Source organism: Clostridium sp. DL-VIII (assembly GCF_000230835.1).
Lineage (GTDB): Bacteria > Bacillota > Clostridia > Clostridiales > Clostridiaceae > Clostridium.
In genome coordinates this window covers 5,531,622-5,646,964 of sequence record NZ_CM001240.1, presented here as the reverse complement: position 1 = coordinate 5,646,964, position 115,343 = coordinate 5,531,622, and the positions used below count along the sequence as shown (strand labels likewise).

The window sequence follows — 115,343 nt, the reverse complement described above, 5'->3', positions numbered from 1 at the left end:
GTTTGAGGATACCATTATTAGTAAAAAGGTAACCGCTAGTAACAATTTTGAAGAATTAAAAATAACAAATGAAAAATTAAACTTTGAAACTAAGGTATTTATTCAAAGGAATAAGACAAAAGAGCCTAAATGGTTAAAATTTTTAGAGAACGATGCTGAAATTTTAGATAAGGCTGAATTAAAAAACACTGTAAATTCATTTATAATCATTTTAAAAATTTATAAAAATGACAATGAATATTTCTTTGGGATTACCGGTGGAATGGGATTTACAGGGATTAATAAAGATAAGTTAGAGAGTGATTTTGGACTAAAGGTAACATTGAACTGCGTTAATCCATCAGAATTAAAAGCAGTGGATGTGAGAAATATTGATATAAAAACAAGACAAAAAAGAATACATATTAATAAAGGCAGCAGAATTGATGAGTTTGAGTTTGATTTTCAACAAGATATTATTAATTTGGTATCAGGAAAAAGTAAGGTAGAGAAAATTGGAAAAAATTTAAGGGGAACAGCTTCTTTGAACTTGGATAGTGATATTAGGTTTGAAATTTTAGGAGACAAATGTAGAGAGTTGTTAGATCTATATCAAAGTGAGGATTATAAAGAGGAATTTGATTTTATAGATAATATGAAGCTAATTAAGAGTAAAGAATTAAAAAATACATTATTTATGTGCTTATGGGAAAGTATTGGTGATAGAGATGAAAAGGTAATACTAACATACCCTGACATGATTGAATACGAAAGATGCACTAATTTTAAATTAATGTATAATTCTAAGCATAAGGAAGTTGAAGATTTAGATATAAAAAAACTATATGATTTTTTAGATGAACTTAATATAAACAAATATGAAAATTATGAAAAAGTAAAAGTGGTTGGGTTGGATGAATTCGGAACTCCAGTAACAACAACTGTAAGTATCAAGGAATTTATTGTTTATGAAATCAAGTTTGAAGAAAAGTTATATATATTTACACTAAACGATTGGTACTATATCGAAGAAAATTATTATAAGGTTATTCAAGAGGAAGTAAATAAGATTGCTTTAATGAATGATGGTTTTTTACATCCTATAAAAAAAGGAGAGAGTGAAGGTTCATATAACGAGAGGCATAATAACGATTATTTTATGCTAATGGATAAAGATAATTTCCAAATACCTAAGTCTAAAAGTAAAATAGAAGTATGTGATTTATTTTCAAAAGAAAATCATTTTGTATGTGTGAAGAGGGAAACATCATCAGCTACTTTGAGTCATCTTTTCGCACAGGGATCTGTTTCTATGGATTTGTTAAGAAATGTTCCAGAATATAGAGAAAAACTTACAAGCTCAATAGATAATAAATTTAAGCATCTAAACTATAATATAAATAATTTTCCATACGATAAATCTATAGTGGTTTATGCCATATCAACAGATAAAGGTGAAGATATTAGAAAAATAATTCCATTCTTTAGTAAGGTTAATTTGTTACAACACGTAAAAAGAATTAAAGAATTAGGAATGGATGTACGATTATTTAAAATTCCAATAATTAAATAAAGTAGGAATTAACTCAATTATATTTAACGGATTTAAAATTAATTATATTTGCAGAGGGGTTTACAATGAATTATGAATCATTAGAAAATAAAAATTTTTGGATAATAGATACTAATAATTATACTCAAAATTATAAGAAATATTTTGATGAAAATAAGGTGGTAATGGGATTAGGAAAGGATATTAATCTTACAGAGAATATAAATTTAGGAAAGCAAATAAAACATGAATTTCAAGATTATTTAAATGAATTTGTGAAAATAAGCAAAGGCGATTATATAGCTTGGGTATGGATGCAAGTGGTTGAAAAAGATAATAATAGATATTTAGAGTATAATACAATTATTGGTGAAGTTAATGATGAACTTAGTAATATATATGAGTACAAAAATGATATAGGGCATATATTACCTATTAGATTAATAAAGAAACGAAATAAGTTATTAAATGCTTATGATAAAATAAGATGTTATAAAATAAATGAAATAAAAAATCCTAATTCAGTTAAAGAATTCAGAAATTTAGAGGGATTTGATGAATTAGATGATAAAAATAATAATATTTATTTGAAAATATTTTACTTTGGTTTGGAGCATATTGAGGAAAAAGAAAATGAATTAGTAATTGATTTAAGTGATTTAAAGATAAAAAATAAAGATTATTTAGATGAAATAAAAAAATATTCTAAAAATGATTTTTTACTTGGAGAATTTATTTCTACGAGAGATGAAGTGAGAGTTACAAGAGTTATAGGGAAAATTAGAGATATTTCTATAGATAAAAAAATAGAATAGTTTTAGATATAATATCTAAAGAAAATAAGAAATATGAATATGGTTCAATCATTAGTATTAAAAGTTATTCTAAGAATGCTTCTTGGAAAAATATAATAAATAAATGTATTAGAAACTATAATAATACGATATTCTATGGCCCACCAGGAACAGGTAAAACATATAATATTGATAATGAAGTATTAAAAATTATAGATACAGCTACATATATAGAATTTAAGAATGATAGAAATAATATACATGATAAAATAGCAACTTTGCAAGCTGATAATCAAGTTAGAATTTGCACATTTCATCAATCATATGGGTATGAAGAATTTATAGAGGGATTAAGACCGGATGATGAAGGAAATTATAAATTAGAAGATGGTTTATTAAAACAAATAACTGTAGATGCAATATTTGAGGGATTACTTTATGAGTTTAAAGCAGAGTTGTTAGAAAAAGCAAATAATAAGATTAATGATGTATCTCATGAAGAGAAAAAGAAACTTGTATTAAAGCACATAAATGATAGTTCTAAGTTTGATTTCTTTTGTGGTGAACAATATGTATTGGTTATAGATGAAATTAATAGAGGTAACATATCAAAAATATTTGGTGAGTTGATAACTTTATTAGAAGAAGATAAGAGGTTAGGAAACGAAAATGAAATGAGATTAAAGTTACCATATTCTAAAGAAGATTTCACTTTACCACCTAATCTACATATAATTGGAACAATGAATTCATCTGATAAATCTATAGCACCGATTGATATTGCACTAAGAAGAAGATTTAAGTTTATTGAGATTATGCCAAATGCAGAATTATTGGGTATAATTGATGGAATAGACTTAAAAGAAATGCTCAAAAAGATTAATGCTAGAATAGAATACTTACATGACAGGGATCATACAATTGGACATGCATATTTTATTAATAATAAAAATTTAGAGGATATAAAAGAAACGCTAACTAATAAAATTATTCCTTTACTACAAGAATATTTTTATGAAGATTATGATAGGATTGGCTTAGTTTTAGGGGGAATAGGTAATTCTGAGATTGATAAGTTTATTGTATATAAAGAATCCATGAATCCAAACGACTTATTTAAAGACACTTCCGAATATGACTTTAATACAATAAATAAATATCATGTAAAAAGCGATATAACTGAAGCAGATATAAAGAGTATATATGAATAAATATATATGCGTTAGAGAAGCTTTTGAATGGATTCATATTGGAAATGGGGAAAAAGAATTAAGTATTAGTGATAAAAATTCATTGATAAAGTATTTAGAAACTACTGTATCTAAATCTAATGATAGTGATATTATTGAACAAAAATATAATAAAATTAGATTTATTAATTATGTAGGAATTATAAAGATAAAAAATGTAATCATAGAGGTTATTCCTAAAATATCATTAAACAATGATATTAACAAAGATAAAAAAATGTTGTTACATATGCTTTCAAAATGCATGGATTTAGAAATTAATTTAGATAAAGCAATAGATTCTACAAATGCGAACTATAACTTATTAGAATTAATCTTAAATAAATATATTAGCGTGTTATTAAAGGAGATAAATAAGGGGCTTTATCATGAGTATATTAATAAAGAAGAAAATTTAGGCAGTATAAAAGGAAAAATATTATTTAAGGAAAATATTAAAAATAAATGCATTAGAAAACCAAAGGTATTCTGTAGTTACGGAGAATACAGTGAGGATAATAACTTGAATCATATTTTTAAATTAGCCTGTATGAAGGGAATAAATAAGGTTCAAGATAATACACTTATTAATAAAATTAAGAAAGCAATTTTTCATTTAAGTAATATTAGTACAATTCCAATTAATAAGAATATGGTTAGTAAATACAAGATAAGTAAACAAAATAAAAGATTCTCGGAATGCTTAGAACTTGCAAAATTTATTTTACTTAATATTAGCAATGAAAATGCTATTGGGAATAATCAAGGCTTTTCTATGTTATTTGAAATGAATATGTTATATGAAAAGTATATTTGGAAATTAGTAAAAATGATAAGTATAAATAATAATAAAAAAGCCATACAACAAGACGATAGAAATTATCTTCTGATTAATAAAAAAACAAGGAATGAGGAATTTAACTTAATACCAGATATAGTCATTGAAGAAAACAATATTCCAACCGTAATCATAGATACAAAATGGAAGTCTATAGAGCATAATTCTAGACTTTCATATAAAAACACTGATATATATCAGATGTATGCATATATAAATTCATATAAGGAAGCAAAGAGAGTTGTATTATTATATCCTTCATTAGTTAGAGAAAAGGAATATCCGAAATGGAGCTTATTAGGCTGTGAGGACAAGAGTATTGAAATAAAAACTATAAGATTAGATGAATGCAATAATACGGTGGAGGATTTAACAAAGATAATTTTAGATATATAGGATTTCTAAATAGTATTTTTCTGAAATAGTGGATATTTTATTATTATGCTAAATTTTAACTATTAAATTGAAGAAGATTTTATTAAAAAGTAAAGGCGATAATTTAGAATGTATTATGAATTCAGTATTCTTGAAAAAAATCAAGGAAAGTATAAAGTTAATATATGTATAAAAGATGAAAGTAAGAATATAATTTTTAAAGGTATAACAGTAGCTAACTATGATAAAAACATTGGAATGGTATTATTGGATCAAAATTATATAAAAAATGCTATACAAAATGAAATGATAAGATTAGATTTAATTTCTAAATTAAAAAGATATATTAAATCAATTATATGATATGGTGGATTTTAAAGGTCACGTATCGCCTCCACCATGAAACCAACGACCATTTGTATGTGGCTTGAATAGATGCTTACAGGTGGTCGCGTTTTTTTATTGTCACGGGTAGTATCACAATAATTTAACACATGATGAAAAATAATTTGTAAAAATGTTGACGTTTACTTTAGTTCGTGTTATACTTCATTCATAACATAAAATGTATATAAATATCAGGCATGTGACTGGTAATGCAGGCAGGACTTGAATAGGCTAATATTATATTAGTTTATTTGAGTCCTTTTTTATCTTGGCCAAATAAAAAAGTCTGTGAACATTATTTAATGAGAGGAGACAAATAATATGAGTTACAAAGAAGTAGCAGCGAAGATATTAAAAGCAGTAGGTGGAGATGAAAATGTTGAACATTTGGAACACTGCTCAACAAGATTGAGATTCAACCTAATTGATAATAGCAAAGTAAAAGTGAAAGACCTTGAAAGTATTCCGGAGGTAATTGCTGTTAAGCAAAATGTACAATGTCAAGTAATTATTGGAAATGCAGTTGTTGAAGTATATGATGAGGTTAAAAAACTTATTTCTGATAAAGGAACAAGTGCTAACAATAATAAAGAAAAAAGAAAAGTAGGCGCAATAATTTTAGACTTTGTTATAAGTGTATTCCAGCCATTGATTCCAGCAATAGCTGGAGGTGGTATTTTAAAGTCACTGTTAATGCTTTTAAATATGCTCGGAATTCTATCAAATACTACACCTACATATAAGATATTAAATTTTGTTGGTGATGCACCATTATATTTCTTACCACTATTAGTAGCATTTACAACTGCTAATAAAATGAAGGTAAATCCATTAGTTGCAGTATCTGCTGTTGCAGCACTGTTAACACCTAATTTAGCTAAGATGCTTGGAGATGGAACTTTACTTTTTAATATACCAGTGCAGAATATAAACTATGCATATCAAGTTTTTCCAGCAATATTATGCGTATTATTATATTCACAGCTAGAAAAATTCTTTAATAAAATTAGTCCAAAGGTTATTCGTAGCTTTTTCGTTCCAATGATGTCATTACTTATAACTGTACCAATAACTTTACTTCTTCTTGGACCTATAGGCTATAATTTTGGGCAAGGGTTTGCAGCTGTAATATTATTTGTTTTTGGTAAATTTGGATGGCTAGCAGTAGCAATATTAGCTGCATTCTTACCATTTATGGTTGTTACAGGTATGCATAAGGCAATGATTCCTTACGTTGTTACCTCTTTAAGTCAATCAGGTAGAGAATTAATATATAATGCTGCATCACTTGCACATAATATTTCAGAAGCAGGCGGATGTTTTGCAGTAAGTATTCGTACAAAAGATAAAGCATTAAGATCTACTGCTGTATCAGCAGGTATATCAGCACTATTTGGAATTACTGAACCAGCATTATATGGTGTTACAATCTTACATAAACGTGTACTTTATGGTGTAATGGTTGGGTCTTTTATAGGAGGTGCTTTTTTAGGAATTCAAGCTGTTGAAGCATATGTAGCAGTAGGCCCTGGAATCGCAAGTTTATCTATGTTTATTTCTGAAACATTACCAAATAATCTGATGAATGCAGTAATAGGATTAGGGATTTCATTTGTAGCTTCATTTATTGCTGTAGCAGTTTTATGGAAAGAACAAGCACCTAGTAATAAGGAAGAGATAAAAATTGAGAGTAAAGAAGATATAAAAATCGAGAATAAAAAAGAAGAATTTAATGCACCGCTAGAAGGAGAATTAATCCCTTTAAGTGAAGTAAAAGATGATGTGTTTTCTAATAAATTAATGGGCGAAGGCTTTGCAATAATTCCATCTATTGGAGAACTATATGCTCCAATAGATGGTACAATTGAAATGGTATTTGAAACAAAACATTCTTTAGCAATGAAGTCAGAAGATGGTACTGAAATTTTTTTTCATGTAGGATTGGAGACAGTGAATTTAAAAGGAAAATATTTCAACCCAGAAGTTACTGTTGGAAAAAGTGTAAAGCAAGGGGATTTATTATTAAGCTTTGACTTAGATAAAATTATTGCAGAAGGATTTGATACAGTAACTTCAGTAATTATTACAAATAGACCAGATGCTAAGGTAGAAACTATAGAAAGTAAAAAAGTTAATAAGAGTGATAAAGTATTTACAATAAATTAGATAGGAGTTGATGTGTAAAATGTCATTTAGAGAAGATTTTTTATGGGGTGGAGCAATCTCAGCTAATCAAGTAGAAGGGGCCTTTGATGCTGATGGGAAAGGAATGTCTGTAGCCGATGTAGCAAGTTATAAGCCAAATCTTAGTGTAGAGGATTATGCTGGTCATAATAAGGTTACTACCAAAATGATACAAGAAGCTATGGAAGACCAAACTACAAAGTTTTATCCAAAAAGAAGGGGAATTGATTTTTATCATCATTATAAAGAAGATATCGCTTTGTTTGCTGAAATGGGCTTTAAGGCTCTAAGAATTTCTATTGCCTGGACAAGAATTTTTCCAACAGGAGAAGAAAGTGAACCAAATCAAGAAGGAATTAAATATTATGAAAGCATATTTAAAGAACTTAAGAAACATAATATTGAACCAATTGTAACGTTATCACACTATGAAATGCCTTTGCATTTAAGTTTAAAATATAATGGATGGGTAGAGCGAAAATTAGTTGATCATTTTGTTAAGTTTGCAAAAGTTTGTTTTGAGTCTTTCGGAGATTATGCTAAGTACTGGTTGACCTTTAATGAAATAGATAGTGTTGGAAGACATCCATTTACAACAGCAGGAATTATTCCAGATAAATGTGCAGAAGGAAAGCTTAATGAAGCTATTTATCAAGCTTTGCATCACCAATATGTTGCAGCAGCTTTAGCAACAAAGGAATGCAGAAAAATCATTAAAGACAGTAAAATGGGATGCATGTTAACAAAGCTTACAACATATCCTAATACTTGTAATCCAGAAGATGTATTGCTTTCGTTAAATAGTAATTTAGGAAATCATGTTCATGCTGATATTCAGATATTTGGAGAATATCCTAGATTATATAAAGTATTCTTGAAGAATAATGGAATCAATATTAAAATGGAAGAAAATGATGAAGAAATATTAAAGGAGAATACAGCTGATTATCTATCTTTTAGTTATTATATGTCAAGAACAGAGTCGGCGGATACAACTAAAGAAAAAGCATCTGGAAATACCATAATGGGTGTGAAAAATCCTTATCTGCCTTCTACAGAATGGGGTTGGCAGATAGATCCAGTAGGCCTTAGAATATCATTAATTGAACTATATGACAGATATAGAATTCCATTAATTATAGTAGAGAATGGTATGGGCGCTAAAGATGTTATAGAAGAAGATGGAACTATTCACGATTCATATAGAATTGATTATTTCAGAGAACATATAAGAGAAATGAAGAAAGCTGTGGAAATGGGTGTTGATTTAATAGGATATACCAGCTGGGCACCTATCGACTGTATAAGTGTTTCAACTTCTCAGATGAGTAAAAGATATGGATTTATATATGTTGATCAAGATGATGAAGGAAATGGAACATTGGAAAGAAAAAAGAAAGATTCTTTTTTCTGGTATAAAAATGTTATAAAAACAAATGGAGAAATTTTAGAATAAAGATAAGGGATGTGAAAGAAAATACCAAGTCAAATATACTAGCATACTGACTTGGTATTTCTTTGAACATCCCTAGTAGGGGGAATGATTATGAAAATAAAAAAAGTACTTAATTCTAGTGTCATTTTAGCTATTGACGAGAATAACAAAGAATTCATTTGTTTAGGAAAAGGTATAGGCTACAATAAAAAAAATGGAGATATCGTTGAAAAAAAGAGTATAGATCAAATTTTTATGCCTGTAGAAAACATTCAAATAAATGAATACTTAAAATTATTAGATTCAATTCCCCCAATATATCTTGATATAACTCAAAAAATTGTTTCAAAAGCTGAAAAGGAGCTGGATTCTAAGCTTAATATAAGCATATATTTTACATTAAGTGATCATTTAAATTTTGCAGTAGAAAGATCAAAGAAGAATATTAATATAACAAATCGTGTTTATTGGGAAATAAAAAATTATTATCCAGAGGAATTTAAAATTGGAATATATGCTTTAGAGCTTCTAAGTAAAATAACAGATGTCAAGCTTCCGGAAGAAGAGGCTGCCAATATTGCATTTCACATAATAAATGCTCAATCGCAAAGTAATGACTCAAGAGATAGTATGAAATATGCTAAAATGATTGGCGGAATTGTTAACTTGGTAAGATACTCAATTGGCAGTAGTCTGAAAATGGAAGGAATTCACTATCAGCGTTTTATTACACATGTTAAATTTTTTACAGAAAGGTTTTTTAATAATGAAATGTTGAAAGATGAAAATGATGTAATGTTTGAACAGATAGCTACATTATATCCAGAATCAATGGAGATTGCATTTAAAATAAAGGATTATATAAAAAAGGTTTATGATGGAGATATTCCAAAAGACGAATTAACTTATTTAGCTGTTCATATAAATAGATTACAGGCTTATAATGAAATAAATAAATAACAGTTTTATTATTTTAACTTCAATAAATTTCATATCAGGGATTTTGAAAATTTTATTGTATGATTTAATTCTAAATTAATATCACAAAAACTTTGTATTTTGTATCAATTTTTTGTTTATGACGTAACACCAAAAAGTTGATACCTAAATATTTAGTGTTTATGTTATAATAAATTGAAACTTACAGCAAAGGAGCTAATTTTAATGAATTAACTCCTTTTTTGGTTTGGTAAAATTTGTTCGTGAAAGTAGCCTAAAAAAATTTAGAATATTAAAAATAACAAAATTAATAAGGTGTGAATAGCTATGTTTAAAATAAAATATTAGTGCTAAAAACAAAATTAGAATAACTTAGGAGAAGTCAAATGGATATTATACTTGTATTTAAACAAATGATAATTTTATTTATATTAATGATTGTTGGTTACTTAGCTAATAAGAAAAAAATTATGACTGTAGATAGTGATAAATTATTTTCAAAACTAATTGTTAATATAACGAGTCCTGCTTTAATTATTTATTCAGTTTTATCAGGGGATCATTTAAAAGATAAGACGATGGTTTTATATATTTTTATAGTAGCTATATTGTATTACATTTTAATACCTATTATTGCTAAATTATTAATAGTAATATTTAGAATAAAAAAAGATATCGCTGCAATATATGAAAGTATGCTTGTATATTCTAATTTAGGATTTATGGGTATACCGGTTGTTAGTGTTATATTTGGAAATAGTGCAGTATTATATGTATCAATTTTTATGAGTGTGTTTAATGTCTCAATTTTTACTTATGGAATACTTTTGCTTAGTAAAGATATGAAGGGTGCGAATAATAATAAAAATTCATTTAATGTTAAAAGTTTCTTTAATCCAGGAACTATTTCAGCCATTATAGCAATTGCAATATATTTAATGGATGTTTCTTTGCCAGAAGTAATTACAGAGCCTATTAAATTAGCAGGAGATATAACAACTCCTTTAGCCATGATTGTTATAGGATCAACATTAGCAGGCTTTTCTATTAAAGAATTAATAAAAGAAAAATGGGTAATTATATTCACAATTATACGATTGCTTATACTACCAATAATTATATGGTATATAGGTCGATATTTTATTACAGACAAGCTACTTTTAGGAGTATTAGTAATTATTTCTGGAATGCCAGTAGCATCAAATATAGTAATGATGAGTAATGAATATGGTGGAGATCAGAATTTTATTACAAAAGGAGTGTTTTTTTCAACATTATTTTCCGTTGTATCAATACCAATTATTGCGGTATTACTTTAATATTATATTCAATTTCTGAATAAGTTAAAGCCTGAGGTTTAGTATCACCAATTTTCTTCACTGGAGCGTGGAATGTTCTATCAAAGGACAAACTTAAGAATCCAGGTGTAGAATAGTGGCCAGCAGTATCAATTAGGAATTTTTCGGGTATAATTTGTTCTAAATAAACATCTGCATATACACTACCTTAAGCATCATGAGGTAGTGTATTACTTATAACTGCACCATTTGGACCTAGTATTTTTGCAGATCCATATCTAAGCTTCATTAAACTCTTTTAATATTCTATTTCTCCTAAAATGTCACACATTTCTTCAGTCCAAATATTGAATTAGATGTTTTAGAAGGAACGGATATGTCCAAAATTTGATTATTATCTATTTTGATGATATACTTACCTAAGTAATTATTACTTAGGTAAGTATATGTGAGGTGAAATAAAATTGAATTTATACGGACATAAAGTAAATCAGCTGGCTCGGAATTTCACAAAGAAATTAAATGAGAGAATTTCTCCTCTTGGTTTATATTCTTCACAGTGGGCTATTGCTTTATACTTATATGAAAAAAAGCAATGTACACAAATAGAATTATGTAAATATCTTGGTGTAGAAGCTCCTACTATTACTAGGACATTAACTAGGATGGAAGAAATGGGACTGGTAATCAGAAATGATGGAAAGGATAAGCGTGAAAGGGTTATAAAACTAACAGAAAAAGCTTATGAAATGTTTCCTAAATGGCGTGAAGCTGCTCAAGATTTAGAAATAGAGGCTATAAATAATATTGATAAAGATGAACTAGAAATTTTTAATAATATTTTAGAAAAAATGATGAAGAACTTAGAACAATAGTAGGAATATAAGTTTGGCAAAGAAATATAAATCAATAAAAAAGGAGAACACATGGATACGACTATAATAAAACAAGCATTTAAAATTAATAAAACCACTTTTCCTTGGAACAAGGCCATATGTGCTGGGTTCTGTGGGGGATTTCCTGTGCTTGTTGGGATATTATTAAACCAATTACATTTAGGACTGCTAGCTGGGATTGGGGGCTTCACATATCTATATGTTACACCTCAACCATATGCTCAGCGTGCAAAAAAAATATTTTTCACTGCGGTTGGAATGAGTATTTCAGTTGCACTTGGTACACTATCTGCTCCATATCCAGTACTAATTATTTTAATAGTAGGTTTGATTGGAGCAATTGTAACTCTTATATTTGGCATACTTAGAATGCAAGGTCCATCTGCTGTTTTTTTTGTGTTAAACTTCATAATGGTAACGGGAATGCCTGTTAAACCATCAGAATTTCTTTTGCGTGCTTTTTTAGTGCTTATGGGAGGAACATTCTCGTGGATAGTTTGTATGGTAGGATATTTTTTTGATCCTCATGGTCCGGAAATAAAAACTATTAAAAAACTTTATTTAGCTTTAGCAAAATTTAGTGAAGCTATTGGTAGTGATAATATTAATGATATAAGAAATCGTACTGTTAATGCTTTAAAGGAAGCGGAGGAAACTCTTTTGACAGGTTATATTCCATGGAAGAACTCATTCTTATTTAATCGTTTATCACTTTTAAATGAAGAAGCAAATAAGTTGTTTTTGGAAATGCTTGAACTACATGTTAATAAAAATACTAAAGTACCAAAAGAACTTAGTGATATGATAAGAAAATTATCAACGGCAATTGAACTAAAAGATGGAGAAACGATTAAAATAGATCCTCCAGCTCAAAAACTAGATGAGATTTACGATAAGTTTTTATTAATAATTTATGATGCTGAGGCCATTATAAACATACCATTGACTTATATCGGAAAGAGTATAAAAATTTCAAAACCTTCTCTTATGATGAAATTTACTAGAGCCTTAAATAAAGATTCAATAGTGTTTATTAATGCGATAAGATATGGAATTATTCTTTCAATATCAGCAATAATAGCTTTTAGTTTCCCTTTTGACAGACCATATTGGATTCCTCTATCATGTGCTGCTGTTATGTTAGGTTCAACTGTTATGGCAACCTTTCACAGGGCAATTCAGCGTTCTTTTGGTACAATCATAGGACTTATAATAGCTATTTTAATTTTAAAATTTCAGCCAGAAGGTTTCGCTATAGTTATAATTAATATGCTTCTAATTGCAATAACAGAACTTTTTATTGTGAAAAATTATGCTGTAGCAGCGATGTTTATAACGCCCAATGCCATACTTATAGCGGAAACCTCAACTCAAATTCACAATGTTACATACTTTGCAGCAGCACGTATTACGGATATATTGATTGGATCTGCCATTGGATTAATTGGAACATACATTATTGGACGTCGTTCAGCCTCAAACCGATTACCAGATTTAATAGTGAAATTGATACGTAGTCAGGCTAGAGTATTAGTTAGATTGACAACTAATACTAAAGAAAACGATAGTGAGAGTACAAAATGGATAAAAGAAAAAATGGGAATAAACCTTATGAACTTTAAAACTGCATATAATACAGCATTAGGTGAGATTCCTCATAATGAGGAAATGCTTGAAATGATGTGGCCAGCATTTTTCTCATTAGAACATATTAGCTACTTACTTGATCAATACTGCACAACAAAGGGATATTTAAGTTTAGCTGATGAAGATTTAGCACAACTGCTGCTTGTATTAGAAACAATGGCAACATCTATTGAACAGAAAAAAGCAATAAAACCTAAAAGAGTTCCTATTATAGAGGAAATACCTCAAATTTGTGAAGAAATTAATGTAGTTCAAGAAGCACTTACCATAAAGAGTGTATGGTAAAAAATTAATAGATACTACAGGATTCTATAATAAGGAAGATGGAACACTATATGAATATTCAAGTCATTGGTCTTGGATATATGTATATAATAATCAGTGCAAAGCAACTATAGGAGACAAGAGTACAACAATTATAGAATGGTTGTCTGATCAAAAATTAAAATAATAAAAATAGGTATGACGCATATTGTAAGCAATGGTTATACGATGATAATAAATTTAAAAGGTTACAACATTCTTATTCATAAGCAGGTTGTAACCTTTAATTTAAGTATAATTATTCTTCATTATATTGAATTTCTTCATAAGTTAAGGTTTGGGGTTTAGTATCACCAATTTTCTTCACTGGAGTGTGTGGCGTTCTATCAAAGGATAAACTTAAAAATCCAGGTGTAGAATAGTGGCCAGCAGTATCAATTAGGAATTTTCCAGGTATGATTTGTTCTAAATCAACATCTGCATATACAATACCCTCAACATCATGAGGTAGTGTATTACTTATAACAGCACCATTTGGACCTATTATTTTTGCAAATCCATATCCAAGCTGCATGAAATTCTTTTGATATTCTGTTTCTCCTACAATATCACGCATTTCCTCAGTCCAGATTTGAGAAGTTACTAGACAGAAAACCTGATTGCTAATTGCATAATATTTTGCCGCAGTATCACATGCTTCCTGAGCAAATAAATGTCCTTCATAAGGCATAGCAATTGGCCAAGAAGAAACGTGAATTTGTTCGTTAAGAGAAGCCATAGCTGCTATATTTAAAGGAATTAGATGTTCCCAGCATTGTAAACCTCCAAGATTGCCATATTCTGTTTCGAATACTGGCATCATGCTTCCATCACCATCACCCCAGATAGTTTTTTCAGCATTTGTAGCTTTTAATTTTCTATGTTTACCTATTAAATTACCTTCAGGATTGAACCATAATTGAGTTAGATATAATGAACCACCATCTTTTTCAGTAACAGAAACACAAAAGTAAACTTTATTTCTTTTGGCCGCTTCACTTAAACTTTGGATAGCCTTACTTGGAATTTCAACAGCATTTTTATATAGCTGAATATAGAATTTCATACCATAGTCTGCATTACCTAGCCATATCCACCATGGATATCCAGGAATAAAAGCTTCAGGAAAAGCAATTACTTTTGCACCATTTGAAGCTGCTTCGTCTACAAGGTTACAAGTTTTTTCTATAGTTGCATCAAGATTTAAAAATACTGGAGCAGCTTGTACTGCCGCTGCTTTAAATTTTGGATAATTTGCCATTTTAATGTCCTCCTTTGAATTTGAAAATAAAAAAATGGCACTTGAAATATCAAGCGCCATTGCTATAATAGTATAATAACTTATGAGAATTAAATTTGCTATCAATTAATAGTTGAGATAGTACAATTATTAGTTTAGGTGATTTATAGAGGAGAAAGTAAATAAGCTCTAATCAAAAAGGTGAAATAATAAAATTATTAAGTCATAACAAAAGTATTTTGGATAAGAGGTGATTTAATTTGGATACAAAGGATTTAAAAGCTTTTTTAGCAGTTTATGAGAAACGTAATATTAGTAATGCGGCAAAACAATTATTCATTACACCTCAGGGGCTTAGTAAAATAATAAAAAAACTAGAACAGGAATTAGAGGTTCAGTTATTTTACAGAAATACTCATGGTGTATTTCCAACAGCTCATGGTGACATTTTATATAAGAATTCTTTGGTAATAATTGAATATTTAGAAGGAATTAAGCACGGAATTAAGATGGAGGGAAATGAAAATAAGAAAATATTGAAAGTTGCTTCTACATTTGGAGTAATGGATTATTTAACAGTTGATTTTATATTGGATTTCAAAGAAGAATATCCAGATATTCAATTAGATGTTTTAGAAGGAACAGATAAATTAATTGATAAAAACATGCAAGAAGAAGGGATAGAAATTGGATTTATTGCAGGCCCAGTTGATATTACTAAGTATAATGCTGAAATTTTCTCCTCACATAAACATTGTTTGGTTATAAATGAGAATCATCCTTTAGCCAAGAAGGATAAAATAGCCTATAGTGATTTAGATAATGAACAAATTGCTTTAGAAGGAAGAAACTTTAAACCATATTATAATAATATGAATAGATTTTTAAAAGCAAATGTTAAGCCTATTATTTTGATGGAAACCACAGAGATTGCATTAACACATAAAATAGCAAACATGAACAAAGGGATAGGCATCTCTGTAGATTTCGCTGCATGGAGTAATCCATACTCAAATACGGTTATAAAACAGTTTGAGGATGAAGAATGTGTTTGGGATACATATTTTGTATATAATAAAGGAAAAATATTATCTCCAGAGGCTGAATGCTTTAAAAAATTTGCATTTAATTGGTTAGAAGCTCATAGAGATGATTTGTTTAAATGGAGAGAATAAATTTCAACATTATTTTCTGTTGTATCAATACCAATTATTAGCTTCATATACATTTATATAAACACATTAAGGATAATAATATTGGAAAATTATTAAGAGAAAAGTATGATAATGGTGAGATTAAACATACACATTGATAAATAATGAGGTTGATTTTATAAGTGAGGTTGTTAAGATGTAATATATTTTGGATTAAAATAAGATAACATTAGCGAAAGTAGTAATTACCATAATTTATTTATATAATTCAGGATTTCAATTTGGATATTATCTGCTTAAAAACATGCGAAGGTAGAAGACTGCCTTTTATCTCGACGACTTTAGTAGATACTTGATTAGCTATCTCGAGGCTTTTTATATAGGAATAGCCTAATTTTCTAGAAGCCATGAAGGCTCCAATGTGAGAATCACCTGCACCAATTGTATCAACAACATCAGCTTTGATACCCATGGCATGCTGTAGGTTTTCACCATCATATAGATAGGATCCGTTTTCACCATCTGTAATGACAATCAAATTATTGGTTAAAGAATAAAGTATTTTAACAGCTCCTTCTAAAGTTGAAGTTTTTGTAAAGGTTAGAATTTCATCCATATTTAAATGAACAATTGGTGAAAGTTTGAAAATTGCATCAATCTTTTCTTTATCTATCATTGAGAATCTTGGTCCAGGGGCAAAGAAAACTTGTAGATGTCTGTTTTTATTAAGAAAGGATATGATTTTATTACCTGTGGATTCCTCAATTTCTAGGCCACAAATGTAAACCTGGTCAAAATCATCCATATTAATTCCGTTAAGCCATATAGGGTTAAAAGTATATTCAGCACCGTGATATGATAAAAAAGTTCGTTCGCCGTTAGATTCAACATAACAATAACAACACCCATTATCTTGATCTGTAACTCGGACAAAAGGTGATAATCCCATTTTTTTCAGCTGTGAAGCCACATAATCTCCATAGATTCCGGTACCGATAGGTGAACAAAACACATAAGGGACTTCAAAAAGATTTATTATGTTCTGCACATTAAAAGCACAACCGCCGATAGACATAGTCTGACAATTTATGTGACAGTCTTCAGTGGTAGTGGGAAGTTTTTCTATATTTATAATTATGTCAAGTACGGTAGATCCTATAATCAGTGCTTTTTTCATGGTTACCTCCTAGGTTTATGCAAAATAAGTTTGTTAGATAATTATATCATACCATAGTTGATAATTTTCGATAGAAATAATATTAAACAGAGTTCACAATTGTTACAGAAATAAATGTGGCAGCATTGGAGGAAAAGGTTTTGCTGATTTTACTTTTCACCCAAGAAGAAAGGCTGATAGTCCGCTTATTCTAGAACTTAAGAAAGATGAAACTGTGGATATAGCAATTAAGCAAATGAAGGAAAAAGAGTATTTTCAAAAATTTATAAAAGAGCATGAAAATGTACTATTAGTAGCTATATGTTACGATTCAAAAATGAAAAATCATAGTTGTAAAATAGAAAGTGTTTATTTTAGTGAAATATAGTGGATTTAAAAGCTCATGCTTCGCCTCTACAATAAAACCCACGAAAATCTAAAGTTTGGATTTTCGTGGGTTTTATTGTGGAAATTCACATTCATTTTTGTAAATTCTAATTACAATGCTTTCTTATCCATAGCAGTATGAAAAGAAGGATATTTTGGGTGGAATTTAAGTTCATTCTTAATACGCTCCGTATTTAATATCATATCACATGGGCTAAAATCAGGCCATCCGCCATTAGGAGGTACCTGTTCTGGTAAGCCATTAAGTTTAAGAAGTTCAGCAACAGTAATTGGTGTGTCATCAGCAACGTTATATATGTGACCGTCAAAACCTGGTGTACTTGCTGCAAGCATTAACGATTGACAGACATCCGCATGATGTACTAGCGAAAGCTTTTGCGAAGGATTCCATGTACTCATAATTGGTGAAAATTCTTCAATGTGTGGGTCATGATCGCCATAAACAAAAGCAAATCTTACAATACGCAAATCTAAGCCCATTTCATGGTGCAGCTTAAGTAAAGCTTCTTCAGCCACAACTTTTGTTTTTGGATAGGCTAGAGTCGGTTGAAGGACGTCATCTTCACGACATGGATTATTTCTGCTTATACCACTGTATACCAAACTGGTGCTACTAAAAACAAATCTTGTGACACCGGCTTCCAAAGCAGCTTTAGCTAGTATTATGCTTGCATCGACATTCGATGCTCGTGCTATTTCTTCGCTGACACCGCGAAATTGAGCTGCCAGATGCACCACAGCATCAACACCCTTTATAGCTTCAGTGAGATTTTCATTATCTAAAAGATCACCTAAAACCACTTCTGCTCCCTGTTCTTTTAAGGTAAGTGCACGCTCAGCATTTCTTACAAGAATACGCACGTCATGACCTTGCTCTAATAAATATGGTACAAAACGACTTCCAACCTTACCTGTTGCTCCAGTTACAAATATTTTCATAAGTTAATTCACTCCATTCTAAACAGTTTTGTTTGTTAATTATTTTTGTGTTATATTACTAATATATCAGGCTTAAAATAGCTTAACCATATTGTGATTATCATATGATTGAGAGTGGTAGGATAAAGGAGGAAAATAAATGAAAGAGATTACAATGCAGCAGTCGTTATTGGATTAGAAAGAACTGTTTTTGCATTAGAACCTAATCCTGTATATATAATTAATAAATATTGGGATGTATTATTATGGAATCGTGCAGCAGAATTTTTATTTCGATTCCCTCCATATTCTACTAGCATGAATTCAAAGCCGAATTTGTTATATCAATTTTTAACAGATCCATTTAAAAAAGAAATTAATTCTGATTGGGAAGAGAAGGCTAAAATCATGATTGCGAGGTTTAGGGCAGATTGTGTCAGGTATCCTCAAGATGAAAGGTTAAAAGAAATGATCGAAAAATTTAAGCAGGAAAGTGAATTATTCGATTTATGGTGGCCTCGTTATGAAGTTAAAACTGTTACGGACTGTCATAAATCATGGGATTATCCGGAAATTGGAAAAGTGGAGTTTGAGCATGTGAATTTACAGCTGTCTAACTGTCCTGATTTGAAAGTGATGATTTATACAGCTTCATCCTCTACAGCAGAAAAACTTAAACAAAAAATCTATTCTTAAGAATATTATAACTACAATTGGTAATACATAATATATTAATGGAAAAAGTGAGATGAATTTCACTGGTGGATTTAAAAGGTCGTGCTTCGCCTCCACCATGAAATCCACGACCATCTGTATACGGCTTGAATAGCTACATACAGGTAGTCGTGTTTTTTTATGGTTACGGGGAGTACACAAATCATAAATTTTAATTAGATGATAATACAATAAGCTACATATAAGAAGTAATTAATTTAAATGTTATTTACTAAAACAGTATTGAATTTAAAGACGTCATATCTATGGTGCGTTTTCGAATATTCGAAAATCTTACCATTTTCTAAATAACATATTTTCTCAAGTTCTATAATAAAGTCAGACTCTGTCAAATTTAAATAAAGTTTATCGTTAGAGTTAGCCTCATCACCCTTTATAGAGATGTGGGCACTTTGAATTTTAAATCCAAGTTCATTAGTTATGTAATCATAAATAGAGCCTTCTAAGTGTTTTTCTTTTAGTCCAGGTATAACATAAATAGGCATATAAGTTTCTTCTAGTATTTGTGGGTCATTATCTATAGAACGTAATCGTAAGATTTTATATATATATTCATCAGTGATGTTAAGTTTTTCTGCAATTTCTTTAGGTGGTGTGATAATAGAAAAATCTATCACCGTTGATTTCAGATGTTCTTTGCTAAATTTTTTAGAATAACCTGAAATATTATCTAATTCTATAGTAGTTCTGCTAGATAGATTTTCCTTAACATAAGTACCAGAGCCCTGTCGTCTTATTAACATACCTTCTTGAACTAATAAATCTAATGCTTTAGCTATTGTAAGTTTACTGCAATTATAGCATTCAGCTAAAGAATCTCCATCTGGAATTTTTTCATTGGTTTTATAAATATAGTTATTTATCTTATTTTTTATATCTTCATATACTACTTTGTATTTAGGCGGCATATATAATCTTCCTTTCTCAATTGTTTCCACATATATATTATATATCAGATATAAATAAAAATATACTGGTATTTATATACCTTTTTATAAAAGGTATATATCTTTTATAAAAAGGTATTGATTATTTTGAAAAGGACATATATAATCATAATTGAAAATGTTTTCTGCTCGAGACGAGAAACATAATATATATTAAGATGGGGGTTACTTATGAAAAAATTTTATGAATTTCCAGAAGGATTTTGGTGGGGGAGTGCCTCATCGGCAGAGCAATCAGAAGGCAAAGGTAATACTGATAAAGGAAAAACTATTTGGGATCATTGGTTTCAATTAGAAAAAAACAGATTTTATGATGAAGTTGGACCAAATATTACTTCAGATTTCTTCTATAGGTATGAAGATGATATCAAATTAATGAAGGAACTTGGACATAATTCATTTAGAATGTCTATTTCGTGGGCTCGATTATTTCCAAATGGAGATGGAGAAGTTAATGAAAAAGCAGTTGAATTTTATAATAATGTAATTAATTCATTTATAGCTAATGATGTAAAGCCTTTTATTAACTTATATCACTTTGATATGCCGTTAGTAATGCAGGAAAAGGGAGGATGGGAAAGTAAAGAGGTCGTTGAGGCATATGTGAACTATGCAGATAAGTGTTTTGAATTATTTGGAGACAGAGCTGAGCATTGGTTTACATTTAATGAACCTTTAGGACCAGTACTTGGAGGGTACTTACAAGATTTTCACTATCCAAACATAATAGATTTTAAGAGGGGTGCACAAGTAGCTTTTAATACAATTCTTGCACATGCGAAAGCCATTGAAAGATTTAAAAAACACAATCTAAAATCTAAAATTGGAGTAATATTAAATCTTAGTCCTACTTATCCAAGAAGTTCAAATAAGTATGATGTAGAGGCAGCAGAATATTGTGACTTATTTTATAATAGAAGCTTCTTAGATCCTTGTGTAAAAGGCGAATTTCCTAAGAAGTTAGTAGACACTCTTAAAAAATATAACCAAATTCCTATATATACAGATGACGAGCTAAAAATAATTAAAGAAAATACAGCTCAAATTTTAGGAATAAATTATTATGAACCAAGAAGAGCAAAGGTTAGAGAAAATGCTGTGAATCCTAATTCTCCATTTATGCCAGAATGGTTTTTTGATCCATATATAATGCCAGGAAGAAAGTTTAATAATTATAGAGGATGGGAAATATACGAGAAGGGAATACTAGATCTTTGCAATGATGTTAAAGAAAATTATGGAAATATAGAAGCTTTTATATCTGAAAATGGTATGGGTGTCACTGATGAAGAACGTTTTATTGAAAATGGACAAATTAATGATGAATACAGAATTAATTTTATTAAGGGACATTTAAAATATGTTCATAAAGCAATTGAAGAGGGATGTAATATAAAAGGATATCATCTATGGACATTCATTGATTGTTGGTCATGGATGAATGCATATAAAAATAGGTATGGTTTAGTTAGTTTAGATTTAAAAACTCAAAAGAGAACAGTAAAGAAAAGTGGAGAGTTTTATAAACTGTTAGCTACAAATAATGGTTTTGAAGAATAAAAAAGGGGGAATATTGATGAACAAATTTTTTGAAAAACTAGGGAAAGCATCGCAAAAGTTAGGTGGAGAAATACACTTGAGATCACTTAGAGATGCATTTGCATCACTAATTCCATTCATTATTATTGCAGGCTTAATGATTTTCATTAACTATGTTGTTATTGAACCAACAGGATTTATGTCTAAAATAATTAGTCCAGCAACATTAACTACTTGGCAAGATGTTGGAACATCTATTAATAATGGTACTTTAAATTTCTTAGCAGTATTGCTAGCGGGTGCATGTGCATATCATCTAGCAATAAATAGGAAATTTGAAAATCCAATAGCACCAGCGCTTCTAGCTATTTCAATATTTGTTGTTTTATTACCATTTGTGATTTCAACTACACCTGTAGGAGTTAAAGAGGCAGTTAAAGTTGCAGGAGTTATTTCTTATAGTTCCACTAATTCAGGTGGGATGTTCGTAGGTATTATAACTTCACTATTATCAACTGAATTATTTATGTGGCTATCTAAAAATGAAAAACTTAAGATTAATATAGGTGGAGAAGCAGTACCTCCAGCCGTTACAAAGTCCTTTAATAGTTTAATACCTATAATGATTACTATTCTAATTTTTGCTGTAGTGTCATTTGCAATAAAGCAACTTTTTGGGACAGATATAAATTCACTGATCTTAAAAACAATACAACGACCATTGGTAGCTCTAGTTACCAGCTTACCAGGATTTATAATATTAATGCTGTTGTCTAATTTATTATTTGCAATAGGGATACATCCAGGAGGGGTAATTGCGCCAATTATGGATCCAGTATTATACACAGCTATGAATGAAAATATGACTGCTTTTGCTCAAGGCCAACCTATCCCTCACATAATTAGCATGTCATTTAAGGATACATTTGGAGTAATGGGTGGATCAGGTAATACTATTGCGTTATTAATTGCTATATTCTTATTCTCAAAGAGAAAGGATTATAGAGATATTGCTAAACTTTCCACAGCACCAGGTATATTTAATATTAATGAGCCAGTTATATTTGGTTTACCAATAGTATTTGATTTAACACTAATGATTCCATTTGTATTAGCTTCACCAATTTGCTTAACTGCTGCATACTTAGTGACTGAGGCAGGATGGATGTCACCAGTAGTAATTCAAACACCTTGGACGACTCCACCAATTTTGTCAGGATTTCTAGCAACCGGTGGAGATTGGAGAGCTTCAGTATTTCAAATAATTATGATTGCACTTACAGTCTTACTATATATTCCTTTTTTAAAGGTTTCAGAGAAAAAGCAGATTGAAGAATAAATAGAAAGAATATAAAGATAAAAGGGAGATGTTTTGTTATGAAAAAAATATTATTAGTATGTAATGCAGGAATGTCAACTTCAATGCTTGTACAAAAGATGATTAGAGTGGCAAAAGAAAAGGGTATAGAAGTAACAATAGAAGCTATACCTTCGACAGATTTATCTAAGTGTTGGCAAAGTGCAGATGTAATTCTACTAGGACCTCAAATTGGATTTATGAAAGACAGTGTAAAAGAGACAGTAGAAAATAAGATATCAGTAGAAGTTATTAGTATGGTGGATTATGGTAGAATGAATGCTGATAAAGTCTTAACTTTCGCTATAGATTTAATGAAATAAGGTGGTTTAAAATGGAAGGAATGGAGTTAATAGCTTTCAATATTATTAGTAATGTTGGAACGGCAAAGAGTATGGGAATCCAGGCTTTAATTAAAGGAAGAGGCGGAAATGTAGAAGAGGCAGAAAAATTACTTGAAGATGCATCCGTGTTTATGAGAGAAGGACATAAGTCACATGCACAACTTATACAAGAAGAAGCAAAAGGAAATAAGCAAGAGCTTTCATTAATACTTATGCATGCTGAAGATCAATTAATGGCAGCAGAAATAATTTTATCTTTAGCTAAAGAGATGTTATATATGCAGAAAGAAATAAATGATTTAAAGAAAAAATAGTAAAAAGCCGAGGATTTATCTCGGCTTTTAATAAAATAAGCTTATAAAAAGTTTGGAACGAATAAGAAATAACAATTTTAAGTAAGTGCACAATTAAAAAATATCATAAAAGATTTTATTTAATCAAATAGTTTTGTTAATATTTTAGGAGGTCAAGATGAATTATTATTTGGGAATTGATATAGGAGGTACCAACTTAAGAGCCGCTATTTTAGATAATGAATATAATTTAATAGATAAATTTAAAATAGATAATATCGTTGAAAAAGGTGCGAACTATAATGTAGATAATTTAATAAAAATAATTAGGGAAAAGTGGAATACATATAACATTCAGGCTATTGGGGTGGCGTGTCCAGGTCCTTTAGATATAAGAAATGGAGTAATAATTAATCCACCTAATTTAAAAGGATGGGAAGGATTTGAAATAAAAAAATACTTTGAAGAGCGTTTTAAATTACCTACAACTGTAAATAATGATGCAAATGTGGCTGGATATTGTGAAGCTAAGATAGGAGCAGCTAAAAATGCTGAAAGTGTATATTATATTACTCTATCGACAGGAGTAGGTGGCGGATTTATTTATAAAAATGAGATAATTAATGGCTTTAATAACATAGCTGGGGAAGTATGTAACATGATAATAAATGAAGATGAATATAGTCATGCGGGCTTAAACGCTGGAGGATTAGAAGGACAGTGCAGTGGAGTAAGTATTTCTAGAATTGCTAGTAAGAAGTTAGGACAGGAACTCACTGCCAAAGATGTTTTTGACAGAGCTAAGGATGGAGAAGTAAATTGCAGGGGGGTTTTAAATGAGTGGTCTGTAAATTTATCTAAAGCAATTGCTAATATAATAACTATAGTAGATCCAGAAGTTGTAGTACTTGGCGGATCAGTTATATTAAACAATTCTAATTACTTAGAAAAATTAATTAATGAAGTTAAGCTAAGAGTATTTAACAATACTAATGTAAATATTAAATTGGCTAAAATAGGTGATGATGCAGGATTGCTTGGAGCGGGGATTCTAGCATCTTGCTTAAAATGACAGATATAATAAATTTCAGCTATTGAAGATTAAAGAGAAGAAGTATATAAAAGAATCGACTAGAGATTAATTTAATGGGCGGAAGAGTAGGATTTAAATCCTTTTGTGTTGCAACAGCTATACTTAAAAATTAATATTAGTACAAAGGGTAAGCTTGAAATAAAGAAGAAAATAGAATAAACATTGAATTTGATATGTGTACTAGTTCTTCTGCTTAGGATATAATATTAAGTTATAAGAGGTTTTCTTAGATGGAGGATTAAAAAATGAAAAAATTATTTATAAAGAAAATTTCTGTTGTTTTTATACTTTTACTTATGTTTATAAGTTTATTTGGGTGTGCAGCAGCAAATAAAACTGCTGTAAATAATCAGCAGGATAACAAGGCAGAAACTATAAAATCAGAAGATGAAAATATGGATTCTGGCCAAAATGGAGATTCAAAAAATAAAAAAGTAATTAATGATTTTCAAGGCGTTGCAGATTATATACATAAAAATGGAACCTTGCCTGAAAATTTTATAACAAAAGCACAGGCTGATAAGCTTGGATGGAAGCCAGGAGACGATCTTAGTAAAGTAGCACCTGGTAAAAGCATAGGAGGAGATGTTTTTAAGAATGCTGAAAAATCTCTTCCAGATGCGGCTAATAGAATTTGGCATGAGTGCGATATTAACTATAATGGAGGACATCGTGGGGATGATAGGATTCTTTATTCAAATGATGGATTAATTTACTCTACCTCAGATCATTACAAAACATTCAAAGTATTATATAAGGGAAAATAGTTTTTTATTCTTTAGGAATCTATAATAAATTTAAATCTTAGGATAATTATTATAATGGCCATTTTACTATAGTTAAATCGCTCAAAAAGAATAAAAAATAATTATGCTCGCCTGCCAGATTTTCCTCACATGAGTTTGGAAAGGCAGATGCGTAAAAAAATCTCCGGCTCCCACAGGCGCCTGCGATTTTTTTATTTCAAAGGATGTAGGAGGTGAATAGCTTGAATAAAGTAGTGATACAAGGCAGTAAGCTTACGGATAAAAATATTTTACACAAAATTTTAAAGCAGGAATTACAGCTTCCTGCGCATTACGGTGAAAACTTAGATGCACTATGGGATTGTCTAACTGCTGATATTCAGTTGCCAGTTACAATTGAATGGGTTGACTTCCAAAAAAGTAAAGACTTATTAGGTGATTATGCTGAAAATACCTTGGAAATTTTTAATGAAGCAGAAAAATTTACTGGAGGAAAACTTAATATAATTATTTCTTAGAAGGTGAATTTTAAGAAATAGGGGATAAAAATGAAAAAATAATTATAACTAACAAAAAATAGGGATGCTACTGATGCTTCCTACTCACCATGAACCCCACGAAAATTTAATTTTAATTTTCGTGGTTTTTTTATTTTGTTATTATGATATACTCAAATTTAACATAATTATGTGTAGTTATTTTTTGTTGGAATATTTTAAACATAGTATTTAATATAGGTGAGAATATAAATATATGTTAGTATTTAAGTATAATAAAGTACATATTACGTGCGAATTAAAAACGGCATTTAAGATTATAGAAGAGTTAAGAAAGAGGAAAGTGATTTATGAAGAGAATTGAATTAGTTCTTATGAAACTCAAAGAGAAAACGAGTACAAATCCAAAAGGCTGCTCTGCAACTGAAATTGCCGAAGAGCTAAATCTTATTAGAGGTAATGTAAGTACCGATTTAAATAAGCTAGCAAGTGAAGGGAAGGTAATAAAGTTAAAAGGGAAACCAACATTATTCATTGCCGCAAATGAAAGAATTGAAGTTCCAGTAGTATCCATAATAAATAAGTTTTCTGAAGCTAATCCGAGTTTATATACAGCTATAGAACAAGCTAAAGCAGCCATATTATATCCACCTAATGGAATGAACATATTACTTCTTGGAGAAACTGGTGTTGGTAAGTCTACTTTTGCAGGGATAATATATAAGTATGCAATTGAAATGAAAGTAAAATCTAAAGACAGTCCTTTTATAACATTCAATTGTGCTGATTATGCTAATAATCCTCAGCTATTACTTGGACAATTGTTTGGAGTAAAAAAAGGTGCTTATACAGGTGCAGATTTTGATAAAGAAGGTCTTTTAGAAAAAGCTGATGGAGGAATTCTATTTTTAGATGAAGTTCATAGGCTGCCAGCAGAGGGGCAGGAAATGTTTTTTACCTTTATGGATAGAGGAGTATACAGAAGACTTGGGGAAACTGACAGCGAAAGAAGTGCAAAGGTAATTATTATAACAGCTACAACTGAAGATCCAAACATGAACTTACTTCAAACCTTCAGCAGAAGAATTCCAATGGTTATAAATATACCAGCTTTAAGAAATAGGGGAATTGAAGAGAGATTTAACCTTATAAAACAGTTTATGATTGAAGAGTCTAGCCGTTTAGGAAAGAGCATTAAAGTATCAGTAAATTCATTAAAGGCATTTTTGTTTTACGATTGTCCCAATAATATAGGGCAGCTAAAGTCTGATATCCAGCTCACTTGTGCTAAAGCATATGCAGATTTTCTTTCTAATAGAAAGGAAGATATAAGGATTAGCAGTTTAGAATTGCAGCCTTATATAAGAGAAGGATTATATAAAGAAGTTGAGCATAGACAGTTATGGAATAAGTTAATTGATATAAATAACAGATACTGTATTTTTGATAAAGATGAAAAACAAATGATTTTTGAGGAAAAGGACCAAGATGAAAATATTTATGAGATGTTAGAAGCAAAAACTAGGGAACTTAAAGCGAAAGGGGTTGAAGGGAAACAATTTGAAGAAGAAATGGAGAGTGATATAGAAGACTATTTTAAAAATTACATGATTAGATTTCATAATAAAGTTGACTCAACGAATTTAGAGAATATTATAGAGCCATATATTATGGATATAATAAAAAGGGTAATTAATTTTTGTGAAGCAGAATTAAAAAGAGAGCTTGATAAACAGATACAATATGGCTTAGCAGTCCATATTAGTAATTCCATAGATAGAATTAAGAGAAATAAAAAAATTGAAAATCCAAAGTTAAATAAAATAAGGAAAGAATATAATAAAGAATTTAATATTGCACTAGAGGCTTTGAAGATAATAGAAGAATCTATAGACAGAGAAGTTCCTATTGACGAAGCAGGATTTTTAACTATGTTTTTAATTTACAATAGTGAAAAAATAAGAAATAAACGGAATGATGTAAATGTAATAATTATTGCTCATGGTGAAGGAACTGCTACATCCATGGTTAATGCAGTAAATGGACTCTTAGGAACACAATATGCAAAGGGAATAAATGCGCCAATAGAAGAAAAGCCACAGATTATATTGGAGAAGACTAAGGATTATGTAAGAGAAAATGGTATTAAATCAGATATTTTATTTTTAGTGGATATGGGGTCACTAGTTACATTTGGCAGAGAAATAGAAAAAGAATTTAAATTGAAGACAAGGACAATTCCATTAGTAAGTACGCTGCATTGTATTGAAGCAACTAGAAAAGCGATGCTTGGGTACACCTTAGATGAAATATATAGAGATACCTTAGAGGTAAATAATTTATACGATAATAATGTATTAGATTATATTCCAGATGATCCTGAAGAAAGAAAGCTAGCAATTGTAACAGTATGTACTACTGGCGAAGGCAGTGCTAAAGCAATGAAAGCATTATTAGAAAGAACGCTCAAATTTGAAAATAATTTTCTAGAAATTGTTCCTGTTAATATCATAGGAAAAGAAAGCATATACAGTAGATTAGATAAATTATCAAATAAATATCAAATAATTTGTTTAGTTAGTCCTTTTGAACTTGAAAGTGACTATCTGCAATATAATTTAGATGATGTTATTGAAGGTAATTGCATAGAAAATATACAAGACTTAATAAATAGAGAAAAAGTTTACGCTAAGATGGAGGATACCTTAGAACATCAGTTAAAGAAAATAGAAGGGAAAGTAGTTCTTAGTGATATAAGGAGATTTATTACAACAGTTACTAAGTTACTAAATATAAAATTAACATCAAATGCAATTATAGGAATAACTCTTCATATGGCAGTAATGATTGATAGATTATGCGATAATGGAGTAATAGATACATATGCAAATACTGATTCATATATAAAAGAAAATTTGGAATTATATAGAATAATAAAGAGTGAATGTTCAATATTAAATACTAAGTATACAATTTATATTTCAGATGATGAAATATGTTATCTTATGAATCTATTTATTATGAAGAGTAGAAAAAAATAAAGCACATTCTTGATGTGCATTGAAAAGTTTTTGAAAAGTAAAGCACATAAATACTTTTTAAAAGCTTTTTTTTATTAACCTAAAAAGGCTAAAATGCAAGGGGTAAAGAAATTGAAAAATATTTTATATTAATTTTTTTATGTTGGCATGAAGTTTGCTATATATATTAGCAAGAAGCAAATCAAATAATCAGAGTAGAAGGTGAAGTAATGGAAATATTATCAATGGAGCAAATAGTCATGGAATTAGTCATAAATGGAGGGAATGCTAGAAGCAAAGCAATGGCAGCTATTAAGGCGGCAAAAGGAGGTGATTTTGAATTAGCGAAGGAAAAAATAAAGGAAGCTAATGAAGCCTTAAATAAAGCCCATGATTTCCAAACCAAGTTAATTCAAAAAGAAGCAGCAGGAGAAAGTGTAGAGATAAGTTTACTTATGGTGCACGCACAAGATCATTTAATGAATGCTATGACTGTAAGAGATTTAGCTAAAGAAATGGTTTTTATGTATGAGGAGTTTAGAAAATAATTGTTAAATAAAGTAAAAATAAATTTAATTAGTTTGATAACAAGATATAAATAAAATTAATAATAGAGTTTTAGGAGGAAGAAAAAATGAGATATATAACTTTAGTATGTGCAGCAGGTATGTCAACAAGTATTTTAATGGCTAGAATGCAGGAAAGTGCAAAAAAGCAAGGAATTGAAGCAAAAATCATTGCTATGTCAGAAGCAAAATTTGAGGAATATGAGGAACCAACAGAAGTTTTACTTTTAGGACCTCAAATTGAATATATGGCAGATGAAATGAAGGAACAATATGAACCAAAGGGAATTAAAGTAGCGGTTATAGATATGATGGATTATGGAACTCTTAACGGTGAAAAAGTGTTAAAGGATGCCCTTGCATTATTAGATTAATTAAAAAAATATTATTATAAATATTTTTTGAGGAGGACTTAATATGTCAAATTTTGATGCAAAAGCTATATCTAAAAAAATATCTCCAATGTTAAATAAGATTCAGAAAAGTAAGATAGCAAATGGTGTTTCTGGAGGAATGATGATGGCAATGCCAGTTACACTTTTAGGTGCATTTGCAGCATTGTTTTTAAACTTACAAATACCTGCATGGAAAGGTTTTATTACTGCAACTGGAATTGCATATGCATTAAATATAGCTATAATGTTTTCAACAAATTTCCTGGCTGTAGTTTTTGGTTTAACTATAGCAAGCAGCTATGCAAAACAGTACAAGGAAGAGGGAACGGTACCAGCATTATTAGCTTTGGTTTGTTTCTTCATAGTAACGCCGTTTACCACAGATAAGGGAGGAACTACACTTTCTATGTATTGGTTAGGTGCACCTGGAATTTTTTCAGCTATTATTATAAGTTTAGTATCAACTAGAATATATGTATATATCAAGCAAAAAGGGATTACTATTAAGATGCCTTCAACTGTGCCACCAGTTGTATCTGATAGTTTCAGCAGCTTGCTTCCTGGATTTGCATCTATTATTGTATTTCTAACAGTATCAGCTCTTTTTGCTGCAACGCCATTTAAAACTATGCACCAATTTATATATAGTTTTATTCAAACACCACTACAAGGTGTTGGCGGAAATATTGTATCAATAATAATTCTATGGACATTTGCACAAGTATTATGGTTTTTTGGGATTCATGGAACATTGGTTATTTATTCAGTTATGATGCCGATATTCACAGCAATGGATGCAGCACAACTATCTGCTTATTCAGCAGGAGAAGCTCTTCCCAATATAACAGGTAGAGCATTTGTAAGTGTATATACAATGTCTGCCAGTGCAATTGGATTTGCCTTACTTATGCTATTTGCAGCTAAAAGTAAACAATATAAAACATTAGGAAAGCTGACAGCAGTACCATCTTTATTTGGAATTAGTGAACCATTAGTTTTTGGGACACCTCTTGTTTTTAATTTTAAATTTGTAATACCATTTGTGTTTATGAATGCAATTAATTTAACTATTGCGTATTTTATGACAGTAACAGGAATAGTGCCAAGAGTTGCAGGAATGACGCCAATGAGTGGAATGCCAATAATATTTAGCGGTTTAATGGAAGGAAGCTGGAAGATAGCCGTATTACAAGTTGCACTTGTAGGACTATCAACTTTAGTGTGGTATCCATTCTTTAGAAAAGCGGACAAAGAAGCCTATGAATTAGAGCAAAAGTCAGAAAATCAATAGCATATTTTAGAAATATAGAATGTTATTAAGAGCAGATTAAATTTAAATAATTCTCTTCTTAAACTAAGGAAATTTAAATAAAAAATTTAATTTAAAACCATCACCTTTAGTGATGGTTGAATTTCTAACTTTTGATATTACGTATATATGGAGGATAGTGCTGTGAAAGTAATAAATTTAAATGATAAATGGATATTTACTAAAGAAAAAACTCAAGAATATATAGGAAAAGAAATCTCTGAAGGTGAAAATGTAACTTTACCCCATTGTTTTAATGATGTAGATGGGCAAAGCGGAGAGGGAATGTTTAAAGGAGAATGCTGTTATCAAAGAAAATTAGATATAACAGAAAAGGAATTAAATAAATTTATATTTCTAGAAATAGGCGCCGCGGCTATTATTTCTAAAGTATATGTAAATGGAGAATTGGCTGGAAGCAGTAAATGTGGATTTTCAATGTTTAGGGTATTTTTAAATCCATTCTTACATTTAGGAGAAAACATTATTTCAATTATAGTAGATAACAGTCGACATGACGATGTATATCCACTAATGGCTGACTTTTCATTTTATGGAGGAATATATCGTGAAGTTAACCTTGTAGTAGCAGATGATCTTCACTTTGATTTAATGGATAACGGTAGAGATGGCATATACTTAACTCAAAAGAGAATTTGTGAGAACAAGTTTGAATTAAAAATAAATGGAAAAGTCATAAATGAATTAAAAGAAACAAAAGCTTCTAAGATTGAATTTAAATTATTAAATAAAGAAGAAAAAATAATATTTAAGAAAACGGTTAATATTAACATATCTAAAGATTCGGAATTTGAATTAATAGAAGAAATAAATAATCCAGAATTGTGGCAGGGAATAGAAAATCCTTATCTTTATAAATTTGAAGCACAATTATACTATGAAGAAATGATGTGTGATAAACGAAGCATAGAAATTGGATTTAGGACCATAGAAATAACACCAGATAGAGGAGTATTTTTAAATGGTAAAGCTATTAAGTTTAATGGAGTAAGCCGCCATCAGGATTTCGCAGGTATTGGTAATGCTTTAACTAAAGAACACATGGATTTAGATATGTCAATTATTAAAGAAATAGGTGCAAATACTATAAGACTTGCTCATTATCAACATAATGATTATTTTTACAGCCTTTGTGATCGTGAGGGAATATTAGTATGGGCTGAAATTCCTTTTATCAGTATTCCAACCACTTCTGATAAGGAAAATAAAAATGCTAAGGAACAGTTAGAAAGATTAATTAAGCAGGCGTATAATCATAGTTCTATTTATTGCTGGGGTGTTCAAAATGAAATCACTATAGCAATAGAAAATGAACAGATACATGAAATGGTAAAAGAACTTGCAATTATGGCTAAAGAATTAGATTCCAACAGATTTATAGCACAGGCTAATATTCACTCAGTGGCTAATGAGAGTAAGCTTAATGAATTGACTGATTTTGTAGGTTATAACTTATATTACGGATGGTATTATAAGGAAATGCAGGACTTGGGAAAAAGATTAGATGAATTTCATAAGGCAAGACCTAATATACCAGTTATGGTTACAGAATACGGGGTTGATACTAACCCTAAGCTTCATTCATATAACCCAACAGTAAAGGATTATACAGAAGAATATCAGTTATTGTTCCAAAATAATGCGCTAAAAACTTTTAATGAGAGAGAATTTGTTTTGGGCGGGTATATATGGGCTATGTTTGATTTTGGCAGCGAAATTAGAAATGAAGGAGGAGAAAAGGGGAGAAATCAAAAAGGTCTAGTAACCATAGACAGAAAGATAAAAAAAGATTCTTTTTATCTCTGTAAAGCATATTGGTCAAAGGAGCATTTTGTTAAATTGGCTGGCAGCAGATTTGTAAATAGGCATGAGGAGTTAAATGATATAGTGGTGATTTCAAATGTTGATAATATTAAACTGTATGTAAATAATGAATTCGTAAGTGAAATTAATAGCAATGAACCAATAAAGAAATTTGAAGCAGTTAAATTAGTTTTAGGAGAAAACAAAATTAAGGCAGAGGCTTTTGATGAAAATGGAGCTATTTATACTGATGAAATGATTTTGAAGCATGTTAAAGAGGCAGATGAAAGCTACATACTTAAAAAACCAGAAGAACAAACACATGTTACTAACTGGTTCCAAAAATTCGATTTATCTAATGTTCAAGAAGTAGCTATAAAAGAAGGACATTATTCAACTTTTGATACAATTGAAGAACTTTATAAAGATGAGCAGGCAAAAGCTGTATTTATAAAATATTTTGGAGATATAGCTGAAAGTCAACAGTTTAAGGTTATGATGGGGCTCATGACTATAGACAGCATGTCTAAGAGATCAAGGTTTAACATACCAAAGGAACTGTTAACTGTTATTAATACAGAATTAAATGTTATACAAAAGAAATAAGATCAATAAAGTTTCAGTATCAAGATAAATGGTTTTCTATCAAATGTTATAGATAGATTATACAAGGGGGAAATAAAAATGATTAAAAGAAGAAACAAAATCACTTCATTATTAGTAGCAGCAGCTGCTGTTGTTTCACTAGTACCTGAGGGGGTAAGTGCAGCAGAAATTAAGACAATTGATGTACATGAAGGCACTATAGAAAGTGCAGCATCATTCAATAACGGTGCTTATTACATTGATGGGGATATTGATGGTAAAGGTGAAGCTGTTTATTATGTATCACCAGATGGAAAGTATAATGAATTATTATCTGGTTCTAATAATAAGAATAATCAGATTGAGCAAGGATCTATAGCTTCTAACTTTGCGAGTAAATATGCTCGAGTATTAAGTAATGATCTGTATACAGCAGATTATACTGTTGATATGACTAATGGAACTGTAACCGATACCGATGCAAAGCAAGACATGTTAGATGCAGTAGGAAAAGCTTTAAAAAGCAAAATCAAAGATGCAACAGATAGATATGATAAGTCAGACAAAATTCTAAAAAAATATGATGATCATAATATTTCAAGAAGACCAGGTAATTATTTTATGACTACATATGCTACAAGTGATAATGAAAAAAAATATGCGCAAATCGATAGTAAAGGAAACTACTATTTTAATGTTTATTGTGACATAAATGGAAATTATATTGATGGCGACTATAATTTAGGCAAAATCAAAGTCGAAACAACTACTGCTGGTGCAGCTACTATTAGCAATACAGAAGATTCAAAGGACATTAAAGATGGTAAAGTAAGTGCAAGTCTTAGTAATATTGTTAATATAGATCACGATCAAAACAATGTTTATAGATGGGCAACTATTACAGTTATGAGTGATTCACCAATAAAAGCAATTAATGGAGTAGAAATTATAGATAAAAATAAAGATATAAAGACAGCATTTACTGATGTGAAAGGAGATCAAACTGAAATAAGCTATAATGTTATTCAAAAATTATCAAAAGCAGCAGCTCCTAATGAGATAAATGGAGCTAAATATCCTCAGACTGTAATTAATTACGTGCTTGCTGATAAACATGGTAATGCTGTAGATGGAATTGATGGAAAAGGCAAAATGATAACTGGTAACTACTTTATAATGGATGGAAAAATTTCAATATATGCTCTTAATTCAGATTGTACACAAGTGACAATTAGACCTTACGAATTTAGTTCAGATGGTAACTGGAATTACTTGGATGAAGGTAATATAGATACAGAAGATTGTGAAGAAGCTGATGATTCAACACTTGGTACAGTAGGTGCTGTAGCAGCTTCAGGAGGAGTTCTTTATAGAGTATCCGACGGATATGTATACTCATATGATAATAATGGTGGTTGGAATAAAACTTATAAAATAGATTCATCTTTAAATGAATTTACAGTTGAGAATGTTGGTAATATGATTTTATGGAATAAAGATAAAGAGATTTATTCAGTAATATCTACAAAACCTACAGTGGCATCTACTGCAACAACTACAGCTGCAGCAAGTGTAACAACTGCAACAGTAGCAACGGCTGGATGGGTACAGGCTATAGATGGAACTTGGAATTATAACAAAGCCGATGGAACTAAAGCTACTGATTGGATCAACGACAAAGGAACTTGGTATTATTTAAATGAATTAGGGGTTATGAAAACAGGTTGGATCAGTGACGAAGGAAGTTGGTATTACCTAAATGAATCAGGCGCTATGTTGGAGAACACGACTGTTGATGGATATGTACTAGATGCCACAGGAGCTTGGATTAAATAGTTAATGTATGTATGTGAGACAATTGAAAAATTAGGTTTATTTTAGTTAAATATAGTGAATTTCAAAAGTCGTGCTTCGCCTCCACCATGAAACCCACGAAAATCTAAAATTTGAATTTTCGTGGATTGTTTTAGTTTGTATAGATTTAGAGGAATATTTTATATACATAACAATATAAGAGAATATAATATTATAAGTAAAGATTTTAAGAAATTTAGCATCTGTAAAAGAGAAACATATCATAAGTGAGTGATAAATTTACTGAAATTGGATATGGAATTTGAGGTTAGACGTAGTTCATTAATTATTGTACATAAAATAGCCCAATGAGCATGTAGTATATTTTAATAAATATAAGTAAAGGGAATACTTTAAGTATTCCCTTTTTCTATATGGTAAAGTAAAATTCCATTAACATATACATTCCTCGAGATTTTCAAAGTTAAAAATAGTAAGAGACCTAAATTAAAGACTTTAGGAGATACAATATCTTACTTCTATAACAATTATTTGGTACAAATAGTTGGTTTTGCACATTCCTGTGACGATAACGGGATAAATCTAGATTCAGTTATTTCCCAAATTAGGACTAGTAGCTTAAAATTTTCCTATTCAGTGCACAAGTATAATTATAGAGATAAATTAATTATAAAAATCAAGTTTTTCTTTTAATAGTTTGGCTAAATATAGTCCATTTCTAGGAGTTAAAGATTTGTATTTAGCTAATATAAGCTAAGATCTTTTCTTTTTGTTTATTTATACATCGATTGAAAAAAACGTTATCAATTGATATAATGTAGAGGCAATAGTCCAATGGAAGGAAGTATTATATGTTCAGTTATAGTCAAATCAAAAGTCTTAATGATTTAGAAATTTCTGTTTATAATTATATTATGGATAATAAAGATAAGGTTCGATATATGAAAATAAGGGAATTAGCAGTTGAATCTCATGTATCAACTACAACCATATTAAATTTCTGCAAAAAAATAGGTTGTAGTGGTTATTCAGAGTTTAAACTAAAATTTAAATTATTTATAGAAGAAAAAGAAATTAAAAAAGTAAGTGAAGATAATACAGAGATAATTGATTTCTTTAAGAAAACGAATACTGAAGAATATGATGAAAAGATAGAGGAAATAGTAAAAGCCATATTAAAAGCAAAGAGAACAATTTTTATAGGAAGTAGCATGTCAGGAATTGTAGCAAGATATGGAGCACGATATCTATCAAGTGTTGGACAATTTAGTTTATGCATTGATGATCCGTATTACCCGACTACAGGTAAATTTTATGAAAATTCAGTTGTGATAGTATGTTCTGTATCTGGAGAATCAAAAGATATTATAGGCCATATAAATAGATTTAAAAAAGATAATTGCTGTATTGTTAGTATTACTAATACTGAAAATTGCACTATAGCGAAAATGTCTGATTATAATATACCTTATTATGTACCATATGTTAAAATAGGAATATATGATATTACAACTCAAATTCCAATCATAAGTATAATAGAGAGGATTGGAAGAAAATTGCAAAATCGTCGAGAAGAATCTATACAAGATGAGTAAATAGCTATGCATGAAAAATAAAAGTATTTTACATAGAGCTTTATTAATTTGAAGTTTTTAACTCAAGTTGATAAAGCTTATTTTAATTACTCTTTTTGTTTGTTAATCACAGTTATTTAAATATATGAAATGTCAAGAACATATTTCGATTTTGATTGCAAAAAAACATTTTGTTTTTTTGCAATAACAAGTTATTTAAGAACAGACATGTTTTTTATAAAGGTTTACATAGTGACAAAATTCGCTTTTTAAATTAACATTAAGATAAATTCAATAGCTATTCGAAAATAATAAATATAAGTGAGGTAATAAAATGGCAAAGGATTATGCATTAATTGCGAAAACGATTGCGAATAATTTAGGCGGTATCTCAAATATTGAAAGCGTAACTCATTGTATGACTCGTTTAAGAGTTTGTTTAAAGGACGACTCAAAAGTAAATGTAGATGAGATTAAAAAAATTAATGGAGTAATGGGATATGTGAATCAAGGTGGACAACATCAAGTTATTATTGGAAATAATGTATCTTATGTTTATAAGGAATTTTTAAAATTAGGAAACTTTGGAGATGAAAGTGACATTGCAAAAGGGATAAAAAAAGAAAAGCTAACTATCAAAAAAGTTGGAACTAATATATTGGATGCATTAGTAAGTACAATGTCACCATTGATACCAGCAATTATTGGTGGTTCAATGGTAAAGTTAGTAGTAATGATTTTATCTATGTTAAAAGTACTACCAGCAGACAGTACTACATATGCCTTACTGAATGCTATGGGAGATGCAGCGTTTTATTTCCTTCCAATTATGGTGGCAGTATCAGCATCTAAGAAATTTAAAACTAATACTTATTTAGCTGTTGCAATAGCAGGCCTTATGGTGCATCCAGATTTTATGAAACTAATGGTAAGCGCATCAGAAGGTAATGAAGTAACTTTAGCGTTTATTCCTATTGCATCTGTTAAGTATACGTATACGGTAATACCAGCACTTTGTATGACTTGGATATTATCATATATTGAAAGATTTGTAGATAAGATAACACCAGAAGTAACTAAAAATTTCTTAAAACCAGCGATTATAGTATTGATTGCAGCGCCAATAGCAATTGGATTAATAGGACCTTTAGGTATATGGATTGGTACAGCAATATCATCTTTAGTTTATTTTGTTCACAGCCAATTAGGATGGGTATCAGTAGCAATAATGGGAGCTTTATGGCCACTACTTGTTATGACTGGAATGCATAGAGTATTTACTCCAACTATATTAACAACTATAGCAGAAACAGGCATGGAAGGAATGGTAATGCCTTCAGAAATAGGTGCGAACCTTTCATTAGGAGGATCAGCTTTAGCTGTTGCTTTCAAAACTAAAAATAAAGAGTTAAGACAAACTGCAATTGCAGCTGCTTCTTCTGCAATAATTGCGGGAATCACAGAACCAGCACTGTATGGAGTAGCATTAAGATTTAAAAGGCCTTTGATAGCATCATTAATTTCAGGTGGTGTATGTGGTGCCGTAGCAGGGATAGCAGGACTCGCAAGTAGATCTATGGCTGCACCAGGTTTGTTCACAAGTGTTCAGTTTTTTGATCCACAAAATCCGTCAAGCCTTATTTGGATAATTGGAATAATGATACTAGCAGTTGTATTATCTTTCGTATTAACTCTAATATTTGGATTTGAAGATATTCCAGCAGAAGATAATATTGAAATAATGGGGGCAGATAATGAGTAAATACAGTTTCCCAGAAGAATTTCTGTGGGGCGGAGCTATTGCAGCAAATCAGGCTGAAGGTGCTTATAGAGAAGATGGAAAAGGTTTAAGTACTGTAGATGTTATACCACATGGAATAAACAGAATGAAAGTAAAATTAGGGTTAGAAGAAGATTTGACTTTGAAAGATAGTGAATTTTATCCAAGTCATGAGGCAATTGATTTTTACCATCATTATAAAGAAGATATTGCTCTAATGGCTGAAATGGGATTCAAAGTTTTTAGAACTTCAATCGCATGGACAAGAATCTTCCCTAATGGAGATGATAGCGAACCTAATGAAGCAGGAATTAAATTTTATAAAGATTTATTTTTAGAATGTAAAAAATATAATATAGAGCCATTGGTAACATTATGTCACTTTGATGTTCCAATGGAACTGGTTAATAAATATGGATCATGGAAGAGCAGAAAAATGATAGGATTTTTTGAAAAGTATGCAAGATGCTGTTTTAAAGAATTTGATGGTTTGGTTAAATACTGGCTGACATTTAATGAAATAAATATACTGATACATAGTCCTTTCTCGGGAGCAGGTATATATTTTAAGGAGGGCGAAAACAAAGATCAGGTTAAGTATCAGGCAGCTCATCATATGTTAGTAGCAAGTGCTTTAGTAACTAAAATAGCCCATGAACAAAATCCAGAAAATAAAGTTGGATGTATGCTTGCAGGAGGAGATTTTTATCCGTATTCATGTGATCCAAGAGATGTATGGATGGCTCATACAAAGGACAGAGAAAATTTATTTTTCATAGACGTACAAGCTAGAGGTAAGTATCCATCATATTCAAAGAGGGTATTTGCGGAAAAAGAAGTTAGTATTGCAATGGAAGAAAATGATCTGGATATATTAAAAAATACAGTAGATTTTATATCTTTTAGTTATTATGCTTCTAGATGTGCATCTAAGGATATGGAAAATCAAACTGAAGCTAATGTTGTTAAATCTATAAAAAATCCTAATTTAGAAGTTAGTGAATGGGGATGGGCCATTGATCCGTTAGGACTTAGAATAACTATGAATACTCTATATGATAGGTACGAAAAACCTTTATTTATAGTAGAAAATGGACTAGGTGCTAAAGATACAATAGAAGAGGATGGCTCAATAAATGATGATTATAGAATTGATTATCTTAGACAGCATATCATAGAAATGAAAGAAGCAATGGAAGATGGAGTTGAACTATTAGGATATACATCTTGGGGATGCATCGATTTAGTTTCAGCATCCACTGGAGAGATGAGTAAAAGATATGGATTTGTATATGTAGATAAACAAGATGATGGAACTGGAACTTTAGAGAGAAAAAGAAAAAAATCTTTTTATTGGTATAAAAAAGTAATAGAAACAAACGGTGAATGTTTAATATAAAAAAGTAATGATTATTATAGATAAACAATACTAAACTTAGAATTATGAGATAACTTACCGAAATTATAAACATTTTTATTCCGAAAAACTATGAAAATATCGCTGAAGGTACTAAGTTGCAGGTTGCATCCACTTTAGCATGCTCCAACTTTCAGTTTGACAAGCTAAAGTGGAACAACCTATAACTAAGAACCTTTAACAGCTCATTTTCAAATGTTTTCTTCACAAAAATGCTTATAATTTCTAGTTAAGATATCACCTTAATGTCTTAACAAATTTGTAAATATATTCATTTAATAAGTCAAATATTTATTTTAGATATCTATAAATATCATTAGTCAAGAAATTAGAAAAATAGCTCCTAAAATGGATACTTTAAGAAGAACCATGGGATGGAGTGTAGAAGATTTATCTAAAACACAGATAATAATTGAAAGTACTTTTAGAGACAGCCATCCAGGTAATGATCATCTGATTAAAAAATAAGAGTAAAATACAAGTATTCCTGTAATAAAGTGTTTTGGACTTTGTAAGAAATAAAAAAACCTGATATAAACATATTGTATGTCACTTGCAAGACGACAAAACATTTATATCAGGAGGTTAACTTAAATGAATAATATAATAATGGTTCCAAATACTTTAATTTTAGGAATAGACATCGCAAAGGATAACCACTATGGTCAATTTATAGTAAATGGTGAATATATTAAAAAACCATTCTTAATAAAGAATACCAAAGAATCTTTTGATTGTCTATTTGAAATAATGAAAGAATTGACTGAAAAGTATGGAACAGTTCATACTCTTGTAGGGATGGAACCAACAGGTCATTACTGGAAAAATATCGCCTATTATTTGAAAAATAGAGGCATAAGCTTATGCTTGGTAAATCCTTATCATGTTAATAAAACCAAGGAACTAGAAGACAATAGTCCAACTAAAAATGATAAAAAGGATTCTAGAGTAATAGCAAGACTTATATATCAAGGTCAATATCTTACATGTATGTTTGATGATGAATTATACGTTAATTTGAGAATAGCTAGTAATAGCAGGCAGGATTTAAAAAAGCAATTAATTAGAGAAAAAGTTAGACTAATAGCGCTATTAGATGAATATTTTCCTGAGTTAAGAAAGTTATTTTCTGATATTTTAGGTAAATCATCATTAGAAATACTAAAAAAATGCCCGTTCCCGAAGGATATAAGAGGTACAGGGATTGACAAAATTACAGAATTGCTAAAAGGTGCCACCCAAAATAGAGTTGGAATAAAAAAAGCAACTTTAGTTTGTGAAGCAGCAGAAAATTCTATAGGTGTCCCTGTCGGTTTAGATGGAGCTAGATATAGATTAAATCTTATAATTAAAAATTTAGAAAACATTCAAAAGCAAATAGATGATATTGAACTTATAATGCAAAAATATTTAATTCAAACTGGTTATTCAGAATACATCTTAAGTGTAAAAGGAATAGGTATAGTTACTGCATCTAGTTTCTTAGCAGAAATAGGAGATGTATCAAAATATGATGATTATAAGCAAATTCAGAAAGTTGCAGGTTTAAATTTAAAAGAAACTAGTTCCGGCAATAAAAAAGGAAAAACAGAAATAAGCAAAAGAGGTAGGCCTAATTTAAGAAATATTTTATATCAAGCATCATTGGTTATGGTCGCTAAAAATGAAGCATTTAAAGAAGTTTATGAGCATCTTACAAAAAGAAATAATAATAAACTTACAGGAAAACAAGCAATAGTTGCATTAAGCGTAAGACTTATCAAAGTCCTTTATGTTTTATGTACTAAAAAAGAACTTTATTCTAATGACAAAGTTCATGGACTAGAAAGTTATCAAAAAGTAGCTTAAGGAAAGTATAAAGATTGTATTGGAAAAAGATTGTTCTTTAAAAAGAGTAAGGTTAAGCGCGTTCAACCCTCCATAAGGGCTTAATTGACCCAGTATACAAGGATTACTGCAACACCTGCTCTAAAATGCAGAACGAAGGAATGATAGAGGCATTAAAAATATGTACTCAGGGAGACATGATAGGGTCAGCATTAGAGCGTTCGAGGTGTATACCTTAAAAAATTGAAATATTAAGCTTTAATTGGTGGGTTCTACGACTCTTAAGTAAAATAAATCTATTTATTCAATATAATCTCAAGTTATTCATTTGAACTACTTTATGATATAAATGAAATCTTAAGAAATTAAGAGAATAATAAAGAAAATACTCAATTTATTGAGATAGGAGTGATATAATGAATATATTTCAAAAATTTATAAATAAAAAGCAAGAAGAAACAATTATAGAAAAAACGGAAAATGGATTTATTTATGCACCAATGGAAGGTGAAGTAATTTCTTTGAAAGAAATTAATGATGGTGTATTTTCAGAAGAAATGCTTGGAAAAGGGTGTGGAATGAAGCCGAAAGATGGAAAACTATATGCACCTTTTGATGGAGAAATTCTTTTGATTACAGAAACAAAACATGCAATTGCATTGAAAAGCTGTGATGGAATAGAACTACTAATTCATGTAGGAATGGATACAGTTAAAATGAACGGAAAAGGCTTTAATCCATTAGTGAAAGCTGGAGAAAAAATAAAATGTGGGCAATCACTGATGACATTTTCTATATCTGATATTGAAAAGGCAGGATATGTGACTACTACAGCAATAGTTGTAACAAACACTGATGAATATAAGGATATAGAAGTACTTGCACAAGGTCATAGAGAAAAATCAGAAAAGCTTATCAAAATTTTATAAGAAAGTGATTTGTATTTAGAGGATTTAAGGCAGGCTGCACAGAACAGTCTGTTTTTTTTATTCTTTAGGAATTTATAATAAAGTTAAAGCTGTGGATAACTTATTGAAAAGGCCAATTAAGTAGGTTTTGTGTGTCAAAAAGAATAAAAAATAAATCTTATTCGCCTGCCAGATTTTTCTCACATGCGTTCGAAAAGGCAGATGCGTAAAAAAAATCTCCGGCTCCATAGTCGCCTGCGATTTTTTTATTTTCTCGAGGAAATTATAATTTAGTAAAATCTGTGCACGAGGTACTCTTTGAAGGTATAACTTTTTGAACATATTAATTAACTCGTTTTAATATTTAAAAGAATAAAAAATACATTATATTTATCTGCCAAATTTTCTTTAAATACATACTTAAAAATTCAAATGCATAAAAAAATTTCAGAATAAAAGTACTGAATAGTGTTAATAGACATTTTTATCTCGACAAATGCACTTTCAAGCCTAACTTGATGAATATAATTGTGAAATTAAGTTTTGTATAAGAATTTAAATGGACAACAAAATATGTATAAAATCAATAATAAAAACAATAAATGATAAGATTTATTACATTTGATGAGCTATACTTACATTAAGTTAACGTTAACAATTTATCTATGAAAGTTTTTTTGAGGGAAGATAATGAATGAAAATAAAAAATGGCAGTATAGATGTCTTGCCAAAGAAGCAGTAGATATACTTGAAGATAATCACTATGATGCTCATTATGCAGAGAATCTTCAAGAAGCTAAAGATATGGTACTAGGCATGATTACAGAAGGCGCAAGTGTTGCATTAGGAGGCTCTGTAACTATAGATGAAATGGGCTTACTTAAAATATTTAGAGAAGGTAAGTATAAACTATTTGATAGATATCAGAAATTACCTCATGATGAGATCATTGAAATACAAAGACAATCTTTATTAGCAGATTTTCTAATAACTGGTACTAATGCTATAACAAGAAATGGCGAATTGGTTAATATGGATTGTTCAGGCAATAGAGTTTCTGGGATGATATTTGGTCCTAAAAGAGTTATAGTAGTCGCTAGTGCAAATAAGTTAGTGGATGATGTAGAAGCAGCTATTAAAAGAATTAAATCTATAGCACCACTAAATGCTAGAAGAATAGGCCATGAAACACCTTGTGTAAGAACAGGTAAATGCATGGATTGTAATGTGAAGAAAAGAATATGTAACTATTTGACTGTAATAAATCACGGATGGAAGTTTGATGGTAGGATAAGTATTATAGTTATAGCTGATGAAGCAGGATTTTAATTTTATTAAGAGGTAGAAAAGATGAGAGATTACGGAAAATGGATGGCGGATTCGATAATAGCAAAAGATATAAATTTAACTGATCACTGGGGCTATGAGTATGGTTTAACTTTAGACGGAGTAGCTGAGGTATGGAAGAAAACAGGAGAAAAGAAATACTTAGACTTTATAATAAAGACCATGGAACATTTTATACAAGAAGATGGAACTATAAATGGCTATATGCTAGATGAATATAATATAGATCATTTGAACAATGGTAAAATACTGATAACTTTATATGATGAGACTAGAAATGAAAAGTATAAGAAAGCACTAGATTCACTAAGAAAACAAATAGATACTCATCCAAGAACTAATGAAGGTGTATTTTGGCATAAGAATATATATCCTCATCAAATATGGCTTGATGGACTATATATGGGGGCAACATTTTATGCTAAATATATAAAAGAGTTTGGACAAGTATCAGAGTTTGATGATGTGGCTAAGCAGTTTATAATATGTGAAAAGAATCTGAAAGATGAAAAGACAGGTCTTTTATACCATGCTTGGGATGAGAGTAGAGAGCAAATTTGGGCTGATAAAGAAACAGGATTATCGCCACATTTTTGGGGACGATCTATGGGTTGGTATGTGATGGCTTTAGTTGATACAATTGAGGTATTTCCACAGGATCATAAGGATAGAGAGAGATTAATTGATATACTAAAAGATTGCATAAACGCTCTGCTTAAAGTTCAAGATAAATCAAGTCATGTATGGTATCAAATTTTAGATCAAGGTGATAGAAAAGGTAATTACTTAGAAGCATCAGGATCATCAATGATAGTATATGCCTTATTTAAAGGAGTAAGAAAAGGATATTTATCAGAAAATTTAAAAGAAGTTGCAAAGAAATCTTATAAAGGTTTAATCGATGAATTTATATTGGAAACAAGAGAAGGGTTAATAAATCTAAACAAAATTTGTTATGTTGCAGGTTTAGGTGGAGTTGATAAGAGAGATGGGAGTTTTGCTTATTATATAAGTGAACCTATAATAAGTAATGAACCAAAGGGATTAGGGCCATTCATCTTAGCAGCATCTGAATATCAATTAACCTGAAATAATAATAAATTTGTTTGATTGAGGGATGTTTACATTAACCAATCGGATAATAGAGGGAGATGTAAATATCCTCTAAATAAATAATAGTGTGAATGATAACGTTTGAAATATTCTATTTGTTACGTTTATAGTTTATGATAACGTTTAATAGAATGGGAGAAGTTTTATTTTGGAATAGAGAAAATCTTTTGAAGAAGACGTTCGTAACAGTTAGAAAAACTTTTGCCCTCTAGAAAAAAGTCAGTAAGTTTGTTAAGTGATTTGTACAAAAAACAGAAAATTTATGCATAAATTTTGAAGGAAACTGTAAGAAATATTAAAAATAAAAATCGAGTAAACTCGGGCTTTATAGAGTTTTCGAGAGTACTAAATTATAACAAGGAGGAAAAAATAATGACTGAAAAAATTAAATTAAGAAACATACTTGGATATTCGAGTATAAATTTTTTGGGAAGTGGAGCCCAGGGCTTAATGTCTGCATGGCTGTTATTTTTCTATACTACTGTTTGTGGACTTGATCCAGTAAGAGCGGGATCGATTTTTGGAATTGCAAGACTTATTGATGCTGTTGGAAATCCAGTATTAGGCTTTATAAGTGATGGTTTGGGGCAAACTAAATTAGGTAGAAAATTTGGTAGAAGGAAACCTATTATTGCACTTGGAATAGTTGGAATAGCTATTATATTCCCATGTTTATGGATATCAGGACACTCTTTTGAATATTACTTTGCTGTTAATATGATATATGAAATATCTTATACTTTAATATTTGTACCTGGGACAACTCTTCCGGCTGAAATGACTCAAAGTGCTGCTGAAAAAGCAAAACTTATTGGTGGGAAGCAATATTGTGGTACTTTATCTGGATTTATCTCAGGGCTATTAACTGCATGGATTTTTAGCACTTTTGGAAAAACTTCAGCTCAATCCTTTTGGTATATAGGACTTTCTTGGGGAATTATAACTACATTAGCTTTGCTATTCTTTATATTTAATGTATATGAAAGAGATCCAGAATCAGCTGTTTACGAAGATGCAGCAGGCTCACTTGGCGAAGTATTTAAAAAGCTTGGAGTTGATTTAGTTTCTTGTATGAGACTTAGAGCATTTAGACTCCATAGTATTATGTGGTTCTTAGGCAGTGTTTATAAACAGCTTGCAGGAGGGGTTCTTACTTTCTTTGCGATTTATGTCTTAAGCTTAACAACAGTTAATGTTTCAGCAGTAAACAGCGTATCTTCAGGAGTATCACTTGTAGCTATATTTATATATATAATACTTGCATATAAATTTGGTGGTCCAAAAACTTTCAAACTAGGTATTGGAATAATCTTAGTTTCACTTTTAGGTTATATATATCTTGTATTTGCAGGACATAATTCAATGACTTTAACTTTATTCTTTATTTTTACAGTAGTTAATATTGTAGGTAAAGCTGCTGTTGACTATATACCAACTTACCAAATGGGATTCGTTGCAGATATAGATGAAGCGCTTACATTAAAGAGAAGAGAAGGTATCTATAATGGAATAAATGGTTTATTTGGTAAGCTTGCAACATCAATAGAATCATTTGTACTTGGAATTGGTTTAGCAGCATTTGGATTTGTAAGCACAAGTGCAAAAGCTAAGGTTATGCCTCCACAGCCAGCTAGTGCAATAACAGGTATATCTGTAGTTACAATTGTATTTCCAATAGTATTGCTTGTAATAACTTGGATTGCAGCTTCAAGATATAAGCTTACAAAAGAAACTCATAAATTATTGGTAGATGAAGTAAATAGAATTAAAGCTGGCGGATCAATGGATGACGTAACTCCAGAAGCTAAAGTAGCTGTTGAAGTTTTGACAGGCTGGAAATATGAAAACTGCTTTGGAAATAACAATGTAGCATATACAAACAATGTAGCATATGCAAATAAAATAAACTTATAGTAGTTATAATTTTATAGAGTATTATCGCAAACTAATGTTATTAACAATTTTTGCATTAATAAATATAATGGGTAAAACATGTGTGGATTATGTACCAACTTATAAACATATAAAATATGAAGCAAAAAATGCACTTTAATTAGAGTAGTAGGATATAAGTTTTTATATATACTAATGATACGTGTATATAAATTTAGAAAGGATGTAGATTACAATTTTAAATTTCAATATAATATCAAAAACATCTAGGACAATTTCAATTGAAATTGTAAATGAAGAAAGTTTTTATTTAAAGGAAGCAGTGAATTTATATATAAATAATGAAAAGATATCGGAAATTAATACTAATGTATATACAATTAAGGATTTAAATCAAGATACTGAATATATTATATACATTGAAGAGATTTCTACAAAAGACATAAGTGAGAAGATTAAAATAAAAACTTTAAGTGAATCTTATGTTCTTAATGTAAAAGATTTTGGCGCAAAAGGTGACGGTCTAGAATTAGATACAGCTGCAGTACAAGCCTCTATAGCAGCTTGCCCATTACATGGAAGAATTATAGTACCAAAAGGAAGATACCTATTAACTCCAATCTTTTTAAAAAGTAATATAACTATTGAATTAGAAGAAGGTGCTGTATTATTAGGCGCTCAGGATAGAAATAAATATCCTATATTACCAGGATTGCTAAAAGGTTCATCAAAGGAAGAATACTTCTTAGGGTCTTGGGAAGGCGATCCAGATGATTGCTTTGCTAGTTTAATAACTGGAATCAATGTAGAGAATGTAAACATAATTGGTAATGGAATCATAGATGGAAATGCCAGCATTGATAATTGGTGGTTTGAAGCAAAGAAAAAAAGAATTGCATGGAGACCAAGAATGATATTTCTTGTAGGATGCAAAAATATTTTAGTTGAAAGCGTTACAGTTAAAAATTCGCCATCATGGACAATACATCCTTTAATGAGTGAAGATTTAAAATTTATTAATTTATATATTGAAAATCCTAAGGATTCTCCAAATACTGATGGTTTGGATCCAGAATCCTGTAAGAATGTGCATATATTAGGAGTTAACTTTTCTGTTGGAGATGACTGTATAGCAATAAAATCAGGAAAAATATTTATAAGTAAAATAAAGACAATGCCTTCACAACACATTTATATTAGAAACTGCAATATGAATTTTGGACATGGCGCTGTAGTGCTTGGAAGTGAGATGTCCAGTGGGATAAATAATATATATGTAGAAAATTGTTTGTTTAATGAGACGGATAGAGGTATTAGAATAAAAACAAGGAGAGGCAGAGGGGATACTGCTATTATTGACGAAATATATGCAAGAAATATAAAGATGAATAAAGTATTGACACCTTTTACTATTAATTGTTTTTACTTCTGTGATATAGATGGTAAGACAGAATATGTATGGAGTAAAGAGAAATTACCAATAGACGATAAAACGCCATATATAGGTAACATTTATCTTCAAAATATCACTTGTTTAAATGCTCAAGTTGCTGCTGGATTCATGTATGGACTTCCGGAAAGAAAGATCAAGAAAGTAAAAATGGAAAATATCTATGTGAACTTTGATGAAGATGCAAAAGCTGGTGAGGCTGATATGCTAAGTTTTGTTGAACCAATGTATAAAAATGGATTCTATTTCAATAATATAGAAGAATTAGAACTAAAAGATGTTGTAGTAGAGAATTCAGCAACAGAACCAATAATAAAATTAAATATAGATAAATAGAACAACCTTGAACTAAGAACCTTAACAGTCCAATTTCAAAGGCATGTTTCCAAAAATATATTTAATTTATGGTATGGAAAAAATTCAAAGTATGTGTAAGAGTATTAGATGACCATATTTATAAAGTTGCTAAAACTTTAAGTTTATATATTCACTAGAAAGAACTGGTAGTTTATTGTGCAGTGTTGCATTGAAAATATAGCTGTAGGTATTTCTTTAGTTGAAGTTATTCCGTTTAAACTTACCAGAAATTTATATTAAGAGGAAGTTTAAATGGGCATAACTTTTATTGTTAGAAATTCACAGCAATATTCTCTAGTAACATAGCAAAAAGACTACCAGTTCTAATTCTTTTGGTGGATTATGGCATAAGTTTAAGCTATATGGTTAACACCATAGGGTGAATTTATCGCTCACTTAGAAGTTTTCTATATTTCATTGGAGACATGCCCATTACAGTTTTGAAAACTCGTGTAAAGTGTGTATTATTGGTAAAGCCAGCTTTTTCAGCAATATCAATAATTTTATACTTTCTATTTTGAAGTAATTGAGTTGCATTTCTAATTCTTATGCTATTTAAGTATTCAATAAATGTAAAGTTTGTTGTTTGCTTGAATAATTTACTTAAATAAAATGGGCTCAAATAAAATTCTTTAGCAACTGAAGATAAGGATATAGTCTGGTAGTAATTTTCATTTATATATTTAATTACTTGTGAGATTTTTGGATTAATTGGTTGCATAGAATTGTAATCCTTTAACTTAAAATCATCAACAAAATTATTAATTAGAATTAGCAATTCGCACAACAATACTTTGGAATGAAAATCTTTTTTATCGCTTTGACTTTTATCAACTTCAAGAAGATGATTTAGAACACTCTCAATATTGTTCTTATACTTAAATGATAAAGGTAGTACTCTATTTTTTAAATTAAAACATGAATATAAATTAAGAGTATTCACATTTTGGGAAAATTCTTCTAAAAATGCTGGAGTGAAATTTACTACAATTCTTTCATGAGAATGATCCGAAAAATCAGAAGTTTTATGGATTTCGTTAACGTCTACTAATACAAGATTTCCTTCAGATATTTTATAAATGGTGTCATTTATAAAATATTTTCTTTCGCCGTGAATTAAATAAAATATTTCATAATCTTCATGAAAATGATGTTGAGGCATATCAAATTTTTTGGTTCTCTTTAGCTTATTTATAAAAAAATTATTATGAAAAACTCGAACAGATCTATTAGACATTTTAAACATCTCCCAATAATAAATATTAAAATATGTAAAGAATAGAGCCTTATGATAAAAAAAGTGAAATTTATCAACAATATTTAATATACAATGTAATTAAACTATATTCATTTTCATAAGTCAAATATTATTCAGTATTAAAGGAAAGCAAATGCTATTTGCAAGCCTTTAGTATTGAACGAAATGATTATAGGATATTTAAGTTAACTAGAATGAATGAGGTACGCGTATCAGAAGATAATTTTGAACCAAGAGATTTTGTACCATTATCTATAGATGGTGTAGATTGGATGACAAAAGAAGTAGTACCGGCAATTATATTTTTTAAAATCATAATATTAAACGCCCGCTTAATGTGAATTTAAGTGAGGGCGTTTTTATAATTAGATAGTCTTTTTAAAATTATTTAATCCTTTCAGAAAACTTTCTAAGTCAGTTGGAGAGTAATTTTTTTGTGCAGCTTTAATATCTTTAAGAGGTGGCATGCCAAAATACCTGCTGAAAAAATAAGTGCCGATACTCTTCTGATATTAATAGATTCTAATAAAGGTCTAATTCCATCTTCCGTTAAAATTTTAGCATTTCTTTTTTGTATAATAATATTTTATCATAAATTTCCAACTTATTGGGTTCGAGACTTTAAAGATAAATTATACATAATTATGAAATATTTAATTTATTTTTATGTGCCTTATATGATTTAGTTATAATATGAGTAGTCTGAAAATGAAATAGAATTTGTACAAAAATGATAACAAATATATTTTGATATAATTTATAATCAAAGTGTAAATATTTACAAAGTGGTTAAAGTGTATCATGAAATGGGGGAAATATGAGTTCATATATTTTTGAAACAATTGAGCATGAAGAGAAATATCCAGCAAAGGTGTTTGTAACATCAATTGAACATTCTAGTTTTCATTGGCATTATGATTATGAATTAATTTTAGTTCTGAAAGGATCCCTAATAGTAAATGCAAGCCCTAAGATAACGGTTTTGGAAGCAGGGGACATTGTGTTATTAAATTCAAAAGCAGTACATGAATTACAACGTACTAAGGAAAATAATTTATGCTTATTTATCCAGATGAATGAGAATTTATTCAAAAATACAAAAGATGATAATAGATCGTATTATTTTTACTTAAATAGCAAGCTTAATGATAAAAAGCCTAAGAACGGATATGATGTATACGTTGCTAATGCTGCTAAAATTGGACTTGAAAGTCAGAATGATGAAATATTTAACACTTATCGGGTAAAATCTTTAGTTTATATGTTAATAGCGGACTTATTTGAATTCACATTATATGATATTCATCAAAAAGCTGTAGATTTGAAAGAAACAGAAAACACAGAATTGCTCATGCAGGTAATAAACTTTATCCAAAAAAACTGTACAAAAGATACAGTATTAGATGAACTATATAAATTTATAGGCTTGTGCGAGAAATCAGTTTATCGTTTCTTAAAGGCAAACATTGGATTATCACCTAAAGATTTAGTACTTAGCAGCAAAATAGAGGCTTCTAAATATATGCTTAAGTTTTCAAATAAGTCAATTAGCTTTATAGCAAATGATTGTGGCTTTTATTCTGAAAGTACTTTTTACAGAGCTTTTAAAAAAGAAATAGGTGTGACCCCTTCTGAATACCGAAAAAGTGGGGCAAGTTTAAATGCGGATCCTAATGTACAAGGCTATTTGCGTTTTGATTTTAAAGAATCTATCAATTTATTAGAAAAATATTGTAAAGGGGATATGTAAAAATGAAATGTACTAAATTAAAAAGACTATCTTATACTGAAAAGGCAAAGGAAATAGTTAACTCTTTAACTCTAGAAGAAAAGGTTTCCTTAATGGGTGGAAATGTTACTCTTAATGATATGCTCTCTGATTTGAGAGATGCTGATGAGCAAAAACATTATAATAGTTATCCTTATCCAGCAGGAGGAATAGAGAAGAATAAGGTGCCTCCTATGCTTTTCTGTGATGGCCCAAGAGGTGTAGTTTGTAGTGCAGGAAAAAGCACATGTTTTCCAGTATCAATGCTTAGAGGTGCAACATTTGATACAGCATTAGAAGAAAAAGTAGGTAATGCTATAGGTAAAGAAGTTCATGGGTATAAAGGGAACTTATTTGCAGGAGTATGTATCAATCTTCCGTATAATCCAGGCTGGGGAAGAAGCCAAGAAACTTATGGTGAAGAATCTTTTCACTTAGGGGAAATGGGACGAGCATTAGTTAAAGGTGTACAAGACGAAAATGTAATCGCATGTGTAAAACATTTTGCCTTTAACCAAATGGAAATTTCCAGATTTAAAGTAAATGTTGAATGTGATAAACGTACTGAAAGAGAAGTATTTCTTCCTCATTTCAAGAAATGTGTTGATGCAGGTGCAGCAGCTATTATGAGTTCTTATAATTTATACAAAGGAACTCATTGTGGACATCATGATTACTTATTAAATCAGGTATTGAAAAAGGAATGGGATTTTGATGGATTTGTTATGAGTGACTTTATTTGGGGAGTTAGAGATACGGTTGAAGCAGCTAATGGCGGACAAGATATGGAAATGTGCTGCACTCAGTTCTTTGGAGATAAATTAGTAGAGGCAGTAAAAAACGGACAAGTAAAAGAAAGTAAAATTGATGAATCTGCATTACGTATCGTGCGTACATTGCTAGCATTTGAAGATGCTTATTCAAATGAATATGATGAGAGCGTAATCGGATGTGAAGATCACATTAAACTTGCACTTCAGGCAGCAAGAGAGGGGATTACATTAATTAAGAATGAAAATAATGTATTGCCACTAAGCAAAGATAAAGCAAAAAAAATTGTTGTGTTAGGAAAGTTAGGAGATAAAGAAGTAATTGGAGATCACGGTTCAAGTCAGGTAAGACCAGCTTATGTCATAACACCATTACAAGGAATTGCAAATTCAGCACCTAAAGCACAAGTTGTATATTACAATGGGGAAAATTTGGAACACGCAAAAGAATTAGCTAAAGATGCAGACGCAGTTATATTTGTAGTTGGATATAACTATGACGATGAAGGTGAATATATATCAGAAGATGAATTTGAATCTTACACAGGAGCAGTAGGTGGAGATAGAAAAAACTCATTAGGTCTTCATGAAAATGAAATTAAATTAATACAGGAAGTAGGTCCTGTTAATACCAATTCTATAGCTGTGTTAATTGGTGGAAATATGATAATGATGGAAGAGTGGAAAGAAAGCGTTGGAGCTATAATGATGGCATATTATCCAGGTATGGAAGGCGGAACTGCAATAGGAGAGATTATATTTGGAGATGTTAATCCAAGTGGAAAACTACCATATGTAATTCCATTTAAAGAAAGTGATCTTCCACAAGTAAATTGGGATACAACATCTCAATGGTATGATTACTATCATGGATATACAAAGTTAGAAAAGGAAGGCATAAAACCATCTGCTCCATATGGATATGGACTATCTTATACTAAGTTTGATTTTAGTGATGCAAAGTTTGATGCATCTGATGATAGTGTTATCGCTAAATGTATTGTTAAAAATACAGGAAAAATGGCAGGGGATGAAGTCGTACAAATGTATGTCGGATTCAAAAATTCATCTGTAGAGAGACCTGTAAAATTGTTAAGAGGTTTTGCTCGTGTAAATTTACAGCCAGGAGAAAGCAAGGAAGTGACAATAACTTGCCCTAAAGAGGAGCTTTGCTGGTATAATCCAAAAACAGAACAAATGGAATTAGAGAAAATGGAGTATGAGGTGTATATAGGAAGCAGCAGCGCAGAGTCGGATCTACACATGGGAAAAGTTACATTGTAATTGTTTCAAATACAAATGAAATGACAGAGTGAAAAGTATTAGTTTAATTACAGTTAATATTAGTTGGTTGATTAGTTAATATTAACTGTACATAAAAATATAATTACTTTACTCTGCCATATCAAGTCATATTTTTATAATATATAAGTTTTAATTAGAATTCAATGCTTTTTGAATAGGAATTATTGAAAACTCAAAAAAATTTCAGCATTTATTATTTATTGATAAATGTGCATCATTAATTAGAACATATATATTCTTGGAGTAATCGTTTAATTGCTTTATATGTTGAGTACTATGAAAGGAATGAGTATTTTTATGGAAGAAAAAATTAATTTAAAAGAAAAGATTTCTTATTCAATAGGCGATGTAGGATGTAACTTTGTGTATGTGCCAATTACTTCTTTTTTGATGATATATTATACTAATAGCGTTGGACTTGGAGTAGCAGCAGTTGGGACACTAATGCTGATTGCGAGACTTTTAGATGGTGTGACAGATTTATCAATTGGAGCACTTATTGATAAAACTAATACAAGATGGGGGAAAACAAGACCTTGGATTTTATGGAGTGCACCATTTATGGGGATTGGTTTGATATTATTGTTTAATGTTCCTATGGGTCTCAGCAATGGTGGAAAGCTGATTTATGCATATATCACTTATATATTTTTAGTGTCAATTGTATACACGGCCTCAAATTTGTCATATTGCACATTGCTGTCAAGAATATCAAGCAACATACAGGAACGTTCAGTTTTGAGTTCAATTAGATTTGTTTTTGTTATTTCATTTACTATTATATTATCAATGATTACAAATCCATTGGTTGAAAAGTATGGATGGTCAAAACTTGCAGTTATTTATGGAATAATTTCATGTGCATTTCTATTCATAACATTTGCATTTACCAAGGAAAGAAATCAGGATGAAAAGGGAGAAAAATTCAAGTTAAAAGTAGGAATTGGTTCCTTGATGAAAAATAAATATTTTTTACTTATAGCGATTATGTTTATTATTATTTATACAGATATGGGGTTATTCTCAGGAGCTACTCTTTATTATACAACCTATGTATTAAATAATGCTAATTTAATGGGGATGCTTACTTTAGCACTTTATGCACCTATGATAGTTGGATTTGCACTTTTACCTAAGTTCATAAGTAAATTTGGTAAATGGAAAGTTATGATGTTTGGATTTCTAGTGAAATTAGTAGGTGTTATTATTATGGCAATTAATCCTGCTTCTTATGAGCTTGTTATGGCAGGAAGTATTATAAAGGGTTTTGGTATGGCTCCTCTAATAGTTGGAATTTTCGCAATTGTTGCAGATGCTGTAGATTATGGAGAATGGAAAACAGGAATACGTGCAGATGGATTAATTAACAGTTGTGTAAGCTTTGGAATGAAATTAGGGGGGGGTCTTGGCACTGCAATTCTCGGATGGATTCTTGACTTTGGAAAATATAATGGAACAGCTGCTGTACAGACAGGAGCTGCAATAAAGGCAATTAATATTTCATTTATATACTCAGGAATTGTATTTACCATAATTGGATTAATCGTAATGTATTTTATAAATATGGACAAGTTTTCAAATAAGATGGTAACTGAACTTAATATTAAGAGGACTTCTAAATCTATAGAATTAAATTAATTTATCCAATGTCTTAAAGCGAGATTTAGTTAAGTCAAAAAATAAGTTTTATTGCTTAAAGAACTTGTGCATTAATAATTAATCAAAAAAGATAAGTAATAATTTTAGTAGATTTAAAAGGTCACGCTTCGCCTCCACCATAAAACTCACTAAAATCTAATTTTTTGGATTTCAGTGGGTTATTTTTATCAAAATACCTTTCTGATGTTACATCAATATGTAAAAAGGACTATTTTATGGTAAAATAGTTTCTAGAACAACGTAGTTGGATGATTTAAATATTTATATATTATAGAGTAGTGGACAACTTGAGTTTAACTGAGCAAAATAATGTTGATATCATATTTTATAAATAATGGAGAGGTATAGATGAAAGATTATATCAAATTTATCACTGAAGCATGGAGAGAATTTGTTTCTACGGGACAAGTTAATTCAAAGGTTAGACGAGAAATTAGAGACTCATGGATAAGGTGTAGAAAGTATGGAGTAAATCCTAATAATGGAAATGGGAATGTTAAACATCCTAATATAGGTGAGTTGATCAATAAAAATAATGAACTTATTTCTGTTGCCAGACCAGTTATAGAAAGTATTTATAGTATGGTTTGTGGATCGGGATTTGCCTTATTTTTAGCTGATAAAGCTGGGTATATAATAGATGTAATAGGTGATAAAGATATAATGGAGAGAGCTGAGGGATTAAATTTCCTAAAAGGTGAATTGTGGTCAGAAAAAGTAGTTGGAACTAATGCTATAGGAACAGCCTTATATCTTAATAAGCCAGTTCAAACAATTGGAGCAGAGCATTATGGGATAAACCAGCATTCTTGGACATGCTCCGCGGCACCAATATATGATGAAGATGATAATTTAATCGGATGTATAAATATGTCAGGTAATTATTACAATGCTCATTCTCATACTTTAGGCATAGTAACAGCTGCAGCTCAGTCAATACAGAAACAAATGAAATTAGCTACTTCATATAAATTACTTAATATAACTTTTGAATCTATATCAGAAGGTATGATAGTTATGAACGAACATATGAAGATAAAAAGAATAAATGGACGAGCACTAAAAATTTTAAATATATCTTTAGAAGAAGCAATGAATATGGATATTAATCAGGTTTTAAGCGGCATTGATTTTCATAAGCTTATTAAAGAGGAAAACAAGTTTTTGCATAATTTAGAGTGGGATTTTTCCATAAATAATGACATAATAAAATGTGTTATAAATATACTTCCATTAAATAAGAATGAGAAAAATAGCGGTATGGTAATAACTTTTACAGAGGTCGAAGTGGTACATAAACTTGTAAATAAATTTGCAGGATATAAAGCTCAATATGAATTTAAAGATATAATAACCAATAATTTAGAAATGAAAAATATGATAAGTTTTGCTAAAAAGGCTGCAAAAAGTGATTGTAATATCTTGATTCAAGGAGAAAGCGGTACTGGTAAAGAGTTAATTTCACAATCAATACATAATTATAGTAATCGAGCAAAAGGTCCTTTTGTTGCAGTAAACTGTGCTTCAATACCTAGTGAACTTGTTGAAAGTGAATTGTTTGGATATGAAAAAGGAGCTTTTACAGGTGCTTCGAAAGAAGGACATCCAGGTAAATTTGAATTGGCAGATGGAGGAACAATATTTCTAGATGAAATTGGAGAATTGCCTTTAGATATTCAAAGTAAGCTTCTCAGAGTCTTAGATAATGGGAAGATTGTAAGAGTTGGTGGAACTTATGAGAAGCAATTAAATGTCAGGGTTATTGGGGCTACTAATAGAATATTAAAAAATGAAATAAGTAAGCAAAATTTTAGAGAAGATTTATATTATAGATTAAGTGTAATGGAAATAAAGACAATTCCACTTAGGAAAAGAAAAGAAGATATAGATTTGCTTGTGAATGAGTTTATACAAAAGTTAAATATAAAAAATAGAAATAAAATTATAAGTTTAAAACAATCATATATAGATGAATTAAAGAAACATGATTGGGATGGAAATATAAGAGAACTTAAGAATGTTGTTGAACGAGATTATTATTTAAGTGAAGATGAAATAATGAATATAGACATAAACAATTTAGATTATAAGAATACAATACAAACTCTGCATCAAGAGTATCCAAATCAAGAGGAAATTAAAATAGTTAGTCTTGATTTATTAGAAGAGAATGCTATAAGGGATGTTATAAAAAAATGTGATGGAAATCTTCAGCTAACATCTAAGCTGTTAAATATAGGAAGAGCAACTTTATATAGAAAGATAAAAAAATATCATATAGATGTATCAAAATGAGAAAAGAAGAATGTGTGTATCAAAATGAGAATAATAAATGTATCATTTTGATACATCTTTATTTTGTAGTTTAATAGTTTTTTTATAAAGTTGTATTACATATAATAGATAAAATCTAATTATATCAAGCAAATAACATAAATAACACAAAAAGTTATGAGTTTATTCATAACTTGGTATGAAACTTGCTCAATAAGTATATGTGAATTAATTAACAATTTATTTAAGGAGGAGTTTTAAGATGAAAGCAGCATTATGGTATGCAAAGAAAGATGTTAGAGTAGAGGAAATTGAAGAACCTAAGGTTACGCTTAATGGTGTAAAGATTAAAGTAAAATGGTGTGGAATATGCGGATCAGATTTACATGAATATTTAGGAGGACCTATATTTATACCGGTAGGACAACCACATCCATTAAGTGGAACAACAGCTCCAGTAGTTCTAGGACATGAATTTTCAGGAGATGTAGTTGAAGTTGGCCCTAATGTAACTAATTTTAAGCCAGGAGATAGAGTAATAGTTGAACCTATAGTTGCATGTGGAAAATGTCCGGCATGTCTAGAAGGAAAATATAATTTATGTTCATCATTAGGTTTCCATGGACTTTGCGGAAGTGGTGGAGGACTTGCTGAATATACAGTTTTCCCAGAAAAATTTGTACATAAGATACCAGATGAAATGTCTTATGAACAAGCTGCCTTAGTTGAGCCAATGGCGGTAGCATTGCATTCAATTAGAATTGGTAATTTTAGAACAGGTGATACTGCGTTAGTACTGGGATCTGGACCAATAGGACTTGCAACCATTGAGTGCTTAAAAGCAGCTGGTGCAAAATTAATAGTAGTATTACAAAGAAAATCTATAAGACAAGAGTATGCTAAAAGGGCAGGAGCAGATGTAGTATTAGATCCTAATGAGGTAAATATAGCAGAGGAAGTTAAGAAGCTAACTAACGGATTAGGAGTTGATGTGGCATTTGAAACTACAGGAGCTCAAATAGGTTTTGATACAGGTATAGATAGCTTAAAGTTTGAAGGAACTTTAGTTGTAACTAGCATATGGGAAAATGATGTTAAATTTAATCCTAATGTATTAGTATTTACTGAAAAGAAAATCATTGGAACATTAGCATACAGACATGAATTTCCAGCAACTATGGCTCAAATGAAAGATGGAAGAATAAAAGCAGAAGGATATGTAACCAAGAAAATACATCTAGATGATATAGTTGAAGAAGGTTTTGGAGCATTAACAGGTCCAGAAAAGAAGAAACAAGTTAAGATATTAGTAACACCAGACAAGGAACTTGTATCTAAATCGTAATATATATGGAATTTACAATTAGTAATAGAGAGATTAGTTAGTGCTTATAGATAAAGTATATTCTCACAAGAACAAAAATTATACTAAGAGTCAGCTGAAGAGAAAATAACAGCTGAATCTTAGTATACTTGGTTAAATTAGGAGGAACGTAAATGTATAAAATAGTGAACAAAAAGGAGCTTACAAATAATATATTCTCAATGGATATAGAAGCACCAAGAGTAGCAAAATCTGCAAAGCCTGGGCAATTTATTATCATAAAAAATGATGAGAAAGGTGAAAGAATTCCTTTGACTATAGCTGATTATGATCAAGAAAAAGGAATAGTAACTATAGTTTTTCAAACTGTAGGAAAAGGAACAAAACAGTTAGCTTCTTTTAATGAAGGGGATCATGTAGCTGACTTTGTTGGACCATTAGGTGTACCAAGTGAATTTATACATGAGGATATAGAAGAATTAAAGAAAAAGAATTTTATCTTTGTGGCAGGTGGAGTTGGTGCAGCACCAGTTTACCCACAAGTAAAATGGATGCATGAACATGGAATAGCTGTAGATGTTATTTTGGGAAGCAGAAACAAGGATTTATTAATATATGAAGAAAAACTAAAGACTGTTGTTGGAAATCTTTATGTAACAACTGATGATGGTTCATATGAATTTAAGGGAACTGGATCAGATATGCTTAAAGAATTAGTTAACAATCAAGGTAAGAAATATGATCATGCAATTATTATTGGACCAATGATAATGATGAAATTTACTTCTATGCTAACTAAGGAATTAGGAATTCCAACAACAGTAAGCTTAAACCCAATAATGGTTGATGGTACAGGCATGTGCGGTGCTTGCAGAGTTACGGTTGGTGGAGAAGTTAAGTTTGCTTGCGTTGACGGGCCAGAATTTGATGGACATCTAGTAAATTACGATGAATCAATGAGAAGACAAGCTATGTATAAAACAGAAGAAGGAAAAGCACAGTTAGAAGTTGAAGAAGGAAATACTCATAGTCACGGTGGCTGTGGTTGCAGAGGTGATAAATAATGGACATGAATGAGAGATTAGTTAGAATACCAGTAAAAGAACAAGATCCAAAGGTTAGAGCAGCGAACTTTGAAGAAGTTTGTATTGGATATAGCGAAGAAGAAGCAATTAAAGAAGCTTCTAGATGCTTAAACTGTAAGAATCCTAAATGTGTAGAAGGATGTCCAGTATCAATCAATATACCAGGATTCATTTCTTATGTTAAAGATGAAAAATTTGAAGAAGCTGCAAAAGAAATTTCAAAATACAGCTCACTTCCAGCAGTTTGTGGAAGAGTATGTCCACAAGAAAGGCAATGTGAAGGAAGATGTGTTTTAGGAATAAAAGGTGACTCAGTATCTATTGGTAAACTTGAAAGATTTACAGCAGACTGGGCAGCATCACATAATGTTGACTTAAGTGCAACAGAACCTAAAAATGGAATTAAAGTTGCAGTTATAGGAAGTGGTCCTGCAGGACTTACTTGTGCTGGAGATTTAGCTAAAAAAGGATATGAAGTAACTATATTTGAAGCACTTCATAAAGCTGGTGGAGTTCTAGAATATGGAATTCCAGAATTTAGACTTCCAAAAGAAAAGGTAGTTAAAAATGAAGTTGAAAACATTAAGAAGCTTGGTGTTAAAATAGAAACTAATGTTATAGTTGGCAGAACTATAACTATAGATCAATTGTTTGAAGATGAAGGATTCAAGGCTGTATTCATAGGTTCAGGTGCAGGGCTTCCAAGATTCATGGGAATACCAGGGGAAAATGCAAATGGAGTATGCTCAGCAAATGAATTTTTAACAAGAGTAAACTTGATGAAGGCAGCAGTAGAAGGATATGACACTCCAGTTAGATCTGGTAAAAAAGTTGCAGTAGTAGGTGGAGGAAATGTTGCTATGGACGCAGCAAGGACTGCCTTAAGACTTGGATCTGAAAGCCATATCGTTTATAGAAGAGGTGAGTCAGAACTTCCAGCAAGAGTAGAAGAAGTACATCATGCTAAGGAAGAAGGAGTAATCTTTGATATATTAACTAATCCAACAGAAATCTTAGTAGATGAAAATGGATGGGTTAAAGGAATGAAATGTGTAAGAATGGAACTTGGAGAACCAGATGCATCAGGAAGAAGAAGTCCAGTTGAAGTTCCAGGTTCAGAATTTGTTATGGATGTAGACACTGTAATAATGTCACTTGGAACATCACCAAATCCATTAATTTCATCAACAACTCAAGGGTTAGAAATCAATAAGAGAAGATGTATCGTAGCTGAAGAAGAAACAGGTCTTACTACTAAAGAAGCAGTTTATGCTGGTGGGGATGCAGTTACGGGAGCAGCAACAGTAATCTTAGCTATGGGGGCTGGTAAGAAGGCAGCAAAAGCTATAGATGAATATTTAGAGTTAAACGTATAATACATTTGACAAATAAAATAAATTTGATGTATATTATATTTAATAGATTTCAGAAAAGAGAGGTATTTTTGTGAGTGTTTAGTATCTAAATAGTTAAGTTAATATTAATTCAAAAAATAAGAGGTTTTATATCTTTTATTTGCTATGGAATTAATTTGTACTATCGAAGATACAAGTCCACGAATTTACTTTATACAGAGGTAATGTAATTACCTTTATTAATTGTTGAATTTTAAGCTGTGGAAGTATCCATGGCTTTTTTATTATTTAAAACTAAAATTTGGAGATCTATAAATAATTCGTAGGATTGTAATGTAATACGGTTTTAGGAGAGGATTATTATTATGAATAAAGAAACTTTAGAAAAATTACATTACTATGAGCTTAAAGAAATAGTAAAAGAATATTGCGTAAGCGGATTAGGCAAAAGATTAATTGATAAATTAGAACCTGGCAGTAATATAAAAATTGTAAATCAAATGTTAGATGAAACTACAGAGGGAAGAAGATTATTAGATGCTTCTTATACTATTCCATTAGAAGGAATTTTCAATATCGTCCAATTTATTGAGAAAATTGAAAAAGGTGCTTCTTTGGAAGCAGAAGATTTAACCATAATATCTAATTTTCTAAGAGGCTGTAGAAAAGTTAAAACTTTTATGAAGGATAAAGAAGGTTATGCTCCAACTTTAAGTGCTTATGGAGAAAATATTTTTGATTTAGAGTATATTGAAGATGAAATAAATAGATCAATCAGGGGAAGCAGGGTAGATTCTAATGCCAGCAAGGAGCTTAAGAGAATAAGACGACATATTGATATGTGCGAAGGTAAAATAAAAGAGAAATTAGATAAATTTCTTAAAAATACTCAAAATAAAGAGTATATTCAAGAATTTTTTATAAGTCAACGAAATGGTAGATATACAATTCCAATCAAGGCATCCTATAAAAACTTTGTTCAAGGAACTATTATTGAAACGTCTTCTAAAGGAACTACTGTTTTTATGGAACCAGATGTTATTTCAAGATATACAAGTGAGTTAAGTATTCTGCAGGCAGAAGAAAGTGTGGAAGAATACAAGATATTAGCTGCATTAACAGAAATGCTTTTTGAAAGAATAAAAGATTTAAAATTGAACGTGGAGATAATATCAGAATACGATATGATATGGGCTAAAGCTAAGTACAGTAAAGCCATAAATGGAAGAAAACCTAAATTAAATGAATGCGGATATATAAAAATAGTTAAGGGCACATATCCTTTCATTAAAAATAACATTCCTTTAGATTTTGAGATTGGAAAAAATTATAGAAGCTTAATAATAACAGGACCTAATGCAGGTGGAAAAACTGTAGTGTTAAAAACAATTGGACTATTGACACTTGCAGTGCAATCTGGATTTCATATAGGAGCTGAAGAAGGGACAGAACTTTCGGTATTTAAAAAGATATTTGTGGATATAGGTGATAACCAAAGTATTGAAAATGCATTAAGCACATTTTCATCACATGTAAAAAACTTAGCTGAAATTGTTAAGGAAAGTTCAAAATCAACCTTACTTTTATTTGATGAGATTGGAAGCGGAACAGAACCTAATGAAGGCTCCGCTTTAGCTATTGCAATACTTGAAGAATTATATCATAAGGGATGTATAACTATAGCAACTACACATTATGGAGAAATTAAGAATTTCTCAAAGCTTCATCCTGATTTTGAAAATGCAGCTATGGAATTTGAAAAAGAAACTTTGCAGCCTTTATATAAACTTAGGATAGGAAAAGTAGGTAGCAGCAATGCTTTATATATTTCTAAAAAGATGGGATTAGATGATTCTATTATTAATAGAGCAAGACGATATTTTGATAATAAAAATTATAATTATTCTTTAATTGAGGAAAGTAAAGTTATGAAGAATAAAGAACCACAAATTAAGGAAGATTTTTATAAATACTCAGTAGGTGATAGAGTCATTCTTTTAGATAATAATGAATCAGCTATTGTGTATAAAGAAATAGATAAATTAAACAATGTTACTGTACTATATAATGATGAATTGATTGAAGTAAATTATAAGAGAATAAAGCTAGATATAAAGGCAAGTCAGCTATATCCAGAGGGTTATGATTTAAATCAGTTATTTGTAAGCTATAAAGAACGAAAACTTGAAAAAGATATTGAAAGAGGGTCTAAAAAGGCCTTAAAGAAAATAAGAAAAGAATCAAAGGACAAAAATAATTCTCGAAAATAAGGCGATAAATAAAATGACAAGTCCAAAACTGGCAAATGCTAATAGATGTTAACTTATAGTAGATATTAAAGGGTCTACAAAAGAATTATATGTTCTCTAATACGGGACACGTGGAGACCGTAGCCATGTTGCAACGACTAAATATCTGATAAGCAGTGAAGGTCTAGATGTGATAAGTTTTAGAAGAATTGTTGATGTATCAGGCTATTCTCTTGGATATGTATAAAACTTTTTTAAAAATATTAAAAACCTATATATTTTTACTATGAAAAGCATTGGTGAATTAGGCAAACAACGGGCCGAAAACCTTCAACTATTTTCCCTAAAATAGATTTGGAAGAATTTTGATTTTTCTGAACAATTAATTTACTTGAATTGCAATGCAGAAGCAGAGAATAAATAGACTAAAAAATAACCTATCCAGGCGAATGTTTGTGAAATATGCTAAATTAAACAAGATACTGGATAATAAAAGGTAGATTAGGTGAAAATAATTAATCTACCTTTTTATTTCTTGTATGTTAACAAAATTTATATAATAGAAGCTACACCAAAGTATAATATACAACAATATAAATAAGAATTACTCTATGGGACAATAACTATCCTTTTTCCATGTTCCTCCATGTTCCAAACTTTTTCGATGTCTTTAAGCGGATACTTCACAATGTCCATGCTTAATTTACCTTGTTTTATCATATCCCATATAAGCTTGGTACCCTCAACAAAAGCTTCAGGTGGGGTCTGTCCACCTACCATTCCATAAATCTCAAGGCCTGAGGTTATTAAGCTTTGACCTGAGAGTTGTGCTGTCCATGCTGCTAATCCTCCGATGAGAACGAAACGAGTTCTTTTACTTGGTACACCGAGCGCATTTGGAGTAAAGGAGTTTATTATAACTTCTGCAGGGTGGCCCCATAGATAATCAAGTATCACATCGTAGCCGGTTCCGGCTTCTTTTTTTAAGGCTTCCACTACTTTCTCATCCGGCTGGTTAAGGTTAATAAAGGCATCAGCCCCTAACTCTTTAAGCTTTTCGCCTGATACCGGATTTCTTCCTGTTCCGATAACCCTTCCTGCTCCAAGATACTTTGCAATCTGTACGGCAAGCATACCCGAAACACTGGTAGCACCGTTAATCAGTACAGTTTCACCAGGTTGAAGCTTTGCGACATATTTAAGAGGCCCGAGAGAACTTAATGCTGCAGATGGAATAACTGCTGCCTGTTCTGCAGTCACCCCTTGTGGAATTGGAGTTGCGTAAGCCTTTGGTATCACTACCTTTTCCGCCATAGAACCATATGGAGACTTTATGCCTCGAAAACTCACAAGTGTCCCATCTTCTAGAGAACCTATACCGCCATGACCAATAACAGCTGGTAAGTTTGGATAGAATTGCTTGCTGGCAAAGTGAGCGCCTGCTGCAAGGGCTTTAAGTGCATAATCCAATATTACAGCCTCTACTTTTACTGTAATATCACCATCATTTAAAATAGGATCAGGGAAATCCTCGTACCTTGGAATATCTCCTAATTTGTTAATAACTGCTGCTTTCATATTGAACCTCCTTTTTTATTATGAACATTTGTGTCAACTTACTTTTGACAGAAAAAGTCATAGTAAGCATTTTCATTTACTATAAGCAGAACAATAAATCCGTTTATAGTTATATTAAGTATTATGAAACAGTTTGCATGGTTTGATTCATATTTAAATAATATTACAAGCATGCCACTTACTTCAAGTGGGTATCTTTACGCAAAATCCATGTTAATTCATATTTGTATCAATGTACTTTCAAAACACATGAAACCCACGACAATATTTATTTTGTATTGTCGTGGGTTGTTTTAGTTTACGAAAATTTATAAAAGAGTTTGATATTTATAATTACTGTAATAATTTTTCTTCAGAAATTCTTCAGATTTGCTCCATATTTTTTTGATATATATATTTTACAATTAAAACCAGGAAATGCAACTTTAATAAAGAAAACCGGGGAAGAATTAAGTTGAGATTTCATACTCTATATCAATAAAATCAAAGGAGAGAATTATGAAGAAGTATGTTTTTTTGTTGATTTTTACTTTATGCATACTTTCTTTTGCTATAGAAGAAAATGTATCAGCAAAAGAAATGACAACAGAAACACCAAATGTAATAGTACTTAAAGGAACAGATGAAACTAAGGATGGATATCCTGTGTATGAGCCTATGGATGACGATAAATTATTTATGGATATTTATAATAAATCTTTTATAAAGAAGTCAGTTGAACTTTATGGAGAGGCTTTGCAATATTCTAATTTAGATAGTAAAGATATATATTTTGCCTTTAGAGAAAACTCTGGATGCTATGGCAATATTGGTTTTTATCTAAAAAAGGATGGAGAGCTTTATGATAAGACAAAATCACCCTATATTGAACTTTCTACTGGACAATTGAAAAATTATAATGCCCTTGAATCAATAACACAAATTTTACCTCACGAAATGGGACATGTTATACAGAAAATTACTACATCTAATAATGGGGAGATAAATCAAAATGTAGTAGATATGCATTATTCTAATATACAAACAGAATATAGCACTGCTTTTTGTGAAGGGTTTGGAGAACATTTTGAAGTTATTTCAAGAATGCATGAAGAAAATAATGAAATTAAAAATGAAATTTATAAAGAGATAGAAGGGATAAAAAATAGTACTAAGTCTATAGTAAATAGTGCATCTAGAGATTTCACATTGCCTTTAAGATTGGATTATTATAGAGAGGTATCTCAATTTTGGCAACAAAAGTATGAAAATTTAAAGAGGCATGAACTTGGATTAAATGGGGATGGTAAATACAAAAATTTAAGTTATGATTTTATGGATCCTGAGAAAGCAATTTTATATAGAAATATGGGACTTTATCAGGATAAGACAAAGATGAAAAGCTTGGAGCAGAGTTTATCTACTGAAATAGTTGTCTCTAATTTTTTTATTAAACTTATAACAACTGATACTAGAGAATTAAATGAAAGATACTCTAAGGTCTTTAATGTTTTTAATAAGTATTTAAATAAGGATAGTAAACCTCAATTGATAGAATTTGTTAATGGATATATAAGGGAATATCCTCAGGAAAAAGAGCGGATATTACAGATATTTAAGGATAGCACAGGTCATGATTTTACTGAAGAATGTGCTCCAGAAATATGGTGTATTAGTCAAGGGGAACATAGCAATATTATCTTTGATCAATTTAAAGGTCTTAAGTTTCCGTATTATATATTTAATATAAATACCTGCGAAAAGGAAGATTTACTTAAACTAAAGGGTATAAGTAAAAGCGATGCAGAAGGAATAATTGCATATAGAGATAAAAATAATGGATTTAAAAATACTGATGAATTTGCCAATATTAAAGGAGTAAACGGTAAAGCCATAGAAATATTAGCAAATAGCACTAGTAAAGAGCAGATTGAAAAAGTAACAAGTGCTATGAATGAAAGTAAATTTGAAAATATAATTTCTAATGCTATAAGGTACAGTAATAAGAAAAGTGACATAAATATAAAGATTGCTAAGGCTGAAAATGGAACAATGGTAAGCATTGAAAATGAAGGTAAGCCGATAAAAGAAGATGAACTTAATAAAATTTTTGATATGTTTTATAGAACTGATGAATCAAGAAATAATCGAACTGGAGGCTCAGGAATAGGACTTTCAATTGCTAAAAGTATTGTGGAGTTACATGAAGGCAAGATATGGGCAGAGTGTAAAGAAAATAAAATATGTATTTATGTAATTATATAAAGTAGTGGATTTTAAGGGTAACGTTTCGCCTTTAACTTGAAACCCACAAAAATCTAAAATTTGGATTTTCATGGGCTTATTTTAATTATCAAAAGATAAAATTAATAGTGTGAATGATGAGAGTATAAATTTAAATATTACAATTTATTTCAAGATGACATTGAATTGATAAAAATAAATGTGAGAATTTAAGTTAGGGTATAAATGGTTTTAAAAACCTTAGCCGAGTATTAGATCTCCCATTAATATTCCTACAATTTGCTTTTGAGAATTTAGAACAGGTACGGATATTGCAATACAATAATTATTTGTATCTACAGAAATATAAGGCTCTGATTTGAAAAAATTTCCTTCAATTGCTTCTTTAAAGTATGGCCTATGAGAAAAGTTTACGTAAACTTCATTTTCAGTATAATCTAAAGTTATAGCTTTTCTTAAACCATCTCTTTGCATTAAGGCAAAAAGATCAAAATAAGGATATTCAACAATTTTTTCCTTTAGTATTTTTGTAGCACTATTATAGTCCATATCCCATAAAATATCATTTTTAGATAAGTTTATGAGAATTTCTAATCCATTATTTATATACTGGTTTGTTTTATCATCTATAGTATAATCTTTTGCAAAGCAATCAATATGTCCTTTCAAATTGCTATTCATATCAGCTAAAGCGGATGCAGAAGTTGAAATATTGATTATAGAGTTTAATTGATCCTCAGAAGCAGCAGCAACTTTTTTTGTAGAATCTGATATAGCGGTGGAAACAATTTCTATATCATCAATGAATCTACCTATTTTATCTATCTTGTTTCCTTGAATATCAATTATTTTATTTATATTTTTTACTGAAGTTAGTGTAGCTTCATTTTTATCTTTAATAGTTTTTAATTTATCTTTTGTTATACTTGAAAATTCAATATTATCATTTATTACTTTTACCTCATTAGCCATTGATTCGGATATATCTTTTATTATGTTATTTATGTCATTTATTATATTTTTTATATCCTTTGATTGTTCAGATGAAATTTTAGCAAGTTTTTGTATCTCGGTTGCTACAACCGCAAATCCTTTTCCTTGTTCTCCTGCGCGTGCTGCTTCAATGGATGCGTTTAATGATAACAAAGTTGTATTTTCGCTAATATTGTTTACTGCATCTGAAATGCTTTGAATTGTATACACTTTGTCGTATAGTAATTTAGTCTTATGTGCTAAATTCTCATTAGAAAGTGCAGAATTATTAAGTTTTTGTATTAGCTGATCATAAATTTCATTTGTTTTATTTATCTCAATTGTCATGGAATAAGACATATCTTCAATTGAATTTCCGTTATTTATTATAGATTTATTTTCTTCAACGATTTCTTCGATAAAATTCTTGGCTTGTACTATATCATTGGTTTGATTTTCAACAACAGTAGATATTTGATTTATTACCGCTGTCGTATTATTAGCAGCGAATTCAACCTCTTTTGAATATTTTCCTAAATCTTTACAATAATCTATTAACTTATCATTAAGTGTTGCGGTTTCATTTATAAATTTTCTTATATATAAGATAAATGTATTTATATTTAAAGAAAACTTTTTAAAAATTCCCATTCCGTTTAAAGTTATTGTTTTTGTTAAATCACCTTTGGATATCTTTTCTAAATGATTATTTATTGTATATAACTTTTGAGTATTAGACCTAAAAATTATTGCGATTAGTATTAATGTTATTAATACTGATGTAATTATAGTGACTATGAACATACTAATGCCCCCTTATGTAATGATATCTTACTAAAACTATATGTTTAATATATATTATAATAAATATTGGAAGTTGTAAACAAATTTTTCTAAAATCATTTTATTCTAAATAAGGTTAGGAAATAGTATATAGTAAATTTTGTGTGAAAATACCGAAGGTTGAAAGTGTGTGTTAGAATTGCTGAAAAATTATATATAGTAAGTTAATGAAATGATTAAGAGTAAACTATAATAGTGCAAAAATGCTTGAGTAATTTTACAACAAAATATGGTAGATATATCTATTTGGTAAAAAATTCAATTGTGAATATGTGTTATGAATTTTAAAAAATTATAGTCACTATATTTCCACAAGCTATAAATTTACTAAACAAATCGAGAGAATATTTAAAAAGCTATTTCAATCTTTTGGAGATTGAAATAGCTTGATTGCAAACCAATACCACTGAATTATATATGGATTATAGTGAGAATGTTTCAGGTTCAGCAGTATAAGAATAAATAGTAGCAGTTCCTTTTGTAAAGTATAAAACTGAAAAAACTCCATTATCAGCGCTATGATTAGATTTTAAAAATGGATTAGATTCTAGTGCAAATTCCTTTGCTTCACGTCGTTCATCATTTGCAACTTCTCCAGCAATACGAATCCATTGTCCCTTTTTATTCATACAGGAAATTTCGACTTTAGGGTTTTCTAACATTTGTTTAAAGCATTTTTTTGTATTCTCTGTGACAATGTATAATTTTCCTTCATATTCAAAGACAGCACCAAATGGTCTTACTCTTGGTTGGTTACCTTCAGTAGTTGCTAAATAAAAAGTACCACTTTCTTTTAAAAATTCTAATGCATTGCTCATATTCATAAGTATTGCTCCTCTCGTATATGTGTATTAAACTTGACGTCATGTTAATAATATCATATATAATAAATATGAAAAGTACGAATTTTAAGTGGAGTAAGTATCTAATTAGATACTGTGAAAGGAGCTATGATGAACAATAACAGTTTTGGGAAATGTACATATCTTATAGCGCAAAGAATATTTTCTGGGAAATGGTCAATATTAATTATGTATAATTTGAATGATGGAGTACTACGTTTTGGAGAACTACAAAGAAGAATGGATAATATCGCACAGTCTACATTAACAAAGGAATTACGAATACTAGAAGATTATGGAGTGATTAATCGACATGTTTATTCGGAAATTCCACCAAGGGTGGAGTATTCACTAACAGACTTAGGAAAGGAATTTAAGCCTGTGTTAGAACAGTTTGGAATTTGGGGAGATAAGTATATTAAATCTACTAAAAATGAATAGGTGATAACTATCAGAATGTATTATTAAGGAATTATTTTATAAATTACTAAAGATAAATACAAATTGTAAAAATCGTATTATTCAATAAATTGAATTTGCGATTTTTTTGTATAATACAAATATACTGCAAAAGAGAGACTTAAAAATGATATAGAAAAAATTCTATTTGCTCATCTCAATCTGTGAAGTGACACATATCAAGATCTGTTAACATTCCTTTAGTTTGATTTATATGCGATCTTTTTATTTATGTAGGGAAATAAAAATCATTAATTACGGGACTTTACATTCTCGTAATTGAAACATATAATATCATCATATTGAAAGCTCTAAAATCCTAGGTATGACATTATTTTTAAATCTTGCTTTTGTCAGAGATTAACAAGATAAGTAAAAAACCATGAAAATCTAAAATTTGGATTTTTATGGTTTTTTTATATACTTTGAAGCGGATTATAATAGAGGATTTTTTATGTAATCCTGAACTATATGTATACAAGGATATTATGTGAAAGTATGTAATAAGAATAAAAAGTAATTCACCATAATGAATTCAAGAAAATTAAAATAAAAATATATGAATAAATAATGTATAGGATTTCAATGGCTGCGCTTCACCTCTCCACCATAAAACCCGCGACTATTTGTATGTGGCTTAAATAGTCGTTGGTTTTTATTGCTACAAGCGGCTTCATCTTATGCATTTTGCAAAAGATGAAACAATCCATAAATTAATCAATATTAGAATTTAGTTTATTTTTTTCTTCAGAAACCGTATGGAGGATTCTTTTTAGAATAGTAATTGTTTGTTCTTCTTCCCTTTTAGATAAATTTTTAGAAAAAATAGACACTAACTCTAAAAATGCTTCATCTATTTTAGGGATAACTTTTTTACCTTCTTCTGTTAAATATAACTTATAGATACGCTTATCATTTTCATCTTGAACTCTTTTTACATAATCATTTTCTATTAAATTTTTTACTGCTTTTGCAGTAGTTGATTTACCTACATACAAAAATTCACTTAACTCTTTCTGATTTATACCTTCATTTTTTGAAATCACATATAAAAAATCATGTTGGCCACTTCTAATATTTAAATCTATAAGCTTTGAATTTATTATGCTCTGAGCATTTCTATAAATTGCTGCATTAAGTTTACTAATGTTCTCCATATTTACTTATCTCCTTTACATTAGTTTCCTATAAAGTGAAACTTTTCAGGTGGAGTTTTAACTCCAGCTGAATTTAGTTGAACTTATCCAGGAGCGTGCAGCCGTTATCTACCGCTTAAAGAAAAGGGAGTGTTACGGATGCTAGCTATCGGATAAAACCATCTTAATTATATAGATAAATAATTATAGTTTCAATAATTTACTAGGATATATATATTTTCGAATTATAGATTAGTATTTTAAAATATAGATATTATTTACAAAAAGAAAGCTCTGTCCTTGATAAGATGCAGAGCTGACTTTGTATGTGATTAATTTATACTTTGAGAATTTATGTTACGTACAAATTATAAGGTGAAATGCTACTTTTGTATTTGCGATTGAAGTTTTCTTTTTCTACCAATAATGAAATAAAGAATAAACGCTATAATAGCAGATCCACTTGCCCAAAGATACATTTGAGCATATCCAACGTTTGATGAAACCACTCCTAAAATTACTGCTCCTAATCCTATACCACAATCAAATGCAGTGAAAAATGTAGCATTGGCAGCACCTAGACGTGAAGGTGGAACACCAGTCATTGCCATTGTCTGTAAACTAGATTGAGTTGCTCCAAAGCCTATTCCGTAAATAAATGCGGCGATTAAAAACATGCTAATATTTGAGGCCTCAGATAACAGTGCCATAGATACAATTACACATATAAAACCCGGAATAATTGCATAGTCAAAACCTAATTTATCTATTATTTTACCGAATATTGGTCTAGAAATAAATAAGGATATTGCATAGACTGTAAAGAAAATTCCAATGTTCTCTATGCCTTTTTGTGAGGCATAAAGAGGTAAGAAACTGGTTAATGCACCATAAGTTATTGTTACAAAAAATACTATAATAGAAGGATTTACAGATACTTTTTCATACAATGAAGCCTTTATTTCAGTTTGCTCTTTAATCTCAATTTTTTTGTATTCTAATTTAAAAGCAATAATGGCACCAAGCACGGCTAGTAGAGTAGATATAAAAAACAGAGCCTGAAAGCTATATTTTGATATCACAAATAGTCCAATGGTAGGAGCTACAGCCATGGCCAAACTACTTGTCAAACTAAAATATCCCATTCCTTCACCAAAACGATCCTTTGGAATATTATCTGTAGCAATTGTATTGGAAGCTGTACTTGCTGCACCCCAGCCAAAGCCATGGATAAAACGCATTATAAGAATTGCACTAATAAATGGAACTAGTGAATAAGAAAATACTGATATAATAAATATAAATAATCCAACTAAAAATACCTTTTTTCGTCCTAATTTATCAAGAAGTAATCCTGAAATTGGCCTAATTATTACTGAAGATACTACAAATGCTCCAGTTACTAATCCAATAATAGAGTTTGTCCCTCCAAGTTTTTTTGCATATAGCGGAAGTGTAGGTAATAACATTTGAAATCCAAAAAATATTAATAAGTTTATGACGTTTATAATGACGAAGTTTTTTGTCCAAAGAACCTTATCTTTTTGTATATCTTTTTCCATTATTGTTCTCTCCTTTGTAATATTAGTTTCCTTTGCAACTAATATTAATATAACATGAATTAGTTTCCTTTGCAACTAGTTTGATTTATAAAGTCGGTGAAATTAAATTTTTTATATGTATATATTAAAATGACTTATCAGGCAAAGATAAAGAGTGGTAAGCTCTTTTTGTTTCTTTAAGAAATTATAATGAAGTTGGATATAAAGATAACTTTTGAAAGTGCGGAAACAAGTGGTCTGTAAAGTTATGAAACGGAAGAAAAATTTTGTGTAAATAAAAACAAGTCTATGAATTGAGAAAATATACATCGTATAGATTGGATTAGCTTATAGAATAACATTGGATGATTAAAAAATATTAAAAGTGGTTATTGTTGAAAGGAAAAATGGAATTATAATAAATTAAAATGATTTAACGAGGAGAGTTTATATGAGAATAATAATTAACAAAGAGATTAACATACCTAAAAATAATTTAAAAAAGTACATTATAGATAAAACGCTTATTATTCATAAGGTACTTTTTAAAATTATTTATACATTGAATTTGAGATGTTAATAACTAACTAAAAATTATGAAATATATATTGCAATTTGCAATGTACAGTTCACAATTAACAATTATTGAAGAAATCCTGTAAGGATTTCAACCATAATTGTCAATTGTACATTGTAAATTTTCAATTGCAACATATATATTAAATTTTCAATATAGAGTTTGTTTTTTTATATTACCGACTGCACTCAGAAGCTTTACCAGTTAGAATATCAATTCCATGAGGAAGGGCAGGTAGTATAACCTCTAGATTTTCTACAGCACCTTTGGGACTTCCAGGTAAATTTACTATTAAGGTGCTTCTTCTAATTCCGCTAACAGCTCTTGAAAGCATGGCTTTAGGAGTTATTTTCAGCGAAGCATTTCTCATTGCTTCAGGGATGCCAGGAACTAGTTTTTCTATAACACTTGTGGTGGCTTCTGGAGTAACATCTCTTTTTGAAAAACCTGTTCCTCCATTTGTTAAGATCATATTAATACCTAAGGAATCACAAAGATATATTAGTTCTGATTTTATCATTTCAACTTCATCAGGGATTATTTTATAATATTCTACAGAAAACTTATCAGTTGGTAGAATATCTTTTATAGCTGGACCAGTTAGGTCGTCGCGTTGATTGTTGTAGCCTTTATCACTTATAGTTAGTATTGCTGTACTTATCATTATGTTTACCTCCTGAGGGAAGATTTGTATTAGGCACAATCAAATAAATAACAAGTCCATTTGTCAGCCTTGAACCTGTTATTTATTTTCATGTGCCTTAGTAAATATTTAAACTTAAATAATTATACTATAATTTAATCATAGATGAAAATATTAATATTAAATATAAGATTAATTAAGAAAAAAATGAAAGACTTAATATAAGTGATAATTAGTTAGAAATATGTAAAAATAAAGCTTTAAATGAAGAATTTCATCAATATTTTGGATTGACTAAAATATTGCAGAAGGGTAAAATATATAGAATCGGATTTTGTTAATAAAGTAGGAGATTTAAATAGAAAATGAGTGCTATAAATCTTGAATTGCAAGAACGAATTAAAAAAGTTACAGTTAAAATTATAAAACATTACAGAGGTATAGGGCCAGAATATGTTAAGGTAAATAGTAATTCCCCTGATACAATAACTGTAGAGATAAAGGGTATTCTTTCAAATCTTAGCGAAATTTTGGTTAATGAAGGCGCTGTCGATATAGTGGCAGACTATTGGAAGATAATGAAGCCTCATCTTGAAAAAAATTTTCTTCAGGAAGTAAAGGATATATTGAAAAAAGACTTTACTTATAGCTGGAAAATTTGTAATATAGAAAATGATAATAGAACAGTAGTTATAACGATAAAATTAATAGATTAAACTCTAAAAGTTAATAAATTAAGGTTGGATTGAAAAGAAGAATATTAATAATATTTTAGCTTTTAAATAAACCAGTACTGAGGACAGTTGAAACAAACAGTCCTTGTACTGGTTTTTTATTTTTTTAGATACAATTGATTTTATGAGTAGATAATTAAAAGGAGTGGATCAGAATATGGAAAAGAAAGTGTTAACAGTGTGTCCTTATTGCGGAAGTGGGTGTAATTTATATCTTGTAGTTGAGGATGGAAAGATTGTAAGAGCGGAACCTGCAAATGGTGATAATAATGAAGGAAAATTATGTTTAAAAGGATATTATGGCTGGGATTTCTTAAATGACCCTCAAATATTAACTTCTAGAATTAAAAAGCCTATGATAAGAAAAAATGGAGAGTTAGAGGAAGTTTCATGGGATGAAGCTATTAAATTTACAGCAGAAAATCTTATGAAGATAAAAGCTAAATATGGACCAGATGCAATTATGGGGACAGGCTCAGCTAGAGGTCCAGGAAATGAACCAAACTATGTAATGCAAAAGTTTATGAGAGCAGTTATTGGAACTAACAATATAGATCATTGTGCTAGAGTATGCCATGGACCATCTGTTGCAGGACTTACTTATTCACTAGGTGATGGCGCAATGTCAAATTCTATTCCAGAAATTGAAGATTCAGATGTTTTATTTATATTTGGATATAATCCTGCAGAAACTCATCCTATAGTAGCAAGAAGAATAGTTAAGGCTAAAGAAAAGGGTGCAAAAGTAATTGTGACAGATCCTAGAAAAACAGATGTTGTAAGATTGTCTGATTTATGGCTTCAACTAAAGGGTGGAACTAATATGGCTTTAGTTAATGCCTTTGGAAATGTGTTAATAAATGAAGATTTATATGATCATGATTATGTAGAAAAATATACTGAGGATTTTGAAAAGTATAAAGCAGAAGTAGAAAAATATACTCCAGAATATGCTGAAGAGATAACAGGCGTAAAAGCTGACTATATAAGAAAAGCAATGAGGACTTATGCAAAGGCTAAAAATGCCACAATATTATATGGTATGGGTGTTTGTCAATTCTCACAAGCTGTTGATGTAGTAAGGGGTCTCGCATCTATTGCTCTTTTAACAGGAAACTTTGCAAGACCGAGCGTAGGAATCGGACCAGTTCGTGGACAAAATAATGTACAAGGAACTTGTGACATGGGGACAATCCCTAATAATTATCCAGGATATCAACTTGTAACAGATAAGAAAGTACAAGAAAAATTTGAAAAGGCTTGGGGCGTTAAACTTTCAGATAAAAATGGATATTTCTTAACTCAAGTGCCTGAATTAGTTCTTAAGGAAGATAAAATAAAAGCCTACTATATATTTGGAGAAGATCCAGTTCAAAGTGATCCAAATGCAGCAGAGCTTAGAGAAGCTTTAGATAAAATTGAATTTATAGTGGTGCAAGATATATTTATGAATAAAACAGCCCTTCATGCTGATGTTATTTTACCTTCAACTTCTTGGGGAGAACATGATGGAGTTTATAGTTCAGCAGATAGAGGCTTCCAAAGGATAAGAAAAGCAGTGGAACCTTTAGGGGATGTAAAAACTGATTGGGAAATAATAAGTGCAGTAGCAACAGCTATGGGTTACCCAATGAATTATAAAAATACAGAAGAAATATGGGATGAAATGAGAAGCCTATGTCCTAAGTTTGCAGGAGCAAGCTACAAAAAGATTGAAGAACAAGGAATTGTTAGATGGCCTTGTCCTACAGAAGATCACAAAGGAACTTCTTATTTATATGAAGGAAATAAATTTACGACTCCTAGCGGTAAAGGAAGATTATTTGCTTGCGAATGGAGACCACCAGTTGAATTAACAGATGAAGAATATCCTTTAAGTTTATCAACTGTAAGAGAAGTTGGACATTATTCAGTAAGAACAATGACAGGAAATTGCCGTGCCCTTCAAAAGCTTGCAGATGAACCAGGATTTATACAAATGAGCATTGAAGATGCAGAGGAGTTAAATATAAAAGATCAAGAACTTGTAAGAATAACATCTAGAAGAGGAAGTGTACTATCAAGAGCTCTTATTACTGAAAGAGTTAAAAAAGGTTCTACCTTTATGACATATCAATGGTGGATTGGTGCATGTAATGAGTTAACTAATGATAGTCTTGATCCTATTTCAAAAACTCCTGAATTTAAGTATTGTGCAATTAAGGTTGAAAGAATCGAAGATCAAAAGTCAGCTGAGGAATATATAATAACTGAATATGAAAACATAAGAAAGAAGATGAGAATAACATCTGAAAAATAATATTTGGAAAGGAAATAGCAATGATTAGTGTAGAAGAAGCTTTAAGAATAATTTTGGAAGAGTCTAAGGTTTTAGAAGATGAAGAAAAGGAAATTTTATCTTGTTTAAATAAAGTACTAGCAGAAGATATAAATTCTAGAGACAATCTTCCACCCTTTGATAAATCAGCTATGGATGGATATGCCATAAAAAGTGAGGACACGGATTTATATGAAGATGGAGTTTCAATACAGCTTGAGATAGTTGATCTTATAAAAGCTGGGGAGTCTAGTGATAAAGAATTAAGTAATGGGCAAGCCATGAAGATAATGACAGGAGCGCCAGTGCCTAAAGGTGCAAATGCAGTAATACAAATTGAAAAAGTAGAGGTTCGTGAGGATATTCTTTATATTTCTGAGAAAGTTAAAAATGGATGCAATGTAATAAAACTTGGTGAAGAAATTAAAGTAGGAGATATTGCTTTAAGAAAAGGAACGCTGATTAGGCCAACTGAAATTGGAGTTTTAGCTTCTTTAGGCTATAGCAAAATTAAAGTTCATAGAAATCCAGTAGTATCAATACTTACAACGGGAGATGAACTTGTAGATATAGATGAAACTCCTAAGTTTGGGCAAATAAGAAATAGCAATGAATATTCGCTAAAAGCATTAATTAAGAATTTAGGCTTAGAAGCTTTATCCCTAGGAATTGTAGAAGATAAAAAGGATACTTTAAAAAGTAAAATTAAAGAAGCATTAGAAAAATCAGATGTAGTTATAACTTCAGGTGGTGCGTCAGTTGGAGATTTTGATTTTGTAGAACAAGTATTAAAGGAAATAAATGCTGATATAAAATTTCAATCTGTAGCTATAAAACCAGGAAAGCCAATAAGTTTTGCAGTTATTGATAAAAAACTATTTTTTAGCTTACCAGGCAATCCATTATCTGCAATAACTACCTTTGAAGAATTCGTAAAGCCAGCTTGTGACAAAATGCTTGGTAAAAACATGGATAGTGATAATACTTTCCCAGTTATACTAGCTGAAGACTTTAAGGAAAAAGAAGGCAGAAGTAAGTACATATATGTAAAGATAAAAGCTGAGAACGGAAAGCTATACGCATATAAGGCCGGATCTCAAAGTTCTAACCAGTTAATTACTATGAGTAAGGCAAATGGAATAATAATAATGCCAGAAGGAATTGGATATAAAAAGGCAGGGGAAGTTTTAAGTGGAAAATTTATCTTTAAATAAATTAAGTGAGATTAAAGTAATATCTATAGTTGCAACTAAATCTGAAACAGGCAAGACAACATTAATAGAAGCATTAATACCTATATTCAAAGAAAAAAACTATAACATAGGAGTCTTAAAACACGATGCTCATAATTTTGAAATTGATAAAGAGGGAAAAGACAGTTATAGATTTGTAAAAGCTGGAGCAGACAAAATGGTTATTTCATCAAAAGAAAAAATAGCTATGATAGAAAAAACTAAGGAAGAAAAAGATCTTGAAGAAATACTAGAACTATTTGTAGATATGGATTTGGTAATCATAGAGGGATATAAAAATAATGGATACCCTAAAATAGAAGTTCATAGAAAAGAAGTTGATTCAAAGCTTCTATGTGAAAATGAAAGTTTAGATAGAACGAAATTTTTAGCAATAGCTACTGATGAAAAGCTAAGTTTAGACATAGAACAATTGGATATTAATGATGTGAATAGGATAGCTGAATTTATTGAAGATAAAGTTATAAAGGAGAAATAAATAATGGAAAAAACATTAGAATGTAAAGTTTTTAAAATAGAAGACGGTATTGGGAAAGCAGATGTAGATGAACTTTTAGTTAGGGAATACCCGCTAACAATTTTTCTTAATGGAAAAAAATTAGCTACACTTTTATGTAGTCCAGAAAACTTAAAAGCATTGTCAGTTGGTTTTTTAAGAACAGAAGGTTTAATAAATACTAGTGATGATATAATATCTTTTAATTTAAATGAAAAAAAGGGAATTGCAGAGGTTGAGACTAAAAATAAAGATGCTGCTCGTGAAAGCTTTTTCTCTAAGAAAATTGATTTAGAAAGTATAAAGGATCAGTCAGTTGATGGAATTGATAATTTCTTAGATTCCTTAAACTGTAAGCCTGTTGAAAGTGATGCTAAAATGTATACTGAAAAAATATTTGAATTTATGAGAACAAATTTAGATTATTCCGATGTTTTTAAAAACACAGGAGGAGTTCACTGCGTTGCATTATGTGATAGCAATGAAATGCTTGTAGTGTATGAAGATGTAGCTAGACATAATGCATTGGACAAGGTTATTGGAGAATCACTGATGAAAGGAATATTCCTTAAGGATAAAGCGGTTATACTTAGCGGAAGAGTATCTCTTGAAATGATACTAAAGGCAGCTAAGCTGGAAATACCAATAATTATATCTAAATCAGCACCTACAAGTCTTTCTGTGGCCCTTGCCAAAAGATTAAATATTACTTTAGTTGGATTTGTAAGAGGCAATAAAATGAATATATATGCTAATGGATATAGAATTGTAGATACTAATAAAAAATCAGAATTCTAGTATTTTGTTTTTTAGATGCTTGATTGTACAAAGGAGTGAAATTAATATGGAAAATTACAATTCTTTCATTGTGGGAGATGCTAATAAGTGCGTTGGGTGTAAGGCTTGTGAAATAGCCTGCTTTAAGGCTCATAATGAAGCAGTCACTGTTGGAAATATAGAGACACCAATAATTTCTAGGATACATGTTATTAAAGAGAAGGACTTTACAGTTCCAGTTCAATGTAGACATTGTGAAAATGCGCCTTGTGCAAAGGTCTGTCCTATAAATGCAATTAAAAATGAAGATAATGCAATAATAATTGATGAAGAAATTTGCATAGGTTGTAAAGCATGTGCAGTAGCTTGCCCGTTTGGAGCTATTGAAATGGGAACTAAGTATAAGGCTGGAAAAGCAGTCATGCAAAATGTACAGAAGGAATTATTTGAAGAAGTCCTAGAAGAGAAAGAAACAAAGGTTGCATATAAATGTGATTTATGTAAAGAACAAGGTGAACCAGCTTGTGTAAAAGCATGTCCTAAAGATGCTCTTAAATTATTCGATGTCATAGAAGAAAAAAGAATAAGAAACATAAGAGCAGTAAGTAACTTAAATATATAACTAACCGAAATTGAATACATGTTTATTCCGTTGGACTAAGAAAATTTCACTGAATGTCACTAAATGTCAGGTTGCATCCATTTCAGTTTGCTCCTAAGACAAGCTTAGGACAAACCAAAATGGAACAACCAGCCATTAAGTGACATTGGCAGTTCATTTTCTAATGCCAACTTCACAAACATGTATTCAATTTCTAGGCGAGATATATTTTTAGGTATAAGTCGAAAAATTAGTTTGGAATTTAAATGGGTGATTTTAAATTTCAATGAAACACTACACACAACATGTCACTTATTTCTAGTGTAGATATATATTTGAGGAAATATAAAGTTTTTGATATATATTATAAAAGAAAGGAATTTAGTTTATGGATATTGGTTTTGTAAATATTGATAAAGAGTTATGTACTGGGTGTCAGCAATGTGTTGAAGTATGCCCTGTAAATGCAATACAAGGCGAAGCGGGACAACCTCAAGAGATTGATTATGATGTTTGTGTTTCATGTGGACAATGCATACAGGTATGTAATTCTTATGCGTTTGAAAATAGAGAAAACAGCCATGCAATAGAAGAGAAAAGAAGAGCTAGAGGCTTACTTGAAAGTGTAAATGAGCCGGTTTTTGCGGCTTTTAACAAAGGAAATGCAGCTAAAGTGAAGGAGGCTCTACATAATGAAGAATTATTTACTATAGTTCAATGTGCACCAGCTATAAGGGTTTCTTTAGGTGAAGAATTCGGACTTAAAGCTGGAAGTTTAACAGCTGGTAAAATGGCAGCAGCTCTGCGAAGATTAGGTTTTAACAGGGTTTATGATACTAACTTTGGTGCGGATTTAACAATAATGGAAGAAGGCAGTGAGCTTATAAAAAGGGTAACAAAAGGTGGGAAATTGCCGATGTTTACTTCTTGTTGTCCTGCCTGGGTGAAATTTATGGAACAAAGCTATCCAGAGCTTTTAAATCATCTTTCAAGCTGTAAATCGCCACAACAAATGGCTGGAACAATTTTTAAAACCTATGGTGCTAAAATAGATAAGGTTAGTCCTAAGAAAATATATAATGTAGCTATAATGCCATGTACTTGTAAGCAATTTGAATGTGATAGAGAAGAAATGCAGGATAGTGGTTTTAAGGATGTAGATATAGTTATTACTACAAGGGAATTTGCTCAGCTTATAAGAGATAAAGGCATAGATTTTAAAAACTTGAAGGATGAAGAGTTCGATTTACCACTTGGAAGTTATACTGGAGCTGGTAATATTTTTGGAGTAACTGGTGGTGTAATGGAAGCAGCACTTAGAAGCGGCTATGAGATGCTTACAAAGAAATCTATTCCTAATTTAGAGCTTAATTTTGTACGAGGCAGTGAAGGAATTAGGGTTGCAGAAGTGAAATTGCCGAAGATAACACTAAAAGTGGCGGTGGTTTCAGGATTGAAAAATGTAGTTAAAATACTTGAAGATATAAAAGAAGGAAACTGTGAATTTGATTTTATTGAAGTTATGACTTGTCCAGAAGGTTGTGTAAGCGGTGGTGGACAACCTAAGTTTATCTTAGATATAGATAGAAGAAATGGTTTGGTGAGCAGAAAAAAAGGTATCTATAAACATGATTCTGAACTTGAAATAAGAAAGTCTCATGAAAATCCTTTTATAAAAAAATTATATGAGGAGTTTTTAATAGAACCTCTTGGTGAAAAATCCCATCATTTACTACATACAAAGTTTGTTTCGAGAAAAAAGGAGGAAATATAAATGAATAATTTTGTTATAGCAAATCCAAAAAGATGTATAGGCTGCAGAACTTGTGAGGCTGCATGTGTTGTTGCACATTCTGAAGAAAACATACTTGTACAAAGTAAGGATAAGGTTAATTTTAATCCTTGCTTAAAAGTTATTAAAACAGCAGATGTAAGTGCTCCAATTCAATGCAGGCATTGTGAAAATGCTCCGTGTGCTAATGCATGTCCAAATGGTTCGATTATAAATAAAGACGGGGTAGTGTTAATAAATAAAGATACATGCATAGGCTGCAAATCTTGTGCAATAGTTTGTCCTTTTGGTGCTATTGATATAATAGTTGAACATAAAGCAGGAGAGAAAGTTATTCAAAAAGGGTTAATGTGCGATAAAGACGGAAAGCTAGAATATAAAGAAAGATTAGTTGCAAATAAATGTGATTTATGTATAGGTAGGGAAAATGGTCCTGCCTGCGTAGAGGTATGTCCTACAGAAGCATTAAGATTGGTTGAATCTAAAATTATAGATAAAGACATTTTGGAAAAGAGAAAAAATGCTGCAGCTAATTTAGTAAATATAGTATAAGTGTATGAATGTGGAAGTTTTTAAAACAGCAGTAATACTTGCAGGTGGAAAAAGTTCACGAATGGGTTTTGATAAGCAGTTTTTAAGAGTTAATGAAGTGAGAGTTATGGAAAAGTTAATTCATGAACTAAGTAAAGAATTCGAAGATATAATTATTGTCACAAATAAGCCCGAAGATTATAAAAAAGATGGAGTTAGAATAATTAGCGATGAGATAAAAGAATTTGGACCATTATCAGGGATTCATGTGGGGATTAAACAAAGTAAAAGCAGATATGTATACTTTATAGCTTGTGATATGCCGAATGTAAACTTAGATTATATCCGTTATATGAAGAAAGTGCTTACTAATAGTAAAGCAAATGCTTGTATTGCTAAAAGAGAAGGTAAGCTTGAGCCGTTTAATGCTTTTTATTCTGTAGATATATTGCCAGAAGTTGAAAAACTTATAACACTTAATAAAAGATCTATAGCGGGATTAATTGATATTATAGAGCCCCTTTTTATTGAAGAAAATGTTTTAAAAAAATATGATTATTCTTTTGATATGTTTATGAATCTTAACTCAAAAGAAGATTTAAAAGGTTATAATAGAAAGAATAAGCAGGAGGAAAATTATGTTTGATTCATATGGCAGAAAAATAAATTACCTGAGAATATCAGTTACAGATTTGTGTAATTTAAGATGCAAATATTGCATGCCTGAAAAAGGAATAGATAAGATGTGGCATAAAGAGATTCTAACTTTAGAAGAAATAGAAGCCATTACTCAAAGTTTTGTTGAATTAGGTGTAGATAAAGTTAGGATAACTGGGGGAGAGCCGTTAGTAAGAAAAAATATTTTAAAGTTAATTGATGGTATAGGTAAAATAGGAGGAGTTAAGGATTTAGCCATGACTACCAATGGAATTCTCTTAAAAGATTATGCTAAAGATTTAAAAAATGCAGGTCTTAATAGACTTAATATAAGCTTAGATACTTTAAATGAAGAAAAATATTCACAGATAACTAAGGTAGGGAAGATCAAAGATGTACTTCAAGGTATTGAAGCAGCTAAAAATAGTGGGCTTACTCCAATTAAATTAAATGTAGTTTTAATAAAGGACTTTAATGAAAATGAAATAGAAGACTTTATAAATTTAACAAAATATGAGGATATAGAAATAAGATTTATAGAACTTATGCCAATAGGTACTCTAAAGCATTGGTCATCTAATAAATATATTTCTAATGATACAGTTTTAGAAAAGATGTCAGAATTAATAGAAATAGAATCAGCAGATATTTCTTCTCCAGCAAGATATTATAAACTTCCAAATTCAAAGGGAAAAGTCGGGCTTATTAATCCTATATCATGTAAGTTTTGCGGAAATTGCAATAGAATAAGATTAACGGCAGATGGAAAACTAAAGTCATGCCTTCACTCAAACTCTGAGGTGGATTTAAAGAAATTGCTTAGAGAGGGTAAGGATATAAAGACAGTAATTACTGATACTATTAAAAGCAAACCAAAAGAACATGAATTGGAGAACGGAAATTATATTAATAGAGAAATGACAGCAATTGGAGGTTGATTTTATGGAATTTACTCATTTTAATGAAAAAGGAAGAGCTCATATGGTAAATGTGAGTGAAAAGGACGAGACAAAGAGAGTTGCTATTGCAAGAGGATTAATTAAAATGAAAAAGGAAACTGTAGATTTGATAAAAGATGGCCTTATTAAAAAAGGTGATGTTTTATCAGTTGCTCAAATTGGTGGAATAATGGGCGTAAAAAAGACCTCGGATTTAATTCCTATGTGCCATAATATTTTTATTACAGGATCTGATATAAATTTTAATATAGGTGAAGAAGAAATAGAAATTGAAGCAACAGTTTCAACAGTTGGGAAAACAGGCGTTGAAATGGAAGCATTAACAGCTGTAACAACTGCAGCCCTTACTATATATGATATGTGCAAGGCTGTTGATAAGGATATGGTAATAGAAAATGTTAGATTAATAAAGAAGACCGGCGGAAAAAGCGGAGAATACATAAGGGAGATTTAGATAAAATTATGGCTAAAGTATTATCAATAAATATTAGTGAAAAAAAGGGTGTTATAAAAACACCTATAAAGGAAGGAATTTTTATAGAAGAGCATGGCTTAAAAGATGATGCCCATGCTGGAAAATGGCATAGGCAGGTAAGTTTATTAGCTAAGGAAAGCATAGATAAAATGATTAAAATGGGAGTAGATAGCTTAGAAGCTGGAAAATTTGCAGAAAATATAACAACTGAAGGTATTGTTCTTTATGAATTGCCTGTTGGGACAAGATTAAAAATAGGAGAAACAATTCAAGAAGTGACACAAATAGGAAAAGAGTGCCATAAAGGCTGCGCTATAAAAAATCAAGTTGGCACGTGTATTATGCCAACAGAAGGAATTTTCACAAGAATAATAAAAGGCGGAGTTATTAGAGAAGGAGATTCTATAGAAATTTTAGATTAAGTTATATGAAATAAAATAACAAGTCCAAAGCTAGCATTGGACTTGTTATTTATATACGGCATAGATGCTTCCTTCCAATGTGTATATTTTTCGTCAGGCAAGTAGGTTAAGTGCCATTATAGCTTATCTATCATGGCATTTTGTAGGCGGAGAATGATGGAAAAAATATTTCTAGATGAAATTGTTATTATCTATACTCTGAATTAATTAATTGCAATATAAAATAAGAGAGCAGTCGAAAATAAAATTTATAATGGATTCCAAGTTGGTATATCACCTTAACCATGAAACCTACGAAAATTATAGAAATCTAATATTCGTAGGTTATTCCAGTTTTCATGAATTTAATGACAAAGTCATGATATAATAATAGAAAATATTTAATGGTGGAATTCAATAGATAAATAATATCTTTATATTATATTGAAAATTTATATTTTAGTGGGGGAGTTTAACATGGATAAGAAAATTATAGATTTAATAAATAACGAAGATAAAAAAAATCCATTAACAGACGAGGAAATAGCAGAACGATTAAATATATTGAGGGAAACAGTTACTAAGATAAGAAAGGAGAATTTTATACTTGATTCGAGAGAACGCAGAAGACAATTTTTAAGTAATGATATTAAAAATATAGTATTCGAATTTGATAAAATATCAGATAGAAAATTAACTGCGCTACTGAATGAAAAGGGATACAATATTGGAAAGTATGCAGTAAGTAAATTGAGACAGCAAATAGAAGCTACAGAAGATTTGAACAGTGAAAAAAAATTTAAAGATAAAAGTATACAGCTAAATTTAGAAAAGGAGGAGGATAGCATATTCTCTTCCTTTATTGGATATAATGGAAGCTTAAAAAATCAAATTAGTAAAGCACAAGCAGCTATTATGTATCCACCAAATGGGCTTCATACATTAATTTATGGTCCTTCTGGAGTAGGTAAAAGTTTTTTAGCTGAATTAATGCATTTATATGCACTAAAAACGGAGAACTTTGGAAAGAATGTTCCTTACTTCGAGTTCAACTGTGCAGATTATGCAGATAATCCACAACTTCTATTGGCTCAGCTATTTGGATATACTAAGGGGGCATTTACAGGAGCTAATGAAAATAAGCAAGGTATAGTTGAACTTTGCAATGGAGGAATATTATTTTTAGATGAAATTCATAGGCTTCCAGCTGAAGGTCAGGAAATCTTATTCTACCTAATGGATAAAGGAAAGTTTAGAAGATTAGGAGAAGTAGATACGCAGCATGAAAGTAATTTAATGATTATTGCAGCCACAACAGAAGATCCTGAAAGTTCTCTTCTATTAACATTTCGCAGAAGAATACCAATGAGCATTGAAATCCCATCGATAAAAGAACGTCCAGTTGAAGAAAGAATGGAATTTATTAAGAACTTTTTCGTTGTAGAAAGCAGGAGACTAGAGAAGAGCTTGTATATTAAGGAAGAAGTTGTGCAGTGTTTATTAGATTCTGATTACAAAGGAAACATTGGTCAGCTTAAATCAGACATTCAAGTATGTTGTGCAAAGGCTTTTTTAGAAAGCAAGTTAAACAAATCTAAAGAAGTAATTGTTAATCTTGAAAATTTATCTGAAACATTAAAGATTGAATATCAAAGGAAAATGAAGTTAGATAAATATTATTCAGTTATATCAGAAGAAATTGTTGTTTCGCCTGAAGGAAGTCAGACGTATAGAAAATTGGAAGCAAACCAGGTAGATGATGAAAATATTTATAAGCATTTAGATGATAAATATGAAGAATTAAAAAAGCAAGGGATAGATGATGAGAATATTAATGATATCTTAAGTCAAGAAGTAGAAAAAAGTTTGCTGCAGCATATACAAAAAGTTGAAGAGTCACGATTTAGCTATGAAGAAATTTCTAATATTGTAGGTAAAGAAATTTTAGAAATATGTGAGGAAATGTATGAACTTGCTGAAAAGGAAATTAAAGGATTAAAAAATACAATTATTTTTCCATTAGCTATACATATTAATGAAGCAATTTCTTTGACAAGACAACACAAAAGAGTTTTAAATACTAATTTATCAGTAATAAAAGAAGAGTTAAAAAAGGAATGCATAATAGCAAATAAAATCATAGAAAAAATTAATAATAATCATTACATAAAAATTCCTATGGAAGAAGTTCCTTTTCTAGCAATGTACTTTAAGAATTTTCAAAGTACTGTTGAAATTGAAAAAGGGAAAATAGGTCTGATTGTTATCTCTCATGGAAGAGTTGCATGTGGAATGGCCGAAGTAGCAAATGCAATTATAGGAGTAAACCATGCAGTTGGATTAGAAATGGATTTAAAAGATTCGCCCGATGTTATGCTTGAAAAGACTATTAAAATGGTTAGACAAATAGATCAAGGAAGAGGCTGCATATTATTAGCTGATATGGGATCTTTACTTAGATTTAAGGATGCAATCGAAAAAGCAACTGGAATTCATATAGAAGTAGTTGGACGAACAGATACCTTGATGGTAATTGAGTGCTTGAGAAAGGTTTTATATACAGAGGAGACTCTAGAAGTTATCGCAAAAGATTTATCTCTTAAAGAAAATCCATCGCCAATAATTAAATCTATAGATAGTCCAAAGAAAAAAGCTATTTTATGTTTATGTATTACAGGACAAGGCGCAGCAAAAAGAATACAAAACCATCTTAAAAGCAGACTGGAAAGTAATTTAAAAGATATTGAAATTATAACAAGGGGATATATTGAAGACAGGAAAGTAGAGAGTATTATTAGTGCAATAGAAAATTATTATGAGATTTTAGCAATTGTAGGAACAATTGATCCTAAAGTAAATAATTATTCCTTTATACCTATGTCGAGTATCTTTAATCCAAAAGGAATATCATACCTCAGAAAAATAATTAAGGAAAAAACTGTTTTTTATGAAAATAATTTATATGAGGTTTTAGAAACAGACTTAATATCGATTAATCAAAGTTTTACATATAAAGATCAAGTTTTGGATAATGCAATTGAAATTATGAAAAACAAGGGATATGTAAAGCCTGAATACTTGTTAAGTGTGTATAAAAGAGAAGGGCTTATGACTACCTTTTTACAAGGGGGAATTGCAATTCCTCATGGAGATGTAAGCTTGGTTACAAAACCAGTCATATTTATTACAAAATTGGATACTCCTGTTGTCTGGGATGGAATTAATACAGTGGATATAATTTTCGTATTAGCTCTTGAAGAAAATTCAAGAAATTATTTTGAACAACTATATAAGATCATCAATGATGAACAGAGCATTTCAGCTATTCGCAAGTCTAATACAAAAGAAGAAATATTAAAGATTTTATGCCAAAATACTTAATTGGTCAAAAAATGGCATCCTTCTTGCTTTATATATAAGCAAGAAAGGAGCTATGAAAAATGGAGATTAAAGATTTTCCTAAAGTAACGGTAATATTAAGAGGATATACTTATTCTCAAATTAGAACAGTTGTTAAAAACTTAATAGGAACAGAATTAAAAGCAGTTGAGATCACAATGAATACTCCTGATTCAATAAGTATTATTCAAAAAATTAGTGATGAGTTTGGTGATTCAATTAAAGTAGGAGCTGGAACTGTAAAAACTTATAAGGAAGCTGATGAGGCTATTAAAGCTGGAGCAACATTTTTATTATCTCCAGTTATGTTAAGCAAGGAAATAATAGACTTATGCAAAAAAAATAATGTCATATCAGTTCCTGGAGCCTATACACCAACAGAAGTTAATAAAAGTTTTGATGATGGAGCTGATATTGTAAAGGTTTTTCCTGCTGGAACATTAGGTACTAAATTTTTATCTGATATTCAGGCACCTCTTGGCAAACTTCCATTAATGGTAGTTGGCGGGATTAATGCTGAAAATGTTTTAAACTATTTTAAAGCTGGAGCAAGTTTTGCAGGGATTGCTTCTGGAATCTTTAACAAAGATGACATATTAAATGAAAATGAAGAAAATATTATAAGATCAATTCAATATTTTGAGAGCAATGTAGAATAAAATACGAGGTAATTTATATGAGCGAAATATTATTTAATGAATCATTAATAATAAATTTAAGTGATTTAAATACTAATAATGAAGCATTAGCAGTCATTGCAGATCATTTGTATGAAAATGGTCATGTTAAAGAAGGTTATAAAAATGCGATTTTAAAGAGAGAAGCTGAATTTCCAACAGGTTTATTTACTGGAGGCCTTAATGTGGCTATACCTCATGCAGATGTAAATTTTGTTAATGAGGCATCAATTGCAGTAGGAATTTTAAAAAAGCCAATAAAATTTAGAGCTATGGATGAACCAGAGAACGAAATTGATGTCAGCTTAATCATAATGCTAGCATTAAAGGAAGCACATGGACATATACAAATGCTTCAAAAAGTTGTTAACTTAATCAAAAATCAAGATAGTATAAAAAAGATAATATCTTGTAACGATGTAAATAAAGTCAATCAAATAATATCAGAATACTTATTAGATGAGGAGAGATAATTATGAAAAGAATTTTAGTAGCATGTGGAAATGGAATAGCAACATCAACAGTAGTAGCAACAAAAATTAGAGAAAAATGTGAAGATAATGGGATTGCTGTATCTGTTACACAATGTAAGTTATTAGAAGTGGAATCAAAAGCAGAGGATTTTGACTTATTAGTCACAACAGGAAAATTTACTGGTGGAAACGTTGATATTCCAGTAGTTGGTGCAATATCTTTATTAACTGGAATGGGAGAAGAAGAAACATTAGATGAAATAATAAGTCACTTAAAATAATCATTTTATAAAAGGTATAAGTGAAAGGGGAATATAAATATGCAAATTATTTATAACATATTTAATACCATAATGGATGCAGGCGCGGTTGTAATGCTTCCTATAATTATCACGATAATAGGTGTAATTTTTAGGGTTAAATTAGCAAAGGCTTTTCGTTCGGGTCTTATAATAGGAATAGGTTTTGCAGGAATAAATCTAGTAATTAATTTGATGAAGTCTAATTTAGGGCCAGCAGCTCAGGCTATGGTTAAAAATTTTGGAATAAAACTTGATATTCTCGATGTAGGCTGGGGTGCAATTGCAGCAGTTACTTGGTCATCTCCAATTATAGCTATTTTAATATTTTGTATTTTAGCAACTAATATCATAATGTTAATTTTAAAGGCAACAGATACTTTAGATGTTGATATTTGGAATTATCATCATATGGCAATAGTAGGAATAATGGTTTATTTTGTAACACATAATATTCCGTTAGGAATTGCTGCAACAGTAATAATGGCAATAATAACATTTAAATTGTCAGATTGGACAGCACCACTTGTAGAAGAGTATTTTGGAATCCCAGGGGTTTCACTTCCTACTATGTCAGCCTTATCTTCAATTATAATTGCAGCACCTTTAAATTGGCTTTTGGATAGAATTCCAGGAATCAATAAAATTGATTTTGAAATGAAAGATACTAAGAAATATCTTGGATTTTTTGGTGAACCAATGATTATGGGATTAATTTTAGGATGTATTATTGGATTCTTAGCAAAATATCCTTATGCACAAATTCTTTCATTAGGTGTAAATATGGCAGCAGTTTTGATTTTAATACCTAAAATGACCTCTCTATTTATGGAAGGATTAATGCCAATCTCAGAAGCTGCTAAGAAGTTTACTCAACAAAAATTTAAGGGAAGAAAATTCTTAATCGGGCTTGATGCAGCAGTTGTTGTTGGTAATCCTGATGTTATTACAACTTCACTAATTGTTATTCCATTAACTATATTAATGGCAGCAGTTTTGCCAGGAAACAGAGTATTACCATTTGCAGATTTAGCTGTTGTAACATTTAGAGTTGCTTTAGTAGTAGCCATAACTCGTGGTAATTTATTTAAGAACATTATTATGGGACTTGTATGTACTGGAGTTATTCTATTAGCAGGTACAGCAACAGCACCTGTTTTAACTCAACTTGCAAATTCAGTAGGTCTTAACCTTTCAACAGATGGAAGCTTTATTTCATCTTTTGCGGCAACAAGCTTAACAGTAAGTTACTTAGTATATATAGCATTCACTAGTAATCTGTTTATAAGTATTCCAATTCTAATAATAGTTATAGCAGGTACTTGGGTTGTTATGAGTAAAATAAATCAAAAAAGGAATGAAATTTTAGAAGCTAAGGTAGCGGTAAATGAATGACTTTAGTTAAAATATAACACTGTTTTTTCAGAAAGGAAGAGAAAAATGATTATTTCAGATGTTAAAGTGTATACAGTAAAGCCTAGATGGATTTTTATAAAGGTTACAACAGATAATGGGTTAGAAGGCTGGGGAGAAATGGTATCAGGTACTAAAACTGAAACTGTTGTAGCTGGTGCGAAAGAAATGGCTAAGAGAATTATGGGACGTAATCCGTTGGAGATAGAAAAAATATGGCAGGAGTTATTCCGTGTGTTCTTTAGAAGTGGGCCAATAAATATGACAATTATATCTGGAATTGAAATGGCTCTTTGGGATATTAAAGGAAAGTATTATAATGCACCAATCTATGAATTATTAGGTGGATCTGCTAGAGATAGAATAAAAGTATATTCTTGGATAGGTGGAGATCGTCCAAGCGATGTGGTAAAGGACGCACAAGACCGTGTAGATAGAGGCTTTGATTCAGTAAAAATGAATGCAACAGAAGAACTTCATTATATAGATAATTTTAAAAAGATTGATGAAGTAGTAGAACGTGTTGCAGCACTTAGAGAAAAATTCGGTAATGATTTAAATATAGGTGTTGACTTTCATGGAAGAGTACATAAGCCTATGGCAAAAGTCCTAGCAAAAGAACTAGAACCATATAGACCAATGTTCTTAGAAGAAGTCGTATTATGTGAGAATAAAGAAGCATTTAAAGAGGTTGCAAAACATGTGGTTACTCCACTTGCAACAGGTGAAAGACTTTACACAAGATGGGATTTTAAGGATTTGCTTGCAGGTGGATATATTGATATTATACAACCTGATGTTGCATTAGCAGGAGGTATTTCAGAAACAAGAAAAATTATTGCTATGGCAGAAGCCTATGATATAGCAGCAGCACCGCATGCGCCATATGGCCCTATAGCATTAGCAGCGACACTTCAAATTGACTCTTGTAGTCCCAATGTATTTATTCAAGAACAATCTCTTGGGATTCATTATAATAAAGGTTTTGATCTTCTTGACTTTGTGGAAAATAAAGAAATATTCCAATATAAAGATGGATTTGTAGACTTACCAACAAAACCAGGATTAGGGCTTACTATTAATGAGGACAAGGTTAAAGAAGTTGCAATGGAAGGACTGAATTGGTCTAATCCAAATTGGAAAAACTATGATGGAACAAAAGCTGAATGGTAAAGTTTTTAATTTAGCTTACAATTTTTAAGTTTTAATAAAACTAAAGAATCTATTCGAAAAATTCATAGATTCTTTTAGAGTAAAAAGTAACTTATAGTAAATAAAATTTTATAATTGTTGGATTCTAAAGTTAACACTTTACATCCACTATAAAACCCATGAAAATGATATGATTCCTTCATACTAAAAAGGGAGCAGGTCATTTTCGTGGGTATTTTCTTTGAAAATTCTCTTTTAAAAAATATACTGCCTGTACTTCATTTGCATTTGAGTCATAAATTATAGATATGAATGCAGCATCTTTATATTTAAAATGCATATCTCCATTTTTATCACTAATAGGCTCTCACAACACTTTTTTCTGTGCCAGATATTTTTGTAGTGTCTTGTTCTGATTCATTTACTATATTGTTCGATGTAAGCTGCTTTGAAATAACCTCCATTATCTTTATAATAGTATGTCCATATTTCTTGTTTTTTTCTAAGTTCAATGCATTTAGCACAGTTGCATCACAAGAAATTTCACAATCCTGTTTCATTTTATAAATTGAGTACCATATTATAGGATTAAACCAATAAATAGCTTGTATCAGTATGTAAACAAAGTTTACTAGCAAATCACTTCTTTCTATATGGACTAACTCATGCATAAAAACAAATTTCAGTTCTTCCTCTGACAACCTATCTACAAGTTCTGAAGAAATCAATATTTTAGGATGTATTATTCCAGATAACATGGGTGATTTAAGATGTTTGTAATAAATAATCGGAACTTTCGAATTAATTTTAAGTCTGGATTTACATTGGTTTAAAAGTATAATAATATCCTGCTTATCGCACTTTGAATAATTTTTAAGTTTAGCCCAAAGTAGTATATTAATAATAATATATAGTAAAATCCCACACGCACCTATTAACCACACAAAAGCTAAAGTTTCAAAATTAAATCTTAAGGACGTTGAATTAGTATTACTATATTCGAGATTAAAACTAGGATTTTTATTAATGTTATTGATATTTGAAAATTTGGCGATTTTTGTTTAGTCACATTAAATATATTATTCTGGTGAGAGGGAGGGATAAGATTAAGAATGCTTAGAGGACTTTCTAGATTTAATGGAATTAAAAGTCTAAGTAAAAGTAAAAACCAGATATAATAATGAAATTTTGCACTAAGCTTTTGCCTTAGAATACTTTTTATTAACAATATTCCTATAGCTAATATACTCCCCATTATAGATATTAATATGATGTTTCAAATAATTTTAATGTGTTAATATATCTTCACCTGCCTTTCTTTTTAATTTTTTTCATCTAATATCTTTTTTAATTCTTCGATCTCTTTTTTAGAAATTTTATCATCGTTTATAAAGTTCACAACCATATTATAAAAAGATCCTTCGTGTATTTTTTCTACAAAGAATACTCTTTCTTCCTTTGCTACTAATGGATAAAACTTATGCTGACCACAACTTTTATCAACTCCAAGAGCTTCCTTTTTAACTAATCTGCTAATGAGTGAATGAATAGTTTTAGGACTCCAATCAGTTTCAGTACTTAAAGAGGTAATAAATTTCTTTGCTAATTATAATAAAGTTATCTAATTTTGTTATAAAATGATTAAATAACTATTTAATTGTTAGTTTTTCTGCTAAAATACTTTTATGGTATATATACTTAATTACATATGATTAGAATTTTAGGGAGGAATTATTTTGAATTGGTTTAAAAATTTAAAAATATCTAAAAAATTAATACCAGCTTTCATTATTGTAGCTTTGCTTATAGTATTGGTTGGCGCTATTGGAATAAGAAATATGCAGATTCTGAAGAACAATGCTCAGGATATGTATAATCAGAATCTCTTATCCATTCAGAAAATTAATAAAGTTAAGCAAGATACTTTAGAAATAAGATATGATTTATTGAAAATTTCAAACCAAGCAAATAAGGAAAATCAAAATCCGGGATTAGAAAAGGAAATTCAAGACTATGCTGCGGATACAGATACTATACTTAATGATTATGAAAAAAATTTGTTGACTGAAGATCAAAAAACTACTTTTAGCGATATAAAAAGTAATTTAAGTGATTTTAGAACTATCTATAGTGATGTTATAAAGTTAGCAGATGCACAGGACTTTGAAAAATCTAAAACTAGATTTACTGAAATAGCTACATCCAGAGCTAATTTATTTAAAGGCTTAGATACTTTAATTCAAGCAAATGATGATAAAGCAGCTAATTCATACAAGCAGGATGCTAATACATATACTTCGTCTTTATATATAATAATATTTGTTATAGTTTTAGGATTAGTACTTGCTATAGCACTTGGAACATTTATCTCAATTGTTATAGCAAGAAATTTAAATAAGGTTCTAAATTTTGCTGAAGCCATTGGAGATGGAGATTTAACTCAAGAAATAGAATTAGACAGCCAAGATGAAATCGGAAGACTTTCTAAGGCTCTAAATAAGGCCGCTGAAAATATAAAAGAACTTATATCACAAATATTTAACAGTGTAGAAAAGATAAATTCAGCTAGTGGAAATTTGTCAGCTACTACTGAAGAAATATCATCAATGATGCAATCTTCTAGTGAAGCTACGGAGACAATTGCTAAAGGAGCTCAAGACTTAAGTGCTACTACACAAGAAGTTCAAGCCTCGATGGATGAAATAGCAATGAATACAAGTAACCTAGAGCAGAAGGCTGAAGAATCTAAAGTATCTGGTAATGATATAAATAAAAGAGCTATTGAAATAAAAGAAAAGGCTACAGAGAACATAAAACAAAATGGTAAAATTTATGAAGAAAAAAGACTTAATATTATAAAAGCTATTGAAGCTGGGAAGGTAGTTGAAGAAGTTAAACTGATGGCGGAGTCTATCGGCAGTATATCTGAACAAACAAATCTTCTAGCATTAAATGCTGCCATAGAGGCTGCAAGAGCTGGAGAGCAAGGAAAAGGCTTTGCTGTAGTTGCTGAAGAAGTTAGACAATTAGCTGAACAATCTTCTGAAGCTGTAACCAAAATTCAAAATATGGTTATTCAAGTAAGAACTGCTTTTAATGAATTATCGTCTAGTGGACAAGACATATTAGATTATATGGTAAATAACGTGAAGCCAAGTTACACTTTGTTATTGGATACTGGTATACAATATGAGAAAGATGCAAAGTTTGTAAGCGATATGGCTATTGATATATTTGATACTGCTAAACAAATGAATGAGACAGTGATGCAGGTGAATAAGGCTTTTGAAGGTGTTTCAGCTACAGCTGCAGATTCAGCCGCTAGTTCAGAAGAAGTATTAGCTAGTATTAGTGAAATTACAAAAGCAGTAACTGAAGTTGCGAGCTCTACTCAAAGTCAAGCTGAGTTAGCTCAAAACTTGGATGAATTGGTACAAAAATTTAAAATATAAATTATTGAAAGTCAATAATTTCTTAGATAAGATAAGTTCATTTTAAAGGCTATGCTTCGAATCTACAATAGGACCCACAAAAATCTAAAATTTAGATTTTTGTGGGTTATTTTAGTTTGTGATCATCTAAAGAAAATCTTGTGTTAGATGAATTCAATCAAATATTTATTTTTAACTAGTATAAAAAATGGATTCTAATGGATTAAAAAAAGAACAAGTTAACTTATTTATATAAATTTTATTACCATATTGCTAATTTAAATCATAAGTCTTTATCTATCCATATTAAATGTAATAGCAATTTATCATTGAAATTTATATAAAAGGGAAACTTGCTTTGTTTACAGTTTGGCAATATGTTTATTATAATATTATAAATGATGATTAAATTAAGGTGGCATAACTATGGATAGAACTATACTTATTATTGAGGATGAAGAGGACATAAGAGATATAATAATGCATTACATAAAAAAAGAAGGCTTTAATGTGAAGGAAGCTGAAAATGGTATTGATGGAATAAATATATTATCAAGTGAAAAAATAGACTTGATAATTTTGGATTTAATGCTCCCTGATATGAATGGATATGATGTTTGCAGAAAAGTATCTAAGGAATATAATATACCAATCATTATGCTTACAGCTAGAAATGATATTGTTGATAAAATATTAGGTCTCGAGTTAGGGGCTGATGATTATATAACCAAGCCTTTTGACATAAGAGAAGTAATGGCAAGAGTAAAAGCATGTTTAAGAAGAATGGATAGCCTCATAGAAACAAATAATGCAAATATAATCAAAATTTCTGAAGATATAAAAATAAATGAAGATAGTAGGGAAGTTTTTAAAGGAGGGCATATTATTAAATTAAAGCCTAAAGAATATGATCTCCTTTTAACCTTTGCTAAAAATAGAAATATAGTAATGTCTAGAGAAAAACTATTGGAAAAAATTTGGGGTTATGATTTTGAAGGGGATAGTAGAACTGTTGATGTTCATGTTCAAAGGCTTAGAAAAAAGTTGGAAAGTGAAAGTAGTGAATCCATTATTGAAACAATTTTTGGCGTTGGATATAAAATGGTTCAATCTATGAAAGGATAAAAAAATGAGATTTTCAATTAGATATAAATTTGCAATAGGACTTCTTGTTATCTTTTGTTTTGCTTTTAACTTTATGACTTTTTTTATAAGCAATATAGTGATGAAAAATAATCAAAATATTATAAAAGGTGAACTTTTAAGCTCTCAGAGGGATTTAAATATATATTGCAAGCAGTTTCTTGCGATAAATAATATAAAACCAAATGAGGATGATTTCAATATGCATGTAAATTTCATAGGAACAGCCATATCATTAAAGGTTAATAATAGAATTGTATTATATAGAAATGATGGCACGCTGCTTTTGGATACAGATTATGGAAAAGGAGATATTTATTCAGATATTGGTGACAGTATAGATGATGGCTTAGAGGATTTAAAGTCAGCTATAAAAGGAAAATCAGCATATAAAATTCTAAAAATAGATAAAACTTATAAAGTTATTTTTTCAGAACCGTTGTTTACGGAGGGAAATACATTAGGAATTTTGAGATATGAAAAAGATTATACAGAATTATTTGAAACTGGTAATGATTTGATATTCAAAATAAAAATATTTATGTTTTCTACATTTTTAATATTATTCATATTTTCATTCCTTCTTTCTACAAAAATAATTATTCCAATTATAAAACTAAACAGAAGTACAAAAGAGATTAGCGATGGTAACTTTGAGGCAAATGTATTCATAGGTTCTAATGATGAAATTGGTGAGCTTGGAGAAAGCTTTAATATAATGAAAGATAAAATAAAGGAGCAAATAGAAACAATAAAAAAGGATAGGGATGATTTAATTAAAATTGAAGGACACAGGAAAGTGTTTTTTGATAATGTAACACATGAAATGAAAACCCCATTAACCATAATTGATGGATATTCTCAGATAATTTTAGATGAGGGAAGCTCTGATAAAAAACTTATTAAAAAGGCAGCTTCTAAAATAAAAAAGGAATCAAATAAACTCCATCAAATGATTGCAGATATTTTAAATATGTCTAAATTAGAGTCAAAAAGAGAGAGGAGAGTTAAAGAAAAACTCGATATGTCCCTTGTTATAAAAAATATATGCGAGGATATGGGTGTTAAGGCCAAAAAATATGAGATTACAATAGAAAAAACTCTAGAGGAAGAAGTATATATTTTAGCAGAGAGGCATGACGTATGGAGAATGCTTATAAACATAATAGATAATTCTATAAAGTATGGAAATGTGAAATCTATTGTAAGAATAAATATGTTCGTAGAGGATGGATACTGCAATATTATTGTAGCGGATGAAGGAAAAGGCATAAGCGAAGAGGCAATAGAAAAAATATTTGAACCTTTTTACAGAGAAGATAAAGATTCATTAAACATGATACAAGGGAATGGACTTGGATTATCTATAGTTAAAGCAATAGTAGATAAGTATAAAGGTTTAATAAATATTGAAAGTAAAGACAATAATGGAACGACAGTGTATATAAAACTTCCTATGTATTTACAAGTTGGCAATAAGTTGATTAAATGATAGCAATATTTTAGATTTATTATTTCATTATAAGTTAGCTGTATTTGTATAAGCATGTAAATTAAAAATATAATTTTATTTTTGTTATATTTTTATTTGATGAAGGAAAGGACAGATGTAATAATGAAAAATAAAAAAATATTATTGATAATAGAAATTGCAATTCCAATTATAATATTAGGAGGAAGTTTTGAAATAGAGAGATATATTAGTGCACGAGTAGAAAAGTTTTCGAATAATATTGTAATAGTTAATGAAGATAATTCGGCATTAGGAGAAGATGACAAGCCTTTAGAAATAGTAAATAGACAATCGTATGGAAATGTAGAAGGTTTTTCAGAAAATTTTGGATTTATAGGTGATGATGAAGCTTTGGTTGGTATTGGATTAAGCCAAGAAGAGTTTTATAAAAAATATCCTAATGAATTTGATACAAGTAATGAAAAGGATGATAAACTTTTTGACGAGGCAAACGATGATATTTATGGCAATATATACAGATTAAAGCTTTCAACTTTAGAAAAAAAGCCATTGCCATTGGGTATAGAAGTGAGCAGTTTATGGTCCGATTTAGAACCCAATGTTAATAAGATAACTTACATTAAGGATAACAATTACTTAATATACGATTTAAAAAATGATTCAAGTACGGTTTACCAAAAAGCAAGTGACGTTAAGGAAGACATCGGAAATGTAAAAGGGAATTGGTCAAAGGACGGAAGTTATATAATAAGTTATTATGATGGTGATTTGGATTTATATAATGTTAAAGAGAAATCTTCAAAAAAGCTTAAAGTTAAAAGTGATAATTTATGGATTGGGACAATACCTAGTTTTTATAGTGAAAATGGAGAAAATATATATTTTATCGGTACACAAAATAAAAATAATGATTCAAGATACCAAAGAACAGGAATATTTAAAATAAACAGCAGTAGTCAAAAAATTGAAGAGGTTTTAGTATTACCGTATCGTGATACACAGAGTTCAGATTATAGTAAAGAAAGCGGCATACCATCAAATGACTATTCTATATTAGAGGAAGGTAAAAAAATAATATTAAATGCTACGATAGAAGGTAAAGATGGAACCTATATTTATGATGTAGACAGTAAGAAATTCTATAACGTGATTCCACATGTAAATACAGATGCAGAAGGTTCATATTGTTCAGCAATTTGGGTATCACCAGATAAGACAAAGGTGATTTACCTTAATAAGGAGTTAGAAGATGGTAAGAAGCAGTGGAATTTATATGCTGCTAAAATAAACGGAAACAGCTTAACAAGTAAAATATGCATATATAGAGGTATTAATTTTCCAAGAACAATTTCTAATGCAGTCCAATGGAGTGGAGATAGTAAAAAAATATTATTTTTTTCAGGCAGTGAAAAGATAGAAAAAAATAATTTTGTTTTTACAGATAAGAATGAGGTCAATATTATTACATTTAAGTAGGATGAAGCTACGAATTATGTTACAACTGATACTAATGGTAACACTACATTAGATTCGGGTTAACTTGCTTTAGATTCAATAGCATAGGAGCAAGTTTATTTGTTCAATTTAAATAAAGTTATTTTTGAAACAAGTGTTTCATGTTCTCTAAATTGTTATTTTTGTAATAAAGATAATGCTTCTGCTGCAGCATCATGCTTTTGTAAAAGATGGAATTATGATTGTTTAATATCAAATTATAAGAAGCTTGTAGAAGATGTTATAAAATTAGGCGTACAAAAAATAATTATTTTAGGTGGAGATCCATTTTATAATCTATATGTGTCTGTAAAAGATATAGTGACTTATGCTAATGATGCTAATTTTTGTGGAAACATAAGTATATTTACAAATGGTTATTTTTTAGATAAAAATGTAATTGAGGAGTTAAGCAAATTTAAAAATATCAAAGTAAATATAAATTTCTTAGGGTATAATAAAATTGATTATAAGATGGTAACAAATCAAGAAAATATTTTTGATAAAGTTATTAATAATGTTTTATTAATGAAAAAATATAATATACCTATTTCAGGAACGATGTTAATTAATAGATATAGTGCTTCTAGAAGAGATAAAGATTCAAAGATTAGTAATTTAAATATTCCCATCGGAGAAAAGATTCTATATACAGATGAATTGTTATCAATTAATGCAATTAACGCACCTTATGATAGAATGATAGATGTAAATTATATTTCATACGAGATGTTAGCTAATGTAAATCCTTGTTTATATAGGCAATTATTTATTGCTTCAAATGGTAAAGTTTATGTTTGCCCATATCTTAGAGATTTTGAATTGGGAGATTTGAACACTAACACATTGCCCAAAATATTATCACAGAATTCATATAGGGAATATTGGTATATAAGTAAATCAAAAATAAAACCTTGTAATAAATGTAAATATCGTATTCAGTGTTTTGATTGTAGAGCTATCGAATATTCTGCTACAAAAAATCTTAAAAGTGAATTTTTTTGCAACATTGCAAAAAAAATAATGTAAAAGGGAGTTTTGGTGTGAATACAGATTGGATTACTAATAAAAAAAATATTGTGATCAAAATTTTGAGCTTATCAGCATTAGCAATTATTAGTTCATTAGCACTTAATATATTACCAATATTATCACGAATGATTATTGATAATGGTTTTCTTAAGAATGATGTAGCAATAATATATAGATGTGTAGTATTTATACTCATATTAAATATACTAAAAAGTTTAGCAAATTTGTGGATTAATATATCAATAAAATCTTTAGGGATTTCAGTGGCAGAAAATCTGAAAAAGAAAGTAGTATTAAAGGTATTTAACTCACCTTTAAATTTTTTCGATAAGATTAGCAATGGCGAATTATCTCAAAGAATTAATGAAGTGGATAGCATTTCATCATTGTTTACTCCACAATTAACCAATATTATTGTATCTATAATATCATCAATATTTGCTATAATAATGTCAATTCGTATTAGTCTATCTTTTGTAATTATATATATACTGGCATTCCCAATAATTGCGGTCGCATCTTATAGATTTTCAAAAAAATATAAAGCTGAAACAATAGAATTAATCAATCTCCAAACAAAATCAAATCAAGTTATGCTCGAAAGTATATCTGGAATTAATGAAGTTAAAGGTTTTAATCTTTCATCTCTTAAATTAAATCAAATCAATAATATAAATAAAGAAATATATTTAAAGGAAAGACGTCAAAATACTTTTTTTTCAATAAATAGTGAGATGTTAACCTTGATCAATGTGTTGGTTACAGTTAGTATTACTATAATTTTTACAGTATTATTTAGTAATGAAAAAGTATCTTTGGGGCAATATCTAGAAATTACCCAATATACTTCATTGGCTTTAACACCAGCACAATTAGCTTCAATGATATATACACTGTATCAACCAGCCAGTATATTAAAAAAGAGATTAGAGTTCTTTAATTCAGTGCAACAACAAGATATTTTAGAAGGAGAAAGTCTTAAATTAATAGATTCTATCGAATTTAAATCTGTATCTTTTTCTTATGAGAACAAGAAGGTACTTAATAATTTAAGTTTTAAGGTAAATAAATCAAATAAATTTCTAATTTGCGGACCTAATGGTAGCGGGAAAACAACAATAACAAAATTATTATTGAGATTTTATGATAATATACAAGGCCTTATAATATTTAATAATCAAGATTATAGGAGATATTCAATAGAGAGTATTAGAAAGCAGATAGCAATAGTATTTCAGGATACATTTTTATTTAATGGATCTTTATATGATAACATTGCATGCGGAAATGATGACATCACAGATTATGATATCAAAGAAGCTATTGAAAAAACTGGGTTGCTAGATAATTTGAATATTAAATCTTATGATGATTTGCTATCTCTACCAATTTTAGAAGGAGGAAAAAATTTATCTGGTGGACAGAAAAAAATGATATCTCTTGTAAGAACATTAGTAAGAAAGCCAAGTGTTATCATATTAGATGAGCCAACGACATTTTTAGATAGTAAAGCGAAAAAAGATATTATTAATTATATTGCAAAAGAGCATAGCGAGATCTTAATTGTAATATCACATGATGAAGATCTATTTCAATATTTAGATAAAAAGATTCAATTGGGGAATAAATAATATGTGTTCAAAGTCAAGAAAATCGGTCAAAGAACAAAAATAGAGGTGGATACTTAGCATATAATTTGTAAAGTTGATGCTCTGCAAAACAGCTTCAAGTGCTAGATAGAGTATTTATAATATGAATTACTTACATTAATCAATAAAAGGATGGTAACTGATAATAAGTTTCAAAGGAACCGCTTCGCCTAATCATTAAACATACAAATATTTTTATTTAGCTCAAATATTTGTTTATGAGATTATATTTCTTGTAAGTCTCATAAAATATCATTAATACCTACGTTTTTATTAGAATGAAAGATTCTATTATAAAAAATATTCTATTAAAATGCCTAAAAAAATTTAAAAAATATATTGCATAATGAAGAAAAAAGTGTTATCATGAAAACGTAGTCAAGGAGGGGCGCTAGTGAAGAGCCCTAAGTAGACTATAATAAAATAATAATATCTAGCATGTTACTGATTCGATCAGGCATAAGCATAGAGAAGTAAAATGATGTAATATTTGTTCGTTATATCACATATTTTTGTACAGTTTTTATAGGGTATTATCATATTTTTATGATTTAATTTAATGTACAAATAGTGTGACGAAATCCGGATATATGTATTTTGTTTTATTTCCAAATGCTTAGGCCTTTTGTTTTTGTAACAAATAAAAAATAGGAGGTATAGAAATGGTAGGAATTATTCTTGCTAGTCACGGAGAATTTGCTAACGGTATCTTGCAATCTGGTAAGATGATTTTTGGAGAACAAGAAAACGTAAAAGCTGTTACGCTTATGCCTAGCGAAGGACCTGATGATCTTAGAGCAAAAGTGAAAGACGCAATTGCATCCTTTGACAACCAAGATGAGGTTTTAATCTTAGTTGATCTTTGGGGTGGTACACCATTCAACCAAGCGAATACTTTATTTGAAGAACACAAAGATAAGTGGGCAATCGTAGCTGGTATGAATTTACCAATGCTTATTGAAGCTTATGGTGCACGTCTTTCAATGGAATCTGCACATGAAATTGCAGCTTATATCTTAAATGCAGGTAGAGAAGGAGTTAAAGTTAAGCCAGAAAGCTTGGAACCAGTAGTTACTGGTAAATCTGCAGAAGCGGGAGCAGGGCAGTCTAATGCAGGTGCACCTGGATCATTCGAATATGTTTTAGCTCGTATTGATTCTCGTTTACTTCATGGGCAAGTAGCAACTGCTTGGACAAAAACTGTAAATCCTACACGAATTATTGTCGTGTCAGATGATGTATCTAGAGATGAGCTTCGTAAGAATTTAATCACACAAGCATCTCCTCCAGGGGTTAAGGCTCATGTTGTTCCAGTTGATCACATGATTAAACTTGCAAAAGATGATAAGCATTTTGGAGGGCAACGTGCAATGCTTCTTTTTGAAAATCCAAAAGATGTACTTAGAGCTGTAGAAGGCGGAATACCACTAAAAACAATCAATGTTGGTTCAATGGCTCACTCTATAGGTAAGGTACAACCAAGCAAAGTGCTTGCATTCAATCAAGAAGATATCGATATATTTAATAAGCTTAAAAAAGCTGGACTTACTTTTGATGTGCGTAAAGTACCAAATGATTCAAAAGCAAATATGGACGAAATACTTAAAAAGGCACAAGAGGAATTAAACAAATTAAAATAATCTAATTATTTAGAGAAAAAGGAGGATTAATAATCATGACTTTAAATATAGTTCAAATTATATTAGTCATCATTGTAGCATTTCTAGCTGGTGTAGAAGGTATCTTAGATGAATTCCATTTCCATCAGCCAGTAATTGCTTGTACATTAATTGGCTTAGTTACAGGTAATTTAGTACCATGTTTAATCTTAGGCGGTACTCTTCAAATGATTGCCTTAGGTTGGGCAAATATCGGTGCAGCCGTAGCACCAGATGCAGCGCTCGCATCTGTTGCATCCGCAATTATTTTAGTTCTTGGAGGTCAAGGTCAAGCAGGAGTTGCTTCAGCAATCGCTATTGCTGTTCCTCTAGCAGTTGCAGGACTATTATTAACAATTATTTGTCGTACAATAACTACAGCGTTTGTACACTTTATGGACGCCGCTGCTAAAGAAGGAAATATTGGAGCTATTGAATTTTGGCAAATCGCTGGTATTTGTTTACAAGGTATACGTATTGCAATTCCAGCAGCTTTGATTTTAGCAATTGGAGCTGGTCCAATTCAAGGATTACTTGCTGCTATGCCTACTTGGTTAACAGATGGTTTAGCAATCGGTGGTGGAATGGTTGTAGCTGTTGGTTATGCAATGGTAATCAATATGATGGCTACAAAAGAAGTATGGCCATTCTTTGCAATTGGTTTTGTATTAGCAACTGTTTCACAAATTACACTTATCGGACTTGGTGCAATAGGTATAGCTTTAGCACTTCTTTACCTAGCACTTAGCAAACAAGGTGGTTCAGGTAATGGTGGAAGTTCAAATACTGGTGATCCTTTAGGGGATCTTATCGATAGATACTAAGAAGGGAGAGAGACGAAAATGGCAAAAGAATTAAAATTAACAAAAAGAGATCGTATTTCTGTTTGGTTCCGTTCATTTTTCCTTCAAGGTTCTTGGAACTATGAAAGAATGCAAAACGGTGGTTGGGCATTTACAATGATTCCTGCAATCAAAAAATTATATAAGACTAAAGAAGAAAGAGCTGCAGCGCTAGAACGTCACTTAGAGTTCTTTAACACTCACCCATATGTAGCTTCACCAATTATTGGTGTAACATTAGCGTTGGAAGAAGAACGTGCAAATGGTGCACCAATCGATGACGTAACTATTCAAGGTGTTAAAATTGGTATGATGGGACCTTTAGCAGGTATTGGAGATCCAGTTTTCTGGTTTACAGTTAAGCCAATTTTAGGAGCATTAGCTGCTTCTCTTGCTATGAGCGGAAATGTACTTGGACCAATTCTTTATTTCATAGCTTGGAATATCATTCGTATGGGATTCATGTGGTATACACAAGAATTTGGTTACAAAGCAGGTTCTCGTATTACTGATGACTTGTCAGGTGGTGTATTACAAGATATTACAAAAGGAGCATCAATCCTTGGTATGTTCATTCTAGGATCGTTAGTTAACAGATGGGTATCTGTTAAATTTGCACCAGTAGTATCATCAGTTAAGTTAAGTGATGGTGCATTCATTGATTGGAGCAAACTTCCTGACGGAGCACAAGGTATTCAACAAGCTCTACAGCAACAAGCATCTGGTATGTCATTAATTGATCATAAGATTACAACACTACAAAATAACTTGGATTCATTAATTCCTGGACTTGCAGGATTAATAATTACACTTATTTGTATGTGGTTGCTTAAGAGGAAAGTATCACCAATTATCATTATCCTTGGATTATTTGTAATTGGTATTGTTGCTCATTTAATCGGATTAATGTAACAATTTTTTTACTTAGCCTAGGCTTTTTAGCCTGGGCTTTTGTTAACATATTAATGGTGTTACTTTTATTAGGCTTTCGAATAATTGATAAAAACATGCAAAAAATATATAATAAAAATAAATGTGTGTATAAGTAGAAAAGAGGTAGATCGGATGGTTCAGTCACTTAATACAAAGGTGGATCTAACAATTGAGGCAACAGCTTTTACGGGCCTTTCAGAATATGGCAAAATTATGATCGGTGACAAAGGCTTTGAGTTCTATAATTCTCGTGATTATCGTAAATTTATTCAAATTCCTTGGGAAGAGGTTGACTATGTAATTGCATCCGTATTATTTAAAGGAAAATGGATTCCACGATATGCAATCCGAACGAAGAAAAATGGTACGTATACTTTTTCTTCTAAAGAAGCCAAAAAAGTACTTCGTGCAGTTCGAAATTATGTTGATCCAAAGCGTATGGTTTATTCATTAAGCTTTTTTGATGTGGTAAAACGAGCGGTGAAATCGGTATTTAAGAAAAGTTGATGTATTAAAGAAATTATAATTAAATTATGTAAAAAGCAATTTGATTTTGGCTCGTAGTCAAGAAAGTATTAATTAGATAAGTGAAGATCTTCGTATGAATAATTTTAAAATAAGACTAGGTTAGTATTAATATTAATCTAGTTTTTTCATTAAACAAAAAAATTAAGGAACTTGCTTTTTTCTGTAGCAAGTTCATTTTTCTCGATAATATACAAACTAAAATTTTCTATCATAATTCTCATAGGTTTTTATGATTAATAATTTTTATTTTATGTCTAAAAAATGTTTTATGATATAATCAAAATATATAAAAATGACAAATTAAATCTAATTTAGAATAGATGTGTTATTTGGTGGAACTGCGTATAGTGTTAGTTTAATTAAATTTGTAAAGGAGCAAAAATAAAAATATGATTATTATATTTGAAACATTTATGCATTATAGGTGCGTTATTGGACCCGCCTAAAATTTAGTTGTTTATTAATACTATAGATACTTTTGGCTATAAATAGCTATAGAATAATTTTTTATTATGAGGTAGTATGAGATGAAAATGTTTGCGCAAGAAAAAGTATATAAGTTATTACAAGATTTATATAAAGATGGAAAAGGAAAAGTTACAACATCAGAATTGGCTGATAAATTATCTATAAGCAGACAAGTTGCTAGTCATTATCTAAATAGATTGAGCGAAGAGAAGAAAGTAGTAAAAATTAAAACTAAGCCTGTATATTGGAAGATAAATATAGAAGATAAAAAAGAAAGTATTAAAGTAACAAATGTATTTGAAAACTTTATTGGATATAATGGCAGCCAAAGAAAAATGGTAGAGTCCTGTATAGCAGCAGTTAAGTACCCACCAAATGGATTGAGTATACTTTTAACAGGCAAGAGTGGAGTAGGTAAGAGTTTTTTAGCTAATCTTATATATAAATATTCGAAAGAAGAAGGCATAATACCTGATGACGCTCCTTTTGTTATATTAAATTGTGCAGATTATGCAAATAATCCAGAATTATTGTCATCGATTTTATTTGGACATAAAAAAGGAGCATTTACTGGAGCAAACGAAAATAAAGATGGAATAATACAAGCAGCAAATGGAGGATTCTTATTTTTAGATGAGGTACATAGATTATCTAGTGAGAATCAAGAAAAGCTATTTTTATTTATAGATTCAGGAAAGTATAAACCTGTAGGAGAGAATAAGGTATGGAGGACCTCGAAAGTTAGATTTATTTTTGCAACTACAGAAAATCCGGATGATGTGCTATTAGATACTTTAAAAAGAAGAATTCAAGTAAGTTTAAATATAAGTAGTTTTAAAGAGAGACCTTTAATAGAGAAAGTTCAATTGATTATAAGCGCTTACCATGATGAAGCAATAAGGATAAAAAAGAACTTAATATTGAGAGGAAACGTTATTTCTAAAATTATATCAGAAAATTTTGAAGGAAATATGGGAAAAATAAAAAATATAGCAAAGTTAAGTTGCGCTGAAGAGTATAGAAGACAAGAAAAACAAGATAAGATAATTATAAATGTTGAGTCATTAGAATTTGGAATTAAAATTAGCGAAGAAGAAGAATCTAAATATGGTGATATTGAAATATACTGGGACAAACCATATTTTATAAATAATATAATTGATGAAGATTTAAAATACTTCTTTATAAATATTTTTCAAAAAATTATAAGTTCTGAAAATAATGTGAATGAAATTGAGAAAATTAGAATTAATTTGCATAAGCTGAGTAAATTAATTATAAATAATGAATATACGTATTCATCTGATATTGAATATATTAGAAATAAGTTCATATCATTATGGGACAAAATAATAATTGATAAGTATGGATTAGTGAATAGTAAAATAATTACGAATGATGTATTTAGTATATATGTATATTTGCAAAAAAATATTTATATTAATATTGAAGGAGAGGAGGAAGTATATTCAATATTAAACAAGCATTTTCATAGAGCCCTCTATATATCTAATAGATTTTTAGAGTTAAGTGAAGATAAGATGAATTTTAGTAATAAGATTTTTAAAATAATATTATGTATTTTATTGAGTGATTATATAAATGAAAAGATTACATTAAAGGGTCTGTTGCTGGCTCATGGTAAAAGTACAGCAAGTAGTATTCAATCAGTGGCTAATAAAATATATGAAAATTATATTTTTGAGGCTATTGATATGCCTATAGAAACTACAGTGTCAGAAATAGTTAATGAAACAAAAAAATTCATAAAAAATCAAGATACGTCTAAAGGATTAATACTATTAGTTGATACAGGTTCCTTAAGTAAAATGTATAGTTCTATAAAAAATGAAATTGAAGGGGAATTATTAATTATTAATAACCTAACAACATCAATAGCATTAGATATAGGAAATAAAATGATTCAAAATATTATGTTTAAAGATATAGCTCAAAAAGCAGATGAGAATTATAAAATATCAACGCAATATTTTGAGGGATTTTCACAAAATAAAAATATTATCATTTCTTGTATGTCTGGGATAGGAGTCTCAGAACAAATTAAGTGTATAATGAAAAGATATCTAAAATCAGATGAGTTAGATATTTTAGTTGTTGAGTATAGGGAGATAAAACAAACTGTTAAGGATGGATCTATAAAGAAGATAAGTAATACAAAGCTTATAATATCAACGATTGATTTACCAAAGTCAATATTGATACCAAGTATAAATATATACGATATATTAGATGTGAGTGGTATGAAAAAATTGTATAGGAATTTAACACCATATATAAATAAAAATGATTTTGATGAGATGATGGAAGAATTATTGAAGTTTTTCTCAAAAGAAGGTGTTGCTGAAAAGTTAACTCTTTTGAATTCTAATGTTGTTATTAAAGAGGTTGAAAAGGTAGTAGTAAAATATAGTGATTATTATAATATTAATTTTGATGGAAAGTTTAAGTTGAATTTATATATGCATATTTCTCTTATGATAGAAAGAATATTATTATCAAATAGAGATTCTATAGAATATGAATTGGGAGATTTAGATGAAAAAGAAGAAGAATTCTTTATATTAACAAAAAGTTTCTTCCAACACATCGAGATGAAATTTAATATTATATTAGATAATTATGAAATATCTTTATTGTATGAAATATGTAAACAATATATATAACAGATCTGAATAAAAGTAATTTGCGAAGTGTCTAATTTATTGGACACTTCGATTTTTTTTATACGCCATAAATAAAATCTATTGAATTTTAAAGGATTACACATACTTTAAAAAAATTTCACTTAATTGGCATGGAAATTGCTAAAGATATTTATAGAATATTGAAAGGAGATTATACATGAGAAAGATTTTAGTGGCAACACATGGGTATTATGCAAATGGTATAAAAAGTAGTTTGGAAATTCTAACTGGGATTCATGATAATATCACAACTATAAATGCTTACGTTAGTGATGATAATGTAGATGAAAAGTTAAAAGAGTTTTTTGAAACTATAAGTATTGAAGATGAGGTTGTTATATTTACAGATTTATACGGAGGGAGTGTTAATCAAAAAGTTACAGGATTTAGTAAAGATAAGAATGTTTTTATAGTAGCAGGTTTTAATTTATCAATGGTTATAGAAACTTTTTTGTATACAGGAAATTTAACTAAAGATAAAATAAATGAATTAATAGCAGCAAATCGTAATGAAATGAAATTGGTAGAAATTAAAGCAAATGATGAAGATGAAAAAAATGACTTTTTTTGTTAGACGTACAAGAAACAATTATGTGAGGAGAGATAGGTATGATAGTATCACTAAGAATTGATGAAAGATTAATACATGGACAAGTAGCGATGACTTGGAGTAAATCATTACAGATTGATGGAATAATCGTCGCTAATGATGAAACTGCTAACAATGATATACAAAAAATGACTTTAAAAATGGCTGTACCATCTGGAATAAAGTGTATTATTAAAACTGTTGAGAATGCAAAAGAATTATTAAGAAATCCAAAAGGAAAAAACATGAGGCTGATGGTATTAACCAAAACTGTTAAAGATGCTGTTAGTATAGCGGAAGAGTTTAGTGATATAGAATTTGTTAATGTTGGAAATGTAGGTAAGATGATTTCAGAAGAAAAGACTGTAATCACCAAAGAAGTTTCATTAACTGTAGAAGAGATAAAAGCAATGAAAGAACTGGTTGAGTTATATCCAGAAACAATATTTCAGGCAACTCCTGCTATGGAGAAACATCTAGCCAGAAATATAATGAAAAATAAATAAAAATATATAGAAAAGAGGTAAAGTGATATGTATGAAGCTTTTGTAGTAGCACTATCAGTTTTTGTTGGTGTTGCAGGACATGAATTATTAGGTATGGCCATGCTTAGCAGACCAATAGTTGTAGCTCCGCTAGTAGGACTTTTACTTGGAGATTTTCAAACAGGATTGATAATAGGAGCATCTTTGGAAACAATTTTTATGGGAGTAGTAAATGTAGGAATTTCAAGTTCAGCAGAACCTTCTTTAGCAGCAGGTTTAGCAGCAGCATTTGCTATAAAAATGGGAAGCAATGCAGATGCAGCGATTCCTTTAGCTTATCCAATAGCAATACTAGGTTTGCAATTAATGAATATGATTTTTTCATTTGTATGTGGACCTATTGCACCAAAATTTGTACAACTTGCTAAAGAAGGAAAGGATAAAGAAATAACAAGATTACATTATGGATTATGGTTTCTACATTATGGGCTATATGCATTAATACCATTTTCTGCAATGTTATTTGGATCTGCTGTAGTAGAAAGCATTTTGAAAAACATACCAGGAGTAATAATGAACGGATTATCAGTAGCAGGAAATTTATTACCAGCAGTAGGAATGGCAATGTTGCTTAAAATGTTATGGTCAAAAGAGGTTGGAATATTTTTCTTTGTAGGAGTAGTCTGTATAGCGTATTTAAAATTACCATTAATAGCAGTTGCTGTTATTGCTGCAATAATAGCACTTGTAAATGCACAAAGAGATATGCAAGTGAATAAAAGTAAGTTAGCAATAAGTAATGTTGGTCATAATACGGAAGTAATAGATGAAGAGGAAGAATTTTTTAATTAGATAAAAAGGAGGAGTATAGATGAAATTGACTAAAAATTTGTCAAAAGAAGAAAAAAAGCTTATAAGGAAAATGTTTTGGAGATCAGGAACTATGTATACTTCAGTTAACCCTGTAACTATGGGGGGAGCAGGATTTTGCTACTCAATGATGCCATTTATTAACGAGTTTTATAAAGATGATGAAGAAAAAAGGCGTAAAGCTTTAGAACGACATACAACTTATTTTAGTACAACTATACCGATGAGTTCCTTTGTTATGGGGATAGCTGGATCAATGGAAAAAGAGAACAGTGAAAAGGGTGATTTTGAAGAAAGTTCTATAAATTCAATTAAGTTAAGTTTAATGGGACCTCTAGCAGGAATAGGGGATTCATTGTTTTGGGGAGTATGGAGAGTTGTAACTGCTGGATTAGCAATTGGACTGGCTAATTCCGGAAATATATTAGCGCCAATTATATTTTTATTAGCATTTAATATACCAAATTATTTAATGAGATATTATGGAGCGTTTATTGGATATTCTTTAGGAGCTAAATATATAGAACAATTATATAAAGGCGGTTTGTTAAATATTCTTTCAAAAGCTGCAAGCATTGTTGGAATTATAATGGTAGGGGCAATGACAAGCCAGATGGTTATCTTTAAGACTATTTTAAAATTTAGTTTGAATGGTCAATCTATAATGAATGTACAACAGATATTAGATAGTATTTTTGTTGGCATTGTGCCATTGTTAATCGTATTTGGATGCTTTAAATTATTAGATAAAAAAGTAAGTGTAATAAAAATAATACTATTTATAATAATTTTAGGCTTAATCTTATCATTAGCAGGAATTTGTTAATTTAAACAGGAGATTATTATGCAATATAGTAGTATTAAAAATATTATATATAAAAATAAAAATGAATATTTTAATATTTGTATAAAAGATGGAGTATATTTTAGTGACTTAGAAGAAAGTTATTATTCAAAAAAACTACCAGATGAAAGTTTTTCGTATGATGTTTCAAATAATAAGTCAATTGCAAATATTGACGAGTTTGGAACTATTAAGAGCTTGTCATTTTATCATGGCTGCTATTATTGTGACGATATTCCTGGAGTATGGGTTGCAAAAGATTTTACCCAGAGTAATAATTTTTATTTTGAGGTAAAAGTAGAAGATAAAGTCATAAAACTTAATAAAAATAATGTCTATGTAGAATCTGATCTTGTGGATAATTTATTTCCAAGGGTAGTTCATATTAATAAAAATTATAGAGCAACAGTACTGTCTGTTGCTCCTATATCTAAATCAGGAAAAAGGTTGAGTTTGATAATATATGGATTATATTTTGAAAATATTTCAGATAGAGAAATGAATGTCGAGATTATAATGCCTAAAAGATATAATAAGAAATATTCAGATGTAAGGTATGTTTCAATAGATATAGCCAATAATAAAGGATATTCGAAATCTTATAGCTATAAAATAAAAGCCAAGGATGGTGTTTGGCTTCCAGTTGTTTTTTATCTTCCAGGAAATTATGAAGATTTTAAATTAGTGAGGGAAAAAGGGGCATTGCATTGGATAAATGAGACCTATGATTATTTTAAAGGGTTAACTGGAAACCTTATTATGGATAAAGATAAATTAACTCAACTGATTTATGAAAGAGCCGTCATACAATCGTTATGTGCTATTGGTATGAATGATAAAGATCACATAATAGGCTCAAATTGGGGAACATATCCAGTATTAAAAAGAATATGGAATAAAGATATGTATTACTCGATGTTACCATTTTCAATTTTAGAGCCTGAATTTTATAAAAAAGGGATACTGTGGTTTTCAAAGTATGGTATAAGACCTAAAGGAAGTAAATATGAAGGTGGAATAAAGCACTCAATTACTAATTCATTAAGTTCAATTATGATGGCAGGATTGTATTACGAGTCAACAGATGATAAAGATTTCTTTTTGAGAAATAAAGATTTATTTTATAAATTTATATATATATTAGATGAAACATTAAATTTGAAAACTAATGATAACATAAATCTACTACCGTCAATATGGATATCTGATGCTTTTTCATTAGGAGAATATCATACGGGTTCTAATGTATTTGTGTGGAAAGTACTTAAATCATTTTCTAGAATATGTATGGATGTTTTTAATGAATTCACTTTAAGTAAAAAATACAATAAATATGCAGATAAGTTAAAAGAAGATATTGAAAAATATATGACCTATAGTGGAGTGTATGGCAAGCAATATGTTGAAGGAATAGGAGCTTTAAGTGGTATTAACAAGCTTAAGTATCCTGTAGAAAAATATAAAAAGG

The 115,343-nt window shown here is 29.9% G+C and carries 94 protein-coding genes and 1 pseudogene (2 of these 95 cut by a window edge); 83 read left to right on the top strand and 12 right to left on the bottom strand.

Going from position 1 to position 115,343, the window contains the following annotated elements:
* The 12 genes from CDLVIII_RS25735 to CDLVIII_RS30920 form a co-directional block, all read left to right on the top strand.
* Positions 1-1,552: the 3' portion of a DUF6119 family protein gene (locus tag CDLVIII_RS25735; RefSeq protein ID WP_009172418.1), read on the top strand. Its footprint begins 41 nt before the window's first position; only the last 1,552 of its 1,593 coding nucleotides appear in the window; its start codon lies off the left edge, out of view; its stop codon occupies positions 1,550-1,552.
* Positions 1,553-1,617: 65 nt separating this feature from the next.
* Positions 1,618-2,346 carry a hypothetical protein gene (locus CDLVIII_RS25730; protein WP_035301931.1) on the top strand — a complete coding sequence of 243 codons (729 nt, stop codon included), beginning with the start codon at positions 1,618-1,620 and terminating at the stop codon, positions 2,344-2,346.
* The gene (locus tag CDLVIII_RS25725) at positions 2,343-3,536 is read left to right on the top strand and encodes an AAA family ATPase (RefSeq protein ID WP_083825390.1); all 1,194 of its coding nucleotides are present in this window, start codon (positions 2,343-2,345) and stop codon (positions 3,534-3,536) included. The genes CDLVIII_RS25730 and CDLVIII_RS25725 overlap by 4 nt, the downstream gene beginning before the upstream one ends.
* Positions 3,529-4,788, top strand: a complete 1,260-nt coding sequence (locus tag CDLVIII_RS25720) for an McrC family protein (protein ID WP_009172416.1) — start codon at positions 3,529-3,531, stop codon at positions 4,786-4,788. The genes CDLVIII_RS25725 and CDLVIII_RS25720 overlap by 8 nt, the downstream gene beginning before the upstream one ends.
* A 108-nt stretch (positions 4,789-4,896) precedes the next feature.
* Complete coding sequence (locus tag CDLVIII_RS25715) at positions 4,897-5,130, top strand: hypothetical protein (protein WP_009172415.1); 234 nt, start codon at positions 4,897-4,899, stop codon at positions 5,128-5,130.
* A 345-nt stretch (positions 5,131-5,475) separates the two neighbouring features.
* Positions 5,476-7,320, top strand: a complete 1,845-nt coding sequence (locus CDLVIII_RS25710; RefSeq protein ID WP_009172414.1) for a beta-glucoside-specific PTS transporter subunit IIABC — start codon at positions 5,476-5,478, stop codon at positions 7,318-7,320.
* A 19-nt stretch (positions 7,321-7,339) separates the two neighbouring features.
* Positions 7,340-8,794 (top strand): glycoside hydrolase family 1 protein, encoded by a 1,455-nt coding sequence (locus CDLVIII_RS25705; RefSeq protein WP_009172413.1) that lies wholly within the window; start codon positions 7,340-7,342, stop codon positions 8,792-8,794.
* A 90-nt stretch (positions 8,795-8,884) separates the two neighbouring features.
* Positions 8,885-9,733 (top strand): PRD domain-containing protein, encoded by an 849-nt coding sequence (locus CDLVIII_RS25700; protein ID WP_009172412.1) that lies wholly within the window; start codon positions 8,885-8,887, stop codon positions 9,731-9,733.
* 365 nt (positions 9,734-10,098) lie between these two features.
* Positions 10,099-11,031 (top strand): AEC family transporter, encoded by a 933-nt coding sequence (locus CDLVIII_RS25695; RefSeq protein ID WP_009172411.1) that lies wholly within the window; start codon positions 10,099-10,101, stop codon positions 11,029-11,031.
* A 443-nt stretch (positions 11,032-11,474) separates the two neighbouring features.
* The gene (locus CDLVIII_RS25690; RefSeq protein WP_009172410.1) at positions 11,475-11,885 is read left to right on the top strand and encodes a MarR family transcriptional regulator; all 411 of its coding nucleotides are present in this window, start codon (positions 11,475-11,477) and stop codon (positions 11,883-11,885) included.
* Between the two features lie 51 nt (positions 11,886-11,936).
* Entirely contained in the window at positions 11,937-13,838 is a 1,902-nt protein-coding gene (locus CDLVIII_RS25685) for an FUSC family protein (protein ID WP_009172409.1), read from the top strand.
* Positions 13,828-14,004 (top strand): hypothetical protein, encoded by a 177-nt coding sequence (locus CDLVIII_RS30920; RefSeq protein ID WP_242835803.1) that lies wholly within the window; start codon positions 13,828-13,830, stop codon positions 14,002-14,004. The genes CDLVIII_RS25685 and CDLVIII_RS30920 overlap by 11 nt, the downstream gene beginning before the upstream one ends.
* A 111-nt stretch (positions 14,005-14,115) precedes the next feature.
* Here the strand turns inward: CDLVIII_RS30920 and CDLVIII_RS25680 are convergent, their stop codons facing one another.
* Entirely contained in the window at positions 14,116-15,117 is a 1,002-nt protein-coding gene (locus tag CDLVIII_RS25680; protein WP_009172408.1) for a carbon-nitrogen hydrolase family protein, read from the bottom strand.
* Positions 15,118-15,356: 239 nt separating this feature from the next.
* Here CDLVIII_RS25680 and CDLVIII_RS25675 point away from each other — a divergent pair, with 239 nt between their 5' ends.
* On the top strand, positions 15,357-16,271 hold the full coding sequence (locus CDLVIII_RS25675) for a LysR family transcriptional regulator (protein WP_009172407.1): 915 nt from the start codon (positions 15,357-15,359) through the stop codon (positions 16,269-16,271).
* 247 nt (positions 16,272-16,518) lie between these two features.
* On the opposite strand, the gene CDLVIII_RS25670 is transcribed toward CDLVIII_RS25675, so the two are convergent.
* Entirely contained in the window at positions 16,519-17,427 is a 909-nt protein-coding gene (locus tag CDLVIII_RS25670; RefSeq protein ID WP_009172406.1) for a PfkB family carbohydrate kinase, read from the bottom strand.
* Positions 17,428-17,497: 70 nt separating this feature from the next.
* Here CDLVIII_RS25670 and CDLVIII_RS30285 point away from each other — a divergent pair, with 70 nt between their 5' ends.
* Positions 17,498-17,794, top strand: coding sequence for a PD-(D/E)XK nuclease domain-containing protein (locus CDLVIII_RS30285; protein ID WP_083825389.1), 297 nt, complete (start codon positions 17,498-17,500; stop codon positions 17,792-17,794).
* Between the two features lie 110 nt (positions 17,795-17,904).
* On the opposite strand, the gene CDLVIII_RS25665 is transcribed toward CDLVIII_RS30285, so the two are convergent.
* Positions 17,905-18,753: an NAD(P)-dependent oxidoreductase gene (locus CDLVIII_RS25665; protein WP_009172405.1), complete on the bottom strand. Its 849-nt coding sequence runs from the start codon at positions 18,751-18,753 to the stop codon at positions 17,905-17,907.
* Between the two features lie 135 nt (positions 18,754-18,888).
* Here CDLVIII_RS25665 and CDLVIII_RS25660 point away from each other — a divergent pair, with 135 nt between their 5' ends.
* Positions 18,889-19,428 (top strand): hypothetical protein, encoded by a 540-nt coding sequence (locus CDLVIII_RS25660; RefSeq protein ID WP_347462532.1) that lies wholly within the window; start codon positions 18,889-18,891, stop codon positions 19,426-19,428.
* Positions 19,429-19,664: 236 nt separating this feature from the next.
* Here CDLVIII_RS25660 and CDLVIII_RS25655 read toward each other — a convergent pair whose 3' ends face one another.
* Positions 19,665-20,405, bottom strand: coding sequence for a GntR family transcriptional regulator (locus CDLVIII_RS25655; protein WP_242835802.1), 741 nt, complete (start codon positions 20,403-20,405; stop codon positions 19,665-19,667).
* Positions 20,406-20,585: 180 nt separating this feature from the next.
* Between CDLVIII_RS25655 and CDLVIII_RS25650 the strand changes: the two genes are divergently transcribed.
* The 22 genes from CDLVIII_RS25650 to CDLVIII_RS25545 all read left to right on the top strand — a co-directional run bounded on the left by CDLVIII_RS25650 (position 20,586) and on the right by CDLVIII_RS25545 (position 49,442).
* A complete protein-coding gene (locus CDLVIII_RS25650) occupies positions 20,586-21,974 on the top strand; it encodes a glycoside hydrolase family 1 protein (RefSeq protein WP_009172403.1) in 1,389 nt (462 codons plus the stop codon).
* 16 nt (positions 21,975-21,990) lie between these two features.
* On the top strand, positions 21,991-23,292 hold the full coding sequence (locus CDLVIII_RS25645; RefSeq protein ID WP_009172402.1) for a PTS transporter subunit EIIC: 1,302 nt from the start codon (positions 21,991-21,993) through the stop codon (positions 23,290-23,292).
* A gap of 38 nt (positions 23,293-23,330) precedes the next feature.
* On the top strand, positions 23,331-23,633 hold the full coding sequence (locus CDLVIII_RS25640) for a PTS sugar transporter subunit IIB (protein ID WP_009172401.1): 303 nt from the start codon (positions 23,331-23,333) through the stop codon (positions 23,631-23,633).
* An 11-nt stretch (positions 23,634-23,644) separates the two neighbouring features.
* The gene (locus tag CDLVIII_RS25635; RefSeq protein WP_009172400.1) at positions 23,645-23,968 is read left to right on the top strand and encodes a PTS lactose/cellobiose transporter subunit IIA; all 324 of its coding nucleotides are present in this window, start codon (positions 23,645-23,647) and stop codon (positions 23,966-23,968) included.
* A 157-nt stretch (positions 23,969-24,125) separates the two neighbouring features.
* Positions 24,126-25,019 carry an ROK family protein gene (locus CDLVIII_RS25630; RefSeq protein ID WP_009172399.1) on the top strand — a complete coding sequence of 298 codons (894 nt, stop codon included), beginning with the start codon at positions 24,126-24,128 and terminating at the stop codon, positions 25,017-25,019.
* Positions 25,020-25,285: 266 nt separating this feature from the next.
* Complete coding sequence (locus CDLVIII_RS25625; RefSeq protein ID WP_009172398.1) at positions 25,286-25,807, top strand: ribonuclease domain-containing protein; 522 nt, start codon at positions 25,286-25,288, stop codon at positions 25,805-25,807.
* A gap of 221 nt (positions 25,808-26,028) precedes the next feature.
* A complete protein-coding gene (locus CDLVIII_RS25620) occupies positions 26,029-26,304 on the top strand; it encodes a barstar family protein (protein ID WP_009172397.1) in 276 nt (91 codons plus the stop codon).
* Positions 26,305-26,633: 329 nt separating this feature from the next.
* Positions 26,634-29,324 carry a sigma-54-dependent transcriptional regulator gene (locus CDLVIII_RS25615; RefSeq protein WP_009172396.1) on the top strand — a complete coding sequence of 897 codons (2,691 nt, stop codon included), beginning with the start codon at positions 26,634-26,636 and terminating at the stop codon, positions 29,322-29,324.
* Positions 29,325-29,533: 209 nt separating this feature from the next.
* On the top strand, positions 29,534-29,851 hold the full coding sequence (locus CDLVIII_RS25610; RefSeq protein WP_009172395.1) for a PTS lactose/cellobiose transporter subunit IIA: 318 nt from the start codon (positions 29,534-29,536) through the stop codon (positions 29,849-29,851).
* Between the two features lie 86 nt (positions 29,852-29,937).
* Positions 29,938-30,243 (top strand): PTS sugar transporter subunit IIB, encoded by a 306-nt coding sequence (locus CDLVIII_RS25605; RefSeq protein WP_009172394.1) that lies wholly within the window; start codon positions 29,938-29,940, stop codon positions 30,241-30,243.
* 43 nt (positions 30,244-30,286) lie between these two features.
* Positions 30,287-31,555 (top strand): PTS transporter subunit EIIC, encoded by a 1,269-nt coding sequence (locus CDLVIII_RS25600; RefSeq protein ID WP_009172393.1) that lies wholly within the window; start codon positions 30,287-30,289, stop codon positions 31,553-31,555.
* Positions 31,556-31,717: 162 nt separating this feature from the next.
* Positions 31,718-34,003: a glycoside hydrolase family 2 TIM barrel-domain containing protein gene (locus tag CDLVIII_RS25595; protein WP_009172392.1), complete on the top strand. Its 2,286-nt coding sequence runs from the start codon at positions 31,718-31,720 to the stop codon at positions 34,001-34,003.
* Between the two features lie 78 nt (positions 34,004-34,081).
* Entirely contained in the window at positions 34,082-35,818 is a 1,737-nt protein-coding gene (locus tag CDLVIII_RS25590) for a cell wall-binding repeat-containing protein (RefSeq protein WP_009172391.1), read from the top strand.
* A gap of 830 nt (positions 35,819-36,648) precedes the next feature.
* Positions 36,649-37,392: a MurR/RpiR family transcriptional regulator gene (locus CDLVIII_RS25585; RefSeq protein ID WP_009172390.1), complete on the top strand. Its 744-nt coding sequence runs from the start codon at positions 36,649-36,651 to the stop codon at positions 37,390-37,392.
* 313 nt (positions 37,393-37,705) lie between these two features.
* The gene (gene ascF / locus CDLVIII_RS25580; protein WP_009172389.1) at positions 37,706-39,133 is read left to right on the top strand and encodes a PTS cellobiose/arbutin/salicin transporter subunit IIBC; all 1,428 of its coding nucleotides are present in this window, start codon (positions 37,706-37,708) and stop codon (positions 39,131-39,133) included.
* Positions 39,126-40,550 (top strand): 6-phospho-beta-glucosidase, encoded by a 1,425-nt coding sequence (gene ascB, locus CDLVIII_RS25575; RefSeq protein WP_009172388.1) that lies wholly within the window; start codon positions 39,126-39,128, stop codon positions 40,548-40,550. Before ascF ends, ascB begins: the two co-directional genes overlap by 8 nt.
* 612 nt (positions 40,551-41,162) lie before the next feature.
* On the top strand, positions 41,163-42,416 hold the full coding sequence (locus CDLVIII_RS25570) for an IS110 family transposase (protein WP_009169073.1): 1,254 nt from the start codon (positions 41,163-41,165) through the stop codon (positions 42,414-42,416).
* A gap of 395 nt (positions 42,417-42,811) precedes the next feature.
* Entirely contained in the window at positions 42,812-43,324 is a 513-nt protein-coding gene (locus tag CDLVIII_RS25565; protein WP_009172387.1) for a PTS glucose transporter subunit IIA, read from the top strand.
* 669 nt (positions 43,325-43,993) lie between these two features.
* Positions 43,994-44,632, top strand: a complete 639-nt coding sequence (locus CDLVIII_RS25560) for a lactate utilization protein (RefSeq protein ID WP_009172386.1) — start codon at positions 43,994-43,996, stop codon at positions 44,630-44,632.
* A gap of 21 nt (positions 44,633-44,653) precedes the next feature.
* Complete coding sequence (locus tag CDLVIII_RS25555; RefSeq protein WP_009172385.1) at positions 44,654-45,739, top strand: glycoside hydrolase family 105 protein; 1,086 nt, start codon at positions 44,654-44,656, stop codon at positions 45,737-45,739.
* A gap of 396 nt (positions 45,740-46,135) precedes the next feature.
* A complete protein-coding gene (locus tag CDLVIII_RS25550) occupies positions 46,136-47,677 on the top strand; it encodes an MFS transporter (RefSeq protein ID WP_009172384.1) in 1,542 nt (513 codons plus the stop codon).
* A 301-nt stretch (positions 47,678-47,978) separates the two neighbouring features.
* Positions 47,979-49,442 (top strand): glycosyl hydrolase family 28 protein, encoded by a 1,464-nt coding sequence (locus tag CDLVIII_RS25545; protein ID WP_009172383.1) that lies wholly within the window; start codon positions 47,979-47,981, stop codon positions 49,440-49,442.
* A 406-nt stretch (positions 49,443-49,848) separates the two neighbouring features.
* Here CDLVIII_RS25545 and CDLVIII_RS25540 read toward each other — a convergent pair whose 3' ends face one another.
* Positions 49,849-50,700: an AraC family transcriptional regulator gene (locus CDLVIII_RS25540; protein ID WP_009172382.1), complete on the bottom strand. Its 852-nt coding sequence runs from the start codon at positions 50,698-50,700 to the stop codon at positions 49,849-49,851.
* A 161-nt stretch (positions 50,701-50,861) separates the two neighbouring features.
* Between CDLVIII_RS25540 and CDLVIII_RS32370 the strand changes: the two are divergent.
* The 10 genes and pseudogenes from CDLVIII_RS32370 to CDLVIII_RS25490 form a co-directional block, all read left to right on the top strand.
* A pseudogene (locus tag CDLVIII_RS32370) lies at positions 50,862-50,915 on the top strand (hypothetical protein); the annotation flags it as partial.
* On the top strand, positions 50,916-51,062 hold the full coding sequence (locus CDLVIII_RS32365) for a hypothetical protein (RefSeq protein WP_242836049.1): 147 nt from the start codon (positions 50,916-50,918) through the stop codon (positions 51,060-51,062). It abuts the pseudogene before it with no gap.
* Between the two features lie 476 nt (positions 51,063-51,538).
* Positions 51,539-52,471, top strand: a complete 933-nt coding sequence (locus tag CDLVIII_RS25525) for an AraC family transcriptional regulator (protein WP_009172381.1) — start codon at positions 51,539-51,541, stop codon at positions 52,469-52,471.
* A gap of 2 nt (positions 52,472-52,473) precedes the next feature.
* A complete protein-coding gene (locus tag CDLVIII_RS25520; protein ID WP_009172380.1) occupies positions 52,474-54,543 on the top strand; it encodes a glycoside hydrolase family 3 C-terminal domain-containing protein in 2,070 nt (689 codons plus the stop codon).
* A gap of 318 nt (positions 54,544-54,861) precedes the next feature.
* Positions 54,862-56,202 (top strand): glycoside-pentoside-hexuronide (GPH):cation symporter, encoded by a 1,341-nt coding sequence (locus CDLVIII_RS25515; RefSeq protein ID WP_031275914.1) that lies wholly within the window; start codon positions 54,862-54,864, stop codon positions 56,200-56,202.
* 369 nt (positions 56,203-56,571) lie between these two features.
* The gene (locus tag CDLVIII_RS25510; protein ID WP_009172378.1) at positions 56,572-58,518 is read left to right on the top strand and encodes a sigma 54-interacting transcriptional regulator; all 1,947 of its coding nucleotides are present in this window, start codon (positions 56,572-56,574) and stop codon (positions 58,516-58,518) included.
* 241 nt (positions 58,519-58,759) lie between these two features.
* Positions 58,760-59,842, top strand: coding sequence for a 2,3-butanediol dehydrogenase (locus tag CDLVIII_RS25505; RefSeq protein ID WP_009172377.1), 1,083 nt, complete (start codon positions 58,760-58,762; stop codon positions 59,840-59,842).
* A gap of 152 nt (positions 59,843-59,994) precedes the next feature.
* A complete protein-coding gene (locus tag CDLVIII_RS25500) occupies positions 59,995-60,885 on the top strand; it encodes a sulfide/dihydroorotate dehydrogenase-like FAD/NAD-binding protein (protein ID WP_009172376.1) in 891 nt (296 codons plus the stop codon).
* Positions 60,885-62,282, top strand: coding sequence for an NADPH-dependent glutamate synthase (gene gltA, locus CDLVIII_RS25495; RefSeq protein WP_009172375.1), 1,398 nt, complete (start codon positions 60,885-60,887; stop codon positions 62,280-62,282). The genes CDLVIII_RS25500 and gltA overlap by 1 nt, the downstream gene beginning before the upstream one ends.
* Positions 62,283-62,626: 344 nt before the next feature.
* Positions 62,627-64,531 (top strand): endonuclease MutS2, encoded by a 1,905-nt coding sequence (locus CDLVIII_RS25490; protein WP_009172374.1) that lies wholly within the window; start codon positions 62,627-62,629, stop codon positions 64,529-64,531.
* Between the two features lie 588 nt (positions 64,532-65,119).
* On the opposite strand, the gene CDLVIII_RS25485 is transcribed toward CDLVIII_RS25490, so the two are convergent.
* Positions 65,120-66,088, bottom strand: a complete 969-nt coding sequence (locus CDLVIII_RS25485) for a zinc-binding alcohol dehydrogenase family protein (protein ID WP_009172373.1) — start codon at positions 66,086-66,088, stop codon at positions 65,120-65,122.
* Positions 66,089-66,586: 498 nt separating this feature from the next.
* Between CDLVIII_RS25485 and CDLVIII_RS25480 the strand changes: the two genes are divergently transcribed.
* Positions 66,587-68,332, top strand: coding sequence for an ATP-binding protein (locus CDLVIII_RS25480; RefSeq protein ID WP_009172372.1), 1,746 nt, complete (start codon positions 66,587-66,589; stop codon positions 68,330-68,332).
* Between the two features lie 219 nt (positions 68,333-68,551).
* Here CDLVIII_RS25480 and CDLVIII_RS25475 read toward each other — a convergent pair whose 3' ends face one another.
* Both CDLVIII_RS25475 and CDLVIII_RS25470 read right to left on the bottom strand, forming a co-directional pair.
* Entirely contained in the window at positions 68,552-70,087 is a 1,536-nt protein-coding gene (locus CDLVIII_RS25475) for a methyl-accepting chemotaxis protein (protein ID WP_009172371.1), read from the bottom strand.
* A gap of 461 nt (positions 70,088-70,548) precedes the next feature.
* Positions 70,549-70,944, bottom strand: a complete 396-nt coding sequence (locus CDLVIII_RS25470) for a pyridoxamine 5'-phosphate oxidase family protein (RefSeq protein ID WP_035302563.1) — start codon at positions 70,942-70,944, stop codon at positions 70,549-70,551.
* 132 nt (positions 70,945-71,076) lie between these two features.
* On the opposite strand from CDLVIII_RS25470, the gene CDLVIII_RS25465 reads away from it, so the two are divergent.
* Complete coding sequence (locus CDLVIII_RS25465; protein ID WP_035302562.1) at positions 71,077-71,409, top strand: helix-turn-helix domain-containing protein; 333 nt, start codon at positions 71,077-71,079, stop codon at positions 71,407-71,409.
* 731 nt (positions 71,410-72,140) lie between these two features.
* Here the strand turns inward: CDLVIII_RS25465 and CDLVIII_RS25460 are convergent.
* The 3 genes from CDLVIII_RS25460 to CDLVIII_RS25450 form a co-directional block, all read right to left on the bottom strand.
* Positions 72,141-72,584: a MarR family transcriptional regulator gene (locus CDLVIII_RS25460; protein WP_009172368.1), complete on the bottom strand. Its 444-nt coding sequence runs from the start codon at positions 72,582-72,584 to the stop codon at positions 72,141-72,143.
* A 362-nt stretch (positions 72,585-72,946) separates the two neighbouring features.
* Positions 72,947-74,125 carry an MFS transporter gene (locus tag CDLVIII_RS25455; RefSeq protein ID WP_009172367.1) on the bottom strand — a complete coding sequence of 393 codons (1,179 nt, stop codon included), beginning with the start codon at positions 74,123-74,125 and terminating at the stop codon, positions 72,947-72,949.
* Positions 74,126-74,856: 731 nt separating this feature from the next.
* A complete protein-coding gene (locus tag CDLVIII_RS25450; protein WP_009172365.1) occupies positions 74,857-75,345 on the bottom strand; it encodes a MogA/MoaB family molybdenum cofactor biosynthesis protein in 489 nt (162 codons plus the stop codon).
* A gap of 344 nt (positions 75,346-75,689) precedes the next feature.
* On the opposite strand from CDLVIII_RS25450, the gene CDLVIII_RS25445 reads away from it, so the two are divergent.
* From CDLVIII_RS25445 to dgoD, 18 genes are all read left to right on the top strand, one after another.
* Complete coding sequence (locus tag CDLVIII_RS25445; RefSeq protein WP_009172364.1) at positions 75,690-76,040, top strand: Na-translocating system protein MpsC family protein; 351 nt, start codon at positions 75,690-75,692, stop codon at positions 76,038-76,040.
* Between the two features lie 175 nt (positions 76,041-76,215).
* Entirely contained in the window at positions 76,216-78,357 is a 2,142-nt protein-coding gene (gene fdhF, locus CDLVIII_RS25440) for a formate dehydrogenase subunit alpha (RefSeq protein WP_009172363.1), read from the top strand.
* A 20-nt stretch (positions 78,358-78,377) separates the two neighbouring features.
* Complete coding sequence (gene glp / locus CDLVIII_RS25435; RefSeq protein WP_009172362.1) at positions 78,378-79,589, top strand: gephyrin-like molybdotransferase Glp; 1,212 nt, start codon at positions 78,378-78,380, stop codon at positions 79,587-79,589.
* Complete coding sequence (gene mobB / locus CDLVIII_RS25430) at positions 79,567-80,106, top strand: molybdopterin-guanine dinucleotide biosynthesis protein B (protein WP_009172361.1); 540 nt, start codon at positions 79,567-79,569, stop codon at positions 80,104-80,106. Before glp ends, mobB begins: the two co-directional genes overlap by 23 nt.
* 3 nt (positions 80,107-80,109) lie before the next feature.
* Entirely contained in the window at positions 80,110-80,922 is an 813-nt protein-coding gene (gene fdhD, locus CDLVIII_RS25425; RefSeq protein ID WP_009172360.1) for a formate dehydrogenase accessory sulfurtransferase FdhD, read from the top strand.
* A gap of 46 nt (positions 80,923-80,968) precedes the next feature.
* Positions 80,969-81,523 carry a 4Fe-4S dicluster domain-containing protein gene (locus CDLVIII_RS25420; RefSeq protein ID WP_009172359.1) on the top strand — a complete coding sequence of 185 codons (555 nt, stop codon included), beginning with the start codon at positions 80,969-80,971 and terminating at the stop codon, positions 81,521-81,523.
* A 367-nt stretch (positions 81,524-81,890) separates the two neighbouring features.
* Complete coding sequence (locus CDLVIII_RS25415; protein ID WP_009172358.1) at positions 81,891-83,276, top strand: [FeFe] hydrogenase, group A; 1,386 nt, start codon at positions 81,891-81,893, stop codon at positions 83,274-83,276.
* Positions 83,277-83,846, top strand: a complete 570-nt coding sequence (locus tag CDLVIII_RS25410) for a 4Fe-4S dicluster domain-containing protein (RefSeq protein WP_009172357.1) — start codon at positions 83,277-83,279, stop codon at positions 83,844-83,846.
* A 4-nt stretch (positions 83,847-83,850) separates the two neighbouring features.
* Entirely contained in the window at positions 83,851-84,471 is a 621-nt protein-coding gene (locus CDLVIII_RS25405) for a molybdenum cofactor guanylyltransferase (RefSeq protein WP_009172356.1), read from the top strand.
* The gene (gene moaA / locus CDLVIII_RS25400; protein ID WP_009172355.1) at positions 84,464-85,420 is read left to right on the top strand and encodes a GTP 3',8-cyclase MoaA; all 957 of its coding nucleotides are present in this window, start codon (positions 84,464-84,466) and stop codon (positions 85,418-85,420) included. The genes CDLVIII_RS25405 and moaA overlap by 8 nt, the downstream gene beginning before the upstream one ends.
* Positions 85,421-85,424: 4 nt before the next feature.
* Positions 85,425-85,895, top strand: coding sequence for a cyclic pyranopterin monophosphate synthase MoaC (gene moaC / locus CDLVIII_RS25395; RefSeq protein WP_009172354.1), 471 nt, complete (start codon positions 85,425-85,427; stop codon positions 85,893-85,895).
* A gap of 8 nt (positions 85,896-85,903) precedes the next feature.
* On the top strand, positions 85,904-86,338 hold the full coding sequence (locus CDLVIII_RS25390) for an MOSC domain-containing protein (RefSeq protein WP_009172353.1): 435 nt from the start codon (positions 85,904-85,906) through the stop codon (positions 86,336-86,338).
* Positions 86,339-86,794: 456 nt separating this feature from the next.
* The gene (locus CDLVIII_RS25385; RefSeq protein ID WP_009172352.1) at positions 86,795-89,698 is read left to right on the top strand and encodes a sigma 54-interacting transcriptional regulator; all 2,904 of its coding nucleotides are present in this window, start codon (positions 86,795-86,797) and stop codon (positions 89,696-89,698) included.
* 59 nt (positions 89,699-89,757) lie between these two features.
* A complete protein-coding gene (locus CDLVIII_RS25380; protein ID WP_009172351.1) occupies positions 89,758-90,375 on the top strand; it encodes a bifunctional 4-hydroxy-2-oxoglutarate aldolase/2-dehydro-3-deoxy-phosphogluconate aldolase in 618 nt (205 codons plus the stop codon).
* 17 nt (positions 90,376-90,392) lie between these two features.
* A complete protein-coding gene (locus CDLVIII_RS25375; protein ID WP_009172350.1) occupies positions 90,393-90,866 on the top strand; it encodes a PTS sugar transporter subunit IIA in 474 nt (157 codons plus the stop codon).
* Between the two features lie 2 nt (positions 90,867-90,868).
* On the top strand, positions 90,869-91,147 hold the full coding sequence (locus CDLVIII_RS25370; RefSeq protein ID WP_009172349.1) for a PTS sugar transporter subunit IIB: 279 nt from the start codon (positions 90,869-90,871) through the stop codon (positions 91,145-91,147).
* Between the two features lie 39 nt (positions 91,148-91,186).
* Positions 91,187-92,560 carry a PTS transporter subunit IIC gene (locus CDLVIII_RS25365; RefSeq protein ID WP_009172348.1) on the top strand — a complete coding sequence of 458 codons (1,374 nt, stop codon included), beginning with the start codon at positions 91,187-91,189 and terminating at the stop codon, positions 92,558-92,560.
* A gap of 45 nt (positions 92,561-92,605) precedes the next feature.
* Entirely contained in the window at positions 92,606-93,751 is a 1,146-nt protein-coding gene (gene dgoD, locus CDLVIII_RS25360; protein ID WP_009172347.1) for a galactonate dehydratase, read from the top strand.
* 335 nt (positions 93,752-94,086) lie between these two features.
* Here dgoD and CDLVIII_RS25355 read toward each other — a convergent pair whose 3' ends face one another.
* A complete protein-coding gene (locus tag CDLVIII_RS25355) occupies positions 94,087-94,674 on the bottom strand; it encodes a M56 family metallopeptidase (protein ID WP_035301927.1) in 588 nt (195 codons plus the stop codon).
* Between the two features lie 792 nt (positions 94,675-95,466).
* On the opposite strand from CDLVIII_RS25355, the gene CDLVIII_RS25350 reads away from it, so the two are divergent.
* The 16 genes from CDLVIII_RS25350 to CDLVIII_RS25275 all read left to right on the top strand — a co-directional run.
* Positions 95,467-97,182 carry a methyl-accepting chemotaxis protein gene (locus CDLVIII_RS25350; protein ID WP_009172346.1) on the top strand — a complete coding sequence of 572 codons (1,716 nt, stop codon included), beginning with the start codon at positions 95,467-95,469 and terminating at the stop codon, positions 97,180-97,182.
* Positions 97,183-97,587: 405 nt separating this feature from the next.
* Complete coding sequence (locus CDLVIII_RS25345; RefSeq protein ID WP_009172345.1) at positions 97,588-98,286, top strand: response regulator transcription factor; 699 nt, start codon at positions 97,588-97,590, stop codon at positions 98,284-98,286.
* A 4-nt stretch (positions 98,287-98,290) separates the two neighbouring features.
* Positions 98,291-99,796 (top strand): HAMP domain-containing sensor histidine kinase, encoded by a 1,506-nt coding sequence (locus CDLVIII_RS25340; RefSeq protein ID WP_009172344.1) that lies wholly within the window; start codon positions 98,291-98,293, stop codon positions 99,794-99,796.
* 123 nt (positions 99,797-99,919) lie between these two features.
* A complete protein-coding gene (locus CDLVIII_RS25335) occupies positions 99,920-101,254 on the top strand; it encodes a hypothetical protein (RefSeq protein WP_009172343.1) in 1,335 nt (444 codons plus the stop codon).
* A gap of 99 nt (positions 101,255-101,353) precedes the next feature.
* Positions 101,354-102,301 (top strand): radical SAM protein, encoded by a 948-nt coding sequence (locus CDLVIII_RS25330; protein WP_009172342.1) that lies wholly within the window; start codon positions 101,354-101,356, stop codon positions 102,299-102,301.
* Between the two features lie 14 nt (positions 102,302-102,315).
* Positions 102,316-103,935, top strand: coding sequence for an ABC transporter ATP-binding protein (locus CDLVIII_RS25325; protein ID WP_009172341.1), 1,620 nt, complete (start codon positions 102,316-102,318; stop codon positions 103,933-103,935).
* Between the two features lie 680 nt (positions 103,936-104,615).
* Entirely contained in the window at positions 104,616-105,593 is a 978-nt protein-coding gene (locus tag CDLVIII_RS25320; protein WP_009172340.1) for a mannose/fructose/sorbose PTS transporter subunit IIA, read from the top strand.
* A gap of 35 nt (positions 105,594-105,628) precedes the next feature.
* Positions 105,629-106,435, top strand: coding sequence for a PTS mannose/fructose/sorbose transporter subunit IIC (locus CDLVIII_RS25315; RefSeq protein WP_009172339.1), 807 nt, complete (start codon positions 105,629-105,631; stop codon positions 106,433-106,435).
* An 18-nt stretch (positions 106,436-106,453) separates the two neighbouring features.
* Positions 106,454-107,365: a PTS system mannose/fructose/sorbose family transporter subunit IID gene (locus tag CDLVIII_RS25310; protein ID WP_009172338.1), complete on the top strand. Its 912-nt coding sequence runs from the start codon at positions 106,454-106,456 to the stop codon at positions 107,363-107,365.
* A 153-nt stretch (positions 107,366-107,518) separates the two neighbouring features.
* On the top strand, positions 107,519-107,893 hold the full coding sequence (locus CDLVIII_RS25305) for a DUF956 family protein (protein WP_009172337.1): 375 nt from the start codon (positions 107,519-107,521) through the stop codon (positions 107,891-107,893).
* 548 nt (positions 107,894-108,441) lie between these two features.
* On the top strand, positions 108,442-111,066 hold the full coding sequence (locus CDLVIII_RS25300) for a sigma 54-interacting transcriptional regulator (protein WP_009172336.1): 2,625 nt from the start codon (positions 108,442-108,444) through the stop codon (positions 111,064-111,066).
* Positions 111,067-111,244: 178 nt separating this feature from the next.
* Positions 111,245-111,661 (top strand): PTS fructose transporter subunit IIA, encoded by a 417-nt coding sequence (locus CDLVIII_RS25295; RefSeq protein ID WP_009172335.1) that lies wholly within the window; start codon positions 111,245-111,247, stop codon positions 111,659-111,661.
* A 35-nt stretch (positions 111,662-111,696) separates the two neighbouring features.
* Positions 111,697-112,182: a PTS sugar transporter subunit IIB gene (locus CDLVIII_RS25290; RefSeq protein ID WP_009172334.1), complete on the top strand. Its 486-nt coding sequence runs from the start codon at positions 111,697-111,699 to the stop codon at positions 112,180-112,182.
* Between the two features lie 27 nt (positions 112,183-112,209).
* Positions 112,210-113,013, top strand: coding sequence for a PTS sugar transporter subunit IIC (locus CDLVIII_RS25285; RefSeq protein WP_009172333.1), 804 nt, complete (start codon positions 112,210-112,212; stop codon positions 113,011-113,013).
* A gap of 19 nt (positions 113,014-113,032) precedes the next feature.
* Complete coding sequence (locus tag CDLVIII_RS25280) at positions 113,033-113,857, top strand: PTS system mannose/fructose/sorbose family transporter subunit IID (RefSeq protein ID WP_009172332.1); 825 nt, start codon at positions 113,033-113,035, stop codon at positions 113,855-113,857.
* 18 nt (positions 113,858-113,875) lie between these two features.
* On the top strand, positions 113,876-115,343 hold the 5' portion of the coding sequence (locus CDLVIII_RS25275) for a hypothetical protein (protein WP_009172331.1). 788 nt of this gene lie beyond the right edge of the window; the window shows 1,468 of its 2,256 coding nt (coding positions 1-1,468); the start codon lies at positions 113,876-113,878; the stop codon falls past the right edge of the window.

Excerpts from the sequence above, each read along its gene's own strand:
- CDLVIII_RS25515 (WP_031275914.1), top strand. The coding sequence starts at position 54,862 with ATGGAAGAAAAAATTAATTTAAAAGAAAAGATTTCTTATTCAATAGGC.
- CDLVIII_RS25500 (WP_009172376.1), top strand. The coding sequence starts at position 59,995 with ATGTATAAAATAGTGAACAAAAAGGAGCTTACAAATAATATATTCTCA.
- CDLVIII_RS25540 (WP_009172382.1), bottom strand. The coding sequence starts at position 50,700 with ATGTCTAATAGATCTGTTCGAGTTTTTCATAATAATTTTTTTATAAAT.
- CDLVIII_RS25715 (WP_009172415.1), top strand. The coding sequence starts at position 4,897 with ATGTATTATGAATTCAGTATTCTTGAAAAAAATCAAGGAAAGTATAAA.
- CDLVIII_RS25645 (WP_009172402.1), top strand. The coding sequence starts at position 21,991 with ATGAACAAATTTTTTGAAAAACTAGGGAAAGCATCGCAAAAGTTAGGT.
- CDLVIII_RS25335 (WP_009172343.1), top strand. The coding sequence starts at position 99,920 with ATGAAAAATAAAAAAATATTATTGATAATAGAAATTGCAATTCCAATT.
- CDLVIII_RS25720 (WP_009172416.1), top strand. The coding sequence starts at position 3,529 with ATGAATAAATATATATGCGTTAGAGAAGCTTTTGAATGGATTCATATT.
- CDLVIII_RS25670 (WP_009172406.1), bottom strand. The coding sequence starts at position 17,427 with ATGAAAAAAGCACTGATTATAGGATCTACCGTACTTGACATAATTATA.
- CDLVIII_RS25345 (WP_009172345.1), top strand. The coding sequence starts at position 97,588 with ATGGATAGAACTATACTTATTATTGAGGATGAAGAGGACATAAGAGAT.
- CDLVIII_RS25455 (WP_009172367.1), bottom strand. The coding sequence starts at position 74,125 with ATGGAAAAAGATATACAAAAAGATAAGGTTCTTTGGACAAAAAACTTC.
- dgoD (WP_009172347.1), top strand. The coding sequence starts at position 92,606 with ATGATTATTTCAGATGTTAAAGTGTATACAGTAAAGCCTAGATGGATT.
- CDLVIII_RS25445 (WP_009172364.1), top strand. The coding sequence starts at position 75,690 with ATGAGTGCTATAAATCTTGAATTGCAAGAACGAATTAAAAAAGTTACA.
- CDLVIII_RS25415 (WP_009172358.1), top strand. The coding sequence starts at position 81,891 with ATGGATATTGGTTTTGTAAATATTGATAAAGAGTTATGTACTGGGTGT.
- CDLVIII_RS25370 (WP_009172349.1), top strand. The coding sequence starts at position 90,869 with ATGAAAAGAATTTTAGTAGCATGTGGAAATGGAATAGCAACATCAACA.
- CDLVIII_RS25490 (WP_009172374.1), top strand. The coding sequence starts at position 62,627 with ATGAATAAAGAAACTTTAGAAAAATTACATTACTATGAGCTTAAAGAA.
- CDLVIII_RS32365 (WP_242836049.1), top strand. The coding sequence starts at position 50,916 with ATGAATGAGGTACGCGTATCAGAAGATAATTTTGAACCAAGAGATTTT.
- CDLVIII_RS25630 (WP_009172399.1), top strand. The coding sequence starts at position 24,126 with ATGAATTATTATTTGGGAATTGATATAGGAGGTACCAACTTAAGAGCC.
- CDLVIII_RS25605 (WP_009172394.1), top strand. The coding sequence starts at position 29,938 with ATGAGATATATAACTTTAGTATGTGCAGCAGGTATGTCAACAAGTATT.
- CDLVIII_RS25585 (WP_009172390.1), top strand. The coding sequence starts at position 36,649 with ATGTTCAGTTATAGTCAAATCAAAAGTCTTAATGATTTAGAAATTTCT.
- CDLVIII_RS25385 (WP_009172352.1), top strand. The coding sequence starts at position 86,795 with ATGGATAAGAAAATTATAGATTTAATAAATAACGAAGATAAAAAAAAT.
- fdhD (WP_009172360.1), top strand. The coding sequence starts at position 80,110 with ATGGAAAAAACATTAGAATGTAAAGTTTTTAAAATAGAAGACGGTATT.
- CDLVIII_RS25550 (WP_009172384.1), top strand. The coding sequence starts at position 46,136 with ATGACTGAAAAAATTAAATTAAGAAACATACTTGGATATTCGAGTATA.
- CDLVIII_RS25685 (WP_009172409.1), top strand. The coding sequence starts at position 11,937 with ATGGATACGACTATAATAAAACAAGCATTTAAAATTAATAAAACCACT.
- CDLVIII_RS25420 (WP_009172359.1), top strand. The coding sequence starts at position 80,969 with ATGGAAAATTACAATTCTTTCATTGTGGGAGATGCTAATAAGTGCGTT.
- CDLVIII_RS25635 (WP_009172400.1), top strand. The coding sequence starts at position 23,645 with ATGGAAGGAATGGAGTTAATAGCTTTCAATATTATTAGTAATGTTGGA.
- CDLVIII_RS25710 (WP_009172414.1), top strand. The coding sequence starts at position 5,476 with ATGAGTTACAAAGAAGTAGCAGCGAAGATATTAAAAGCAGTAGGTGGA.
- CDLVIII_RS25485 (WP_009172373.1), bottom strand. The coding sequence starts at position 66,088 with ATGAAAGCAGCAGTTATTAACAAATTAGGAGATATTCCAAGGTACGAG.
- CDLVIII_RS25470 (WP_035302563.1), bottom strand. The coding sequence starts at position 70,944 with ATGAGCAATGCATTAGAATTTTTAAAAGAAAGTGGTACTTTTTATTTA.
- CDLVIII_RS25460 (WP_009172368.1), bottom strand. The coding sequence starts at position 72,584 with ATGGAGAACATTAGTAAACTTAATGCAGCAATTTATAGAAATGCTCAG.
- fdhF (WP_009172363.1), top strand. The coding sequence starts at position 76,216 with ATGGAAAAGAAAGTGTTAACAGTGTGTCCTTATTGCGGAAGTGGGTGT.
- CDLVIII_RS25665 (WP_009172405.1), bottom strand. The coding sequence starts at position 18,753 with ATGAAAATATTTGTAACTGGAGCAACAGGTAAGGTTGGAAGTCGTTTT.
- CDLVIII_RS25375 (WP_009172350.1), top strand. The coding sequence starts at position 90,393 with ATGAGCGAAATATTATTTAATGAATCATTAATAATAAATTTAAGTGAT.
- CDLVIII_RS25650 (WP_009172403.1), top strand. The coding sequence starts at position 20,586 with ATGAAAAAATTTTATGAATTTCCAGAAGGATTTTGGTGGGGGAGTGCC.
- CDLVIII_RS25465 (WP_035302562.1), top strand. The coding sequence starts at position 71,077 with ATGATGAACAATAACAGTTTTGGGAAATGTACATATCTTATAGCGCAA.
- CDLVIII_RS25570 (WP_009169073.1), top strand. The coding sequence starts at position 41,163 with ATGAATAATATAATAATGGTTCCAAATACTTTAATTTTAGGAATAGAC.
- ascB (WP_009172388.1), top strand. The coding sequence starts at position 39,126 with ATGAGTAAATACAGTTTCCCAGAAGAATTTCTGTGGGGCGGAGCTATT.
- CDLVIII_RS25410 (WP_009172357.1), top strand. The coding sequence starts at position 83,277 with ATGAATAATTTTGTTATAGCAAATCCAAAAAGATGTATAGGCTGCAGA.
- CDLVIII_RS25625 (WP_009172398.1), top strand. The coding sequence starts at position 25,286 with ATGAAAAAATTATTTATAAAGAAAATTTCTGTTGTTTTTATACTTTTA.
- CDLVIII_RS25505 (WP_009172377.1), top strand. The coding sequence starts at position 58,760 with ATGAAAGCAGCATTATGGTATGCAAAGAAAGATGTTAGAGTAGAGGAA.
- CDLVIII_RS25320 (WP_009172340.1), top strand. The coding sequence starts at position 104,616 with ATGGTAGGAATTATTCTTGCTAGTCACGGAGAATTTGCTAACGGTATC.
- CDLVIII_RS25280 (WP_009172332.1), top strand. The coding sequence starts at position 113,033 with ATGAAATTGACTAAAAATTTGTCAAAAGAAGAAAAAAAGCTTATAAGG.
- CDLVIII_RS25340 (WP_009172344.1), top strand. The coding sequence starts at position 98,291 with ATGAGATTTTCAATTAGATATAAATTTGCAATAGGACTTCTTGTTATC.
- CDLVIII_RS25640 (WP_009172401.1), top strand. The coding sequence starts at position 23,331 with ATGAAAAAAATATTATTAGTATGTAATGCAGGAATGTCAACTTCAATG.
- moaC (WP_009172354.1), top strand. The coding sequence starts at position 85,425 with ATGGAATTTACTCATTTTAATGAAAAAGGAAGAGCTCATATGGTAAAT.
- CDLVIII_RS25680 (WP_009172408.1), bottom strand. The coding sequence starts at position 15,117 with ATGGCAAATTATCCAAAATTTAAAGCAGCGGCAGTACAAGCTGCTCCA.
- CDLVIII_RS25380 (WP_009172351.1), top strand. The coding sequence starts at position 89,758 with ATGGAGATTAAAGATTTTCCTAAAGTAACGGTAATATTAAGAGGATAT.
- CDLVIII_RS25705 (WP_009172413.1), top strand. The coding sequence starts at position 7,340 with ATGTCATTTAGAGAAGATTTTTTATGGGGTGGAGCAATCTCAGCTAAT.
- CDLVIII_RS25610 (WP_009172395.1), top strand. The coding sequence starts at position 29,534 with ATGGAAATATTATCAATGGAGCAAATAGTCATGGAATTAGTCATAAAT.
- CDLVIII_RS25590 (WP_009172391.1), top strand. The coding sequence starts at position 34,082 with ATGATTAAAAGAAGAAACAAAATCACTTCATTATTAGTAGCAGCAGCT.
- CDLVIII_RS25520 (WP_009172380.1), top strand. The coding sequence starts at position 52,474 with ATGAAATGTACTAAATTAAAAAGACTATCTTATACTGAAAAGGCAAAG.
- CDLVIII_RS25480 (WP_009172372.1), top strand. The coding sequence starts at position 66,587 with ATGAAGAAGTATGTTTTTTTGTTGATTTTTACTTTATGCATACTTTCT.
- CDLVIII_RS25290 (WP_009172334.1), top strand. The coding sequence starts at position 111,697 with ATGATAGTATCACTAAGAATTGATGAAAGATTAATACATGGACAAGTA.
- CDLVIII_RS25525 (WP_009172381.1), top strand. The coding sequence starts at position 51,539 with ATGAGTTCATATATTTTTGAAACAATTGAGCATGAAGAGAAATATCCA.
- CDLVIII_RS25365 (WP_009172348.1), top strand. The coding sequence starts at position 91,187 with ATGCAAATTATTTATAACATATTTAATACCATAATGGATGCAGGCGCG.
- ascF (WP_009172389.1), top strand. The coding sequence starts at position 37,706 with ATGGCAAAGGATTATGCATTAATTGCGAAAACGATTGCGAATAATTTA.
- CDLVIII_RS25475 (WP_009172371.1), bottom strand. The coding sequence starts at position 70,087 with ATGTTCATAGTCACTATAATTACATCAGTATTAATAACATTAATACTA.
- glp (WP_009172362.1), top strand. The coding sequence starts at position 78,378 with ATGATTAGTGTAGAAGAAGCTTTAAGAATAATTTTGGAAGAGTCTAAG.
- moaA (WP_009172355.1), top strand. The coding sequence starts at position 84,464 with ATGTTTGATTCATATGGCAGAAAAATAAATTACCTGAGAATATCAGTT.
- CDLVIII_RS25695 (WP_009172411.1), top strand. The coding sequence starts at position 10,099 with ATGGATATTATACTTGTATTTAAACAAATGATAATTTTATTTATATTA.
- CDLVIII_RS25310 (WP_009172338.1), top strand. The coding sequence starts at position 106,454 with ATGGCAAAAGAATTAAAATTAACAAAAAGAGATCGTATTTCTGTTTGG.
- CDLVIII_RS25555 (WP_009172385.1), top strand. The coding sequence starts at position 44,654 with ATGAGAGATTACGGAAAATGGATGGCGGATTCGATAATAGCAAAAGAT.
- CDLVIII_RS25600 (WP_009172393.1), top strand. The coding sequence starts at position 30,287 with ATGTCAAATTTTGATGCAAAAGCTATATCTAAAAAAATATCTCCAATG.
- CDLVIII_RS25510 (WP_009172378.1), top strand. The coding sequence starts at position 56,572 with ATGAAAGATTATATCAAATTTATCACTGAAGCATGGAGAGAATTTGTT.
- CDLVIII_RS25450 (WP_009172365.1), bottom strand. The coding sequence starts at position 75,345 with ATGATAAGTACAGCAATACTAACTATAAGTGATAAAGGCTACAACAAT.
- CDLVIII_RS25565 (WP_009172387.1), top strand. The coding sequence starts at position 42,812 with ATGAATATATTTCAAAAATTTATAAATAAAAAGCAAGAAGAAACAATT.
- CDLVIII_RS25300 (WP_009172336.1), top strand. The coding sequence starts at position 108,442 with ATGAAAATGTTTGCGCAAGAAAAAGTATATAAGTTATTACAAGATTTA.
- CDLVIII_RS25405 (WP_009172356.1), top strand. The coding sequence starts at position 83,851 with ATGAATGTGGAAGTTTTTAAAACAGCAGTAATACTTGCAGGTGGAAAA.
- CDLVIII_RS25615 (WP_009172396.1), top strand. The coding sequence starts at position 26,634 with ATGAAGAGAATTGAATTAGTTCTTATGAAACTCAAAGAGAAAACGAGT.
- CDLVIII_RS25285 (WP_009172333.1), top strand. The coding sequence starts at position 112,210 with ATGTATGAAGCTTTTGTAGTAGCACTATCAGTTTTTGTTGGTGTTGCA.
- CDLVIII_RS25730 (WP_035301931.1), top strand. The coding sequence starts at position 1,618 with ATGAATTATGAATCATTAGAAAATAAAAATTTTTGGATAATAGATACT.
- CDLVIII_RS25700 (WP_009172412.1), top strand. The coding sequence starts at position 8,885 with ATGAAAATAAAAAAAGTACTTAATTCTAGTGTCATTTTAGCTATTGAC.
- CDLVIII_RS25315 (WP_009172339.1), top strand. The coding sequence starts at position 105,629 with ATGACTTTAAATATAGTTCAAATTATATTAGTCATCATTGTAGCATTT.
- CDLVIII_RS25560 (WP_009172386.1), top strand. The coding sequence starts at position 43,994 with ATGAATGAAAATAAAAAATGGCAGTATAGATGTCTTGCCAAAGAAGCA.
- CDLVIII_RS25390 (WP_009172353.1), top strand. The coding sequence starts at position 85,904 with ATGGCTAAAGTATTATCAATAAATATTAGTGAAAAAAAGGGTGTTATA.
- CDLVIII_RS25305 (WP_009172337.1), top strand. The coding sequence starts at position 107,519 with ATGGTTCAGTCACTTAATACAAAGGTGGATCTAACAATTGAGGCAACA.
- CDLVIII_RS25295 (WP_009172335.1), top strand. The coding sequence starts at position 111,245 with ATGAGAAAGATTTTAGTGGCAACACATGGGTATTATGCAAATGGTATA.
- gltA (WP_009172375.1), top strand. The coding sequence starts at position 60,885 with ATGGACATGAATGAGAGATTAGTTAGAATACCAGTAAAAGAACAAGAT.